This is a genomic window from Collinsella sp. TF06-26, assembly GCF_002232035.1.
Taxonomy (GTDB): Bacteria; Actinomycetota; Coriobacteriia; order Coriobacteriales; family Coriobacteriaceae; genus Collinsella.
On record NZ_NKXR01000012.1, the window covers coordinates 1 to 89122 of the forward strand.

Here is an 89122-nt window from a genome sequence, read left to right on the forward strand (position 1 = left end):
CGGCTGATCCGGTCCGACCGGGCCGCGCGGCAAGGAGATATATTGCCAGACCGCGAAGCCCTGTGGGTCGTCAATTCCACTCTTCACAAGTCCTACACAACATATCGCTTTCTATAGCTAATAGAAAGACTGGTGCGGATCTTCCGCACGTATCAGATGATGACCCTTTGGTTTAGAAATATATAGAGATCGGTCACCTGTAAGTGTCTATCTACCCGCGCTTTTAGCAATGTAAACCGCGCTTCAGATAAAAAGAGGGAGCGCCGCGCACAACGCGACACTCCCCTAGCGATTCAAGAGAATCTATTAGGCCTCGAGAGCCTTCTTGGCAATGGCAGCCAGCTCGTTGAAGGACTCGATGTCCTCGTAAGCCATCTGAGCCAGGACCTTGCGGTCGAGCTCGATGCCGGCAACCTTCAGGCCGTGCATGAACTGAGAGTAAGAGATGTCGTTCAGGCGAGCAGCAGCGTTGATACGGGTGATCCAGAGAGAACGGATCTCGCGCTTCTTGTTGCGGCGATCACGATACTGATACTGCAGGGAGTGCTGGACCTGCTCTTTAGCATGCTTGTAAGTACGCGAAGCGGCACCGTAGTAACCCTTCGCACGGTGCATAACGGTACGGCGCTTCTTCTTGGCGGCAACAGCGCGCTTAATACGTGCCATGTTCTATCAACTCCTAGACGGTAAAACGAAAAACGGGAACGCGAACTTAGGCGAGACGCGACTTGATGACCTTGCGGTCGGCAGCGGCGATCTCGGTCTCCTGACGGAAGCCACGCTTACGCTTGGTGGACTTCTTGCTCAGGATGTGGCTCTTGAAAGCCTTGGCGCGCATAAGCTTGCCGGTACCAGTCTTGCGGAAACGCTTCTTGGTGCCGCTGTGGGACTTCATCTTAGGCATGAAATACTCCTTAATCGGTTACAGAACACTAGTTACTTGCTATCGCTTGCCGCTTTATCCTCATCGAAGGCGCCCTTAATCGGGGCGAGCAGCATAAGCATGTTACGGCCTTCCATCTTAGGCTTGGACTCGACCGTAGCGTAAGGCTTGAGATCCTCGGCGAGACGCTCGAGAACGTTAAGGCCCTGCTCCGGGTGAGCCATCTCACGGCCGCGGAACATGATGGTGATCTTAACGCGTGCGCCCTTCTTGAGGAAACGCAGAACGTGGCCCTTCTTGGTCTCGTAGTCGCCAACGTCGATCTTGGGTCGGAACTTCATTTCCTTGACCTCGACCTTGGACTGGTTCTTACGAGCAGCCTTGGCCTTCATGGCCTGCTGGTACTTGAACTTACCGTAGTCCATGACCTTGCAGACCGGCGGCTCCGCGTTGGGAGCGATCTCGACCAGGTCGAGACCCTGATCGTCGGCGACGCGCTGGGCATCGCGGATGGCGAACAGGCCGAGCTGAGAGCCATCGACGCCAATCAAACGACACGAAGATGCAGTGATCTCGTCGTTGATGCGGGTGTCATCAGACTTAGCTATTTTCCCTACCTCCATTCATAAAAAAATAACCCGGCGCTTCTCAGCAACCAGGTCGTACACATAGACTTCCTCGATTTGAGGAAGGGAATCTAAGTTGTATGACCAGTCAGCTGCTCATTGGCGCCAAAAGGTGGGAACCCTCAGGTTCCTCTTTAGGGCATTGCGGGAACAACGCCTTGCGAATAATAACACGTACAGCGCGTTATCACATTACGTACACGAAAAAGGGACCTTGACCCCCTTGAACGCTCGCTTGCATGTATGGTGCTCGAGGCGAGACTCGAAGGGCCTTCGCTTCGCGAAGCCCCGGGCTTCGGGCGCGTGGCGCCCTCGCCACGCTCCGCTACAAACAGGCCACAGGCCTGTTTGCTTAACGCTTCGCGCGCTCACGCGAGTTCGGCACGAAAAAGGGGGCCGCAACCCCCTTGAACGCTCACTTGCATGTATGGTGCCCGAGGCGAGACTCGAACTCGCACGTTGTTGCCAACGGTGGATTTTGAGTCCACTGCGTCTGCCAATTCCGCCACTCGGGCACGCAATGCGTGAGTTAGTTTATCACAGCTTTCTACCGATTAGTCCGAAAATGGAACTTCGAGCATTTCGATGAGTTCGACCGTGCGGAGCATCTCGCGCCGACGGCATCCGCGACCGTCGACCGAAGCCTCACCCATCTGGTTATCGTAAGGGTCCTCGCGCATGCCGTCGAAAGAGGGCTCAAACTCTGCCTGGAATCGATTGTTGGCCACCATACGCCACGGGTCGAGATTGCCAAAGTAGTGACGGCGGCGCCACTCCTCCCCCATCCTGCGAGCAGAAGATCCAAATGACACGTCGGCGTTGAGCCATCCGGTCTGCGGCGTATAGAACTCTGCCCAGTCGTGCGACCCCACCGAATCGGGCGCAACATACAGGCCGCTCTGCCAACGGGCAGGCACGCCCGCGATACGGCACATGGTGATAAACGTGAGCGCCATAACGCCGCAATCGCCGCGGAGCGAATGCGCGCAGTCATCGGCAATAGATCCCAAAAGCAAGTACGGCGGCTGATAGCGATAGTCGATGTACTGCGTCAGGTAATCATAGATAGCACGGGCGCGATCGAGCGGATCCTCGAGCCCGTCAATGACACGGGCTGTCAGCTGCTGTAGATACGGCGTGAATGCAATGTGCGGACGGTCCTCGGAGGTGTCCACGGGCAGTGGCGTGTCCATGCAAGGATGCACCGGAAGCGCACCCCCATAGACATCACGATAAGCGGCATCAATTTGATAGCGATAGGTCACCGAGAATGAGCGCTCACTCGAAGAAGACCACGAGGCGGTACGCGCCGAAGCATTCGCGGGGGCAACAGCACCCTCCGGCGTCATATCGAGAACCTCGATATGAGACTGTTGACGACAGGCGGCGGCAACGGGTAGCCACGCGCGAACGGTCTCCCCTTCCAGAGCGCCGGGGACAGACACGGACGCTTTAAGCGTAATGACGCGAGCCAATCCGTTTTGTGACTCCATCTCCTTGAGCATCTCGTTGCGCAGTGCTATTCCGTCCGTAGAATCGGGCCGCATGCCGGGAACCTCTTTGGGATATACGCGAAGCGAATCGAGGAAGTTGTCGAGAACGAACAGTTCGCCATCGATAAAGCGCCAGTCAATACGCTTACGATTAATCAGGTCATCAAACTGCTCTTCGGTAAACTCTGGCCACTCCTCGCGAATCATCGCAATAGCCTGGTCGCGCGACACCGAAAAATGAAGCGGCGTCTCGAGCATGCGATACCGCTCGGCACGAACACAAGCAGCCAGCGAAGGCTCGGAGTTCTGCTCCAAAAGGCGATCGCAGGCAGCAACAGCCTGCGTCAAATACCCGGCATCCATAAGACGAAGAATCTCGGGCGGCAGTCCAACATCGAGATGACGAAAGTCATCACAGCAAACATCAGCAGAGCAACCAACTGGACCCTCGTCAATAACCTTCCCATCCGAAGGCAGCACATTAATAACAGCCATACCAAAACTCCAAGTCACTAGAACGCTTGAAGCCCATTGTAGCGAGATAAAAAGAAAGCCCCAACAAGGGAGCCATCAACACCGCTGAACGGTAACCATATAACTAAAATCAGACCAGTAACCCTGTAGCAAGTTAACAAAGGAGGCCCCGTTTCCCCGGAGCTGATTCCGTCGCGCGACTTCTGGCAAAGCCAGTAGCCATCTTAATTCAGACTCGTAACCCTGCGGCGTTAAACGAAGGAAGCCCCGTCCCCCGGAGCTGTTTTCTTGGCGCGACTTCTGGCAAAGCCAGGTGAGCGCAAAGGAAACAGTGTAGGGGGACGGGGCTTCCGGCGGGAAGTTTAGCGACGCTTACGCCTTGTTGACGGAGCCAAACTCCTCCATGAGCTCCTTGGTGCGGGCAACGATGTTGTCGCGACCAGGCTTGAGGAGCTTGCGGGGGTCAAAGCCCTTGCCCTGCTGATCCTTGCCAGCCTCGATGTACTCGCGGACGCCCTTGGCGAAGACGAGCTGCAGGTCGGTGTTGACGTTGATCTTGGAGATGCCCAGGGAGATGGCCTTCTTGATCTGATCCTCGGGGATGCCGGTGCCACCGTGCAGAACGAGGGGCAGGTCACCGGTCTGGGCCTTAATCTCGCCCAGACGCTCGAAGGAAAGACCAGCCCAGTCGGCGGGGTACACGCCGTGGATGTTGCCGATGCCGCAGGCGAGGAAGTCGACACCCAGGTCAGCGATCTGCTTGCACTCAGCAGGATCAGCGAGCTCGCCGCTGGAGGTCACGCCGTCCTCGGTGCCGCCGATGCCGCCGACCTCGGCCTCGATGGACATGCCCTTGGAGTGAGCAAGCTCAACGAGCTCCTTGGTGCGGTCGAGGTTAAGCTGGAAGGTCTCCTCGTGAGAGCCGTCATACATGATGGACGTGAAGCCGGCCTCGATGCACTTGAAGCAGTCCTCGTAAGAACCGTGATCGAGGTGAAGGGCGACGGGAACGGTAACGCCCGTGGCCTCGACGGCAGCCTTGACCATGTCGGCGCAGACCTTGAAACCGCCCATCCACTTAGCGGCACCAGCGGTGCACTGAAGGATCAGCGGAGACTTGGCCTCCTCGGCGGCCTGGAGAATAGCCAGGGTCCACTCGAGGTTGTTGGTGTTGAAGGCACCAAGACCGTACTTGCCGGCCTCGGCCTTCTTGAGCATGTCTGCTGCGTTGACGAGCATAAAAGAAACCTCCTGTAAGGTTGCTCCGATAACGCCTGAGATTTTACCACGGCGCACCCGAGCATAAACGTTCGTTTGTTCACGAATATCGTCCAAACAGACTTTTTTGACCGTTTGCCCTACGAAATCGACCCGTTGGGGAAAAATAGCTTGACGTTTGGACGCTTCTCGTGCTTCAAAAGCCGACTATTAAGCTAAATCTGCATGAAAGGGTTCTGCATGAGCTCGCGTGCCATGGTGGTCGAATCGCCATGACCGGTTAGGCAAACGGTATCGGGCGGGAGAAGCCGGGCGAGCTTGGAGAGCGAGCGCAGAATCGCCGCCTCGTCTCCTCCAGAAAGATCGGTGCGGCCGTGCCCACCCGGAAACAGGGTGTCGCCCACAAAGGCAATGTTCCCCTGCTCGGTGGCAGCAAACAAGACGATCCCGCCCGGCGTATGCCCTGGCGTCTCGATCACCTGCAGGTAGATATCGCCCACCTTGATAGCATCTCCCTCGGCGAGCAGGTGCGTCGGCTCCCCGGGGTCAGGCGTCTCAATGCCCCACATAGCTCGCTGTTCCTCGATGTTCGCATGCGGCACCGCCACATCCTTAGCACACAGCTCATACTGGCAGCCCTCGCCAACGGTGGTTCGCACGCCTGCAACACCACCAACATGATCGGCATGGCCATGAGTGCATACGGCGCCAAACACGCGTACGCCGGGATGCTCGGCTCGAATATGCTCCACCAGGCGTTCGCCTTCCCATGCGGGATCGATAATCACGCACTCATTGTCCGAAATAACAGCATAGCTATTGGTCTGAATGGGACCGTTTACGAGCGTCTCGATCTCGACCGATCCCTTGGGAGTTAAATCCAAGGACACAGCACTCATGTCCCTCTCCTCTCTATAGAACTCGAGGCATCAAACGATGCCTCGAGTGTAGCGAATATCGATAATGTGACACGTTCGTCGCGACTAAACGCGGCGCTTAAGCTGGGCTCCACCCTCACCGGGCATCAGGCGGCGCGCGTCGTAGACCGAGTCAACGCTGCTGATGGAGGCCAGCAGCGGATCCAGACCACTCGCGTCCGAGATCTCGACCATAAAGCGCAGGGTTGCAATACCCTCGCGGTTGGTCGACGTGGCGGCAGAAAGGATATTGCCGCCCGCATCGCCAATGGCAATGGTGACATCCTTGAGCAGGCCCATGCGGTCCAGGCACTCGACCACGATCTCGACCTGGAAGAGGGTGTCGGCAGCGCCGTCCCACTCCACTTCGATCATGCGCTCGGGATGCTCCATAAGACCCTTGACGTTGGGACAGTTGGCGCGATGCACCGAAACGCCACGACCGCGCGTGATGAAGCCGACGATGTCGTCGCCCGTCACGGGGTTGCAGCAATGAGCCAGACGGACCAGTAGGCCGCTGTTGCTCTCGCCCTTGACGATAATGCCGTTACTGGCGCTCTTGCCGCGCTTTTGCGGCTTGCGGTTGGAGCCGCGAGCAGGCTGCTTCACGACCTCGGCGATAGCCTCGGCCTTGGTGAGCTGTTCCTCGGGCTTGGGGTCCAAGATTTGCTCGACCTTATTGCCCACAGCGCGCGGGGCAACCTTGCCGGCGCCGACGGCGGCAAACAGGTCCTCGAGCTGCTTGAAGTTAAACTGCTCCGCCACGGCGTTGAGCGCACGCGTCGAACGCGGCGTAGAAATGCCATAGCCACGCTTACGCAGGTCCTTAGCCAGCATATCGCGACCAGCAGCAGCGTCGTCGTCCTTGGTCGCAGCGGCAAAATAGCGGCGGATCTTTGACTTGGCGGAAGGTGTCTTAACGATCTTGAGCCAATCACGCGACGGCTTGGAACTCTTGTTAGTCAGAATCTCGACACGGTCACCCGTCTTAATCTCGTGCGTGAGCGGAGCCACCGCACCGTTGATTTTGGCGCCGACGCAATGGTTTCCCACCTCGGTGTGAACGGCGTAGGCAAAGTCGAGCGGCGTGGAGCCGGCACGAAGCGCCATGACCTCGCCCTTGGGCGTAAAGACAAAGATCTCCTGATCGAAGAGGTCGACCTTCAGCGAATGCAGGTATTCCTTGGCATCGGTGATCTCGTCGGAAGCCGCCCAATCGAGCGAATGCTTGAGCCAGTTGATCTGGTCGTCCAAACGTTGAGCGTCATTGGTCTTGGAAGCAGACGATCCGCCCGACTTCTTATATAGCCAGTGGGCGGCAATGCCGTACTCGGCCTGCTCATGCATCTCATAGGTTCGAATCTGAATCTCGAGCGGGCGAGCCGTGGGGCCGATGACCGTCGTGTGGAGCGACTGGTAGTTATTGACCTTGGGCATGGCGATATAGTCTTTAAAGCGGCCGGGCATGGGGTGCCACAGCGTGTGCACCGCGCCGAGCGTGGAGTAGCAATCGCGCACCGAATGCGTGATGACGCGCAGTGCCACCAGGTCGTAGATCTCGGAGAATTCCTTGCCCTTGCGCTTCATCTTTTGGTAGATGGACCAATAGTGCTTGGAACGGCCGTTGATCTGGAAGTCTTCCAGGCCAATGCGGTTGAGCTCGTCGGTGAGCGTCTTGATGGTCTCGGCCAGATAGCGCTCACGGACCTCGCGCGACTCCGCCACCATGCGTGCGATGCGCTGGTAGGCATCGGGCTCCAGGTAGAAGAAGGACAGGTCCTCGAGCTCCCATTTAATGGAGCTCATGCCCAGACGGTCGGCCAGGGGCGCATACACGTCCATGGTCTCGCGAGCCTTAAACAGGCGACGGTCCTCACGCAGGGCTGCAAGGGTGCGCATGTTGTGCAGACGGTCGGCAAGCTTAACGATGATGACGCGGATGTCCTTGGACATGGCGAGGAACATCTTTCGCAGCGTGAGCGCCTGTTTCTCGTCCATACTGTCGACTTCGATGTTGGTGAGCTTGGTCACGCCATCGACGAGCTCGGCCACCGTATCGCCAAACAGGCCGGAAACATCGGCAAGCGAGGTCTCGGTATCCTCGACGGTATCGTGCAGCAGCGCGGCGCACACTACATCGCAGTCCATCTTGAGATCGGCCAAAATGATGGCCACCTCGACGGGATGGTTGATGTACATCTCACCCGAGCGGCGCTTTTGGTTGCAGTGCTTCTCGGCAGCAAAGCAATAGGCCTGCTCCACCTTAGAAAAGTCGTCCTCATTCATATATTTGAGGCACAGGCGCTCCAGTTTGTCGTAGCTGTCCGCCATAATCTCGGGCGGCAGCTCATCGGCATGCTTATAGTGCTCCATCTCCGAGAACGGCTGGAGGGTGGAATCATGGGCGGTACGGGCTGCGGCATCCATCGAGGTCCCCTTCCCCTAGGCCCGCGGTACGATCGGGCGGTTAACTTTGGCTAGCATATCAGAAGCGCACGAATCGAGCGCCCAACTCCGGAAAGCCGAGAACTCCATGCGCGAGCGCAAGCCCTCCAAATAGCGAATTGACCTGCTCAATTGCACACGGCCGGGGTTTTCGGCCATCGCGATGCGACGGGTGTCGTCAAACCCCGAAATGCGACAGAAACCAAGCTCTTCGAAGATTCCCAGGCCACTTTCCACCGAGCGCTCGTCGACCGGCGTGCGAGCATCGATGGCAAGGCACATCTGCGCGATGTCGATATCGCTTGCGCAGAATGAATCATCCCCGGTCTTACCGCGGTTGGAGCGCCACATGGTCTGCAACGCACGATAGAGTGTGACGAGTTCGTCGCGCTCGGGTGCGTAGCAGTCGAGCAGGCGCTCGTTGATGCGGGCGTCGCGCGACGAATAGAGCAGGTGGATCACGGCGGGCTGTCCGTCACGACCGGCACGCCCGCTCATCTGGTTGAACTCAATGGCGCCAAACGGCATGTGGTACAGCACGACATGGCGGATATCGGGCAGATTGACACCCTCGCCAAAGGCAGAGGTCGAGACGATGCAGCTGAGGCTTCCGTCTCGGAATGCTTCCTCCACGCGGCGGCGATCGGAGCGCGCAAGCCCCGCGTTATAGAACGCGATATGGGTTGCGCAATCGGGCACACGCTTGCGCAACGTCTTGGCGAGCGCCACGGACTGGTCGCGCGAATTGACGTAAATGACGGTCTTCTCCCCCGTCGCCACGATCGACACCAAACGGTTCTCGCGGCTCGCAAGGTCGCGGTCGTCCTCGAGCTGCAGGTTCTCGCGCACCGTCTCGTCGACCACCGTGCGAGTAATCGGCAGCATGCGGGCAAGCTCGGCCACGACCGGAGCCGTCGCGGTGGCCGTCGCAGCCATAACAACCGGGTCGCCCAGGGCTTTGAGGATATCGGGCATGTCGAGATAGGCGCTGCGGTCGCCGCCCTTGGCAAGGCCGGCGTGGTGCGCCTCATCGATAACGACAAAGCCGATGCGGCCCGAACGCGCGAAGCGGTCACGGTGGATAGATAGGAACTCGGGCGTCGTGAGCACGATACCGGTGCGGCCCGAAGCTAGGCCGGCGAACACATCATCGCGTGCGGCCTCCACGGTCTCGCCGGTCAGCACGCCAACGCCAATGCCAAGCGCTGCCATCGTCGACGAGAGGTGATAGGCCTGGTCGGCAACAAGCGCGCGCAGCGGATAGACAAAGATGCTCGCACGTCCGCGAAGGACAGCCTCGCGCGCAGCATGTACATGGAAGATGAGAGACTTGCCGCGGCCCGTTCCCATAACGGCCAAGACGCTCTGGTGGTCGGCCAAGGCATCGAGCGCCTCAACCTGCGCGCGGTGCGGCTGGTTCGATCCGATAAAGCTATGGATAAGCGAGCGCGTGAGCTCGGTATAGGAAAGCTGGGCGAGCGTCTCGCGCTTACGCGACTCCAGGCGCAGGCCGGAATCCGCCGGCTGCACGCCACGACGAAGCTCGCATGCCGGATCATCGACGCTGGGCAGCGTGGTATCGCGAACCAGAACATCCTTGATCATGAGCTTGGGCTTCACACGCCCCTGCCAATGCTCGGCAACGGCCTCGAACACCAAGTCGACAGCGCTATCGCAGTTGATGAGCTTATCGATTTGCGGCACGCGGAACATAATGGCCGGCACACTCGCGGCGCCATCGGTCGCCACAAAGCGCATGTGCTCGCCGGTTTTGCCCACCACGGCGCGGTCGCACATCGTCACGCCCTCGGCAGCCAGCAGCGGCACCTTGTTGCCCTGGCCAAACGGCTCAAGACGGGAGATCTGCTCGATGGTCTCGATATTCAGCTCGGAAAGGTCGACGGTGGCGGCGACCTCGTCGGTGTCTTCAAAGTCCTCGGCGGAAAGCTCCGATAGCACGGCGGAAAGGCGGCGGCGGAACTCATCGAGCTTGGATGCCTCGATGGTCACACCCACCGCACCGGCATGTCCGCCGCGACGAATCAGCAGGTCGGAACAACGCTCGACGGCGTCAAACAGGTTAACTTTGCCCACCGAGCGACCAGAGCCGCGCGCGATACCGTCCTCGATCGAGAACAGCAGCGCCGGCACGTGATAGCGATTGGTCAAGCGGCTCGCCACGATGCCTTTGACGCCCTCGTGCCAGCCCTCGCCGCCCACGACGATTGCGCGCCCGCCGTCATAAGTCTCCTCGACCTTCGCCATGGCATCGCGCGTGAGCTCCGCCTCGATCTCACGGCGTTGGCGATTGATTTCCTCGAGCTCGGCTGCCAGTGCACTTGCTTCGATAGGATCACGGGCAAGCAGCAGGTCGAGCGCCAGCTTGGGATCAGCCATGCGGCCGGCAGCATTCAGACGAGGGATGAGCGAAAACGACAGGCCGTCGGCCGTAATGGTAGAAAGGTCGGCCTTGGCAAGTGCGGCAAGCGCGATATAGCCGGGACGGGCCGTCACGCGCATCTGCTGGATGCCCTCGGCGACCAGTGCGCGATTCTCGGGCGTGAGCGGCATCATGTCGGACACGGTGCCCAGCGCCGCGACCTCGATCAGCGAACGCCAATACGACGGCTTGCCCAAACGCTCGCCCAGGACCTGCACCAGCTTGAGTGCCACGCCGGCACCGGCAAGCTCGCGCGAGGGGCCCTCGTCCTCGAGCTTGGGGTCGGTCAGGGGCACGCCCTGCGGCACCTGGTCGGAGGGCTCGTGATGGTCCGTGACCACCAAATCAATCCCCAGGCTCTCCAGATAGGAGACTTCTTCCTTGGCGGCAATACCGTTATCGACGGTCACGATCAGCTGAGGGCGAGCGAGCTCGTTAACGCGGTCGAGCGCCGCGCGCGAAAGACCGTAGCCCTCGTCAAAGCGATGCGGAATAAACGGCGTGACATCGGCGCCAAACGTGCGCAGTGCCTCGGTCAACAGGCAGGTCGACGTAATACCGTCAACGTCAAAATCGCCAAAGACCGCAATGTGCTCGTGGTTGCAAATAGCACGCTCGACGCGGTCGGCAACGACCGACATGCCCGGGATAATGAGTGGGTCGGCCCAGTCGCGATCGAGCGAAGGCGTCAAAAACAGCTGACCTTCTTCGATGGATGTAATGCCGTGCGCGACCATAATACGCGCCACCAGCCCGGGAATGCCCAGGCCAGCCGAAAGCTCCTTTTCGAGCTCGGGGTTTTGCTGAGCGACCGCCCAGCGATGCGTCGTCTTAAGCGATGACATAGGCGCCCACCCCCGATAGGGGCAGGTCGCCGCGATACCTCTCACGGTTCATAGCGATGAGTCCTCTGTGTATGCCCGCTTCGGCAGGCAGATCTGTTGAACGGATTTATTATACCGTGCAGAGCAGACGCAAATCGCCGCAGCACGCCGCGGTTTCGGTAAACGATGCCGGTAATAGCCTCGAAATATTCGAGCGTTTCTGACGCACGGACGCATGCGAGCGTCTAGCATATCCATTCAAAACGGGTTCACGGGCAAAGGGAGTCACAAGCGCATATGAAGCAATGGGTTGGACTGGGCAAGTTTCTCGCGGGGCACATGCAGGTCATCGTTCCGATTTGCGTGGCACTCGGCGTGCTCTTTCCCCAACAGATTGGCGTACTCAAGCCCATCGTTCCCACCTTGTTTGCCTTTATGACGTTTCAGGGTGCGCTCAGCAACACCTTTCACCAGGTAACCGAGGTGTTCCGCCGTCCGTTGCACCTAGTCTTGGCGCTGCTCGTCTCGGCGGTGCTTATTCCCATCGCGGCGTATGCCATGGGGTCACTCTTCTTTGGCTCCAACCCCAACCTTGTCTGCGGCATTGTGCTCGAATACAGCGTGCCCGTGGCCGTCACCGCTTTTATGTGGATCAGCATGTTCGGCGGCAACGGCCCGCTCGCGCTCACCATCATCCTGACGTCCTCGGTCATCTCACCTGTGACGATTCCGCTTACGCTCAAGCTCCTGCTGGGCGCCACCGTCTCGATCGACGTGCCGAGCATGATGCAGAACATGGCCTTTATGATCGCCATCCCCGCTGTGCTCGGTATTGCCATCAATGAACTCACGCGCGGCTGGGGCCACGAGAAACTCTCTCCCGTGCTCTCGCCCGCCTGCAAGTTCATGATGATGGGCGTCATCGCGTCCAACTCCACCGCTATGAGCGAGTACGTGCTGCACATAAACGCGGTGCGCCTGGAAGTCGCCCTCTTTATTTTGGTCTTCGCCATCAGCGGCTTTGTCGTCGGTTTTCTGGTCGCACGTGCGCTGCATCTGCCATATAGCGAGACGACTACCATGTGCTTTACCTGCGGCATGCGCAACATCTCTTCGGGTGCCGTCATCGCCACGCAGTACTTTCCGGGCGAGGTCGTGTTCCCCGTCATGTGCGGCACGCTGTTTCAGCAGGTGCTGGCCTCGATTATCGGGCATCTCTTTGAGTGCCTAACCTGCGAGGAGCGCACCAAACAGCGCAAGCGGGTCGAAGCCGGCCGCGACGCCATGGCGCGCTAGGCTGTCCGCATTACGCGGGTGTTAGTCTTGCTATACGAGCGTTTCCAGATGCGCACGCAGACGCTCAGCATCGATATCGAGCGTCGTCTCGGCATTGACTTGGGCCAAACGATAGCCGACAAAGTAGGGCGAAACCACCCAACGCGGCAGCGCCTTGGCAATGGTCCGACCGCCCAGGTGATAGAAGAACAAGTTGTACGACTCTGCGCGACCACCGTGGTGCTCGTTTAGGATATAGCGCAGAGCTACCTGGATCGCATCGGCAAAGAGATCCGCCTCGGCTTGGTCTCGTGCGTCATCGCTGGCGGCGATTCCCTGCGGGGCTGAAACGTTGATCTCAAAGAACCCCATGATCGGTTCGGTTGAGATATTGACCGAGATTCTCCCCTGTTGCCAGACATTGATGCCTTCGAAATTGGCGGAAGTCAGCGAAGTGTAGCCGTCTTCCTGCTCCAAACCCACAATCTGCATGTGCGGATGAACGAGACTACCGCCCGAGAGCGGACCCTTGTTCTTGTACATGAGAACGCTGCGATACTGCTGTGAATCGATCATCTGCTGCCAGCAACCCAGGGCAAACCGCATCACATGGTGGAGTTCATCCGGCTCATAGATCACCAGGTCGGCATCGTGATCGGCCGACTCGATCAGCACGGTTTGACGGGTGGCGCGCAGGGTCTTGAACTTATTCTCGAGCCAGATGCAGTCACCATCGCGCCGGATGATATCGGCAAGTTCCTCGGTATCGCAAAAGGGACACGCGGTGCCAGGGCGCCGGTTGTCGTCGGGCTTACCGTTCGCCTGCTGAACGTCAAATACCAGCGCCACGGGTTACGCCTCCAGCGGCACGATCTTGGTGCCATGGAGCTCGGAGACGCTCAATGCCGCCGCCACGGTATCGCGGTTGGCCGTAGAAATGCCGCCGCCGGGAAGGATGGTCAGGCGGTCGCCCGCATACTCGACAAGACGCGACAGGTGCTCCAGGTTGTCCTCGATCGGCGTTCCGGCAGCACCACCATGCGTCAGGATGCGCGTGATGCCGCAGTCGGCGAGTGTGTCAATGGCGTCCAGCTGAGCCTCGGGCGAGAGCTGGTCAAAGGCCATGTGGAAGGTGATATCGATGGCCCCGCGCTTGCACTCCTCGGTCGCGCAGCCCGTAGCCATCACGAGGGCGCCGAGGGTGAGCTCGTCGAGCGCCCAGCCGCCGGCACAGGGCTTGCAGCAGCCAAAGACCAGGCCGTCAACGCCGGCGCTCACGGCAAGACCCAAGTCCATCTCCATCATGCGCAGCTCGTCCTGGTTGTAGTGAAAGTCACCGCCACGCGGGCGAATCATGCACATCACTCGCGCGTCATGCTCGTGAGCATAGCTGACCGTAGTGCTGATAACGCCGGCCGAGGGCGTGGTACCACCGACGGCAAGGTTGTCGCACAACTCGATGCGCTTAGCACCGGCATCGATAGCCGCCGGCACACGCTCAAAGTTCTCGGCACAAAACTCGTACAGCATAGATAGCCCCCAGGAGACATTTCGATTTCCACACAGCATTGTCGCACGTTAAATAGCAACCCGCACGATGGAACAAAACCTTGACAAGGAGTGTCCCAAAGTGCCGGCACATAAGGAACGTCCCCAGGTGCCACCTTGAGCGATGGGTACTCATTTAAGTACGTCCCCAATGAGTACCCGCAGGGGACAGACAGACCGGACTCCCTATACGACAACTGTTGACATCATATACTATGTGTCATATAGTAGGTGTTACACAGTATACTACGAAAGGAGGTGTGCGGATGGAGGCACAGATGAAGCGCGGCTTCCTCGAGGCCTGCGTGCTCGCGGCCGTCTCGGGCGAGGAATCCTACGGCTATCAGATCGTGAAGGACGTGCCCGCGAGTATGGGGCTCACGGAATCCACGCTCTATCCGTTGCTCAAGCGCCTGGAGAAGGCGGGCTGCATCACCGCGCGCTCCGCCGAGCACAACGGGCGGCTGCGGAGGTACTACCGCATCACGGACGCCGGGCGCGAGCGTATCGCCGAGTTCCTCGCCGAATGGCCATCCGTGCAGGAGATCTACCGTTACGTGGAGGGGGCGCACCATGACGCGCGATGAGTTCTTGAACCGGCTGGGCGAGCTTCTGGCCTGCCTGCCGGCAGATCAGGTAAAGGAAACGCAGGAGTTCTACGCGGAGGCCATCGCCGACCGTATGGAGGACGGCATGACGGAGGCCGAGGCTGTGGCCGCCATGGGCACGCCCGGTGAGGTCGCCGAGGCAACGCTCGACGAACTGCCCGCCGTGCCGCGCGCGATCGCGAGGACCAAGCGCAAGAGCACGGCACTTCTATGGGCGCTCGCCATCGTGGGCTCTCCGGTATGGATTCCGCTGCTGCTCGCGTTCGTCGCCGTTGCCGCTGCAGTCTACATCTGTATTTGGGTTCTTGCGCTCTGCGTGTGGATCGTGGCCGCGGCATTCGGGGGCACGGGCCTGGTAGGGCTCCTGTTCGCCGTGGACGGCATCATTATCGGGCATGTTCCGTACGTTTTGGCCTCGATGGGAATGGGATTCGCTTCCATCGGTGTGGCGCTCCTCACGGGAGCCGGCGCCTGGACGGCGTCCAAGCAGATCGCGCGCCTCTCTGCCCTTTGGGCGAAGAAAGCCGTTTCGCCCTTCTGGAAAGATCGAGGCAATAAGAGCCGCATGGGCGCCGAAGCGGCGCCGCTCACGGCATAGGAAGGAGTGCAAACATGTCCAGCGTAAAAAGGATTTACCTTGCCGTAGCGGGTGGGCTTGTTGCCACGGGGCTCGTCCTGGCTGCTATCGGATTTGTGGCCTCCGGCTTTAACCTCGCTGTGCTCAACACGCAGATCGACCTGCGCGATGACACCATCATTCTGGGTGGTGTTGAAATAGACGACCCGACAGGGCTTCCACTCATCGAGCAGCTTGCCGAGGTCGGCGAGATCCATATTGGATCTGCAACGACTGGTTCGTCTTCTCCTCGCAAATGATCGAGCTCGTAGCAGCCGTCCCCCCCCTTCGGGCGCACCACGACGGGCATGAGCACGCCGCGCTCGGAGCCTTTTTGCGAGACCTTCCGTCACGCTCTTCCTGCGTGGTGAACCGGTCATCGACCGACGAGAGGCTGATGGGAATCTCTCGACTTCGGGCCAATCCCGCTCACCGATCTGGTCTTCCTTCGTGATGCGCACATAAGCGAGCAGACACCGCGCAGTGCTTCAGCGCGGCCGCACTTCCACGTCTATGACGGAGGTGCCCGGCGGCGTCTTGGCAATCCCCTTGTTTGCAGGCGTTAGCGCGTGGGGATCGCCCACTCGGGGGTCGAGGCCGCCGAGGACGGCGGCGAACCTCGCGGTGTCATTCGACATCGCGAGGTTCCCGGACCATGACCACCTGGCCTCGTACCGCGGCATAGCCCCAAGGGTGAGGAGCTTCGGCACGTCGATCAGGGCGCCCGCGCAGCGTCGGCCGGTCCGCCGTTCGGCAGAACGGCGGAAGTCCCTAGCCGCCCAGGTAAGCCTTGCGCACGTTGTCGTCGTGCAGGAGCTCTTGGCCGGTGCCGGTCATGGTGATCTTGCCGGTCTCGAGCACGTAGCCGCGCGTGGCGATTGAAAGCGCCATCTGGGCGTTCTGCTCGACCAGAAGCACCGTGGTGCCGGCCTTGTGCAGGTCCTCGACAATCTGGAAGATCTGCTCAATCAGAATCGGCGCCAGACCCATGGAAGGCTCATCGAGCATGAGCAGCTTGGGGTTGCTCATAAGGGCGCGCCCCATAACGAGCATCTGCTGCTCGCCGCCCGAAAGGGTGCCGGCAACCTGGCGACGGCGCTCCTTAAGGCGCGGGAACTGCTCGTAGACGCGCTCAAGGCCCGGAGCCACCGTGGACTTGGGCTGCGTGTAGGCGCCCATCTCCAGGTTCTCCTCGACCGTCATCTGCAAAAAGGCGCGACGGCCCTCGGGAACCTGAGCCAGGCCCTTGCCCACCAGCTTGTCGGCAGGCGTATGGGTAATGTCCTCGCCCATAAACTTGATGGAGCCGGTCTTGGAGCGCAGCAGGCCCGAGACGGTCTTAAGCGTCGTGGACTTGCCGGCGCCGTTCGCGCCGATCAGGGCCACGATCTCGCCCTCGTTGACGTTAAAGGAGATGTCCTTGATGGCGTGGATGGCGCCGTACCAGACGTTAATGTTGTAGACGGAAAGCATCGGCTCTGCCATTTAGTTCTCCCCCTTATCCTGCTTGCCCAGATACGCCTCGATAACGGCATCGTTATTCTGGATCTCCTCTGCCGTGCCCTTGGCGATGACCTTACCAAAGTTGAGCACGCAGATACCCTCGCAGATGTTCATGACGAGCGACATGTCGTGCTCGATAAGCATGATGGCGATGCCAAAGGTGTCGCGGATCTTGACGATGTTCTCCATGAGCTCCGCGGTCTCGGACGGGTTCATGCCGGCAGCAGGCTCGTCGAGCAGCAGCAGCTTGGGGTTGGTGGCAAGCGCGCGGACGATCTCCAGACGACGCTGGGCGCCGTAAGGCAGCGAGCCGGCCTGCTCGTTTGCCAGGTGCTCCATATCAAAGATGGACAGCAGCTCCATGGCGCGCTCGTGGGCGGCCTTCTCGTGCTTCCAGTACGTCGGCAGACGCAGCACGCCCTCAAAACCAGAGTAGCGCTCCTGGTTGTGCAGGCCGACCTTAACGTTGTCCTCCACCGTCATGGTGTTGAACAGGCGAATGTTCTGGAACGTACGGGCGATACCCATACGGTTGACCTGGTAGACGGACTTGCCCGAGGTGTCCTCGCCGTCGAGCAGGATAGTACCGTGCGTGGGCTGGTACACCTTGGTGAGCAGGTTGAAGACCGTGGTCTTACCGGCACCGTTGGGACCGATCAGACCGGCGATCTCGGTCTTACCGATGGTCAGGCTAAAGTCGTCGACTGCCTTAAGGCCGCCAAATTCAATGCCCAAGTGGATGCACTCGAGCGCCGGGCGCTGGCCCAGGTCGCGGTCGGGAACGATGGCGCCAGAAGGATACGGGACCATCTTGCCCTTGTTGAACTCAAACTTACTGGGCATCGGCTGCTACCTCCTTCTTGGAAGCAAAGCGGTCCTTAATGCGTGCGAAGAACGCCTTGAGCTGCGGGTTGTTGGTAAAGATCATGACCAGGATCAGCACGATGGCGTAGATGAGCATGCGGTAGTCCGAGAACTGACGGAGCAGCTCGGGAAGCACCGTGAGCAACGCCGCCGCGATGACGGAGCCGCGCATATTGCCCAGACCGCCCAGGACCACGAATACCAGGATGAGGATGGACGTGTTGAAGTCGAACTTGGTGGCGGAAAGCTGCGAGAAGTTACCGCCGAAGAGGGCTCCGGCAGCGCCGGCGAGAGCGGCGGAAACCACGAAGGCGATCATGCGGTACTCGGTGACGGAGATGCCCACGGACTCGGCAGCGATCTTGTTGTCGCGCACGGCCATAATGGCACGGCCGGTACGGCTGCGAACCAGGTTGAGCACGATCACGAGTGCGACCATGACCAGGACGGCACCGGCGAGGAAGGTCGAGTACGTCGACACGCCCGATGCGCCCTGGGCGCCCTTGATGATGGCGGTGCCGTCCTCGAGCAGGTGCAGGTCGTCGATCGTGGAGTTACCTGTAATGTTAAAGATCACATGCAGGCCGCGGGAGTCGACGCCCACGATAAGGCAGGTGACGATCTCTTTGATGATCTCGCCAAAGGCCAGCGTCACGATAGCCAGGTAATCGCCGCTCAGGCGAAGGACCGGGATGCCGATCAAGAAGCCCAGGATGGCGGCAGCGATGGCGCCGACCACGATGCTGATGATAAGGCGCACCGGATCGGAGGGAACGGCGCTCTCCAGCGCGACGGCGGTGACGATTCCCGTATAGGCACCGACACTCATAAAGCCCGCGTGGCCCAGCGACAAGTCGCCCGCGATGCCGACGACGAGGTTAAGGGAGATGGCCATGACGATATAGGCCGTAATGGGAACCAGCTGACCGGCGATCATGCGCGGAATCATGTGGTTGGACTGCATAAAGAACACGATGGCGAACGCCACAAGGCACATGGCGTACGTAACAAAGTCGTGACGCGTCTGCTTGTCTTTAAGAAACTTCATAACGCTCACCTACACCTTCTCGGGGACGTACTTGCCCAAGAGGCCGGCAGGCTTGACGAGCAGGACGATGATCAGAACACCAAAGACGATGGAGTTGGCAAGGCTCGTGGAAATGTAGGCCTGCGCCATCGCCTCGATGATGCCGATGAGAATGCCACCGACAAAGGCGCCGGGGATGGAGCCGATACCGCCAAAGACGGCGGCGTCGAAGGCCTTGATGCCAGGCATGGCACCCGTCGTGGGCTGCAGCACCGGCGAGTAGGAGCACAGGAGCACGCCGGCGATGGCGGCAAGGGCAGAGCCGATGGCAAACGTCATCGAGATGGTGCGGTTGACGTTGATGCCCATGAGCTGAGCGGCGGCCTTGTCCTCGGACACGGCGCGCATGGCTTTGCCCATCTTGGTCTTACCTGTAAAGAACATCAGGCCGGCCATGATAACCAGGCAGGCGACGATGGTGACGAGCGACACGGCGCTCACGTTGAACTTGGCCAAGAACTCCGGCACCGGGAAGGTGACGAGCGAAGTGAAGTTCTTGGGCGTGGCGCCCCACAGAAGCTGCGCGGCATTCTGCAGGAAGTAGGACACGCCGATGGCCGTGATCAAAACGGCCAGCGGGCCTGCTTGGCGCAGCGGCTTATAGGCCAGACCCTCAATGAGAACACCGAGAACCGTGCAGACCACGCAAGAGAGAATTACAGATGCCCAGCCCGGGAGGCCGAGATACGACGTGGCGCAGAACGAGACATAGGCACCGACCATGATGACGTCGCCGTGAGCGAAGTTCAGCATCTTGGCGATACCGTAGACCATGGTGTAGCCCAACGCGATGATGGCGTAGACGCTGCCCATGGACAGGCCGTTGACCAGGTATTGGATAAAGACCGTCATGTTCCACATCCCCCTTTCGAATAGGTTTCCAGTTGATGTATGAAACAGGGACGTTACACTGTCCCTAGATACCAAGCAAGCAGGGAAGGCCAAAACCTCCCCTGCTTGGGATCAAAACCGCTCTATGTAAGGCGGTCTATTAGGCCTGTACGTACTTGCCATCGGTGATAACGTACGCCGTGGGGTCCTTCTGGACCTGACCCTTATCGTTCCAGGTGAGCTTGCCGGTCAGACCGTCAACGGTAATCTTGAGCATAGCCTTGGGCAGCTTCTCGGCGACCTCGGTCGGATCGGCGTCGACACCAAGACCGGCCTCCTTGAGGGCCTCAGCCACCGCGTGCACGCCATCGTAGGCGTCGGCGGCAAACTGGTCGGGGGTATCGCCGTACTTATCCTTGTAAGCGTTGACGAAGTCGGCATTCTTCTCGTCGTCGGCGGAGAACGGGGTCATAAGCAGCAGGCCCTCGGCAAGAGAAGTGTCGAAGCCCTCAACGCCCAGGATGCCGTCCATGCCGTCGCAGCCCATCATCTTGACGTCGTAGCCCATGTCCTTGGCGTTCTTGAGCAGGACGGACGCCGGCGTGTAGTAGATCGGCGCGAAGATCATGGTGGCGCCGGCCTGCTTGGCCTTGGTCAGCTGGTTGGTAAAGCTCGTGGCAGAGTCGTCCTTAAAGGTCTCCTCGTCAACAATCTCGAGCTTAGACTCAGCGACCTGGGCCTTAAAGGAATCTGCGATACCCGAAGAATAGGCGTCGCCGGAGTTATAGAACAGTACGAACTTCTCGTCCGCATACTTCTGCGCCAGGAACTTGGCAGCGTTGACGCCCTGGTTGGGGTCGGTAAAGCAAACCTGGAAGACGCAATCCTTGCCGTCGGTGACGTCCTCGGAGGACGCGGACGGGGTGATCATGAACGTCTTGGGGTCGTTACCGCACTCTGCGGCAACGGCAACCGACGCACCCGTGGTGGTCGGGCCGACAAGGGCCTGCATGCCCCAGTCGAGCAGGGTATTAAAGGCGTTGACGGCCTTCTCGCCGTCGGCCTGGTCGTCCTCGGCCTTGCTGGCAAGCGGCAGCTCCTTGGTGGAGAAGTCCTTGCAGCCAAGCTCGACGCCCTGGGTAACGGACTTGCCGTAGGACGCGGCGGCACCGGTCAGCGGGCCGATGGTGCCGATCTTAAACGAAGCGTCGCCCGAAGCGGAACCGCTGTCGCCGCCGTTGGAGGAGCAGCCAGCTAGAATGGACATCGCCCCCAGACCTGCTGCGCTCGCGATAACGCTCCTGCGATTCATAACAGGGTTCAATGACTTACCGGTGAGGCTCGACATGCGGCTCTCCTCTCAAATCTCGTCGGGTTTCGGTTACCCAACAGGCCATCCTTCGCCGTGTTCGGCGTTCGCAAAATAGTAGACGCTTTAGTTGAGAAAAGTGGCGATTATTTCAACTATTCTTTTGTTTTGTCCGTTTATCCATAATTATGCGTATTTCTATTGGTTTATGCAGTTTAGCCACTTTATTGTGTGAAAGTAATGTTTCCATTCTGTTACAAGCTTCCCTGTCCTGATTAAAACGGCCTCACCGGTAGCGCTTTATACGCACTTAGGCGGCGATGTACTTGCCGTCCTGGATCACATAGGCTGTAGCGGGCTTCTCGACTTGGCCCTCGTCGTTCCACGTGAGCTCGCCCGTCAGGCCCTCGATCTTGATCTTGCGCATGGCCTTGGCAAGATCGCCGGCAATGTCGGCGCCGTCGGCCGTAATATCGATGTCTGCCTTATCGATAGCCTCGACAATCGCATGGACGCAGTCATAGGCATCGGCGGCAAACTGGTTGGGCGTCTCGTCGTAGGCGTCCTTATATGCCTTGACAAAGTCGGCGTTCTTCTCATCGTCGGCAGAGAACGGGGTCATGAGCAGCACGCCCTCGGCAAGGGAGGTGTCGAAGCCCTCAACGGAGAGCAGGCCGTCCATGCCGTCGGTACCCATGAGGGTCATGTCGTATCCCATGTCCTTGGCGTTCTTGAGCAAAACGGACGCCGGCGTGTAGTAGATCGGCGCAAAGATGAGCGTGGCGCCGGCCTCCTTGGCCTTGGTGAGCTGGTTGGTAAAGCTCGTGGAGGAGTCGTCCTTAAAGGTCTCGGTATCGACGATATCAAGTTTGGACTCCTTGGCCTGCTCGGCAAAGGCATCGGCAACACCCGAGCTGTACGTATCGCCGGAGTTGTAGAACAGGGCGATCTTGGCGTCTGCATACTTCTCGGCCAAAAACTTGGCAGCACTCGCGCCCATGGTGGGGTCGGTAAAGCAAACCTGGAAAACCGTGGTCTTGTCCTTGGTGACGTCGAGGGACGAAGCAGAGGGCGTGACCATGAGCATATCGTCGGCGATCTCGCCCGAGACAGCGACGGCGGCACCAGTCGTGACGGGGCCGACGAGCGCCTGCATGCCCCAGTCGCACAGGGTATTGAAAGCGTTGATAGCCTTCTCGCCGTCGGCGACGTCATCCTCGGACTTAAGCGAGAGTTTGAGGTCCTTGGTCGAGAAATCCTTGGCGGCAAGCTTGGCACCCTTCTCGGCCGAAACGCCATAGGTTGCCGCGGCGCCGGTCAGAGGGCCGATGACACCGATCTTGAAGGTCTTGCCGTCATCGGCGGTGCCGCCGTCCGAGCCACCCGACGAGCAACCAGCGAGTGCGGCGGTGCTGCCGAGCGCCGCAGCGCCGGCGAGAAAGTTCCTACGGCTGAGCGTGCTGTTGATGTTGAACATGGTGTCCCCCTTTTTCGCTGGCCGCGGTGCGGCCGTCTTGCGGTACAGGGCAAACCTTATGGCGCAAACGTTGACAGTTTGTTACAGAAGTCCGTTTGTAGCGAGCGTGTTTCCAATGTTTCCGCAGCGTTTCGGGGGTGCCGTTTTGTGCGGCTCCTGTTGCCTGGCGAGCACGCGCCCCCGGTTCACGCTAGAATGCACTCAACCTTTAAGCGGTTAATCCATCCATAAGATGCACGAAGGAGCTATCTATGAGCGAATCCCTGCGCACCGTGAACGTCGGTCTGATCGGTCTGGGAACCGTCGGCGGCGGCGTGGCCCGTCTGATCAAGAGCCACCACGATGAGTACCTGGCAGCCTACGGCATCGACCTTAAGCTGACCCGCGCCTGCGCGCTTGCCTGGGAGCAGGCCGAGGCAGCCGGTATTGAGCGCGAGGCCTTTACGAGTGACTGGCATGACGTCGTCACCGACCCAGCCGTCGATATCGTCGTCGAACTCATCGGCGGCGAGCACCCCGCGACCGAGATCTTCACCACCGCCTTTGAGCACGGCAAGCACGTCGTCTCTGCCAACAAGGCCCTGCTGGGCCGTCACGTCGAGACGCTTGCCGAGAAGGCGCGTGCGTGCGGCGTGCAGATTAAGTGCGAGGCCAGCTGCGGTGGCGGCATCCCCATTGTCAGCACACTCGAGCACGACCTGGTGGGTAACAAGATCCTGACCATCGCCGGCATCCTCAACGGCACCACCAACTACATCCTGTCGCGCATGGACGCCGAGGGCGCCGATTACGCTGACGTGCTCGCCGACGCACAGGCTAAGGGCTATGCCGAGGCCGACCCGTCCGCCGACGTCGACGGCTTCGATGCCGCCAGCAAGACGGCCATCCTCGCCTCCATCGGCTTTGGCACCCGCGTTACCACCGATGATGTGTACCAGCAGGGTATCCGCACCATCGGCGCCGAGGACATCGCCCAGGCCCGCGAGCTCGGCTACACCATCAAACTGCTCGGCATCGCCCGCAACACCGACGCTGGCGTCGACGTTCGCGTGCATCCCACGCTGATCCCCGCAGACCATATGCTCGCCAAGGTCAACGGCGCCATGAACGCCGTCTACGTGGTAGGCGACGCCGTGGGCGAGACCATGTTCTACGGCGCGGGCGCAGGCTCCTTCCCCACCGCGAGCGCCGTCGTGGGCGATATCCTGTCGCTCTCCGAGCAGATCAGCCGCGGCGTGGCTCCGCTGCCCGAGATTGAGCCCTATGGCCACAACCTCGCCTTTAAGCCCATGGACGAGCTCCAGACCAAGTACTATGTGCGCCTGAAGGTCGCCGACCGCGTGGGCGCCCTGTCCGAGACGGTCGACATCTTTGCCAAGCATAACATCTCGATCTCGCTCATCAACCAGGTCGAGGACGGCAAGTCGGGCGTCAGCGATGCCTGCTCGGTCATCTTCCTGACGCACCGCGCGCTCGAGAAGGACGTCCAGGCTGCCGCCGCCGAGCTTGCCAGCGTCGGCTGCGTGGCCGAGGTCGCCAACGTCCTGCGCATCGAGGACGTTGAGGCTTGGACCGAAGGCGTCATGGCGAACTAGCCCAACGCTCGCCTAGCAATACGCGCCTTGAGGGCTCCCGTCCGATGTGGGACGGGAGCCCTTTTGTCACCTGCCCTAAGCACAACGGCAAAGCACATTTGCGCGAGCCGCTCATCGGTAACGCGGGCTACCGTTCACCGATATGCAAACGCGGCCGATTCCGACTACCGCTACGCTGTGCTGCGAATGTCCGCCCGCGATGAGAGGAAGCACCATGTTGCTCGAGGGCAAGAAAGCAATCATCACCGGAGGCACACGCGGTATCGGCTATGCCATCGCCTGCCGTTTTATCGAGGAAGGCGCTGCCGTCACCGTCTTTGGCTCGCGCCAGGAGACTGCCGACACGGCCGTTGAGAAGCTGACAGCCGCCTATCCCGACGCCAAGGTCTGGGGTCGCTCCTGCGATCTCACCTCGCTCGAAGCCGTGACCGAGGCCTTTACCCAGGCTGCCGCTGACATGGGCGGCTTGGACACGGTCGTCAACAATGCCGGCATCTCCCAGCGCTCGCCGCTCCTTAACTATACGGCCGAGGAGTTCGCAAAGGTCATGGACCTTAACGTCGTCGCCGTCTTTAATGGCCACCAGGCTGCCGCCAAGATCATGACCGAGGCCGGCCACGGCGGCACCATCACTACCACAAGCTCGATGGTCGCCAAGTACGGCCAGCCCTCCGGCGTCGGTTACCCCACGTCCAAGTTTGCCGTCAACGGTATGGTCCAGTCGCTCTCGCGCGAGCTCGCTCCCATGGGCATCCGCGTCAACGCCGTCGCCCCCGGCGTGACTAAGACCGACATGGTCGCCAACCTGCCCGAAGAGGTCATCAAGCCCATCATCGCCACCATTCCGCTGGGTCGCATGGGCGAGCCCGAGGATGTCGCCAACGCCTTTGTTTTCCTGGCGAGCGACATGTCCTCCTATGTCACGGGCGCCGTGCTCCCCGTCGACGGAGCCGCCCGCTCCTAAGGAGCCACAAGCTTTGGCTTCAAGTTTCAACATAGCTCAACCAAAAAGGCGCGCCGTCTGAATCAACTACAGACAGCGCGCCTTCTCCTGTTATGAAAGGGAAACTATGTCCCAGTATTTCGGATCAGAACGGGGCACGGTTTCCCCCAGGACCTCCTTGCGGAAACCACATCCCGTTCCGAGCCTTCAAAGCGGGACGCGGCTTCCCCGAGAAAGTATCGACTACTTGCCGTCGTCGTCTTCGGCTTCTTCGCGCGCATAGAGCTCCAGCATGCGGCGGCGGTATTCGCGCACAGCGAGCTTGGCGCGCTCCAGGCGGCGGCGCTCACGCGGAGTCAGCTCGGACGGGTCGACCTCGTCTCCATAGGTCTTATCGGCAAGCAGGTGCGCCGCGTCCACGATGCGGGCATCGATGTGGCCGCTCGCTGCCTCGGCGGAAAGACGCTCGGCAATCGTATCGAGCGTAGGCAGGCCCTCGAATACGCGACCATGGCCATGCGAGGTCAGCAGCTCGTGCTCGCGCGCGAGCAAGCTCGCTAGGTCGTGGTGGGCGCGCAAGATGTCGAGCGCATCGGATGGATGCTCGGCAACCTCTGCCACGGCGGCGACCGGTGCGGCATCCACCACGCGGTAGAAGAGCTGCGCGAGCAATGGCATCAAGAACACCGTGATGGCACCGGCGGCAACCATGACCGACGCAATATCTTGCGACAGCGCGCCCGCGTTGACGGCAACGCTCGTAACGGCAACGATGATCGGCAGCGCCGTGGTGCAGTACAGGGCCACGGTAATGCGACCATACGCCGACACATCGCGCGTCGCAGGACAAATGCTCATGGAAATAAGAATAGGCACGGCACGAATAATCAACAACGCCACGATAAAGCCCACGAGCAGACCCGGGCGCGACGCCACGGCCGTCAGATCGATCTTTGCGCCCGATACGGTAAAGAACACCGGAATCAAAAAACCGTAGGCCAGACCGTCGAGCTTGGTCTCGAGCGTATGGTTGCCCTCGGGGATGATATAGCGCAGGACAAAGCCGGCGGCAAAAGAACCCAACACGATGTCGAGATCAAAGACGGCCGAGAACGCCACGAGCGTGACCAGGATGAGCACCGTCAGGCGCACGAAGGTCTGCGACGTGGTATCGGCGCGCTCCTCGACAAACGCAAAGAAGCGGCTGCCGACGCGCTTGGAGCGGCTTGGGACCACGGCCAGCAACACGCAAACCACCGCAAACAAGCCAAGGATTACGAGCGTTTGGATGCCAGTGCGGGCAGACAGCAGCACCGACATGGCGAGCACGGGACCGAGCTCGCCCCAAGTGCCATACGCGAGAATCGAGTCGCCCACGCGCGTGCCGGTGAGCGAGCGCTCGCGCATGATGGGCACAAGCGTACCGAGCGCCGTCGAAGTGAGGGCAAGCGTCACGGCGATACCGTCGAAATGACTGACTGAGAACCACGGGGTAAAGCGCACGGCAAGCCAGGCGATACCAAACGTGACGACCCACGTCGCCAAGCCGTAGCGCCCCTCGACGCCCGTGATGCTCTTGGGGTCGATCTCAAAGCCGGCAAGCAGGAACAAAAAGGCCAGGCCCAGCTCGGACACGAGCGAGACCTCAGCATCTACATGGATGACGCCGAGCATATGGGGTCCCAGTACCGCGCCGAGCACGAGCAAAAAGACCGTCTCGGGAACGGGTTTTCCGGGAATCGCCGAGGCGATAAAAGGACTCGCAAAGGCCACGAGTGCGATGATGGCGAGCGAAACGAATGCCATGTGATGCCTTTCTCTTGTTTGCGCTTCACTGTAGCGCCCTCGCCGTCCTCAACGCGCCGCGAGCTGTCGTATCATAGTGAGGTTTACAAACATGTGGCTCAAGGCGACCGCAGGGCAGACCCCGCAAACCGACCGCTGCCGCATACCGTACCGTACGCCCAACCGATCAGGAAGGCAGGAACCAATGGTCTCTCGTATCTACGTGGAGAAGAAACCCGGGTTCGACGTCGAGGCCCAGCAGCTCAAGGGCGAGCTGACCGAGATTCTCGGCATCAAGGGCATCGAGGCCCTGAGGATCATCAACCGCTACGACGTCGAGGGCATCGACGAGGAGCTTTTCCGCTCCTGCGTGCCGACCGTCTTTAGCGAGCCCCAGGTCGATGTGACCTACGACGAGCTCCCCGCAAGCGACGGCGCCGTCTTTGCCGTCGAATTCCTGCCTGGCCAGTTTGACCAGCGCGCCGACTCCGCCAGCGAGTGCGTGCAGCTCATCAGCCAGGGCGAGCGCCCCGCCGTGCGCTCCGCCAAGGTCTATATGATCTCGGGCGCTCTGGACGAAGCCGCCGTCGAGGCCATCAAGCACTACGTGGTGAACCCCGTCGAGGCGCGCATCGCCTCGCTCGACCTGCCCAAGACACTGTACATGGAGACCCCCGAGCCTGCGCCCGTCGAGGTGCTCGACGGCTTCCGCGAGCTCGACGAGGCCGGCCTTGCCGCCTTTATCTCCGAGCGCGGTCTTGCCATGGACGAGGCGGACATCGCCTTCTGCCAGCAGTACTTCCGCGATGAGGATCGCGACCCCACCATCACCGAGATCCGCGTGATCGACACCTACTGGTCCGATCACTGCCGCCACACCACCTTCGGCACCGTCCTGGACGACGTGACGATCGACGACGCCGTGGTGCAGCAGGCCTTCGACCGCTACATGGAAATGCGCCACGAGCTCGGTCGCGACGCCAAGCCCGTCTGCCTCATGGACATGGGCACCATCGGCGCCAAGTACCTTAAGAAGACCGGCGTCATGACCGATGTCGACGAGTCCGAGGAGATCAACGCCTGCACCGTCAAGGTGAAGGTCGATGTCGATGGCGAGGACCAGGACTGGCTGTTCCTCTTTAAGAACGAGACCCACAACCACCCGACCGAGATCGAGCCCTTCGGCGGTGCCGCCACCTGCGTGGGCGGCGCCATCCGCGACCCGCTCTCGGGCCGCAGCTACGTGTACCAGGCCATGCGTGTCACCGGCGCCGGCGACCCCACCGTCCCCGTGTCCGAGACGCTCGAGGGCAAGCTGCCGCAGCGCAAGCTCGTAACCACCGCTGCCGCCGGCTACTCCAGCTACGGCAACCAGATCGGCCTTGCCACCGGCCAGGTCAACGAGCTCTATCACCCCGGCTACGTGGCCAAGCGCATGGAGGTCGGTGCCGTCGTGGGCGCTACCCCGGCAAACCACGTACGCCGCGAGTGCCCCGCCCCCACCGACAAGATCATCCTTTTGGGTGGCCGCACCGGCCGTGACGGCATCGGCGGTGCCACCGGCTCATCCAAAACCCAGAACACCGAGTCCATCGAGACCTCGGGCGCCGAGGTCCAGAAGGGCAACGCCCCGGTCGAGCGCAAGCTGCAGCGTCTGTTCCGCCGCGGCGACGCCTGCCGCCTGATCAAGCGCTGCAACGACTTTGGCGCCGGCGGCGTCTCGGTCGCCGTGGGTGAGCTTGCCGACGGCCTGTATGTCGACCTGGACACCGTGACCAAGAAGTACGACGGCCTGGACGGCACCGAGCTCGCTATCTCCGAGTCCCAGGAGCGCATGGCCTGCGCCGTCGCCGACGGTGACGTCGAGGAGTTCATGGGCTACGCCGCCGAGGAGAACCTCGAGGCGACCGTTATCGCCGAGGTCACCGCCGAGCCGCGCATGCGCATGGCCTGGAACGGCGTCGCCATCGTCGACCTGTCCCGCGAGTTCCTCAACTCCAACGGCGCGCCCAAGCACCAGGTCGCCCACGTGTGCGCCCGTAGCGTGTGGCAGCCCAGCTGGGCCGGCACCACGCTCGCCGAGCGCATGACCTCGCTCGTCACCGATCTTAACGTCGCCTCTAACAAGGGCCTTTCCGAGCGCTTCGACTCCACCATCGGTGCCGCAACCGTGCTCATGCCCTTTGGCGGCAAGACGCAGCTCACCCCGAGCTCGGCCATGGTCGCCAAGTTCCCCGTGGACGGCGAGACCACCACGGCAAGCGCCATGGCATGGGGCTTCAACCCCTGCTTGATGGAAGCCGACCAGTTTGCCGGCGCCTACCTGTCCGTGGTCGAGTCCATCGCCAAGCTCGTTGCCGCCGGCTTTGAGCACAAGCGCGCCTACCTCTCCTTCCAGGAGTACTTCGAGCGTCTGCGCACCGAGGCCGAGCGCTGGGGCAAGCCCACGGCAGCCGTCCTGGGCGCCCTCATGGCTCAGGTCGACCTGGGTGCCGGCGCCATCGGCGGCAAGGACTCCATGAGTGGTTCGTTTGAGGACGAGGCCGGTGAGCTCAACGTTCCGCCGACCCTGATCAGCTTCGCTGTTGCCGTTGGTAAGGCCGCCCGTGCCGTCTCGCCCGAGTTCAAGGGTCTGACGCATCGCGTCGTGCGCATCGCCCCCGCCACCTATGGTGAGGACTACCGCCCCGACGCTCAGCAGCTGCTCTCCGCGTTTGACGCCGTCGAGGCGCTCACCGCCAACGGCAACGCTCTGGCCGTCTCCACGCCCGGCTACGGCTGTGGCGCCGAGAGCCTCTTTAAGATGTGCGTCGGCAACCAGATCGGCATCGAGCTAGCCGAGGACGTGGACGTGGAGAGCCTCTTCACCCCGCTCTACGGCAGCTTTATCGTCGAGCTCGCCGATGACGCCGAGCTGCCCGAGGTCGCCGACGGCGTTGTCGTCGAGCCCCTGGGTACCACCGTCGAGGGCTATGTCATCGACACCGGCTCCGAGGTCATCGAGCTCGCCGAGCTCCAGGAGGCCTGGGAGAGCGGCATCGAGGGCGTCTTCGCCTACCGCAGCGCCGGCGAGACCCCCGAGGTCGAGACCATCGACTTCCGCGCCAAGGACATCCACGTGTACGGCGGCGCCAAGATCGCCCGCCCGCGCGTGATCATCCCCGTGTTCCCCGGCAACAACTGCGAGTACGACAGCGCCCGCGCCTTCCGTGCCGCCGGTGCCGAAGCCGACACCTTCGTGATCAACAACCTCACGCCCGAGGCCGTCGCCGAGAGCACCCACGAGCTTGCCCGTCGCATCCGTGCAAGCCAGATTGTCATGATCCCCGGCGGCTTCTCGGGCGGCGACGAGCCCGACGGCTCCGCCAAGTTCATCACGGCGTTCTTCCGCGCTCCCGAGGTCACCGAAGCGGTCCGCGACCTGCTCAAGGCCCGCGACGGCCTGATGCTGGGCATCTGCAACGGCTTCCAGGCCCTGATCAAGCTCGGCCTGGTGCCCTACGGCGACATCGTCGACGCCACGCCCGATGCGCCCACGCTGACGTTCAACACCATCGGTCGCCATCAGAGCCGCCTGGTGCGCACCCGCATCTCGTCCAACCTGTCCCCGTGGCTGTCGCAGTGCAGCCTGGACGACCCCTACACCGTCGCCATCAGTCACGGCGAGGGCCGCTTTGTCGCCAATGACGAAGTGCTCGCCCAGCTGATCGCCAACGGCCAGGTCGCCACGCAGTACGTGGGCGAGGACGGCAAGCCCAGCATGGATCTTTCCGTCAACCCCAACGGCTCTGCACTCGCCATCGAGGGCATCACGAGCCCCGACGGCCGCGTCCTAGGCAAGATGGGCCACGCCGAGCGTCGCGGCGACAACCTGTACCGCAACGTGCCCGAGCATGTCCCCGGCGATAAGTTCATGCCGATCTTTGAAAGCGGCGTGGCCTACTTCGCTTAAAGCTATCCCATCGGGTACAATCCCCTCGGGTAACATCACCCGCCACCGGCACTCCCGGTGGCGGGTTCTTTTTTGCTTCGCGCACATAGGAAGGACATCATGGAAAGCCGCAAGCCGTATCTCGCCACCCTGCCCGGACTCATCCTGGGCTGCCTCGTTTGCTGCGCGCTCTGGGGATCGGCCTTTCCCTGCATCAAGATCGGCTACGGCCTCTTCGGCATCCCCGCGCACGATAGCGCCTCGCAGCTGCTCTTCGCGGGTCTACGCTTCACCCTTGCCGGCATGCTGGTCATTGTTGGCATGAGCGTGGCCCAGCGTCGTCCGCTCGTTCCGCAAGCGCGCGACATCAAGCCCATCCTCACGTTGTCGCTCTTCCAGACTATCGGCCAGTACTTCTTTTTCTACCTGGGACTCTCGCGCGCCAGCGCCATGTCGAGCTCCATCATCGAGGCCAGCGCCAACTTCCTCGCAATCCTCTTTGCCGCCCTGGCGTTTCGCACCGAAAAGCTCGATACGGCCAAGGTGCTCGGCTGCGTGCTGGGGTTTGCCGGCGTCGCACTCGTCAACCTTTCGGGCGCGGATGGCACCTTTGGCTTTACGCTCGACGGCGAGGGCTTTATCTTGGCTTCCACCGTCGCAGGCGCCCTTTCGACCTGCCTGATCGGCATCTTCTCGCGCGAGCACAACGGCGTTTTGCTTGCCGGGTGGCAGTTCTTGGTCGGCGGCCTGGTCCTCACCGTCATCGGCTTTTTGATGGGTGGCGTGCTCTCCCCCACGGCGATTACCCCCGCTATCGCGCTCATTATCTATATGGCACTCATCTCCGCGGTCGCCTACTCGCTGTGGTCGCGTCTGCTTGCCGTCAACCCCGTCAGCCGCGTGTCGGTCTTTGGCTTTATGAATCCCGTCTTTGGCGTGCTGCTGAGCGCGCTGCTGCTCGGCGAGGGCGCCGGCACGAGCCCCGTTACCGTCATCGTTGCCCTGCTGTTGGTCTGCGGCGGCATCATCATCGTCAACAAACCCAAAAAGGCCTAGCGAACTGCCCTGATTTAGCAGAGGGGATTCACATACTTTAATTTATGGAGTACATCGGTGAGTTGAGGGGCGCCACGAACCCCAGCGTTCGCCCCTATTTCTAGCGTATCTGGACGCCGGATTTCTTTTTCTCGGCCTTGACGCGGTATAGCTCCGCATCGGCGGCGCGAAGCAAGTCTTGCCAGGTATCGACGCCATCACCGACCCGTGCGTAGCCGATGGACATCTGCAACAGATACGGCACCTCGGCACGCGCGAGCTCGTCGTTGATTGCCGCGCACAGATCTATGATTTCCTGCTCCTCTGTCGCCTTTTGGAGCACTACGAACTCATCGCCGCCATAACGTGCGATAAAGCCACCAGACGCCGAGCAGACATCTTTGAGCACCGTGGAGATGACCTGAAGAGCATGATCGCCCTCAACATGTCCATGGCGATCGTTAATCTGCTTAAAGCCATCGGCGTCCATCATAAGCAGATACACATCTTTGGCCTGATCCATATTCGAGAAGAGCGACAGCATATAGGTCTCAAAGCGGTTGCGATTGTTGAGACCGGTCAACGGGTCGGTCGAGATCATCTGCTCCTGGCAAACAATGTAGAGCTGCAACATACTTAACATGATGCCGACACTAAGGCAAGGACCCGAATAAAAGACCTGAAAGACACCAGCTACCAGGGCCGGAATGGCGAAAAATGCCAAGGTTTGATAGATGGCCTTCTTTTGTAGGCTCTCGACCTTGCAAGATTGTATAAACGCATGCAGGGACGTATATATAACGTAGCAGTAGCTGACGATGGGCTGGATCATATAGACAAAACCACGACGATACGCGCCCTGCGCATCGATATAGAACAGAGCATGCGTCCAGTAGCTCGAAAACGCCAGTACGACTACCAGCGCCGCAGGCAGCGTTACAAGCGCCACTCTAGAGCGCGCGGTCAAAAGGCGAGAACCCTGCACCGTCTCGGAATAGATAAACCAAATAAGGCACGCGGCGGCAAAGAGCGAAAACGAAACCGCGTTGGAAATCCAGTTGGCAGCAATGCCCAGCGTGCCGCCCACACCGTCCGAAAGCGTCCAGATTATATCGAATAACATGTACGCGGCAGAGGTGTAGCCGAGCGTACTAAACAATAACTGCTGGGTACTCGAGAACAAGGAGTGGCGACTTCGCGCGGCAAGCCCGATAAGAACAATCATGCATAGCAGGAATATCTCGATCTTGAGTGCCTTAACCACTAGACGCCATCCCTTCAATATGCAAGTGGTCAGAATCGCCCGATTCGTGCCTGGGCAATAAACACCCCTACTCCGCAGGGGTATAGGGAATAATAGCAGAGCGCCCGAACGTCACTGCAAGACAGCTCTCGTTCGGGCGCCCATACGGCGCGAATTGCACACGCCGGCTTGATTGACTCGCGTCGACGATTACTCGCCGTCGATGTCGGTCGCGACGGCCTCCTCAATAGCCTCGACGCCTTCGACCGACAGATCCTCTTCGCCGTGGCAGAACTTCTTATCGACCCAGCCGGTCAGAATCGGGGCCATGATGGCCGTGATGATGACGGCGGTGGCGATCTGCGCATACGCGGTGGGCGCAAGCTCGGCATAGCGCGGCGCGACCTCAGCAAGAGCAACCGGCGTGGTCATAGCCGTGCCGGCGATGGTGGAGCAAGCAACGGCGGCCTTGCCGTTGCCGCCGCACAAGCGCTCGAAGGCAAAGGTGATGGGGCCAACGATAAAGAGGGTGATGAGGCCCAACAGAATGCCGGAAATACCGCCGGTGATAAAGCTCGACAGGCTCATGGACGCACCGAGCTGAAATCCGATGACGGCAATCGCGGGATTGGCACCGGGAACCAGCAGGTTCTTGATAAACGGGAACAGGTTGCCCAGAACCATGCCAATAACGAGTGGCAAGATGGAGCCGATAATGGTGCCAATTGGAATGTTGGCGAGGCCGGAAACACCGAGGATGATCATCGTGACGGCGGGGCCAGCCGTAAAGAACAGGATACCGACGGCGCCCTGCTCGGACTCATCGCCGAACTCGCCCATGATGCCCGTATAGAGCGCCATGTTGCAAAACGTGATGCCGCCGATGATAGACACGGAGCTCAGACCCAGGAAGTTGTCGTTAAAGAAATATGCCACGCCCAGGCCGAGAGCCGCTGCGACGACCAGCTTGGGGATCAGCACGACGATACCGGTCTTGATGGCACCCGGCGTGGACTTAAAGCTGATGCCGGCGCCCACAAACAGCAGGATCGCGGCGACGATGGTATTGGAGCCACCGCGGCAGGCAGCCGTAAAGAAGCCGCCGATCTCAAAAACCTGCGGGCAGAAGGTGTTGAGCAAAAGACCGACGATCATCGGATAGATCATGATGTCGCCCGGGATGCGCGGGACCTTGAATTTCTTTTGCTCGTTGGCGGTTGCTTCCTGTGCCATGAAACCCCCATTTCCGCTGACGGGGTACAAAAGCCCACGTCACGCTTTGCTACAGTAAAGTTTGACCATGGTACCAGAAGAAATAGACCAGCTCGGTGAAAAATCCGACGAGTTGGGATGGAACGAGATTCGGCGCCCGCGACGCCACCCCTATATAAGGCTCAAGACAATATAGAGTACGATGCCCGAGACGCAGCACCACAGCATCGATTTTGTCTTGACCGCCACGACCACGACGCCGGCGGCCGCAATCCAGGGAACCAAGGCAGGCCAGAGTCCCGCGTCGAACGCGCCGGGGCTCACCAAGTCGTTGGCGACCAGCGCGGCAAAGGCGGCGGGCGGGATATAGCCCAGGGCCTCGGTAATGCGGGGCGACAGGGTCCGCCCGCGCAAGGCGAACGCCGGCGCGATGCGAAAGAACGCGATAGCAGCCCACGACGACAGCCACAGAACCAAGAACTCGTTAACGGGCATCGCGGGCACCTCTTCCGTCAAATACAGCATCGCACGCCAACGCAATGGCCATGCCGGCCACGACGCTTGCCGGCACGGCAATATTCGTGAGGCCCAAGAACTTGCATACGGCGACGGACACCGCGCCCGAAACCGCCGCGACAACGTTGCCGCGCGACAGCCGCTGCGAAAAGAGCAGGCAGATAAAGAGCGAGGTGCAGACAAAGGCTGCAATGGCGGTGGGAACATCGACAACGGCGCCGACGATGGCGCCCATCGTACACGAAACGCCCCATGTTGCGATGAGAATCACGTTGAGCACAAAGGACTCGCGCGGGCCCCAATCCTCCCCTTCAACCAACTTGGCAAGCGAGATGCCATATGCCTCCTCGGTAAGTGTCGCGGCAACAGCCAGCGTCTGACGCTTCGAGGCACCCGTCAGATGCGGCGCGATCGATGCCGAGTAAAGCGCAAAGCGCGAGGAGATGGCAGCAACGCTCGCGACGATCGATGCTGCAGGCACGCCCGCCAGCCACAGGTTGCAGATCATAAACTGGCCGCTGCCCGTCACAAACGTGCTGCTCAGGGCAAAGACCATCCAGGGTTCCATTCCCGTCTGCCCCATGATCATTCCGCACGGCGCGCCTATTGCAACATAGGTAAGCATCACCGGCCAGACGGTTTTAAAGATCCTAAGGACCATGCCACTCCCATTCTGGTAAGTCGTCTGCAGCGCACCTCGCAACGCAGCAGAAATATCAACCGGTGGCAATAAAGTTCGCCTACAATTGCCACCGGATCGAAAGACACAACTTTTTAGGAAGTCATTATGACAGCTATCGATCGAGACCGGGCGCGCGCAGCCTTCAAAAGCTACACCGATGCCTACGACGCCACCAACCCACGCATCGCGCTCAAAATCGAGCATACGTACCACGTGGCCGAGGCATGCGATGCCGTAGCGCGCGAGCAGGGCTGGTCGTCAGATGATATTGACTTGGCATGGCTTTGCGGCCTGCTGCACGATATAGGCCGCTTTGAGCAGCTGCGACGCTGGGACACCTTTAAGGACGCCGAGAGCATGGGCCATGCAGCGCTGGGCATCGAGGTCCTCTTTGGCGAGAATCCCGCCGATGCACCCGCCGTGACGAGCGTCCGCGACTTTATCGATGACCCGGCAGAAGATGAGCTCATCCGAGCGAGCATTGCCTATCACAGCGATTTCCGTCTACCCGCGCAGCTCGACGAGCGCACGCGGCGCTTCTGCGATATCGTGCGCGATGGCGACAAGATCGACATTATGCGCACCATCGCCGACAGCACCGTCGACACCATCCTCAAGGTGGATGAGGACACGTTTCTCGCCAGCCACTTCTCGACACCGGCGCTTACCGCCTTTGACGAGCATCGCTGCGTCGCGCGTGACGAGCGCAACGAGCCGGCGGACTACCTGGTGGGGCTCATCTGCTTTATGTTTGAGCTCGTCCATCCGGCAAGCCGTGCACTGGCGCGCGAGCAAGGCGATATCTATCGCCTGCTCGACGCGCCCTTTGGCATTACGCGACCCTTTACCGACCCCGCCGCGCAGGCAACCTGGAGCCGCCTTAAGGACGAGCTGCGCCGCTGGCTGGCAAGCGCTTAGCACTCGAGCTGAGCCAGCAGTTCCTCAACGATCTCAACGGCATCGCCGACGACCTTGTACTGGGCGGCACCGAAGATGGGGGCATCCGGGTCCTCATTGATGGCGACAATGCACTCCGCCCCACCGATGCCGGCGAGATGCTGGATAGCGCCCGAGACACCGATGCTCACGAGGAGCTTGGGCGAGACCGATACACCCGTCTGGCCAATTTGGTGGCGATACTCCAGCCAGCCGGTCTCCACCACGGGGCGCGTGCAGCCAAGCTCGGCACCCAGAGCCTCGGCAAGCTTTCGCATCAGCGGTAGGTTTTTCTTGGAGCCGATGCCGCGGCCCACCACGACTAGACGCTCGGCATCGGCAATTGAGGCCTGCTGTCCCCACTCCTCGGCGGGAATCGAGATCTCGACACGGGCCTTAACGTCATCCGCTAGCACTACCTGGGCAATCGTGCCGGAGCGGCTATAGTCAAACTCGGGCGCCTTAAAGATGCCGGGGCGCACCGTTGCCATCTGAGGACGGTGGTTGGGGCAGATAATGGTGGCCATCAGGTTGCCGCCAAACGCCGGGCGCGTCTGCTGCAGCAGACCCGTCTCCGTATCCATCGAAAGCACCGTGCAATCGGCCGTAAGGCCCGTCTGCAAGCGCACGGCCACACTGGGCGCCAGCTCGCGACCAAAGGCGGTCGCGCCGTACAGAATGGCCTCGGGCTTGCGCTCGGCTACCAAATCGCAGATCAAGCGGGCGTAGACCTCCGCGTCGTTCTGACGCAGGCGCTCGTCACGACAGACCAGAACTTCGTCCGCACCGGCGCAAATCAGATGCTCCAGGTCCCCGAGTGAGCCCTCGGGGCTCATGCCGACCAGTGCCACCAGACGGCAGCCGCGGGCATCGGCAAGCTCGCGCCCCTTGCCCATGAGCTCGAAGGCCACGGATGCAACGGCATCGTGCTCGTCAGTCTGCACGAAGATCCAGATGTCTCGATATGCGTCAAGGTCTGCCGCGCCGGCGGCCTCGTCGCGCTCAATCGAGATGGCGTTGACGGGGCAGGCGTCGACGCACCCACCGCACAGGATACAGCCGTCGGTTACGCGGGCACAGCGATTGGGGCGCTCACCCTCCACCACAATGCCGCCCGAGGCGCAGGCGCGAACGCAGCGACCGCAGCCGATACAGGCTTCGCTATCGATAATCAGCCCGCTCATCTATGCCATCCCCTCGATAATCTTGGCAAGTTTTACCGCCTGCTCGGACGCCGTTCCCTCGACGGCCTCGCACGTTTGGTCACGGTCGGGCACAAACGAGCGCACGACCTGCGTCGGTGATCCGGCAAGGCCGCAACGCGAGGGGTCGGCGTTTACGTCGGCAGCGCTGGCCACGCGCACGTCTGCATCCTCGGCCGCGCGAATACCGGCAATACTCGGCATGCGCAGCTGGCCAATCTCCTTGGCAGTCGTCATCGCACACGGCATCTCCAGGTACACCGTCTCCTCGCCGGCATCGCAGCCGTGAACGAGCGCCAGCGAGCCACACGTCGTAAATCCCGCGCTCTGCACACAGCTCACGTCGGTCACGCAGGGGACCCCAAAGGCGCCGGCCAGCTCGGGGCCGATCTGGGCCGTATCGCCGTCCACCGCCATCTTGCCGCAGATGAGCAGGTCAAAGTCCTCATCGAGTGCCTCGATGCCGCATTTGAGGGCATAGGTGGTGGCTAGGGTATCGGCGCCCGCAAAGGCGCGATCGGTCAGCAGCAGCGCGTCGTCGGCACCGCGGGCGATGCAGTCGCGCAGCAGCGATTCGGTCGCGGGGATGCCCATCGACACCACCGTCACACGCACGTCCATGCCAAAGCCGATAAAGTCGTCCTTCAGCGCTAGCGCACATTCGAGGGCACTTGCATCGAAGGGATTAATGACCGCCTGCTTGCCATCACGCACGATAGTATTGGTCTTGGGGTCCATCTTGACCTCGGTGCTTCCGGGCACCGCCTTGACGCACACCACCATATGGAAATCACTCATCTTCACGCGCCCCCTTTCTGGACGAGTTCATCCAAGAGCTTCTCCGTAAACAGGTTGCCGCGACCCAACTGGCCGGCAGGATCGAGCTGGAGTTTGAGGCGCGCCGACTCGACCATGGCCTCGTGGCCGTACATCGTCTCCAAGAAGCCCGCCTTGATCTTGCCGACGCCGTGTTCGGCAGAAACGGCACCGCCCATGGCCGTGACCTCGGAAGCCCACTGGGCAAAGAGCTCTCCACCACGACGGTAGTCTTGCGCATCGCGCGGCAGGATGTTCACATGCAGATGGTTGTTCCCGATGTGTCCCCAGGCAGCAGACTCAAGCCCGCTTTCGGCCAGCGTGCGGCGATAGAGGGCCATGACATCGGCAAGGCGTGCATTGGGCACCGACATATCCGATCCCAGCTTGGTAATGGTGGGGTCGGTGCGGCGACGCTCGTCAATGAGCATGTTGACGCTCTCGGGCACCGCGTGGCGGAAGAACCGCTGGCACTCGCGATCGACTTCGGTGCGGGCGACCCATGTCGCATCGTCGCGGCCGCCCGCAAACTCCAGCACCCATCCAAGGTGGTACAGCTCCTCGGTCGCCTGCGCCTCGTCATCGCAGTCGAGCTCCACGTAGACACAGACCTTTGCCTCGTCGTCGAGCGCCGGCAGCGAGGCAAACGCTGTCGACTGCTCGCGCTGGCGACGCAGGATATCCAGGGCGCCAGCATCGAAATACTCAATAGCGGCGGCATGGGACAGCACGGGACGCACGGAATCGGTAAAGGACACGGCCTTGTCTTCGCTATCGAAAAAGCAACTCACACCCCATACGACCGAAGGTGCCGCCTGCAGGGCGATCTCGAGCTCGGTGATAACGCCGAGCGTGCCGCACGCACCGATAAAAAGATCGATGGCGTCCATATCGTCCGCAACGAAATAGCCTGAGGCATTTTTTGTCTCGGGCATGGTATAGCTGGGAAGATCGAGCTCGAGCGTACGGCCCTCTGCCGTCACGAGCGACAGGTGGCGGCCCTGGGCAAAAGCCTCGCCGCGCTGAAGCTCAAGCAAATCGCCATCAGCCAGCGCGACGTGGAGTCCCGTGATATGCGGGCGCATGGGGCCGTAAGCGTAGCTGCGGGCGCCGGAGGCGTTGCATGCCGCCATGCCGCCCAGACAGGCAGATGCCTCGGTGGGATCGGTGGGAAAGAACTGCTCGGGAGCCTCTTGGAACTCCTCGTAGGCCTCAAGCGATGCCTGGTCCCAACCAGCGGTCGGCAGTACCTTCTTGCTCAGCTGCTTACGCAGCTCCGAGAGCACAACGCCCGGCTCCACGCGCAGCAGAAATTGGCTTTGTTCATCGCGGCGAAGGCCCAAGTAGCGATTCATACGGGAAGTATTGAGGATATGCCCGCCGTGGGGCACGGCACCGGCGGCAAGGCCGGTTCGGGCGCCCTGAACCGTTACCGGGACACGCTCGGCATGGAGCGTTTCCAAAATGGCACGGACCTCGTCTTCCGTTGTCGGAAACGAGATGCTCGATGCTTCGCCCGATGCGCGAGATTCATCGCGGCCATACTCTTCGAACTCGTCGGTGAAGGGTTTGATGGTTGCAGACACGCGAACTCCCCCTTTAGCTAACTACAGTGTTTGCAGGGAGATGTTACCGCATCGTTTCGTCGACGTGTTCGAGACCGTCTCCATAATTGGCGATTTTTACGTTCGTGCAATTCGGCGAGCGGCAAGGCTTCCTCGGCAGACGATGCTTTTGACACATATCGCCCCGCCGTCGCCGGCCGCTCGATTGTCGCTCGAAAAAAGTTGAAGTAATTTTTTTCACCTTTTACCTGCGGAGATGTCAATCCGTCAAGCATTTGGTCAGAAATTGGTCAAGTAGCGGCTGATACGGTCGGCGTCGACAGCCAAAACCGATAGAAGTTTTGGCCCCAGAAGCAGGGAGGTTCCCATGGCATATTACTGGCCCCAGTACGGCGTCGCCATCGAGGTCGACGACGATCCCTATCTCCTGCCTTTCGACGAAGAGGCGTTCCCCGATACGGCGGTCTACCACGTCACCACCGATGTTATCTGCGACCCCGAGTCGTTCTCGGCGCTCGCCCACCACATCGCGCGTATCCACGACATCGAGCTCCCTCACGACTTTGACGAGCTCATCTACTCGCGCCGCCTGATGCTTCACATGCTCTTTGGAGCGGACCCGTCCACGTTCGCACGTGTCTACACCACCAAGGACGCCGCATGAGTGCAAAGAAGCCGCCCCGCCTCGCAGGACTGGGGCATCGCAAGAAACTCGTCGTTGTCTGTCTGGCTATCGTCTGCGCCCTCATCGCCGTAGGGCTATACGCCTGGCAGTCGCAGCCCGTGCCCGAAGCGGGCGCCTCAGTCACGACGGCAGAGGGTAAATCGCGACAAGAAATCCAAGATGAGCTCGATGCCATCGTCCGCGACAACATGATGACGATTTCGGTCGCGCCGGTCGCTCAGCTACAGGAGGACGGCAAGCTGCGCGTCAACGTGCAAAACGTCCAAGACAATAAATTTCCCCAGCGATTCCGCGTCATCCAAAACGACGAGACCATGTACGAATCCGGTGTGGTCGAGACCGGCAAGACAATCGAGACGTGCCCCGCCGGCGACATCAAAGAAGGCGAGGCATACATCGAGATCCAGGCACTCGATGCCAAGACCCTCGACAGCCACGGCAATCCGACACGTGTCAAGGTACGGGTTGAGCAAGCCGAGAACTAGCTTTTTCGGCCGACGCGGCACCGCACGCAATTCACCAGCATTCGTCCAATCATCGCGGGGACGGCCCGCGGCGAATAGAAAGGAACGACCATGGACATCACCAGGAACATGAACGGAGCCAGAGCGCTCGTCGTGGGCGCAGGGCTCGCGCTCGCGCTCGCAATGGGCGCCGCCCCGACGCCAGCTCTGGCAGCCGGGCGCGTTGGAACCACGAAAGTAATGGTCAGGACCGAGATCGACAACGTAGAGTTCAAAGTTCCGACGGTTATTCCCTTCGTCGCCAAGGCCGACGGCACGCTTCAGGGCCCCTCAGAAGACGCGACCACCATCGACAATCATTCGGCCTACGGCATCCATGTCACCAACATGAAGATCGACGCCATGAACACCTGGACCATTGCCGCCGACGCCAAGGCCGGAACCGCGCAGAATTCCATCGACTTTAAGGTCGGCCCCGACGGCGCACTCCAGAACGCCAGCGCCGCAATGCAGGAGACGGGCCTCGATCTTTCCAAGAATGCAGCCTTCGACATGGGCTACCAGGGCATTGCCGGCGGCACGGACAAAATTAAGCTCAAGACAAGCGGAAACGTCGCCCGCGTCACGCGCGACATCTTCCGCGTAACCGGCGAAGGCGATCAGGTTGCAACGATCACCTGGACGGTCGAGCCCGGTGCGCACACGGCATAAGGCTATCGCCCTGGCCGCCACCGTCAGCATCCTAGCGTTTGGGCCAGCCATGGCCTTTGCCCAGCAAGAACAGGCACAGGCCGCCACGCAAGTGACGGTCGATCTCTCGGAACTCGACCGCGGCGACCGCGAGGAACCGTTGGCGCAGACAGGCGACAGACGATGGCTCTTGGCAGTAGGTGCCACAGCAGCAGGCGCGGGGACCGCCGGCCTCGGTCTGCACATCAAACACAGCCAGAAACAAAACACGGATAGGCCGCACTAAATTAGCTAAGGAGACCCCATGGCATCGAAGAACCTTTTGCCCGTCGTCGCACTCTGCGGCGCGCTCGCAACCGGAACGCCTGTCGCCGCTTGGGCGACTCCCGTCATGGCAGACTCCTTACCAGCAGCCCTAAGCTCCGCACCAAATCCGTCGAGCGCCATTGCGTGTAAGCGTTTTTCGATTGCACAGGCCGCAATCTCAACCTCGGGATGCCTTCGTCGTAATACGGACGGCTCGATAGTCGTGGATATCAATCGTTCGAACAAGGTAAACGGCTCCCAGGCGGGGTGCGCCGTCTGCACGTGGCGCTCGGTTGTGCTCGATGCAGATGGCGATCCATGCAATTTAGAGCTGCGCATCGACATCGCTTCGGTCGATGACTCGGCGAACGGAGCGAAGGTCGCCTTTGACGGTGCGTTTTTCGAGAAAGGAGGCGGTATATGTCTGGGCTGCGCCGCCGCGAATGCAGACGACACGCAGCCCACCCTCTCATTCACGGCATCGTTGCGGCTGGCCAAAGCCGGCACCGATGCCATCGCGGCGGGAGAAACGTCCCTGCTGCTCTACGCCGCCAGCACCAAAGATACAGACGCTCATTTCGAGAAGCCAGCCGGATCACTCAGCCTTACACGAGGGATAGAGGCAGGCCCTATTGAAATCGATGCCCACGCGCAAAGCAGGCAACGCATTCTTGCCGACCCGGCGCTTCTCGAAATGGAGTGGAACGGATCCGGAGCCATCGGAATTCTCCCCTCCGCGCTTGACGCCAAGACGCTCCCCTCAAACGACGAACCCATCAACGCAACCATACAAGAAGAGAGCGCGGACAAGGAAGCGGGTGCGGGCGACACGTCATCGCCGACAAACAGCGTCCCAGCTTCTTTCGAAGCACCGAATGAGCCCGCTACCGATCAAAACGATCCCGAGCTCGCGGACAGTCTGGGGCTTGCTGATCCTCAAGAAATCGATGAAGGTAACTGCTGCGTGTTTGCCGCGCTCGACCACACGGAGGTCATCGACGCTGCAAGCATCGAAGTTGCCGCCGCCAATCAGCCCGTCCGCAAGTCGGCCATCATCGCATTTCCTGAATCCATCGAAGTCGTCTTTTTGCCATCGGGCGAGGTCGTGGCCCCAACACTGCTCACCTTGTTGGGCGCCAAGAATACTCGAAACGAAATAAAAAAGGTCACGGTTGTCGACCCTGCAACCACCGCTAAATTGCGCCTATACGCCGTTGCCCCAGACGGAGGCAAGACCTTGGAATTCGATGGCGACACACTCCTAGCCTGGCGACGTCTGGACATTATGCAAGACGTCTCGTATCAGATCGAACTCGAAGGGTTTGATCGTACCCGCGATGCCAATATCATCGCCGCGGCTATTGAATCCCCACAGCGGCTTATGACACTGCGCTTTGACTACTATCCCTATGTCCCGACAACCACCTGAGGCTTAAATACTGCGCGTCGTTGCTAATACCACTTATATAACGTATTAGATGAGTCGCGATGTGTCTCGCATTCCATTCTGCTACGATTGCCACGTTGGCATCAATACAGGAGGGCTCATGCCGGGCTTGGGAACAATCATCAACGTTGTCCTTTTAGTTGCGGGCGGTCTTTTGGGATTAGCGGGCGGTCGCTTTATCACACCGCGTATCCAAGACACGCTCATGAAAGCGTCGGGGCTGTGCGTCCTGTTTATCGGCCTTGGCGGCACCATGCAAAAGATGCTCCTTATCGATGGAAAGGCGCTGTCGACCACCGGTACCACCATGCTCATCGTCTCATTTGCGCTCGGTTCGCTCATCGGCGAGGCCGTCGACTTGGAAGCCGCCATTGAGAACCTTGGCGAATGGCTCAAGCGCAAAACCGGCAGCGAGGGCGATAACGAGTTCACCAACGCTTTTGTCTCGACTTCGCTCACCGTGTGTATCGGCGCCATGGCCATTGTGGGATCGATTCAGGACGGCCTGCTCGGCGACCGGTCAACGCTTGCCCTCAAGGGCGCACTGGACTGCATCATCGTCTGCACCATGACGGCCTCACTTGGCCGCGGCTGCATCTTTTCCGCCCTGCCCGTCGCCGTGTTCCAGGGGACGATCACGCTGTTTGCCGGTGCACTCTCCCCCATCATGACCACGGCAGCCCTCGACAGCCTTTCGCTCGTAGGCTCCATGCTCATCTTCTGCGTCGGCGTCAACCTTATCCGTCCTCAGACCTTCCGCACTGCCAATATGCTTCCCTCCGTCATCATCGCCGTCATCTACGCCCTCCTGTTCTAAATCTATCTACGTAGCGGTATCTCGAACATCTGTTTGATGCTGTGCTATGATATGAGGTCACCGTAGCTGCGTTCGAGAGGAGGAGCGGTGGCCGACCAGGACATCAAGATGCTCATCGAGCGCATTATGGCCGAGGCTCGGACCCATCAGTCCGCCCGCTTCTCAAACGAAATCTACGCAGACGAGCCGATTCTCAAGACCGGCCGACAGATGCAGAACTTCCTCCCCGACCAATACCGCAAGATGCGTGAGATATCGCGTTGGCAAGAAGACCCAAAGGGCGGCGCGGGCCGTTGGCTTTCGGAAGCCGAACTTTTCTACCGCCAAGGCCTGCTGATGGCTGACTTTGAGGACGACTGTCCCTACAACGGCACCTTTAAGTCGTACTTTCCCACCTACAACGCCATGAGCGACCGGCAGTTGCGCGGCTACTTTACCTGGCGTGCCCAAGTGCGCCGCGGAACCGTCGAGGAAACGTCTACGTCCTTTGCCTTTCTGTATCTCTATGAGCTGATCTGCGGCATTGGCGTAGATAATCCACTCGATGGTTTTAACAAGATCAAGGCTTTTTGGGATGTCTATCGCGCCTTCGAGCCCGGCATCGACCGGTTTGCGCGCGTGTGGCTGCAAGATTACGCCGTGTTCCACGGGCTCGACCCCAAGCTGCTTCGCGACTCTAAAACCGTCATGTTCGATAACGCCCTTATCGAACTGCGGCGCGCGGCACGAGACCTTGTACCGGCACCGGCACCGTCCGGCCAGACCCCTAAGCGTCGCAAAACCTCCGAGCCCACGCTCCCCCTTCCGCCCGATGAGGTGCGCGAGGAGCGACTCATGGCCGCCATCAACGCCCTCTCCACGTACAACCTAAGTAGCTCGCGGCTCGACCGCAGCCACCACCGCGATCTGCGCCACGTGGCGTGCGCCGTGTATGTCCGCATGACGCGCTACTATGACACGCACCGAAAGACCGGCATCGTGGCAAGTTTATTTGGGGAGGAGACGGCAATGCCCTACACCATGTTTGCCTCGGCCGTATTCTTTGCGCCCGAGCGCCACGAGGACTGCGAATACCGTCTGGACCCCATCCATATCTACCGTTGCCAAAACGGTTTTTGGGAATGCATGCGGATTCACGGCAGCAGACAAAAGAGCAGCAAACTTGGCGAGATGATGCGCGCCTGCGACCAACGCCTGCGCCTGGCCCTGGACCCTGCCCATCCCCTGAAGGAAGAAAAGGTCCCCAAATATCTGGCCAAGATTATCGATGACGAGATTGTGGCATGGCTTTCGTGGGACGCCGCACACCAGCCCGTCAAGATCGATATCGATTTGAGCCAGCTGGGGCACATTCGGAGCGCTGCCGCACAAACGCGCGAAGCGCTTTTGATCGACGAGGAACGCGAGGACGGCGCGTCCGCAGAAGCCGAGGCAGCGGACTCAGGGCAACCGGAAGCCGAGCCCGTAGCCGACGCGATGGTCGAGGCGGTCGCGGCGGCTGCAGGGCGGGACGAGTCCGACGGGCCGACCATATCCACCGAACAGTTTGGTGTCGTGGCACCGCTTCTCGCGCCGACGCCCGCGTTCGCAGCTGCTACGCCCGCTGACGCCACAAACGAACTCGCGCCCGCCGCAGACGCCTATCTCCGCGCTCTGCTCGAGCACAACACAGTACAGGCGGAATCGGCGGTAGTGCAATCGGAGCAGAGCGAGGACATGCTCGTCGATACCATCAACGAGGCGCTCTTTGACCTGGTGGGCGACACCGTAATTGAATTTAGCGCGGCAGGGCCGCAGATTATCGAGGACTATGAAGCAGACGTGAGAGGATACCTAGACCATGAGTGATACCGCATCCGCAGCACCTCGCGTGCCCAAGCGCGTCGCTGCCGTCATTCTCAACTCGCTCAAGGGCGGCGTGGTCCCGCGCATCGGCCTTCCTTACATCACCGTAGGGCGCGAGGTCGAGATCCGCGCCCTGCTCACCGATCTGAGTCTCATCGCCGACGGTGGCGCGAGCTTCCGCTTTCTGGTCGGTCGTTACGGCGCCGGCAAGAGCTTTTTGCTCCAGACTGTCCGCACGCACGCCATGGGCGAGGGGTTCGTCGTCGCTGATGCCGACCTGTCGCCCGAGCGCCGCCTGCAGGGCGGTCAGGGACAGGGCCTTGCCACCTACCGCGAGCTCATCCGCAATATATCGACCAAGACGCGCCCCGAGGGCGGTGCGCTCAACCTTATTCTGGATCGCTGGGTCGCCTCGTGTGCCGACGTCGACGAGTCGGTCGTCAATGCCCAACTGGCCCCGCTCGAGGAGATGGTCCACGGCTTCGACTTCACCCGCATGCTCCGCCGCTATCGCATGGCCGCATCCGGGGGCGACGAAGAGACCATGAGCCGCGTGACCAAATGGATTCGCGGCGAATACCGCACCAAGAGCGAGGCACGCGCCGAGCTGGGCTCCTCGACCATCATCAGCGATGACGACTGGTACGACTACGTTAAGCTCATTGCGCGCTTTTTGGTTTGCAGTGGCTACAAGGGCATGCTGGTGCTCATCGACGAGCTCGTGAATCTGTATAAGATTCCCAACGCCATCACGCGCCAATACAACTACGAGAAGATCCTGACTATGTACAACGACACGCTCCAGGGCAAGGCGCAGTACCTGGGCATGATCATGGGCGGCACGCCAACCTCCATCGAAGACCGCCGCCGCGGCGTGTTCTCCTACGAGGCCCTGCGCAGCCGACTCGCTCAGGGCCGCTTTGCGCGCGAAGACCTTAAGGACATGCTCGCGCCCATCATCCGCCTGCAGCCACTCACCTACGAGGAGCTACTGGTGCTCATCGAAAAACTCATGCAGATCCATGCCGGCTACTTTGGCTGGACGCCCACGCTTGCCGAAAACGACTTGGTGGACTTCCTCAAGATCGAGTTCGGTCGCGTGGGAGCCGACACGCATCTGACGCCGCGTGAAGTCATTCGTGACTTTATCGAGCTGCTCGATATCCTGTGTCAGAACCCCGATGCAAATGTGGCCGAGCTGCTGCAAAGCGTCGGCGGCGACGCGCTGGCGCCGGCAGCCGCAACAGGCGACACCGGCACCGCAGGCGGCGACCGCAACTTCGCCGAGTTCACCATCTAACCTACCAAAAAGGGACAGGTTTATTTTGGCAGGTTTTATCTGGGCAAACGTTGAAGCAGTAATGCAGCAAGCCGTTGCCAGCCGCGTTGAGAGATTCGTTGTTGAAAGGAGGCCCCGTGAACGCCTTTGACCGCTACGCCCCGTTTATCCAAGACTTCATCTACTCCCACGATTGGGAGAGTCTGCGCTCCATTCAGGTTGCGGCGGCAGATGCCATCTTTAGCACACAAGACAATGTGCTCCTAACGGCATCCACGGCATCCGGCAAAACCGAGGCAGCCTTCTTTCCCATCCTGACCGAGTTTTGGGAGAACCCGCCCGCGAGCGTGGGCGCCCTCTACATTGGCCCCCTCAAAGCGCTCATCAATGATCAGTTCGTCCGCCTCAACGACCTCTGCGAAGAGGCCGACATCCCTGTCTGGCACTGGCATGGCGACGTTTCGCAGTCGCACAAGGCAAAGCTCATCAAAAAGCCGAGCGGCATTTTGCAGATTACACCCGAGTCGCTCGAGGCGCTCCTGATCCATAAGCACATGGCGATCCCGCGCATGTTTTGCGACCTGCGCTACGTCGTCATCGACGAGGTCCACTCGCTCATGCGCGGCGATCGAGGCGGGCAGACGCTCTGCCTTATCGAGCGACTCTCGCACATGGCCGGCGTGCAGCCTCGCCGCATTGGCCTTTCGGCTACCATCGGCGACCCCGAGCGCACGGGTGCTTTTCTCTCACAGGGAACGGGACGCGACTGCGTTATCCCCCGCTTTGAAGAACCGCGCCGCGTGTGGCGCATCTCCATGGAGCACTTCTACAACTCGGGTCCCCAGGCGCAGCAGCGAGGATTTGAGAGTACAGGTCCTCAAGAGGCCGAAGTGCTTGCGTGCGAGCGCATTGAGGCGGCACCCGCGGCACTGCCCGCCGGCGCCCAAGACATGCGTCACAGCGGACAGCCCACACAAGAGGAGTACCGCCAACGTCGTGAGCGGGCACGGGACAAGGCTACCTCCAGGGATCACCGCACTTCGTCGGCCCCCGAGGGCGAAGTCGACATCCCACAGGCACCCGAACAGGCATTACTCAACCCCACCGACACAGCGCCAGACAACGCCGACCCCGGCATGGGCTATATCTTTGAGCACACGCGCGGCCGCAAATGCCTGGTCTTTGCCAACTCGCGCGAGGAGGCAGAGGCCGTATGCTCCATGCTGCGCAGCTACTGCGAGAGCCGGCACGAGCCCGACCGCTTTCTCATCCACCACGGCAACCTTTCGGCATCGTTACGCGAGACCGCCGAGGAGCTCATGCGCGACGAGGAACAGGCACAGACGACCGTCACCACCTCTACGCTGGAACTCGGTATTGATATCGGCCGTCTGGAGCGTGCCTTCCAGATCGACGCACCATTTACCGTCAGCTCCTTTTTGCAGCGAATGGGCCGCACGGGACGCCGCGATCTTCCGCCCGAGATGTGGTTCGTTATGCGCGAGGAAGAGCCCGAGCCGCGCACGATGATGCCCGAGACCATTCCCTGGAAGCTCCTCCAGGGCATCGCGCTCGTACAACTCTATCGCGAGGAAAAGTGGGTCGAGCCGCCCGAGCTCGATCGACTCCCCTACAGTCTGCTCTATCACCAGACCATGTCGACCCTCGCCAGCACCGGAGAGCTCACGCCGGCCGAACTTGCCCAGCGCGTGCTCACGCTCAGCTATTTCCATCGCATCTCGGCCGATGACTATCGCGTGCTGCTGCGTCACCTCATTACAATCGACCATATCCAGGTCACCGAGGGCGGCGGGCTCATCGTGGGTCTCGCGGGCGAGCGTATCATTAACAACTTTAAGTTTTACGCCGTGTTCCAGGAAAACGAGGAGTTCACCGTTCGCAGCGAGTCGGCCGAGTTGGGCACGATTGTCAATCCGCCACCGCCCGGTGAGCGCATCGCCATCGCCGGACACTGCTGGATTGTCGAGGAAGTGGACTGGAAGCGTCATACCGTCTTTGCCACGCAGGTCAAGGGCCGGGTGCCGGCCTACTTTGGCGACTGCCCCGGTGACATCAACACACATGTACTCGAGCGTATGCGCAAGGCGCTTAACGAGCACGCGTCGTATCCGTACCTCATGGGTAATGCACGGGCCCGTCTGGCGCAGGCTCGCCATACGGCCGAGATTTCGGGCGCGGGGACCAAGCCGCTCATTAACCTGGGCGGCGACACCTGGGTGCTCTTCCCCTGGCTGGGAAGCTACGCCTTTTTGGCGCTCGAACGTATGCTCAAGATTAAATGCGCCGCGGAGCTGGGCCTTCGCGGACTCGACCCGTCACGCCCGTACTTTATGCAGTTTAAGATGAAGGCCGACGAGGAGACGTTCTTTGAGGTGCTCGCCGCCGAGGCCGAAAAGGACTTCGACCCCATCGAGCTCGTCTATCCCGGCGAGGTGCCTTACTTTGATCGCTACGACGAGTACGTTCCCGAGGAGCTCGTGCGCAAGGGCTTTGCCGAAGGCGTGCTCGACATAGAGGGCATGAAGCAGCGCGTTCACGGCTGGCGCGACCACGCCTAAGACCAGTCTTTTTTGGGACGGGGAGACTTACTTGTCGTGAAGGACGGTGCCGAGGAAGTCGGTGTCGAAGGGCACGGCTTCGGCAAAGGCGTAGTCGCCGTCGCTGGCGATGAGCAGGTAGTTTTCCTCGCCGCTGAACTTCGCATCGCCACATGGGACCACCCAGGCGTGGACGAATACCTCGAGCGCCGTGGCAGCGCAGTCGCGAAGGAACGTCACATCGCTCCCCTCGTTTGCGCTCACGATATTGGCCACGTAGATACCCCCGGGGTTCAGGCTGCCCCGCACCAGGCGCAGCGCCTCAACGGTCGCCAGCTCGCGCACGGGCTCGGCACCGCCAAAGCAATCGCTCACGACCACGTCGTAGCGACGATGGCCCACGCTCGTCACACCCAGATACGAGCGAGCCTCAGCGGTAATCACCCGCAGGCGATCGCCCACCGCGTGCTCCAGTTCATCCAGATAGAACCAACGGCGCGCCAAGCGCGTTATCTCTCCGTCATACTCGATGACGTCCATGCGCAGGACCTTGTGCGACATCAGCGCAAACTTGGGATAGGCAAACCCGCCGCCACCTAGCATAAGCATACGGTTGATACCGTGACCATAAGCGTCGCGCATCACATCCTCGGCCTCAAACACGTCGTCAAACGCGCGATAGTACGCAAAGACGGGCTCCGCCCAGCGCTCGCCAACGTAACTCGCGCTTTGGTAGACGCCGCCTTGCACCAATACGCGAACTTCGTCGCCGCCCTCATCGTGCACGCGCTTCACACGTGCCAGCCCATTGCGGGTCCTCGCGACCTGCAGACAGGCAGCACGAACAGCGACAGCGGCCGCACCAAGCGCCGCGGCTCCCAGAGCAACGCCGGCAACGACGCCGGCAGAAACACTCGGCTTGTTCATCTAGAGCTCCTTTTGCAGATAAAGGCCATGGTCATAAAATCCAAGATGGCGATAGTACTCGCGCGTACCGATCGCGCTGATCACGTTGATGTACGTATAGCCAGCGTCCCGAGCTATCTGGCACGCACGCTCCACGAGCAAACGTCCCAATCCATGGTGCTGCGCTGCCTGGCCCTGATCGCCCACGCGCGCCGCCATGCCATACACGTGCACCTCACGAATCATCGCCTCGTCCGGCATCGTCGGCAGCTCGTCCGCATGTGCGGCAACAAAAGCGCGATCGGGCAGCGACAGCCGCAAAAAGCCGGCGATCTTGCCTTCGGGCGTCACCCACTGCAAAAAGCGTTCACGCGTCACCGGCGTCTCGTACGTCACTTCTTCGTCAAGGGTCAACTCGCCCAGGTCGGCACCCGCCGTGCTGATCTCGCGATAGCGAATCTCACGCACCGTCGCACCGTCACCCCGAGCAGCCAGGCGGTTCTCGACGAGCTGACGCAGGTTGGGCTTCTTGTTGCCCACCATGATGTCATCGGAACTAAAGTCGCGAATCATGCGGCTGATGCGGCAGAATGCCGGCGTCACCACGATGTCATCGGCCAGTACGTCGAGCAGCTCTTCCTCGGTATAGGGGCGCCACTCGCCACGCTCGTAACAGCCCACCAGGCGCGAACCCTCGATGAGCGCACACGGGTAGACCTTGACCTCGTCGGGCATAAAGGCCCCCTCGGTCATAAAGCGCTCGTAGTCGCGCTTGTCCCCCTCGGGTGTGGCGCCCAGCAAGTTGAGCATAAAATGCGCATGGATCTTAAAGCCAAACAGGCGCGCAAGCGAAAACGCCCGCTCGATCTGCGCCACCGAAATGCGACGCTCGTTGATATCGAGTAGATGCTGGTCAAGGCTTTGGATGCCCATCTGTATCTTGGTGCAGCCCAGGCGGCGGATGAGCGTAAGCGCCTGCGGCGTTACGGTATCGGGGCGCGTCTCGATAACGAGTCCCACCACGCGATGCTTCGCCGTCTCGTTGATGCGCTGCTGACGCTCGAGCTCCTCCATCGTTGCCGTCTGCCACTCGGTGACCTCGCCCCACGGCGTACCGGGGCCGTACAGACGACGCACCGCGCGGTTATAGCCGCCCACGGCAGCATCCACACGCTCCTGCTCGTCGGCAACGCCGGCAGCGAGCTTGGCCTCGTCTGTCGCAATGCCGGCAGCCCGATAGCGCTCGCGGCGCTCTGTTACCACCGGCGGCAGGGCATCGGCGGGAGCGTCATCGAGCAGGCGCCCCGCCTCGGCACGGCTGATGCCCGGACGCGCCAACATGGGGTTTGCCGCCACGCCGGCGACGGCATCGTCATTGAGCGCACGGAAAAGCTCGGACATAAACCACGTCTGATACCCTTGCGGATAGTCGCTCCAGGTCCCACCGAGCACGATGAGCTCTATCTTGTCGGTCGCATGCCCCATCTGCGAAAGCGCGGTCAGACGAGCGCTCACCTGCAGATACGGATCGAAGCAGTTTTGCTCCGCACGGGCACACGCCGGCTCAGCGTGCAGATAGCTCTTGGGCATGCGCAGATCGTTGGGACAAAATAGGCAATCGCCCGAGCATGGCCAGGGCTTGGTGATAACGGTAATGGTCGCCACGCCCGAAGCCGTGCGGCGCGGCTTCATGCGCAGCACCTGCAGCAGTTGGCGTTCCAGATCGGAATCGACATTCCACGCAGCCCACCGAGCCGGCTCCTCGCGCTTCACCCGCTGATAGAACGGCAGCAGACGGCGCTTGGCCAAATCGCGTTTGTCGGCACCCTCACGGCGCGCCTCGGCATGTATCAGTTTGACGAGCGCCTTGTCGTCCACGGTCTCGCCGCGACGCAGGGCCTCAAGTATGTTCAAGATAATCTGTTCCATGTCCCCATTGTAAAGGCAAAGGTGCCGAAGCCAATCTCGGCTTCGGCGCCTTCATCAAACAGCGCGGCTACGTTTGCGGGTCTCCGAAAACCGCATGTCACTCCGAATCAAACGACATGTCGCCCGAACCGACCTTAAAACGATACGTGGCAGATTTATCACCGTTGTCGAATTCAAGATTCAAAATGGTCTCGCCGTCGTAGCCAAGCGGAAGGAAATCGCTCTCGAAGTCGCCGCTGCCCACGGTGAGGCTCGCCTTAAAGCCCGTAGAGTTCGGAACCGATATCTCCACATCGCCCGAGTCCACGCTTACGTCCATCGACTTCGCGGGGGCCTGGTAGAGCTCGAACGTCACATCGCCCGAACCGACCTCAGCACTGAGCGCATCAGTCACGCTGCCCGTAAACTCTACATCTCCCGCACCCAGGAAAAGGTCAAAACCATCACAGATGACACCGGCAATCTGCAGATCACCCGAGCCCACGTGCGCGTTGATCCCCTTCAGATGTTCGGCAACACGGCGCGGCAGCTCGACCGTAACTGAGCGATCGATTGCCTTACCGTCATCACTTCCAAACTGGGAAACCTTGAGCGTCGAGTCCTCGACGGATGCGATGTTTTGCGTCGCGGCCTTGGAGGCATCCATACCCTTGGCAACGCGTCCCCGCTCGATAACGCGAGCCTTGTTGCCATCAACAACCTTGACGTCCACCGAAGCCGCATTGATATCGAAATCGAGGTAGCGGAACTCATCGGCATCAAAAGTCGTGCTCGAAAGCTGCTGAGGCCGAGCGGAATAGTTACCGCTATTCAAGGAATCGTCCTCGTCAAACATATCGTCAAAATCAGACAAATGGCCAGATAGAATACCGGTCGTACGCACAATATCGGAATGAGCCAATAGCCGCGAAGTGCCAAAGATAAGCCCGATGATGAGCACGAACGCTCCGATACCAACACCCAGGCGCACCTTCGATTCATGCGAGAGCTTCATCATTCATCACCTTCTTTGGCACTCGGCTCAGCGGCGGTCGTAGCGGCCGCATCAGTATCATCCGCAGCGGAAGCATCCTGAGCCCTGGCTGCCACCGGCGCCGGACCAACCTGAATATCCCCGCGTGCCCAGTCGCCATCGAGCGCACGCGCCACCCAGTGATAGATGGGGATCGTAAAGAAAATCAGTGCAGCAAAGGGGCCGCCACCAAACAGGAACATCAGCAAAAAGAACAACAGCCAGCACACGGCCCAATACGGAAACGACTGGAACGGACCTTTCACCGGAGTCGGATTGACCGCACCGGTGCCCGTCACCTGCGCCGTCGCGGCGTTAGCCGCCTGCGCGCTCCAGCTTGCAGCTTGCGCCGCCTTGGCAGCCGCATCACTTGCCTGCGTTGCCGCCTCGGTTGCGCGTGCCGCCGCCTCGTGGGTACGGGCGCGTTCCGCCGCCTCGGCCTCGCGCTGGCGGGCGCGGTCCTCGTTCTCAAATTCGATATCGTCCTCGATCTCGTCGCTCGGATTGAGCAGCTCGTCCAGACTCACGCCATAGAGCTTGGCAAGCGAGATCAGGTTCTCGGTATCGGGCGAGCTCTCCGCGCGCTCCCATTTACTGACCGCCTGGCGCGACAGCCCCAGCTTTCGCGCCAACCCTTCTTGGCTAAAGCCCTTGCTGCGGCGAAGGTCGGCGAGCCGCTGCGCAGTTTCTACATTCATGGTTCCTCCTATGCTTTTGCCAGCCGTGCCGCCGGACCGTTGCTGTTCTTAAGGCGCCTTGCACAGTTAAAAATCTATCCGCCACCGCCAAAATCATGCCACCTATTCTAGTGAGATTTTTGACAACCAGCGGTTGCGGGCACATATGAGCTGCGGAAATGTGTCCAAACAAAGCAATGACCCACAGCTCGGTTGTCCCCGTTGCGGCGTTAACGGTAGTATGGTCGTACTGTTTATTCCGCACCGCCATCGGAGGGAGTTCCGCGCCGTGAACCGCGATTTCGCATCATCGCTCATCCAGCTCAACAATACGTTCTATCGCGAGCACTCCGCTTCCTTTTCCGATACGCGCCAAGCCCCGTGGCCCGGCTGGGTGCGCACCATGGACATCGCGCTTGAGCAGCTCGATGTGGCCACGATCGAGCATCCCGTCCGCGTCTTCGACCTTGCCTGCGGCAATATGCGATTCGAGAACTTTGCCGCCGGCGGGGCACTTGCCGCCAAGGGCGTCGACGGCGCAAACCCCTCGGCAGATGCCAGCTGCCCCTTCGAGTTCTATGGCGTCGACTCGTGCCAAGACCTGGCCATCGATGCACATGGCCACGCCCTGCGCATTCCCAACCTGCACTTCCAGGAACTCGACGTGCTCGACGCCCTCATGAAGCTCAATCCCGCCGAGACGCCCGACGTGCTTTTCGACGCCCCGCTCGCCGATATCTCGGTCTGCTTTGGCTTTATGCACCACGTGCCGTCGTGCGAGTACCGCGTACGCGTGCTCGACGCCCTGGTGCGCCAGACGCGCCCGGGCGGCATCATCGCCATCAGCTTTTGGGAGTTTATGAACGACGAGCGTATGGCGCGCAAGGCCGTTCGCGCCGAGGCCCGCGCCGAGCTCGCCCCGCCGTTTGAGGGTTACGATTCTGCACAGTTCGAAGCCGGCGACCATCTTATTGGCTGGCAAAACGACCGCCACGCCTACCGCTATTGCCATCACTTTGACGATCAGCAGATCACCGACCTGGTGCGCGGCGTCCGTACGTTCTACAAGAGCGGCGAGGTTCCCGTACGCGAGCTCGAACGTTTCCATGCCGACGGTCGCAGCGGCGAGCTCAACCGCTATGTGATCCTCAAGCGCCTGTAGGCATTGGCAACTCGCCGCCGAGCCGCACCGCAGCGTCTGGGCAGACTATGCCCACCCTTTTCCAACCCATTGATGGAACGCGCGGCCATGCGTTCCATACGTATGACCAAGGAGCCTCATGGGAGCCGTCCACGTTCGCACCCCTAAGAACTTTGTGCTCGAGGAGCGCCTGGAGCGCTATGCCGATGCGATTGAGACGAACCCCGAGGCCTATGCCGGAGATTGGCGCGAGGCCTGTGCGCCCGCAGGCAGCAAGCCTTTCGAACACCTTCATCTGGATCTTGGTTGTGGCAAGGGAACGTACCTTGTAGAGCGCGCGGCCCGCGAGCCAAACACGTTCTTTATCGGCATGGACCAGGAGCCCATCTGCATCGCCTATGCCGCACAGAAAATCTGCGAGCAGGAGCTGTCCAACGCACTTGTCCTGCCCCGAGGCGCCGCATCGCTGCCGCAGCTATTTGCCGCAGGCGAGCTCGACGCCATCACCATCAACTTTCCCACGCCGCAGCCCAAGGCCAAGTACGCCAAAAAAAGACTCGTCCATGTCGACCATCTGATGCTCTACCGCCCGCTCTTTGCAGCCGGTGCTACCGTCACGCTGCGCACCGACAGCAAGCCATTGCGCGACTACGCCCTGGGGCAGTTTGCCGCGGCCGGCTACGACACACTTTGGGTAAGTGACGACGTCCGCCGCGACCATCCCGAGCATCCCGAGACCGAATACGAATGCCGCACGCGCGAGATGGGTGCCGTCGTCTATGGCATTTGCGCCACGCCCGGTGCGCAGCCCAGCGACGAACAGCTCGCGGCGGGCCGCGTGCAGGAACAAAGTCTTGCCTGCTACCTACCCAATAACCTCGATGAGCTCACCTATGTACCTCTGGGCATGGAAGAAGCCGTCGAGAACTTTAGAAACCGCGCCCGTAAAGGCAAGAAGCGCCTGCCGCAAGAGTCCTAGGGGCTTCTGATGGTCGCGGCGTCGGCAAACAAGCGCAAATTGGCGCCAGCGAACGGCCCTCAAACCTAAATGAGTAGACTTTTTTGCAATAGCCAGGCACAGCCCGCATAGCGAAACATAAAACCGCAGGTAGAACCCTTGCGCAAAAGCCATGTGCTGGCGAAATCGCAAAAAGTCTACTCACTTAGCTCGCGGCCGCACCAAACGGCTGAGCAGAACGCCCATTTCCTGCATTTTCTTTCGCGCTGGCACCCCGCGCCGCCGCTACGCCATAATAGTTGGCGGACAATCGCGAGAGAAAGCAAACACATGGCACAGACCACGACAGATATCGCCGCCAGCACCGTCTCCGGCGCCGGAGCCGCCAGCTCATTCTCGGGCGGCACGGGAACCGAAGCCGAATTCGGCTCACTCGGTGCGCTCTCCCCCACCTGGTGGGAGCCCGAGGACGGCAGCGAGCCCGAACCATGGCTCACGCCTGATCAGGCCTTCGAACGCTTCTTTGAATGGACGAGCGATCGCGGCATTGAGCTGTGGGACCACCAAGAAGAGGCCCTCATGGACCTGGCTGCCGGCGATCACGTCATTTTGGGCACACCGACCGGATCAGGTAAATCGCTCGTCGCGCTGGGCATGCTCTTTATGGGCATGGCACAGGGCAAACGTTGCTATTACACAGCCCCTATCAAAGCCTTGGTCAGCGAAAAGTTCTTCGATCTGGTACAGGTGCTCGGCCGCGATAACGTAGGTATGATCACCGGCGACACGCATATCAACACCAAGGCGCCCGTCATCTGCTGCACGGCAGAGATCCTTGCCAACGACGCGCTGCGCGAGGGCGAAGATGCCGATGTTGGCTGCGTCGCCATGGACGAGTTCCACTACTTTGCCGACCCCGATCGCGGCTGGGCCTGGCAGGTACCGCTGCTCACCCTGCCTCACACGCAATTCATGCTCATGAGCGCCACGCTCGGCGATGTCACTGCCATCGCCGCCTCACTCGAGGAACACACCGGCGCTACCTGCGACTTGGTCGTCGATGCCCCGCGCCCCGTGCCGCTGAGCTACGACTATGTGACGACCTCCCTCGAGGGCACCGTCGAGCTCGCCATGCGCCGTGGCGAGGCCCCGCTCTACATCGTGCACTTTAGCCAGGATGCCGCACTTGCGACGGCGCAATCCCTCGCCAACTTTGGCATTGCCAGCAAGGAGCAGCGCGAGGCCATCAAGGAGGCGGCCAAGGGCACGAGCTTCTCGACGGCCTTCGGCAAGATTCTCAAACGCCTTCTTGGATGCGGCGTCGGCGTGCACCATGCTGGCATGTTGCCGCGCTATCGCCTGCTGGTCGAGCGCTTGGCGCAGCAGGGCCTGCTGCCCGTCATCTGCGGCACCGATACGCTCGGCGTCGGCATCAACGTACCCATCCATACCGTGGTGCTCACCGCGCTCACCAAGTTCGACGGCTACAAGATGCGTCGCCTGCGCGCACGCGAGTTCCATCAGATTGCCGGTCGCGCCGGCCGTTCGGGCTTCGATACCGAGGGCATGGTCATCGCCGAGGCCCCGGAGCACGAGATCGAGAACGCCAAACTCATGGCCAAGGCGGGCGACGACCCCAAGAAGCTCCGCAAGATTAAAAAGAAGAAGGCCCCCGAGGGCTTTGTCACCTGGAACAAGCAGACCTTTGAGCGCCTGATCGAGACGCAGCCCGAAACGCTCAAGCCGCGCCTTCGCATCACACACTCCATGGTGATTAGCGTGGTCGAGCAGGGCGGCGATGCCCGAGCCCGCGTACACGACCTCATCGAGACGAGCCTGCAGACTCCCGAGGAAAAGGCAAAGCTCGAGGTTCGTGCCGACGAGATCTTCGCCACGCTCATCGACTCCGGCGTCGTCGTGCGCACTGAGGTGCCGCCCGCACCCGACGCTCCGGCTGATGCCGCGCCGGACATCGACTACGCGCTGACGGTCGACCTGCCCGAGGACTTTGCGCTCGACCAGCCGCTCTCGCCGTTTTTGCTTGCCGCGCTGGAGCTGCTCGACCCCGAGAGTGAGACCTATACCATGGACCTCATCTCGATGGTCGAGGCTACGCTCGAGGACCCTAAGCAGGTATTGCGCGCACAGGAGCGCGCCGCGCGCGACCGCGCGATGGCCGAAATGAAGGCTGACGGCGTCGAATATGAGGAACGCCTGGAGCGCATCCAGGATGTCACCTACGAAAAACCGCTCGAGGACTTGCTCGATGCCGCCTTCGACAAGTACTGCCAGGAAGTGCCCTGGGCAAACGACTACCAGCTCTCTCCCAAAAGCGTCCTGCGCGATATGCTGGAAAGCGCGAGCGATTTTAAGGGTTACATTCAAAAGCTCGGCATCGCCCGCTCCGAGGGCATTTTGCTGCGTTACCTGGCAGAGGCCTACCGTTCGCTCGACCGCACCGTGCCCATCGAGAAGCGCGACGAGCGTCTGCGCGACATTATCTCGTGGCTCGGCTTTGTGGTGCGCTCGGTGGACTCGAGCCTGGTGGACGAGTGGGAGAACGCCGGCAACCCGGCAGCCCTCGATGCTGCGCCGCCGCAGGGCATCGACGAGGTCGTGGCGGACCGCCGCGGCTGCACGCTGTTGGTGCGCAACGCGCTCTTCCGCCGCGTGACCCTTGCCGCCCGCGAGCACGTTCGCGACCTGGGCGAGCTCGACGACGACTGGGGCATGAGCGAGATCCGCTGGCAAAAAGCACTCGACGCTTACCACGAGCAGCACGAGGAAATCCTCACCGACGGAGATGCCCGCAGCGCCGCGATGTTCTCCATCGACGAGTCCGACGAGAAGACCGCGCACGTATGGCACGTGCACCAGATCTTTGCCGACGAGGATGGCGACCACGATTTTGGCATCATGGGCGATGTCGATCTGGACGCCACGCAAGACGGCGGCGAGGTAATCTTCAAGAACTACCGTGTCGGCTTTATCGAGGACCTGCTCGAGGACTAGCCGGGCGCAATGGGACGAAACAAAGCGGGGTCGCTGGCAACATCGCCAGCGGCCCCGCTTTTTGCGCGATACGCTATCCCCTACTCGGCATCCTCGACCTCATACGAATCCGCCTCGGCTGGCTCATCGTTCGTCTCTGTCGCGGCCCCGCGCGCCTCGTCAAACGCTGCTTTCATGGTCTTGTTGCCCCACGTGAGCTTGCGAATGGTAAGATCGTCGGCTTTCTTGTTGGCAAGGCGCAGATTGTTCTCGGAGGACAGCAACGCCTCCTTGGTTTTCTGCAGATGGCTAATCGTCTTGTCGATCTCATCGATTGCCGTTTGAAACTTGCGGCTCGCGATCTCGTAGTTGCGGCCGAAATCGTTCTTGAACTTCTCCATCTTGGCTTCGAAGTTCGTGACATCGATATTCTGCTGCTTGTACTCCGCCAGCTCCTGCTTATAGCGAAGCGAACCCATGGCGGCATTGCGCAGCAGCGTAATGATGGGAATGAAGAACTGCGGGCGGATCACATACATCTTCTCGTAGCGATAGCTCACGTCCACGATTCCCGCGTTGTAAAGCTCGCTCTCGGGCTCGAGCAGCGTGCAGAGCACCGCGTACTCACAGCCTTTCTGGCGACGATCGTGATCGAGTTTCTTAAAGAAGTCCTCGTTTTTATGCTTGGTCGCGGTCTCGTCGTTCTCGTTTTTCATCTCGAACATAATCGAAATGACCTCGTTGCCGCTCGCGTCGCACTCACGGAAAATGAAGTCTCCCTTGGTGCCCTCGGATGCATCGTTATCTTTCTCGAAGTACGCATTGGGAAACGCCGTCATGCGCAGACGGTTAAACTCGGTCTCGCAGTGCTGCTCGAGCGACTCGCCCACCATCTTGGTGGACAGGCGAACCTTCATGTCCTTAAGGCGCTCAATCTCTTCATCCTTGTAGCGGATCAACTCGTCGCTCACGCGCTTGGCCTGCGCAAGCTCAAGCTCGTGGGCTGCCTTGGCCTGTTCCTCGCGAGAATCGCGCACCGCCAGCTCGCTCGTCAGTTTGGCACGTGCCTCATCGCGCTCTCGCTCCGCCGCGGCGACCGCCTCTGACAGGTTCATTTTTGCCATCAGTTCCTGCTCGCGCAGCTGGGCACGCAGGCCCTCGGCCTCTTGCTCGGACTGAGCCTTTGCGGCGGAAAACTTCTCTTGCACCTTCGCGCGATAGTCAGTAAGCGCGCGCTCGGCCTCGCTGCGAGCGGCATCGAGCTCACGCTGCGACTCTGCCGCGGCGGCGGCAAGCGCCATCTCCTGGGCCTTGTCCGCCGCGGCGATCCTGGCCTGCAGCTCGGCAATCTGAGCGTCGCGCGCGGACAGGTCGTTTTGAGCAGCATTGCGTGCCGCCGCTTCGGCAAGCCTGGCTTCATCATCTTTGCGCTCCAACTGCGCACGTAAATTGTCGATCTCGCGCTGAAGCTCGGCATTCTCCTTTTGAGCATCGGAACGGGCCTCAACCGCCGCGCGCTGACTTGCACTCTCGCGCTCTGCGGCAGCGCTTTCGAGCTTGGCGCGCAGCTCGGCAAGCTCAGCGTCGCGCTTGGCAACCTCTTGTGCCAGCTGCTGAGCTGCAGCGTTCTTCTGCTCGACAAGCTGAGCGTCGCGCTGAGACTCTGCCTTTTGCAAAGCAGCCGTCGAGCGCGAGCGCTCAAGCTCCAGTGCCTGCTCGCCCTCGCGCTGGACCGCCTTCACGCGCTCATCCAGGTCGCGCGAAAACTCGGCATTGCGCACCTGCTTGACGATATCCGCATAACCGGACGCATCGACCTTAAAAACTTCGCCGCAATGCGGGCACTTGATCTCGTTCATGGCAGCTCCTCGATGGACGCAAATTTCAACCGCCTACACTCTACCGCGCCGCACGGACAAAAAAGGCGCCGCTGCCATAATGGCAACGGCGCCAGAACCACCACGAAGGTGGCTGCCCCCTTTGCGGTAGCTTGGATCCTTACAGGTCGCGGTAGTCGATCAGGCGAAGATTGGGTTGAGACTCAAGCCAAGCGCAAAGCTCGGGGTCGATGAGTGCATCAACTTCCTTGGCACGATCGGTCGTAAGCGAGCTGCTCTCGAGGATAAAACGATCGAGATAGCCCGGATGGCACACAAAGACGACCGTCTCGCCGTCCTCCATCTCTCGAACCGCCTGCATAATCGAGTCCTTGGGTTCGTAGCCCGGCTCCATCGAGTGCATCACCATCCGCAGGTCGGTATCTCCGCAATGCACCACCGCCGTGGGGTCGAAGCTCGCCTTTTGCTCCTTAAGGCCCAGCTCTTGGGCAACCGTCGAGATCGCGCGGTTAAGGTTTTTGCTCATGACGGCATGGGCCTCAAAATAATCGGGTTCGCGGCCCACGATCTCGACAAAGCGGTCATGCTGCGCGCGAATCTCGATGCAGGCCTCGTCGAAGTCTATCAACTCCTCGCCGCGCTTAAAGTGCTCGCGGAAGGTACGGCTGCTATGGAACTCACCGTTCTCGTTGAGCATGCTCGGAATGAGCGCCGGGTCGGCACACGGCTTGCCCAGGCATACGTTGGTATGCTGGCCCACCGCAATGCCGGCATCCGCCACGAGCGACCAGCCGCGCTCAGCTTCGGGCATATTGGGCATCAGGCCCGCCGAGCGCACCAGGCCCTCATTGATACTGCGGGCAATCCCCAAGTCAACGGCATACGAATAACCAATATCATCGGCACGAATGAGCAATTGCTTCATATTGACCCCCATCTATGGAAAGGGGCACTTGAAGTGCAACCAAGTGCCCCAGGCAATTATCTTACCGAACAGACGCTTTAGGCCTTGGCGGCGGCAGCGTCCTCATCGAGCTGCTCTTTGGTGAAACCAAAGAGATAAGCGATGGCGGCGGCGGAAACAAACGCGGCACCCGATGCAATGCACCCCCATACGAGATTGGCAGTTCCGCCGGCAACATATCCGGTGATACCCAGAATATTCGTCGCGCCCAAAACATACGTCGTCACATTGGTAAGAGCCGCGATCAGGCCGCCGATAGCGCCGCCGGCAACCATGGCACCCAAGCAGCGGGTGTACTTAAAGCCGCAGCCATACAGCGCGGGCTCCGTCACGCCGCCGACAATGCCGGAGAGCGAGAAACCAAGCATGGCACCCTTTTCGTCAGTCTCCTTAAGGCGCAGGAAGGCGCCGAAGGCCATGCCCCACGTAGCGAACTGAGCGATAGCGCCCGCGACCATGACGCAGGAGTCAGAGCCCATGGTGAGCAGCTGCACAATGCCAAGGGTAAGCAGGACCTGGTGCATACCGGTCATAACCAGGAACTCCCAAAGCGCGGCAATGGCAACGAGGGAGATGACCGTGACGATACCGCCGGTGTTGCCGAGGCCGAACATAAAGTTACCAACCGCGTTGCCCAAGATAGAGCCAATCGGAGCCAGCGCGCACAGCGAAACGGGAATCATGACGGCCAGAGTACACACGGGCACAAACACCGTAGAGAGCATGTCGGGAATGATCTTCTTCATGAACTTCTCAACGACCATGAGTACCGGCATGGACAGAACCATGGGGAGAACGGTGCAGGAATAGTTGTTCAGCTGAGCCGGGAGCACGCCGTAAACCATCGTGGTCGTAGCACCAGAATCCGCAGCGGCGTTGACCAACGTCATGAACTCGGGGGCAATGAGCACGCCGCCGAGCATCATGCCGAGCGGCTGGCTGCAGCCGAGCTGCTTTGCGGCAGCCCAACCCAGATAGACAGGGAGGAAATAATAGCCGGCGTTGTAAATCCAGTTGTAGAAGAAGTTGTAGATGTCAGAATCTGCAGACCAGATACCGAGCATGCCGTCGCCGCAAAGTACGGCAAGTGTGCGGAACATGGCGGCGCCCATGATAATGGGGATCGTCATGCACATTGTCTTGGACAGGTAGTTAAGGGCCTTCTTGCCCGCAGTCTTGACCGTCAGTGGCTCCTTGGTGCCGTCATCGAGGTTCTCGTCAATGGAGCCTTCGCCCTTGACGCCCAGCGCAATGGCGGCGTCATAGACCTTCGGCACGTTCTGGCCAATGATGACCTGATACTGGCCGCCAGACCACTGTGCGCCCAACACACCCTTGATCTTCTTAACTTCATTATCATTGGGAATGGACTGATCTTTGAGGTTCAGACGCAAGCGGGTCATGCAGTGCGTCGCGTTCGTCACATTGGAGGCGCCGCCGACGGCAGCGAGCACGTCCTCGGCAATCTTCTTGTTATCGACAGTCATGTCGAATCCCTTCTCTTCCAACTAAAGGCCGTGGGACTTCACGGCACCAAGACGCACGATTCCGCTCGCGCCTGCGCAGCGCGCGATACCAGTTGGCAAGAGATTGATTTGCATGTGATTCCCGGGTGGATCGACATGAAAAAAGCCCCGCGCACAACCGACAGAGACCCAATTATGGTCTCGGCAGAATCGGTAGTGCCTCTCGGAGCTGCGCCGTGAGTAACACCCAACACACGGCGAGTATATGCGGCAGATGCGTTCGTTGCGGCTCAGATTACCGACGAACGGTAGCAAACGACCCGCGAACGGTCGCCATGACGGAAAGGAAATACCAGAGAGCCTATTTATCCGAGTGGACAGAAGCCACGCGATTCACATGCATGATCAGATAGACGAGCTCCTCTTGGGCCAATGGCTCGCCAAAGGTCTCTTGAATCAGATCGTCGACACGGTGAGCGCAACGCGATGCCGCCGGATACTGCTCCACGAGCACGTCGTAAAGACCGGAGTTCTCGGTATCGATCGGCTCTTTCTTTGCCACGCGGTCGAGCAGATAGCGCACATGAGTGGCAAAGCGGGCAAAGGCGAACGACGAGCGATCGACCGTCACACCCAACTCTTCTTGAATAATCGCGACCGTCATATCGAGCAGTCGCTCCTCGTGCTGCTCGGCAAGCACGCGCCGCTCGCTCGGCTTAACCGATGCGTTGACAATCGACATGGCAATGCCCGCGGCCTCGCTTCGGGGCATGCGCACATGAAAGCTCTTCTGGATGCCGCGAACAGCCAGCTCGCCCAAGCGGTATTCGATGGGATGCAGCTGCTCCAGATCGCGCTCAAGCGGCAACGACACCACCATGTGTTCGCGGGCGCGCTTAATGGCAAACTGAATATGGTCTGCCAATGTAATGGGAAGGTTAGGACTCAATTCGTACGAAAGCTGTCCGGTCGCGATATCGGCCAGCTGAGCAGAAAACTCCAGCACCTCGGGGTCGACCTCATCGATAAACGCCAGGTACTTTGAATCGATGCCGTAAAAGGTACGCGTGATGACATCCAGGTCGACCTCATGCGGCATATCGCCAAAGCCGATACCGCGGCCCAGCGCGATAAGCTGACGCCCCGCGCCATCTTCGCAGATGGCAGCGTTGTGGTTAATGCGCTGGATAGCCCTCATGGAATCATCGCTCCTACTAAAACGCGCCGTGCAGACCATCCGCGCGGCGCGTTCATTCTACCTGCACTTACAGCTAGAGTCCAAAGAAGCCCAGGATCTGGTCGCGGCTAACGGGCTTGTAGTTGTTGGCATCGAGGCCAACGTCGTAGCGAAGGACTGGGCGCTCGCGATCGCGATTGCGCGCGTTGGTGCGGTCTCCCCTGCTGTGAATGTGCCCGTGCAGCATGATGGCGCCGCGCGCCTTGCCATTCCAGCTGAGCATGGGGTAATGGCTCATTACCAGGCGATGGCCCTTAGCGTAACCGGGGGCGACCTCCAGATAATCGCGCACCTCATCCCAAATGTGCGGCGCGTCTGGATCTTCCCAGTCGTCGTCATGGTTACCGCGGATGAGCGTTACGTTCTGACATTCGATGCGCTCGCGCAGGCGCACCGCCTCCACCAGGGGCAAACGATAGGTAAAGTCTCCCAAGATATAGAGGCGGTCGTCCACAGCCACGCACTCATTGATGGCATCGATGACCTTGCGGTTCATCTCCTCGACCGAATCAAACGGTCGATCCATGTCGTGCAAGATATTCGTATCGCCCAGGTGCAGGTCGGCGGTAAACCACATCATCGTCTCTGTCCTCATTTCGCAACGCGTATAAGACCTGTTTAGTATACAGACGCGGCGATGAGACAGTCACCCAAAGAGCCCGCCGAACAGACCTCGGCGACGCTTGTCCTTTTTATTCGAACCTTTACCCCGAGCGTTCTTATCCTTTTGCTTCTTACGGTCCTGCTCCAACTCATCGTCATCGAGTAGCATATCCCACTCAAACGGATCGTCTGTCAGATCGAACAGGTCATCGTCATCAAACACGTGCGCCTCCATTACCGATTAGCGAGCATCCACAACGTAGTTGAGAAGTCTACGGGCCCGTGCGGACACAAATTCATCCTGTCTGCGTCTTTCAATCGTTTGCCGCAACGCTTGCGCAACGGAACGCTTGCAGATAAGATAGGAACACGGATGGCACCCGTGGCAGCGGGTCTTGCCAACTCCGATACACGTTTTCATCGTGAGAAGTGGCCGTCTTCGCTTACGCGGGGGCGGCCACTTTGTTTATCCCTATGTCATCTGATTCTAATGCACAAACATGCGCACGAACTTGTGCTTCCAGCTTGCGTAAGGGGCATAGCGGAACGGCACGTCCAGCCACGTTGCCTTGTTCACGATGCTCTTCTTGTGGCTAAACGTATCGAAGCTCTCGCGTCCATGGTACTGTCCCATACCGCTCGCCCCCATGCCGCCAAAGCCCATATGGCTCGTGGCCAAATGCATAATGGTGTCATTAACACAGCCACCACCAAAGGGCACGTAACGCACAAAGCGCTGCTGAACCTCACGGTCCTGGCTAAAGATATACAGGGCCAGCGGCGTCGGACGATCCGTAATAAACGTCTCGGCCTCGTCTAGGCTCTCAAACGTCAGCACCGGCAAGATGGGGCCGAAAATCTCCTCCTGCATCACGGCGTCATCGGGGGACACGCCGTCCAAAATCGTCGGCTCGATCTTGAGCGAAGCCTCGCGCGCGGCGCCTCCAAGCACGACCTTATCGGGATCGATCAGTCCGCGCACGCGCGCAAAGTGCTTGGCGTTGACGATATGCCCGTAATCCTCGTTGTCAAGCGGATGCTCGCCAAACATACGATGGACTTCCTCCTTGATGAGGCCCAGCAGCTCGTCGTGCACGCGCGCATCGACCAGCAGATAGTCGGGCGCCACGCAGGTCTGCCCCACGTTGAGCCATTTGCCAAAGGCGATGCGCCGTGCCGCGACCTTCAAGTTTGCCGTCGCGTCCACGATGCAGGGGCTCTTTCCGCCCAGCTCAAGCGTCACGGGCGTAAGGTTTTTACTTGCGCGCTCCATGACGAGCTTGCCGACCGGAACGCTGCCGGTAAAGAAGATCTTGTCCCAGCACTCATCGAGCAGCGCTTCGTTCTCGGCGCGCCCGCCCTCGACAACCGTCACCAGGCGCGGATCAAATGCCTCTTCGCAGATTTGCTTGAGCACCGCGCTCGATGCCGGAGCATAGGCGCTCGGTTTGATGACCACGGTATTGCCCGCGGCAAGGGCGCCAGCGAGCGGCTCGAGCGTTAGCAAAAACGGATAGTTCCATGGAGCCATGATGAGCGTGACTCCGTAGGGCACGGCTTGCGTCTTGCACACGCTTACGGCGTTGGCGAGGTCACACGGGCGCAGGAGCGGGCGGCTCCATCGAGCCACATGCGCAATCTGATGACGAATCTCGGAAAGCGATGTGCCGATCTCGCACATATAGGCCTCGTCGTGCGACTTGCCCAAATCGGTCTTGAGCGCATGGGCGATATCGGCCTCGTGCGCCCGTACTGCATTGCGCAAACTCACGAGCGCGCGACGGCGAGCGTCGACATCAAACGTGGCGTGCGTCTTAAAGTAGGCGCGCTGATCGCCGACGATGCGCGCAATTTCCTCGGTGTTCATGAGCCCTCCTAGTTCTCGTCCTCAAACATACCACCCGCAACGACCTCGTACATATGCTCGAGCTCCAAACGGTCCATTAAAAGCGGAACGGGGTACAGGGGATTGGCCTCGGCATCGGCATGCGTCGCCATCTCAGGAATGTCGGAGCGGCGAATGCCTGAAACATATCTGGGGATTCCCAGGGTCTCGTTCATGCGGTCGACCCAATCGATAAAGGCCTCGGCCGCCAGGCTGTCCTGCGCGTTAGCCGGCGCGATACCGGCCATGCGGGCGAGATCGGCAAGCTTGGGAGCGGCAGCGTCACCATAAGCGCGAAGCATGTGCGGCAGGATGATCGCGTTGGCCAACCCGTGTGGAATTCCGTATCGGCCGCCCAGACTGTGCGCGATGGCATGCACATATCCAACATAGGAGCGCGTAAAGGCAACACCCGCCTTATACGCCGCCGAAAGCATATTGCGGCGCGCACGCATGTTACCGCCATGCTCATAGGCCTCCAGCAAATTGTCGTGGATGAGCTGAACCGCCTGACGCGCCATCTTGCGCGTGTAGGACGTGGTGCTACGGCCGATAAAGGCCTCGACAGCATGCGTCAGGGCATCCATACCCGTCTGCCCCGTAATGGACGCCGGCAACCCACGCGTAAACTCGGGGTCGTGCACCGCAAAACGTGGGATGAGTACAAAGTCGTTAATGGGGTACTTGTAATGCGTCTCGTCATCGGTAATTACCGCCGCAAGCGTGACCTCGCTTCCCGTGCCTGCCGTGGTGGGAACGGCGATGAGCAGCGGCAGACGACGATGAATGCGCAACAGGCCGCGCATCTTGTTGATGGGCTTGTTTGGCTGCGCGATGCGTGCCCCCACGCCCTTGGCGCAGTCCATGGCCGAACCGCCGCCAAAACCAATAATGGCCTGGCAGGCGCTCGCGCGATACAGGGACGCCGCTTCCTCCACGTTTGAGACCGTGGGGTTCGCACGTGTTTCGGCATAGACCGCAACGCCAATTCCCTTGGACGCGAGCGCGCACTCGAGCGGTGCCGTGAGCCCCAGACGGGCAATGCCGGGATCCGTCACGATAAGGACCTTCTGGATCGAGCGCTTTTGAAGCACCGCGGGCACATCCTCGGCATGCTCTAAAATGCGCGGCTCGGTATAGGGCAGGATTGGCAATGCAATGCGAAAAACCGTCTGATATGTTCGACACCAGGCACGACGGGCTAGATGCATAAAGGAAACTCCTTCATTTGTTGATAGGTCAACATTTGCTCGACCGATTGTACTCATCGGAGGTCGCACGAGGTCTAGCAATCGTTAATCAATCAACATCTTCACATGCCCAAAATTGTTTTATTAAAAATCATTCCTAATAGGCTTCACATTCGGTCGCATTTATGGATAATAGAACTCGTCAAGACGCACGTCCGGAGAGGGCCCTTACGGGACCGGACGAGCGCGCCATCGCCATCGATCGAAAGGATCGAATTATGAAGTTTGTTTGCCCCGTTTGCGGTTATGTGGAAGAGTTCGACGGCGACCAGCTGCCCGAGGATTTCAAGTGCCCCCAGTGCGGCGTTCCCGGCTCTCGCTTCCTGAAGCAGGAGGAGGGTCAGCTCGAGTGGGCTGCCGAGCACGTCGTGGGCGTCGCCAAGATGGAGGGCGTCTCCGAGGACATCGTTGCCGATCTGCGCGCCAACTTTGAGGGCGAGTGCTCCGAGGTCGGTATGTACCTGGCCATGGCTCGCGTTGCTCATCGCGAGGGTTATCCCGAGATCGGCCTGTACTGGGAGAAGGCTGCCCACGAGGAGGCCGAGCATGCCGCCAAGTTCGCCGAGCTCCTGGGCGAGGTCGTGACCGATTCCACCAAGAAGAACCTCGAGATGCGCGTTGAGGCCGAGAATGGCGCCACCGCCGGCAAGACCGATCTTGCCAAGCGCGCCAAGGCCGCTGGCCTCGATGCCATCCACGACACCGTGCACGAGATGGCTCGCGACGAGGCCCGCCACGGCAAGGCTTTCGCTGGCCTGCTCAAGCGCTACTTTGGCTAAGCCAACTGCCTGAGACATAACCTCTAGCTCGAAGAAGGCCCGGACCGTATTGGTTCGGGCCTTTTTGTGTCTCGAGGACTCGTTAACGCCCTGAAATAGAGCTATCTTCGGCATCGGTCTCTCGTCAAAAACTAAGTGAGTAGACTTTTCGAAACTTGCCGAGCAGACCATCCGTATTGCTTTATAAAGTCGCAGGTAAATGACTTGTTTCAAAACGGCCTGGTCGCCAAAGTGCCAAAAGCCTACTCACTTAGAACCGCAGCCGTCCACGATCGAGCTGTTTTGCGTCTAACGGGCATCTTTCCGTCGATTACTCCCAATTTTGTCCAGTCAACGAATAGTTCAGACCGGAGTAATGTCTCAGCCCTTTGCTCATCTGAGCTTTTATCACGATATTCAGCATCGAGCATCCTGCATATGGCCTTAACGATCGCGCGGAATCTATCCTCATCGGATATCTGTCTGTGTGTCAGGAGAAGTACATCGTAGCCCATGGCCTGAAGGGCCGTCATGCGGTCAGCGTCACGCAAGCCATCCCCTGCGCGTCCGTGCGAGGCCTTTCCCTGACATTCAATGGCCACCTGTCGCCTGCCGTCCGGCGAAGAAAGAAGTAGGTCGATATATACACGGGACTTTCCCACAATCGCTCGAGCACTTGTGCTTAGCATCACTTCAACATTAAGCTCTATGCCGCAAAAACCTTCGCCTCCCAGGGATCGCGGCAGTGCAAGTAGCAAATACGCCTCGACCTCAAAAGGCGACGCGGCGCCCAATGGAACGAGTTGCGATACCGCTATAAATCTATTGCCGTAACGCATCCCGCAAACATCTGAACAAAAACGGTCAAGGTCTCCGCCCAAAACCAAAGCGTCTCGACGCCATAAATTTGAGGCGGTGCCGTCCTCGGACGGGCAGCGCACCCAACCGAACGTTGTCGAAATCGCGCCCGAATCAATTGCACGCGAAAGCTCCGCCTCAAGTGCCGCCGGCAGGGCACACACCGCAAACAAGCCACACATCTCCGCCAATACCAAAAGAAGCTGAAGATCCGTCAGATGCCGCAACATGATGAATGCCGTCAGTAGAGGAGACGTAATCAAAACCCCATGCTCCGTTCCCAGCACGGATTCCCTGGGAAGCTCACCAAGAAACAGCCGCTGCCTAATGCTGGCAGGACAAGTCCGTTTGTTTCTCGACCGAACCAATGTATACAACGGGAAACCGAGCGCGACCGCAGCCGTCGGGTTGCGGGCGAGATCATATCGCTGCCGGTCTTCTTCCGGTCGTGGAAGCGGCGGACACAAAGCGCGGACTTGAGGAGGCAAACGCCAGTACCTAAAAGCTGATATGTCACAAAGTAGATCCTTCATAGGCACAGGAAAACACGAATTTCAACCCAGTCAGTCACGCATTGGCGCGAACGCACCAAAATGGCGCCGAACGGACTGCCAAGTTTTCAACAGCCCTCCCCAACTGGCCAAAAGCTTGCCGAGAGCTGGACGAAGCCCTGTTGAAAACCCCATTTTTTCTCATGCAGGAGCTTTGCGCGGCAAGTGAGTAGACTTTTTTGAACATCCCGAGCAGGCCGGTCATCCTGCTTTTCAAAACCGCAGGTAGATAGCTTGTTACAAAACTGCCTGGTCGCCAAAGTGCTAAAAGTCTACTCACTTAGGTTGCAGAGTGCCCCCCCATTAGCTGCAATTCCAAGGTAGTTAGTACTTTTGGACTCAGATCGTCATACTGAACAAGAATTTGAGTTGAGTTTTCAGGGACAGATGCGCCATCGGCACACCAAAAACAGTCACCGATATCGATAAAAGGGATGCTCGAGCGCGTGAGGGCCCGTGCAAAAGAGCTTCCGCCCGCGTCACACTCCACGGCCACGACGCAGTAAAGGCCGGCGTCCGCGTACTCGATCGAGACTTCCCCTGCCGGAAACGTTTTCCGTACAAGCGCCGCCAGGCCATCACGCGCCCCACGAGCACGAACGCGCACGCGGTTCACATGTCGCTCGTAATCACCCGATTCCAGCAAACGCGCCAAGGCAACCTGATCAACAGAACTTACCGACGAGGCGTAGAAACCAAGGTTGCGTTTAAACCTCTCCATTAGTTCATCGGGCAGCACCATGTACGCCAAACGTAACGCCGATGAAAGGCTCTTCGAAAACGTGTTGGTGTAGATAACCGACTGGGCGGCATCGATCGACGCGAGCGCGGGAATCGGCTTGCCGGCAAGGCGAAACTCACAATCAAAGTCGTCTTCGATGAGATACCGACCTGGCCGCTCGGCGGCCCAGCTCAGCAACGCATAGCGACGTGCAATGCTCGTCACAAGACCGGTCGGATACTGATGAGACGGCATCAGGTGAAGGACATCGGTCCCGGTTTTCTGCAGCGCGCTCAAGTCCACGCCCTCAGCATCCAACGGGACATGCCGCACTTCGCAACCCATGGCCTGATAGATGCGCGTCAAGCGCAAATAGCCTGGATCCTCGACGGCATACACCTTGTCCGCGCCAAGCAACTGAACCAACATGGTATCGAGCAGCTGGGCGCCCGCACCGATAACGATATTGTCGGGATTGACATTCATGCCCCTTGTCCCGCGCAGATGGCGCGCAATCGCACGTCGCAGTCGAGCGGTGCCCTGCGCCGGTGCGGGCGAAAAGATTTCACGTTCGTCTTCGGACGTCAGCGTCGCCCGTAGCGCACTTTGCCAAAGCCGCGCCGCCTCCAAAGCGGAAGGAGAAAGTGCGTCGAATCGCTCTGCCTGCCCCATGGCATCATGCGCGCTGGGACCAACAGGGACAGCATCTCGGTCGATATCCCCCGCAGCCAAAGCCAAAACCGGCGCATCCGGGAGCTCGCACGCGTAGTAGCCACGACGCGGCATTGAGCAAATATAGCCCTCGGCAAGCAACTGGCTATATGCATTCTCGATGGTAATGACACTGATACCCAGATGACTCGCAAAGGCGCGCTTAGACGGCAGATGCTCCCCCGCCGCAATACGGCCAGCAACAATATCATCGCGAATTTGCTGGTAAACATACTCATAAAGCGATGCTTCGCCGCGATTTTCCAAATTGTAGTCAAGCATGGGTCTATCACCTGACCTTATTGAATCATTCAATCTGGCATTAGTCTGACCTTGTTATTATCTCGAAAACTGAGTATTTCGCCATGCCCAGCTCCCCGATAGGATATTCCGTCAAGCAATGCACATGCCAACCAAGGGAGCAACCATGGCAGAACAGACCAGCAAGGCCGATCGCGTCAAACTCAACCGCGAGCTCGCGCAGATGCTCAAGGGCGGCGTCATCATGGACGTCACCACGCCCGAGCAGGCACGCATCGCCGAAGAGGCGGGCGCCTGTGCCGTCATGGCACTCGAGCGCATCCCGGCCGACATCCGCGCCGCCGGCGGCGTGTCGCGCATGAGTGACCCCAAGATGATCAAGGGCATTCAAGAGGCCGTCTCGATCCCCGTCATGGCAAAGTGCCGCATCGGTCACATCGTCGAGGCGCAGGTCCTTCAGGCCATCGAGATCGACTACATCGACGAATCCGAGGTCCTCTCCCCCGCCGACGATGTCTACCACATCGACAAGACCCAGTTTGACGTGCCGTTTGTCTGTGGCGCCCGCGATCTGGGCGAGGCGCTGCGCCGTGTTGCCGAGGGCGCCACGATGATCCGCACCAAAGGCGAGCCGGGCACGGGCGACGTCGTTCAGGCCGTGCGTCACATGCGCAAGATCCAAAAGCAGATCCGCGACGTTGTCGCCCTGCGCGATGATGAGTTGTTCGAGGCGGCCAAGCAGTTGCAGGTTCCGATCGAGCTGGTGCGCGAGGTCCATACTACGGGCAAGCTTCCCGTCGTAAACTTTGCCGCCGGCGGCATAGCGACCCCCGCCGACGCCGCATTGATGATGCAACTGGGCGCCGAGGGCGTCTTTGTCGGCTCGGGCATCTTTAAGAGCGGCGACCCTGCCAAGCGCGCCGCCGCCATCGTCAAGGCCGTGGCAAACTTCACCGACGCCAAACTCATCGCCGAGCTTTCGGAGGACCTGGGCGAGGCCATGGTCGGCATCAACGCCGACGAAATCGAAATCATCATGGAGGAGCGCGGGCGCTAGTCCAGCAGAAAGGATCGCACATGAGCGATTACGCAGACCAGACGGTCGCCGTGCTGGCGGTCCAAGGTGCTTTTGCCGAGCACGAGGCGAGACTGTCCGAGCTGGGCGCACGTTGTATTGAGCTGAGGCAGGCGGCTGATTTGAAGCAGGACTTTGACCGTCTAGTACTTCCCGGCGGCGAGTCTACCGTTCAAGGGAAGCTGCTTGACGAGTTGGGCATGCTCGAGGAGCTTCGTGCCCGTATCGCTGAAGGCATGCCCGTCCTGGGCACCTGCGCCGGCCTGATTCTGCTGGCGCGCGACCTTGCCGCCCATGACGATAAGGGCACGCCGCGTTTGGCAACCATGGATGTACTTGTCGAGCGCAATGCCTACGGCAGGCAGCTCGGCAGCTTTCGAACCAAAGGGCAAGTAGCCGGCATCGACGGTGAAGCGCCGCTGACGTTTATCCGCGCACCCCGCATCGTCGAGGTCCACGGCGACGCCAAGGCCCTGGCCGAAGTCGATGGCTGCATCGTCGCTGCCCGCCAGGGCAACCAGCTCGGCGTAACCTTCCACCCCGAACTCGATGAAGACACCCGCCTCCACGAATTGTTCCTACAAATGTAGACAGAGTAGAAACGAGCGTGGATTTTCGGACACATAACAAATGAGAGTGGATAATCTCCCACTTTGAGCTTGAATGCAGGCTCAAACCGGGAGATTATCCACTCTCATGCTATGTAGTCGTTTAAGAACGTCCCCAATGACTACCTTGGATCATGGCAACGCCGATGTTTTGGCAACGCCAGCGAGCGCCGCCCAGGGCGAACAAGTTGGCATGAAAAAGGCAAGGCATAGACCTTCTGGTCATGCCTTGCCTTTTGAATGACAAATTGTCGCCCTGGGTGGCGCGCAGCGTCAACTAGTTACGCGGTTCGTAGAACCGCGTAACCCCTAAAAGCGGTTGCCGCGGAAGCCGCCACCGTTGCGGCCGCCACGGTCGCCACCGCGACCGCCGCGGTCGTTACCACGGTTGCCGCCGAAGCCACCACGGTTGCCACCACGGTTGCCACCAAAGCCGCCGCGACCGCCACGGTCGCCGCCACGGTCGCCAAAGCCGCCACGGCCACCGCGATCGCCACCGCGGCCGCCGCGGTCACCGCCACGGCCACCGCGATCGCCAAAGCCGCCGCGACCGCCACGGTCGCCGCCACGGCCACCGCGCTCGTCACGGCCGCCGCGAGGACCGCGGTCCTCGTCCAGGCCCATGGCGACGAGCGGAGCGATAACCTTATCGAGAGCGGCCATCAGCTCGGTGGCCTCCTCGTAAGAAAGCTCGGGCAGGAGCTTCTCCTTCTTGTTGGCAAGCTCGGTCAGGCCCTCAGCGGCATCCTCGGCAGCGAAGACAACGATCTTGCGCATATCGCCCTCGGCGTCGTCGATGCGGCCGACCAGATCGGCAGCCTCGGCCTCGGCCATCAGGCCATCGAGCTCACGAAGGCGCATGCCCAGCAGGTCGGACATTTCCTTCTGCTCCATCTTGGGCTTGAGGTCAAGAAGCTTGATGGCGCGCTCGATGTTCGCCATGCGCTCGGCCTTGGCCTCCTCCTCCTTGGAAATAGCAAAGCGACGGCTGCGCAGCAGGCGGGCGGCCTTCTGCATCTTGTCCATCAGCTCTTCGTCATCGTAATCAGCGGCGGCCTCGACAACCTCGGCCTCCTCGGCGGAAACCTCGTCAGCAGCCTCAACCTCGGCAGCTTCGGTCTCCACGGTCTCGACTGCCTCGACCTCGGCAGCCATGGTCTCGTTCTCGGTCTCGTTCATGATCTCTTCGTTCTCAGACATGAGACTCCTTCTTGGCCCTCTCGGGCATCATCGCCCCATTCGCGGGGCCCGTCGCGCACTCTTTGCGCTTTAAACATTCATGCCTCTCGGCAAAACGTCCATTAGTTTATGGTGTCGCCATCCAATCTAGCTGCAGAATCTATGTGCACACATTAATGCGACATGTGCGACTCGCGGCGGGCGTACACCAGCGACACCGCGAACCCGGCCACGGCAATCACGGCCGCTACGCGCACGGCAGCCGCAAATCCTATCGCCTGGGCAACGTCCGCCGCAACGCCAGCGGCGCCGGCAACCGCCGCAGAACTCGAGAGCAGGCCGATAAACAGGGACGGGCCAAACGACGCGGCAATCATGTTCCACGTGTTGAGCAATGCCGTTCCGTGAGGATGCTCGGCGGCGGGCAACGTCTCCAGGCCGGCCGTCTGCGAGGGGCTCAGCACCAAACCGACACCGGCATACACCACAACAGTCAGCGCCACGACAATACCAATGTTCATGCTTGCCGCGGTCATCGAAATTGCAGCCTGTCCCACAGCAATCAGGGCAAAGCCGACCGGCAGCAGCGGCCACGCGCCACGGGCATCCATCACGCGTCCGCCCACAATCGAGGTCACAGCGTTGCAGGCAATCGCCGGCAAAATGAGCAAGCCAGCAACAAGAGCCGTCATGCCGTATGCGCCCTCAAAATAGAGCGGCAGCAAAACGCTCATCGAGAACGTCGTCATCATCGACACCACCACAAGCAGGCACGCAGGCCAAAAACGAACGCTCGCCATGGGACGCACGTTAAGCACCGGATGCTCGAGCTTGAGCTGACGAACCGCAAACAGGCCGAGCACCACAACAGCGGCGAAAAGCGCCACGATACCGGCCATCACATTGGTCGAGAACTCGCCTACGGAATACACGAACGCCGTAATGCCGGCAGCAAGCAAAACAACCGACAGAATATCAAGCGTGGTGTTCGAGCGCTCTCCGACATTCCGAACGAGCTTTGCTGCCGCCGCGGCGACCACGACACCGCCCACCAGCGGGACCACGGACACCGCCCTCCAGCCAAACAACGTGCACATAAGACCACTAATCACGGGCCCAAACGCCGGCCCTAGCGTAATGCAGGCACCGCCCAGGCTCAGATACAGACCGAGCTTCTCGCGCGGAGCACAAGATAGCACCACATTCATCATGAGCGGAAACAAGATGCCCGATCCCGCAGCCTGCAAAAAACGACTTGGCAGCAAAACGGTAAACGACGGGGCGACCAGGCACAGAACTTCTCCGGCGACCATGCATCCGCATGCGAAAAACAGCAGCTTGCGCGTCGAGAAACGACCGGACAGAAAGGCCATGATAGCCGTAAAGATCGACGTCACGATCATGTATCCCGAAACTAGCCACTGCGCCGTGGTGGCACTCACCGAAAAGGCCGCCATGATATCGTGCAGTGCCACGTTAATGATGTTCTCGTTAAACGCGGCGACAAAGGCTGCAATATACATTACGACGAGAAACGCCGAAGTGGCCGATGGCGTTGCTTGAACTTGTTGCTGAGATTTGCTCCCCATGCATTTCCTTCCTCTTGGAACGACAGTCGCATCGCCCCAGAGGAACAGTCCAGGGCGAAAAATGAGCCCTAGACTTACGCCAGACGCCGTACACGACGAATCTGGCAACATGGTCCAACGTCGAAAGATTGTAACGCGGACGCACAGCTTTCCTTCCGCGCTATTATTAAAAGTCCACGAAAGCATAAGACATGAGGAGCCCGCCATGATTAAGCCCATCATGAAATCCGAGTTCTTTTTGCGCCTGCCTTCCGAAGACGCGGGACCCGACGATGCCGCGACCGGGCAGGACCTCCTGGATACGCTCCATGAGCATGAGCACGAGTGCGTGGGGCTCGCCGCCAATATGATTGGCGTGCGCAAACGCATCATCTGCGTAAAGGACGGCAACAGGGCGCTCCTGATGTACAACCCTCAAATTCTTGAGCAGGTCAATGCCTATCAGACGAGCGAAGGCTGCCTCTCGCTGATCGGCGAGCGTCCCTGCACCCGCTATCGCCGCATTAAGGTGAAGTATTTGGACGAAAACTTCGTCCACCGCATCAAAAACTTCTCGGGCTACACCGCCGAGATCATCCAACACGAAATCGATCATTGCAACGGCGTCGTTATATAGTTCCGCCGATTCAAGAAAGCTCCCTGCAGAAAAATAACTGCAGGGAGCTTCTCATAGTGCGGAACTTCTATCCCACTAGCTCTGGCGGTAATGATCGAAGAAGTCGGCGAGATCTTCGAGGGACTCTTTGAGCACTTCCATGCGCGGCAGGTACACGATACGGAAGTGGTCGGGCTCAGCCCAGTTGAAGCCGCCGCCGCGCGTGATCAGAATCTTCTTCTCGTGCAGCAGGTCAAGGGCGAACTGCTCGTCATCGGTAATGTTGAACTTCTTCACATCCATCTTGGGGAAGATGTAGAACGCCGCACGCGGCTTAACCACCGAGATGCCGTCAATCTTGTTGAGCGCCTCATACACAAAGTTGCGCTGCTCGTAGACACGGCCGCCGGGGCGGATGTAGTCGTTGACGGACTGATGGCCACCGAGCGCCGTCTGAACGATCGACTGAGCCGGCACGTTGGAGCACAGGCGCATGTTCGAGAGCATGTTGATGCCCATAATAAAGTCGCTCATGCAGCGCTGGTTACCCGAAAGCACCATCCAGCCAATACGATAGCCCGCGATCATGTGCGACTTGGAAAGGCCGCTAAAGGTGACGCAGGGCAGGTCGGGAGCGAGCGAGGCAATCGAGACGTGCTCGTAGCCGTCCATGCACAGGCGGTCGTAGATCTCATCGGCAAAAATCATGAGCTGGTGCCTGCGCGCGATCTCAACGATGCCCTCGAGTACCTCGCGCAGATAGACCGAACCCGTGGGGTTGTTGGGGTTGATGATGACGAGGGCCTTGGTCGCGCTCGTGATCTTGGACTCCATATCCTCCAGGTCGGGATACCAATCCGCCTGCTCATCACACAGATAGTGAACGGGATGACCGCCGGCAAGGGTTGCGCACGCCGTCCAGAGCGGATAGTCGGGACTGGGGATCAGAATCTCGTCGCCATTGTCGAGCAGCGCGTTCATCGAAAGCTGAATGAGTTCGGACACGCCGTTGCCCGTGTAGATGTGCTCCATCTGAACATTGGGCAGGCCCTTGATCTGCGAGTACTGCATGATTGCCTTGCGCGCAGAGAACAGGCCGCGCGAGTTGGAATAGCCTTCGCAGTCGGGCAGCTGCTGGCGCATGTCCTTAATGACCTCATCGGGCGTGCGGAAGCCAAAGGGCGCCGGATTACCGATGTTGAGCTTGAGAATACGCTCGCCCTCGTCCTCCATACGGGCGGCCTCGTCGACGACGGGGCCGCGCACGTCATACAGGACGTTATCGAGCTTGGTGGATTTTGAAAAAGTACGCATGGTGGTGCTCCTTGGAATTTGAGCTGAGGGATGGGGTTCGGGCTTGGGTACGTTGCGAGGCGATGATTCCTCGCCTTGATCGGCGTCACCGGCGAGCAGCCAGGAAACATCGACCTCCAAAATACGAGCGAGCAGCTCTGCCACATCGCGCCGCGGGATCGTCTTGCCGCTCACATATTGGCTCATCTGACTCTTGCCGAGTTTTTTTCCGAGCATCTCCGATGCGCGGATTACGTCCGACTGGCGAACGTCGCGATCGGACATGGTCTGTCGCAGGCGATCGCTAAACGTCTCTTGGGCCATTAGAACCTCCTTGCTGGCAAAGTTCAATTTATAGAACACGAATTGAACCTAAGTTCAATTTAGGAAGCAGTATAGCGCCGTACCTTATTCGGAAGTTCAATTTCACAAGAAAACGTACCGAACTCCGAGATTTGCCCAAGGCGGACAATGACGCGCACGCGTTTAGAGATATTCAAGGAATCGAGCGGCGGCAAGCGAAACGTCAGCCGTGCGATATATCGCGTTGATCTGCCGATGGGGATGTCCCTCGAGCGGACGCACGGCGACATCGAACTGACAGCGGCGCAAGATGAGCGCCGGAAGAATACTCACGCCCAGACCGTCCTCGACCATGGCCATAATCGCATAATCATCCCAGGTCGATAGCTTAGAACGCACCGCCAGACCCGCGCGGCGAAACAGCGGCGTAATCTCGTCGTCGCTACCGCGTTCCAGAAGAATAAACTGCTCGTTGGCCAAATCGGCAAGGGAAACGACCTCCGCGGTGGCAAGCGAGGAGTCCGCTGGCACCACGGCCATCAGCTCGTCTTGCACCAACGGCCGCGACGCCATGCCGGCGCCGCGTGGCTCGCGCGGAATAAAGCCCAGGTCGCAGCGGCCTTCCGCCACCCATTGCTCAATCTCGGAGTAATCACCCATCAGCAGCTCGTAATCGACATCCGGGTGATCAGCGCGAAACCGCGCGATCACCGGCGGCAGTACATGGGTCGCCACACTCGAGAATGTACCGATACAGATCTTGCCACGCATGAGCCCCCGCATCTCGTCCACGCGTCGCTGCAGGCGGCCAAACTCTTCGCATAACGCCTCGACTGCCGGCATGACCTGCCGCCCGTCGGCAGAAAGCACCACGCCCTCGCGGCTGCGATCAAGCACCTTAAAACCCCAGTCTGCCTCAAGGTCGCCCACCATGCGGCTCACGCCCGACTGCGAATAGCTCAGCCGCTCTGCAGCATGCGTAAAGCTGCCGGCACGCACCGTCTCGAGCAGCACTTGCATCTTTTGAATATTCGTTTCCACGGCATCCCTCCACCTTTACATGAGTTTTTGTCATGTTATCCATGCATTATATTCGCTTTTCTTCTAAAGCCACCTCACCCATAGTGAACATGCTCGGATATAGAGGGGATGTCAGCACATGAACAACGGACTGTTTACGTACTTAGCAGCATTGCTATTGTTTGGCTCCAACGGCATCATCGCCGCTGCCATCGCGCTGCCGAGCTCCGATATCGTACTGTTGCGCACGTTTTTGGGCGCTCTCACCCTTGCCGCCATCCTCTTCATAACCAAGCGCCATAACCTGCAGGCTCCGTCTCGCCCCCGCGAGGCCGCAGCGCTCATCGTCTCGGGCGCCGCGCTGGGCGCCAGCTGGATTTTCCTGTTCCGCGCCTATCAGACGATCGGCGTTGGCATCTCCTCGCTGTTGTATTACTGCGGCCCCATCATCGTTATGGCCCTCTCCCCGCTCATTTTTGGCGAAAAGCTGACCGGCGGCAAAATCGCCGGGTTTATCGCCGTTGCCTGTGGCGCCTTTCTCATTGCGGCGCAAGGTCTAGGCGGCAATATGCCCATTGCGGGTATCGCTTGCGGCATCGCCTCGGCCTTCTGCTACGCCTTGATGGTCATCGCTAGCAAGGGTGCGCCACACATCGAAGGCCTCGAGAACTCCACGCTCCAGGTGAACGCCGCCTTTGTAACCGCGTTGATCCTTACGCTCTTCACGCAAGATGCCCCCTCGTTCCTCTCCCCCAGCATTGCCGCCGGCATCGATTGGGGCGCCGTCGCCATGCTCGGCGTCGTCAACACCGGCATCGGTTGCCTGCTCTACTTTAGTGCCGTCGCCAAGCTGCCCGTCCAGACCGTCGCGGTCGTCGGCTACCTCGAGCCGCTTTCGGCCGTCGTGTTCTCCGTTGCCCTTTTGGGAGAGACCATGACGCCCATCCGCCTCATGGGCGCCGCGTTGATCATCGGCGGCGCGATCTTTTGCGAAGTCGCCGGCAAACGCGCAGACACCAAAGCAAGCATCGCCCAAGTAGCACGCGCCTAAAAGCCCCTCTTCAGTTTCAAAGCAGAGGCGCGTCCGTGGTTATCACATTGCAGCAAGACCATACAGCCGGTGCGCCCCTGTTTTGAAATGCTACCTGCGTACATGAATAATCCCCAGATGGGGATTATTGTCTAAAACACCCCGATGTGCCAAACTGCTCTTATATGTATAAAGATGGCATAAAGGTTATCTGCCCTAGACAGATAACCGGATGTCTAAGGGAGTCCACGTGGCACACAACAAACTGGAGGCAAACCTCCAAGACCAGCACGGACAGAGCGGGCATGGAGCCATTCCCCTTTCTGCTGGTATGTTGCTCGTAACGCTCGGCGTCGTCTATGGCGACATCGGCACGAGCCCTATGTACACCATGAAATCAATCGTCGCCAACAACGGCGGCGTCGGTACCGTCAGCGAGGACATGATCCTGGGCGCGCTTTCGCTCGTCATCTGGACCATGACGCTCGTAACCACGGTCAAGTACGTGCTAATCGCCATGAGGGCCGACAACCACAACGAGGGCGGTATCTTCGCCCTGTTCAGTCTCGTGCGCAAAGTGGCGCCGTGGCTGATCCTTCCCGCCATGATCGGCGGTGCGGCGCTGCTTGCCGACGGCATCCTCACCCCCGCCGTCACGGTCACCACAGCCATCGAGGGTCTGCGCACCATCGAGTGGGGCCACGCGCTATTGGGCGACGGCCAGACCAACGTCATCATTATTACCATCATCATTATCTGCGGCCTATTTGCCATGCAGCGCGCCGGCACCTCGTCAATCGGCAAGCTCTTCGGCCCGCTCATGACGCTATGGTTCCTGTTCCTGGCGGGCGCCGGCCTGTTCAACATGCTCGGCAACCTGTCCATCTTGCGCGCACTCAACCCCATCCGCGGCATCATGTTCCTGTTCTCGCCCATCAACCACTCGGGCATCATGGTGCTCGGTTTCGTCTTCCTGTCGACGACCGGCGCCGAGGCGCTCTATTCGGACATGGGTCACGTGGGCAAGGCTAACATTTACGCATCCTGGCCGTTCGTAAAGGCGGCCCTCATCCTTAACTATCTGGGTCAGGGCGCTTGGCTGCTCGCCAACAACTCCAATCCCCAGATGCTCGCGATGGACATCGTCAACCCGTTCTACATGATGCTTCCCGAGCCCCTGCGCCCCTTTGCCATCGTGCTATCGGCCGTAGCGGCCATCATCGCCTCGCAGGCGCTTATCACCGGCTCGTTCTCGCTGGTATCCGAGGCCACGCGTCTCAACCTTATGCCGCATCTGCGCATCCACTACCCCAGCGACACCAAGGGTCAACTCTATATTCCGCTCGTCAACAACATCATGTGGGTCGGCTGTATCTTCATCGTGCTGCTGTTCCAAAACTCCGAGCGCATGGAGAGCGCCTACGGCCTCGCCATCACCGTGACTATGCTCATGACCACGACGCTTTTGACGAGCTATATCGCCGGCATCCTCAAGCACAAGTTGGGCGCCTGCGTCTTTGCCCTGCTTTTTGGCGCCATCGAGCTCTGCTTCTTTGCCTCGTGCCTCACCATGTTCTTTAACGGCGGCTATGTGATGATCTTCCTGGCCTCGCTGCTGTTTGGCCTTATGTACGTGTGGCGCCGCGGCACCGCCATCGAGCGCACGCAGACGATCCTGCTGCCCGTCTCCAAGTACATCGATCAGCTCAACCGCCTGCGCAACGACGAGACCTACCCCGTGCTCGCCGACAATCTGGTGTTCCTCACCAACAGCCCCGACCCGCTCACGCTCGACCGCGACGTGCTCTATTCCATCCTGGACAAGCACCCCAAGCGCGCCAAGGCATATTGGTTCATCAACGTGCACGTTACCGACGAGCCCTATACGCACGAGTATTCCGTCGAGACCTTTGGCACGGACTTTTTGTTCCGCGTGCGCCTGGACCTGGGCTTTAAGGTCAACCAGCGCATCAACGCCTATCTGCGTCAGATCGTTGGCGACTTGATGACATCGGGTGAGCTGCCACCGCAGCATCACACCTACTCCATCTACGAGACGCGCGGCAACGTGGGCGACTTCCGTTTTTGCATGCTGCGCAAGATGCTTGCCCCCGAAACGGACATCAACCGCAACGACCACCGCGTGATGGCCATCAAGTACGCCGTCCGCCGCGCCTGCGGAAGCCCGGCACGCTGGTACGGTCTTGAGAACTCGGCGATCATCATCGAGTACGTGCCTCTCTTTGCCCGCATGCGTCCGGCGGTCAAACTCGTACGCACCCATGTGCCGCTCGAGGTCCAGATCGAGGAAGCCGAGGAAATGGAAGTCGATATCTTCTCGGACGACCTGGTCAACGGCAACGAGGCCGGTAGGGACATGAACGTCGATCCCACCGAATTGCTCGAGAGCGTCGCCGATACGCCCGAACAGCAACTGCTCGACGGCCTCGAGAGCGCCCAGCTCAACGACGCCAACTTCTAGCGACGTCGCGCATCAACGACAGCGCCCCTGCACCTCACAGGAGATGCAGGGGCGCTTTGCATTTCAGTAAAGCCCTCGGCTACGAACGGCGCGGCTCGGGAACCACGAGCCTATCGGGGCTCGCGCCCTCGGCATCCATCAGGCTCACGTAGCGAATCGACGGATCCCCATACATCGCGTAGTAATAATTGCCCGTGCGCGCGCTAAAGCATCCGGTGTAGATAGTCTTCTCGAACTTGCCATCGCCCATCCTGGACGCTCCCTCGATCATCACCACGCCCTCGAGCGAGCGGAACATGCGAACGACGTTTTCGGTCTCGCTCTCCTTTTGCGGGTAATTGGCATTGAGGTACGCCGCCTTTACAAAACGGCTCGGCGAATAGCAATCGCCCGGAATGCCGCGCATGCCGGCACCGGCTCCATAGGGCTTAAGCTCGGCGCCACGCCATGTCGCCGTCTGCGGAAAATCGCTTGTGGCGGTGATATAGGTGCGCAGGTTTTCCATGTGCCACGGGAAGGTCGGCTGGTTGGCAAGGGTGTCGACCGGATCGTCGTATACATGCAGGCCGTCAGCCATCATCTCGACCACGATGCTACGCTGGCTGTCGCCGATAATCCAATGGAGCAGCGACACGCCCAGCCCCTCTCCTGCAGATTTGGCGACAATCACCGTATCGCGCAGCGCAGCCTCGACCTCGTCGACCGTCGAGAACGTCGCTGCCACCCACAGGGGAAACTCATAGGCCGCGATATTGGTCTTTCCATCAACCGGGCCCTCGGCATACTCGGCATAGCCGGGAAAGTTGAGCCCCGCCACAGCCAGACCCGCATCGTTACCACAGTCGAAAAACATGGGATAGTTCTTGTAATCGATGCACATGCCGATTACCGCGTGTGCCGCCGACGCATCGTCGATAAACGAATACGGAATATGGAACCCGCGCGGCATCACGCGAACCTGTTGGCCGTAGTCAAAGCTCCAGTCGAGGTTGCGGCCCAGATACATGTGGCCAGAATTATCGGTAAATCGAATGCTCGTGCACATAGCGCCTCCTAGCTTTACGTTCCTGCTAAGGTTATTGTCACCAAACAAAAAGGCGCTAAACACAAAAGCCCGGACATGACAACAATGTCACGCCCGGACCAAAAACGACGAAGTGCGGTGCTGTGGTCGCCCTAGACAAGCTTGCCAAGACAGTGATCGATCATATGCTGAATCATCTGCGCCTCGAAGCCGACAAAGTCCTGCTTGCGCTCGCGCATCTTGCCATCGACGATCTGGTCAAAGGCAACCTTGCACTTGATATAGCGCGTGGACTTGGTGACCTCCTCGTGCGTCAGGCAGCTCTCCTCCATCTTGCTGGCGCCCAGGTCAAACACCAGACGGGGGTTGTAGAGCACGTGGGGCTCGCCGGCGTCGTCCAGGTAGACGCAGACCTTCTTGGTAACGCCAATCTGGTTAGCGGCAAGGCAGCCGGCATCGTCGAGCGACTTGATGGTATCGATCAGGTCCTGAGCAACCGACTCGTCCTCGACGGTCGCAACCTCGCAACGCTGGGACAGGATAGCCTCGTCGTGGCAAAGCTCTTTAATCATACGTTCCTCCATAGGGGTCGTTGTAACCGCTTAAGTATACGGTACCTACACAATTTCATGCGAAAGATACCGCCCGTCCGTTACAAACCGCCGAACATCAACATGTGAGGAACACCAACTTCACAAAGGCGATATAGTGGGTGAGTTCGTGTCAATCGGCCTAAACTCGGGGCCGAACAAGGAAAGGGTATGCATGGACGAACTTTTTCACGTCAGTGAGCGCAAGTCCACAATCGGGACCGAACTTCGCGCTGGACTGACAACATTCCTGGCGATGGCCTACATCATCGCCGTCAACCCCGCAGTGCTCTCGGGCGCTGGCATCGATGCGGGAGCGCTCGCCTGCGCCACCTGCCTGGGCGCCGGCATCATGACCATCTGCATGGGCATCTTCGCCAACCGCCCGCTCGCCTGTGCGTCGGGTCTGGGCATCAACGCCATGATTGCGGGCATCGCCACCACCATGTGCGGCGGCGACTGGCACGTGGCCATGAGCGTTATCTTCCTCGAGGGCGTCGTCATCTTGCTGCTCGTCCTGTGCGGCCTGCGCGAGGCCATCATGGACGCCATCCCCGTGGTCCTGCGCCACGCCATCTCGGTGGGTCTGGGCCTGTTTATCGCCATGATCGGCCTGTGCGACGCCGGCATCATCACCGCTGGCGCCGGTACGCTCGTCGGCCTGGGCGACATCGCCTCCCCCACCTTTATCGTCGGCATCATCTCCATCGTCGTGACGGTTGCCCTAGCTTCCCGCAACGTGCCGGGCTCGCTGCTCATCGGCATCATCGTCGCCGTTATCGCCGGAATCCCGCTGGGCGTCACCCATGCGCCCGAGGGCCTCATCGCACCGCTCGACTTCTCGACCTTCGGCGCCCCGTTTGCCAGCACTGCCGACGGCAACCTTGCCATCGTGAAGGTCCTGACCGACCCGATGCTGCTCGTCGTTGCCTTCTCGCTGCTCATGAGCGACTTCTTCGACACCATGGGCACCGCGATGGCCGTCGCCAAGCAGGGCGAGTTCTTGACCGAGGACGGCAATGTCGAGGACATCCGTCCCATCCTGGTCGTCGACTCCGTGGCCGCTGCTGCCGGTGGCTTTATGGGCGTCTCCTCCATCACCACCTTCGTCGAGTCCACCTCTGGCGCTGCCGACGGTGGCCGCACGGGCCTCACCTCCGTCACCACCGGCGTGCTGTTCATTCTCGCCGCGTTCTTCTCCCCCATCGTCACCATCGTTTCCAGTGCCGCCACCTGCGGTGCTCTGGTCTACGTCGGCTACCTCATGATGAGCGAGGCCTCCGAGATCGACTGGTCCGACGTGTCGCAGGGTTTCCCGGCGTTCATGATTGTCGCCGGCGTGCCCTTCACCTACTCCATCTCTGCCGGCATTGGCCTGGGCTTTATCGCCTACGTGATCGTCGCGCTCTTTAAGGGCGAGGCCTCCAAGATCAAGCCGCTCATGTGGATCGCAGCCCTTGCCTTCCTCGTCTACTTCTTTGTAGCGTAACGGCAAAGCTGCCAAAGCAGAACACCAAAGCGCGGAGTCGCATCGAGCGGCTCCGCGCTTTTCTTTTAAAGCCAGGCACCGCACGGACGCGCGATGTATTGCCTCCCAAGTTTTGGACATTTTGCCCTCCAAACGGCACTACCGCCGGCTACATCCTGCAGATATGCTGGGCGTAATCGCATAGGCCCTATGAGGATGGGAGTAACCATGGCCACCTTGTTCACGACCCCCAAGCGCAATGATAAAACCTCAGGAGCCCATTTTGTCGAGCCCGACGTGCACCGTCGCACGCTGCTCGCGCACGGCAGCTGGCGCCGCGTGACGCGCCGCATCGTCTGCGGCCTGGCCTGCGCGCTCACGGTAAGTTCGCTGCTCATGCCGAGCGTCTCGCTCGCGGCGGAGTGGGTGGACGTTGGCGGCGTCCGCCACGAAGCGGCCGCGGGGCCCACGGGAGACGCCGCCGGCACCTGGAGCTGGGACGGCGCCGACGACATGAAGCTCATCAACTATAACGGCGGTGAGATCAAGGCTGCAGGCAAGCTCAACATTGTCTATGAGGGCAAGAACACCGTGAAAACCGAGCCTGATTACACCGGAGCCGCCATCAAGGCGCAGGACGGCACTAGCCAGAAAGCAGAGTTGAACATAACGAGCTCGAATAGCACGGATGAGCTCAATGTGACAGCCGAGGCCGATGCAATTAAATCAACAGGCGACCTCTCCATTTCTGGCCCAGGCACTGTGAACACCACAAGCACTGCTTCCGACGGAATTGAGGCAAAGGGCGATCTCTCTATCACGGGCTCGGGCACCGTGAATGCAACGGGCGGTACCGAAGGCATCCAATCCAAGGGCAAGACCACCATCGATTCCTCTGGCACAGTGATCGCTAAAGGAGGCGAAGGTTACGGCGTCGCCGCGGGCAGTGACCTGATCATCAAAGGCGGTGGCAAGGTAGAAGCAAGTTCGATAGAAGAAGCGGCGATTTGGGCTGACGGCAACATCGACATCTCGGGCGGCAGCCAGGTCAAGGCAAGCTCCCAGGGAGATCTTGCCGTCGACGCTGAGGGTAGTCTCGCGGTCACGAACGCCTCCCTTGACGCAAGCGGTGTTGAATATGGTGTCTATGCCTACAAGGGCGTTACGCTCGATCATGCGACCGTGACGGTCCGCACAAGCGCGAGCGGCGGCCAGGCCATCGCCCTCATCACTGATGGGGACGACATCGTCATCAAGAATGGTTCCATCGTGGACGCGTTCGCAGAAGGCAAATTCTCGGTTGCAATCTCTACCAGAAACCACCAGCCAAACGTCGCTGGCGGCCACATCTACATCAGCGACTCCGTTGTTAAGGCTATAGCCCGCTATGTCGAGACCGGTGGCGATGGCCCCGATCACTACAGCAACGACCAAAGCGGCGAGGTCATCCCTGAGCCTAGGGGTCTGAACATCGGTATCTTCGCCCAGACCTACGAGGGCATCACGCCCGCGAGTATCTCGATCGTCCGCAGCAAGCTCACGGCCGAGGGAGACACGGCGGCAATCTTCGCTCTTGCCATAAGCGAGGATGGCAAGGCGATCGGCACCATCGAGATCGAAGGCGCTCCCATCCAGGCGCCCGCAGGCGGCAAGATCATTAACTATCGCAACAAGGAAGAACTCAGCGGCGGCATCCTCTGCGAGGCGGGTCAAACCATCGGCACGGGCGACGACGTGATCGACTCTCCCTATGACGCCGCTGTCGCCAAGAGCACGCTCACCGTACCTCCCGAGAAGATCAAACCCGAGGAAAAGTCCGGCGAGACCAAGCCCGAGGGTTCCAAGCCCGAGGGCGCAAAGACGACCAAGACCGTTGCAGTTGCAGCCACGGGAGCCAAGATCGCCGGCAAACTCGCAGCAACCGGCGACGCCTCGAGCGCAGCCATCGTGGCAGCTGCCCTTGCGGGAACAGCCACCATCGTCACAGGCGCCGTGGTGAGCTGCAAGCGCTCGTAAACACTTTTTCGCACGGGACGGGTGGATCGCGGCCCTTGCCTTCCTCGTCTACTTCTTCGTAGCGCAAGGGCAAGGCTGCAAAAGCTGAACAATCAAAACCACCCCTAAAAGGGGTGGTTTGCTCTTAGGGTATAACCCTTGGA

General features: G+C 60.2%; 74 protein-coding genes and 1 tRNA gene. 30 read left to right on the plus strand and 45 right to left on the minus strand.

Annotated features, from left to right (window positions below; all coding sequences use genetic code 11):
* Positions 1 to 306: 306 nt before the first annotated feature.
* The 9 genes from rplT to recJ form a co-directional block, all read right to left on the minus strand.
* Positions 307 to 666: a 50S ribosomal protein L20 gene (gene rplT / locus CHY22_RS07350; protein ID WP_022094123.1), complete on the minus strand. Its 360-nt coding sequence runs from the start codon at positions 664 to 666 to the stop codon at positions 307 to 309.
* A 46-nt stretch (positions 667 to 712) separates the two neighbouring features.
* Entirely contained in the window at positions 713 to 904 is a 192-nt protein-coding gene (rpmI, locus tag CHY22_RS07355) for a 50S ribosomal protein L35 (RefSeq protein ID WP_006234422.1), read from the minus strand.
* Positions 905 to 936: 32 nt separating this feature from the next.
* Positions 937 to 1506 carry a translation initiation factor IF-3 gene (gene infC, locus CHY22_RS07360; RefSeq protein ID WP_089573296.1) on the minus strand — a complete coding sequence of 190 codons (570 nt, stop codon included), beginning with the start codon at positions 1504 to 1506 and terminating at the stop codon, positions 937 to 939.
* Positions 1507 to 1937: 431 nt separating this feature from the next.
* A tRNA-Leu gene (locus CHY22_RS07365) sits at positions 1938 to 2024 on the minus strand.
* A 39-nt stretch (positions 2025 to 2063) separates the two neighbouring features.
* A complete protein-coding gene (locus tag CHY22_RS07370; RefSeq protein ID WP_089573297.1) occupies positions 2064 to 3497 on the minus strand; it encodes a transglutaminase-like domain-containing protein in 1434 nt (477 codons plus the stop codon).
* Positions 3498 to 3848: 351 nt separating this feature from the next.
* The gene (gene fba, locus CHY22_RS07375) at positions 3849 to 4715 is read right to left on the minus strand and encodes a class II fructose-1,6-bisphosphate aldolase (protein ID WP_035137086.1); all 867 of its coding nucleotides are present in this window, start codon (positions 4713 to 4715) and stop codon (positions 3849 to 3851) included.
* A gap of 194 nt (positions 4716 to 4909) precedes the next feature.
* Positions 4910 to 5593, minus strand: a complete 684-nt coding sequence (locus CHY22_RS07380) for an MBL fold metallo-hydrolase (protein ID WP_089573298.1) — start codon at positions 5591 to 5593, stop codon at positions 4910 to 4912.
* Between the two features lie 84 nt (positions 5594 to 5677).
* A complete protein-coding gene (locus CHY22_RS07385; RefSeq protein ID WP_089573299.1) occupies positions 5678 to 8038 on the minus strand; it encodes a bifunctional (p)ppGpp synthetase/guanosine-3',5'-bis(diphosphate) 3'-pyrophosphohydrolase in 2361 nt (786 codons plus the stop codon).
* Between the two features lie 15 nt (positions 8039 to 8053).
* On the minus strand, positions 8054 to 11341 hold the full coding sequence (recJ, locus tag CHY22_RS07390) for a single-stranded-DNA-specific exonuclease RecJ (protein ID WP_089573300.1): 3288 nt from the start codon (positions 11339 to 11341) through the stop codon (positions 8054 to 8056).
* 276 nt (positions 11342 to 11617) lie between these two features.
* Between recJ and CHY22_RS07395 the strand changes: the two genes are divergently transcribed.
* On the plus strand, positions 11618 to 12616 hold the full coding sequence (locus tag CHY22_RS07395; RefSeq protein WP_089573301.1) for a bile acid:sodium symporter family protein: 999 nt from the start codon (positions 11618 to 11620) through the stop codon (positions 12614 to 12616).
* Between the two features lie 30 nt (positions 12617 to 12646).
* Here CHY22_RS07395 and CHY22_RS07400 read toward each other — a convergent pair whose 3' ends face one another.
* A complete protein-coding gene (locus CHY22_RS07400; RefSeq protein ID WP_089573302.1) occupies positions 12647 to 13444 on the minus strand; it encodes a DUF4931 domain-containing protein in 798 nt (265 codons plus the stop codon).
* Positions 13445 to 13447: 3 nt separating this feature from the next.
* The gene (locus tag CHY22_RS07405) at positions 13448 to 14125 is read right to left on the minus strand and encodes a copper homeostasis protein CutC (protein ID WP_089573303.1); all 678 of its coding nucleotides are present in this window, start codon (positions 14123 to 14125) and stop codon (positions 13448 to 13450) included.
* Positions 14126 to 14409: 284 nt separating this feature from the next.
* On the opposite strand from CHY22_RS07405, the gene CHY22_RS07410 reads away from it, so the two are divergent.
* The 4 genes from CHY22_RS07410 (at position 14410) to CHY22_RS09980 (ending at position 16249) form a co-directional block, all read left to right on the plus strand.
* Positions 14410 to 14730, plus strand: a complete 321-nt coding sequence (locus tag CHY22_RS07410) for a PadR family transcriptional regulator (RefSeq protein ID WP_187362357.1) — start codon at positions 14410 to 14412, stop codon at positions 14728 to 14730.
* A complete protein-coding gene (locus CHY22_RS07415; protein ID WP_089573304.1) occupies positions 14717 to 15349 on the plus strand; it encodes a DUF1700 domain-containing protein in 633 nt (210 codons plus the stop codon). Before CHY22_RS07410 ends, CHY22_RS07415 begins: the two co-directional genes overlap by 14 nt.
* A 14-nt stretch (positions 15350 to 15363) precedes the next feature.
* Positions 15364 to 15627 (plus strand): hypothetical protein, encoded by a 264-nt coding sequence (locus CHY22_RS07420; RefSeq protein ID WP_089573305.1) that lies wholly within the window; start codon positions 15364 to 15366, stop codon positions 15625 to 15627.
* A 253-nt stretch (positions 15628 to 15880) separates the two neighbouring features.
* A complete protein-coding gene (locus tag CHY22_RS09980; RefSeq protein ID WP_143759222.1) occupies positions 15881 to 16249 on the plus strand; it encodes a transposase in 369 nt (122 codons plus the stop codon).
* Here CHY22_RS09980 and CHY22_RS07430 read toward each other — a convergent pair.
* From CHY22_RS07430 to CHY22_RS07455, 6 genes are all read right to left on the minus strand, one after another.
* Entirely contained in the window at positions 16139 to 16840 is a 702-nt protein-coding gene (locus tag CHY22_RS07430; RefSeq protein ID WP_035137222.1) for an ABC transporter ATP-binding protein, read from the minus strand. The genes CHY22_RS09980 and CHY22_RS07430 overlap by 111 nt on opposite strands.
* A 12-nt stretch (positions 16841 to 16852) precedes the next feature.
* The gene (locus tag CHY22_RS07435) at positions 16853 to 17713 is read right to left on the minus strand and encodes an ABC transporter ATP-binding protein (RefSeq protein WP_089573307.1); all 861 of its coding nucleotides are present in this window, start codon (positions 17711 to 17713) and stop codon (positions 16853 to 16855) included.
* Positions 17703 to 18782 (minus strand): branched-chain amino acid ABC transporter permease, encoded by a 1080-nt coding sequence (locus CHY22_RS07440; protein WP_089573308.1) that lies wholly within the window; start codon positions 18780 to 18782, stop codon positions 17703 to 17705. The genes CHY22_RS07435 and CHY22_RS07440 overlap by 11 nt, the downstream gene beginning before the upstream one ends.
* A gap of 9 nt (positions 18783 to 18791) precedes the next feature.
* The gene (locus tag CHY22_RS07445; protein ID WP_089573309.1) at positions 18792 to 19673 is read right to left on the minus strand and encodes a branched-chain amino acid ABC transporter permease; all 882 of its coding nucleotides are present in this window, start codon (positions 19671 to 19673) and stop codon (positions 18792 to 18794) included.
* A 139-nt stretch (positions 19674 to 19812) separates the two neighbouring features.
* Positions 19813 to 21000, minus strand: coding sequence for an ABC transporter substrate-binding protein (locus tag CHY22_RS07450; protein ID WP_089573310.1), 1188 nt, complete (start codon positions 20998 to 21000; stop codon positions 19813 to 19815).
* Positions 21001 to 21271: 271 nt separating this feature from the next.
* On the minus strand, positions 21272 to 22438 hold the full coding sequence (locus tag CHY22_RS07455; protein WP_089573311.1) for an ABC transporter substrate-binding protein: 1167 nt from the start codon (positions 22436 to 22438) through the stop codon (positions 21272 to 21274).
* Between the two features lie 251 nt (positions 22439 to 22689).
* Between CHY22_RS07455 and CHY22_RS07460 the strand changes: the two genes are divergently transcribed.
* Together CHY22_RS07460 and CHY22_RS07465 are read left to right on the plus strand one after the other, a co-directional pair.
* Positions 22690 to 24033, plus strand: coding sequence for a homoserine dehydrogenase (locus CHY22_RS07460; RefSeq protein ID WP_089573312.1), 1344 nt, complete (start codon positions 22690 to 22692; stop codon positions 24031 to 24033).
* Between the two features lie 214 nt (positions 24034 to 24247).
* Positions 24248 to 24997, plus strand: coding sequence for a glucose 1-dehydrogenase (locus CHY22_RS07465; protein WP_089573313.1), 750 nt, complete (start codon positions 24248 to 24250; stop codon positions 24995 to 24997).
* A gap of 222 nt (positions 24998 to 25219) precedes the next feature.
* Here the strand turns inward: CHY22_RS07465 and CHY22_RS07470 are convergent, their stop codons facing one another.
* On the minus strand, positions 25220 to 26782 hold the full coding sequence (locus CHY22_RS07470; RefSeq protein ID WP_006234446.1) for a cation:proton antiporter: 1563 nt from the start codon (positions 26780 to 26782) through the stop codon (positions 25220 to 25222).
* Between the two features lie 184 nt (positions 26783 to 26966).
* Here CHY22_RS07470 and CHY22_RS07475 point away from each other — a divergent pair, with 184 nt between their 5' ends.
* Both CHY22_RS07475 and CHY22_RS07480 read left to right on the plus strand, forming a co-directional pair.
* Positions 26967 to 30713 carry a phosphoribosylformylglycinamidine synthase gene (locus CHY22_RS07475; protein WP_089573314.1) on the plus strand — a complete coding sequence of 1249 codons (3747 nt, stop codon included), beginning with the start codon at positions 26967 to 26969 and terminating at the stop codon, positions 30711 to 30713.
* A 99-nt stretch (positions 30714 to 30812) separates the two neighbouring features.
* The gene (locus tag CHY22_RS07480) at positions 30813 to 31748 is read left to right on the plus strand and encodes a DMT family transporter (protein ID WP_089573315.1); all 936 of its coding nucleotides are present in this window, start codon (positions 30813 to 30815) and stop codon (positions 31746 to 31748) included.
* A 100-nt stretch (positions 31749 to 31848) separates the two neighbouring features.
* Here CHY22_RS07480 and CHY22_RS07485 read toward each other — a convergent pair whose 3' ends face one another.
* The 4 genes from CHY22_RS07485 to CHY22_RS07500 form a co-directional block, all read right to left on the minus strand.
* The gene (locus CHY22_RS07485) at positions 31849 to 32991 is read right to left on the minus strand and encodes a GGDEF domain-containing protein (protein ID WP_089573316.1); all 1143 of its coding nucleotides are present in this window, start codon (positions 32989 to 32991) and stop codon (positions 31849 to 31851) included.
* 189 nt (positions 32992 to 33180) lie between these two features.
* Positions 33181 to 34203, minus strand: a complete 1023-nt coding sequence (locus CHY22_RS07490; protein WP_089573317.1) for a 2-keto-3-deoxygluconate permease — start codon at positions 34201 to 34203, stop codon at positions 33181 to 33183.
* A gap of 150 nt (positions 34204 to 34353) precedes the next feature.
* Complete coding sequence (locus CHY22_RS07495; RefSeq protein WP_035137063.1) at positions 34354 to 34677, minus strand: AzlD domain-containing protein; 324 nt, start codon at positions 34675 to 34677, stop codon at positions 34354 to 34356.
* The gene (locus CHY22_RS07500; protein ID WP_158551185.1) at positions 34667 to 35359 is read right to left on the minus strand and encodes an AzlC family ABC transporter permease; all 693 of its coding nucleotides are present in this window, start codon (positions 35357 to 35359) and stop codon (positions 34667 to 34669) included. Before CHY22_RS07500 ends, CHY22_RS07495 begins: the two co-directional genes overlap by 11 nt.
* A gap of 126 nt (positions 35360 to 35485) precedes the next feature.
* On the opposite strand from CHY22_RS07500, the gene CHY22_RS07505 reads away from it, so the two are divergent.
* Positions 35486 to 36298, plus strand: coding sequence for an HD domain-containing protein (locus CHY22_RS07505; protein WP_089573318.1), 813 nt, complete (start codon positions 35486 to 35488; stop codon positions 36296 to 36298).
* On the opposite strand, the gene CHY22_RS07510 is transcribed toward CHY22_RS07505, so the two are convergent.
* From CHY22_RS07510 to CHY22_RS07520, 3 genes are read right to left on the minus strand one after another with little or no spacing between them, the layout of a single operon-like run.
* Positions 36295 to 37500 (minus strand): electron transfer flavoprotein subunit alpha, encoded by a 1206-nt coding sequence (locus tag CHY22_RS07510; protein ID WP_089573319.1) that lies wholly within the window; start codon positions 37498 to 37500, stop codon positions 36295 to 36297. The two genes, CHY22_RS07505 and CHY22_RS07510, sit on opposite strands and share 4 nt — an antisense overlap.
* Complete coding sequence (locus tag CHY22_RS07515) at positions 37501 to 38316, minus strand: electron transfer flavoprotein subunit beta/FixA family protein (protein ID WP_089573320.1); 816 nt, start codon at positions 38314 to 38316, stop codon at positions 37501 to 37503.
* 2 nt (positions 38317 to 38318) lie between these two features.
* Complete coding sequence (locus CHY22_RS07520; protein ID WP_089573321.1) at positions 38319 to 39920, minus strand: FAD-binding oxidoreductase; 1602 nt, start codon at positions 39918 to 39920, stop codon at positions 38319 to 38321.
* Between the two features lie 346 nt (positions 39921 to 40266).
* Between CHY22_RS07520 and CHY22_RS07525 the strand changes: the two genes are divergently transcribed.
* The 9 genes from CHY22_RS07525 (at position 40267) to CHY22_RS07565 (ending at position 50011) form a co-directional block, all read left to right on the plus strand.
* Positions 40267 to 40563, plus strand: a complete 297-nt coding sequence (locus CHY22_RS07525; RefSeq protein ID WP_089573322.1) for a hypothetical protein — start codon at positions 40267 to 40269, stop codon at positions 40561 to 40563.
* Positions 40560 to 41069, plus strand: a complete 510-nt coding sequence (locus CHY22_RS07530; protein ID WP_089573323.1) for a hypothetical protein — start codon at positions 40560 to 40562, stop codon at positions 41067 to 41069. Before CHY22_RS07525 ends, CHY22_RS07530 begins: the two co-directional genes overlap by 4 nt.
* Before the next feature lie 90 nt (positions 41070 to 41159).
* On the plus strand, positions 41160 to 41759 hold the full coding sequence (locus CHY22_RS07535; RefSeq protein WP_089573324.1) for a hypothetical protein: 600 nt from the start codon (positions 41160 to 41162) through the stop codon (positions 41757 to 41759).
* A 49-nt stretch (positions 41760 to 41808) separates the two neighbouring features.
* The gene (locus CHY22_RS07540; RefSeq protein ID WP_143759223.1) at positions 41809 to 42024 is read left to right on the plus strand and encodes a hypothetical protein; all 216 of its coding nucleotides are present in this window, start codon (positions 41809 to 41811) and stop codon (positions 42022 to 42024) included.
* Positions 42025 to 42042: 18 nt separating this feature from the next.
* On the plus strand, positions 42043 to 43473 hold the full coding sequence (locus CHY22_RS07545) for a hypothetical protein (RefSeq protein ID WP_089573326.1): 1431 nt from the start codon (positions 42043 to 42045) through the stop codon (positions 43471 to 43473).
* A gap of 118 nt (positions 43474 to 43591) precedes the next feature.
* Complete coding sequence (locus tag CHY22_RS07550; protein WP_168170437.1) at positions 43592 to 44308, plus strand: DUF554 domain-containing protein; 717 nt, start codon at positions 43592 to 43594, stop codon at positions 44306 to 44308.
* 87 nt (positions 44309 to 44395) lie between these two features.
* On the plus strand, positions 44396 to 46156 hold the full coding sequence (locus CHY22_RS07555; RefSeq protein ID WP_233502841.1) for a TerB N-terminal domain-containing protein: 1761 nt from the start codon (positions 44396 to 44398) through the stop codon (positions 46154 to 46156).
* Complete coding sequence (locus CHY22_RS07560) at positions 46149 to 47453, plus strand: ATP-binding protein (protein ID WP_089573327.1); 1305 nt, start codon at positions 46149 to 46151, stop codon at positions 47451 to 47453. The genes CHY22_RS07555 and CHY22_RS07560 overlap by 8 nt, the downstream gene beginning before the upstream one ends.
* Before the next feature lie 116 nt (positions 47454 to 47569).
* A complete protein-coding gene (locus CHY22_RS07565; protein WP_089573328.1) occupies positions 47570 to 50011 on the plus strand; it encodes a DEAD/DEAH box helicase in 2442 nt (813 codons plus the stop codon).
* 27 nt (positions 50012 to 50038) lie between these two features.
* Here CHY22_RS07565 and CHY22_RS07570 read toward each other — a convergent pair whose 3' ends face one another.
* The 4 genes from CHY22_RS07570 to CHY22_RS07585 form a co-directional block, all read right to left on the minus strand.
* Positions 50039 to 50917: a fused MFS/spermidine synthase gene (locus tag CHY22_RS07570; RefSeq protein WP_089573329.1), complete on the minus strand. Its 879-nt coding sequence runs from the start codon at positions 50915 to 50917 to the stop codon at positions 50039 to 50041.
* Positions 50918 to 52825, minus strand: coding sequence for a tRNA uridine(34) 5-carboxymethylaminomethyl modification radical SAM/GNAT enzyme Elp3 (locus CHY22_RS07575; RefSeq protein WP_089573330.1), 1908 nt, complete (start codon positions 52823 to 52825; stop codon positions 50918 to 50920).
* Positions 52826 to 52922: 97 nt separating this feature from the next.
* Positions 52923 to 53819 carry a DUF4097 family beta strand repeat-containing protein gene (locus CHY22_RS07580; protein WP_158551186.1) on the minus strand — a complete coding sequence of 299 codons (897 nt, stop codon included), beginning with the start codon at positions 53817 to 53819 and terminating at the stop codon, positions 52923 to 52925.
* Positions 53819 to 54535 (minus strand): helix-turn-helix transcriptional regulator, encoded by a 717-nt coding sequence (locus CHY22_RS07585; RefSeq protein ID WP_089573332.1) that lies wholly within the window; start codon positions 54533 to 54535, stop codon positions 53819 to 53821. Before CHY22_RS07585 ends, CHY22_RS07580 begins: the two co-directional genes overlap by 1 nt.
* Before the next feature lie 268 nt (positions 54536 to 54803).
* On the opposite strand from CHY22_RS07585, the gene CHY22_RS07590 reads away from it, so the two are divergent.
* The 3 genes from CHY22_RS07590 (at position 54804) to CHY22_RS07600 (ending at position 59625) form a co-directional block, all read left to right on the plus strand.
* Positions 54804 to 55676, plus strand: a complete 873-nt coding sequence (locus tag CHY22_RS07590) for a hypothetical protein (RefSeq protein WP_089573333.1) — start codon at positions 54804 to 54806, stop codon at positions 55674 to 55676.
* A 118-nt stretch (positions 55677 to 55794) separates the two neighbouring features.
* Entirely contained in the window at positions 55795 to 56634 is an 840-nt protein-coding gene (locus CHY22_RS07595) for a methyltransferase domain-containing protein (RefSeq protein WP_089573334.1), read from the plus strand.
* A 309-nt stretch (positions 56635 to 56943) separates the two neighbouring features.
* On the plus strand, positions 56944 to 59625 hold the full coding sequence (locus CHY22_RS07600) for a DEAD/DEAH box helicase (protein WP_089573335.1): 2682 nt from the start codon (positions 56944 to 56946) through the stop codon (positions 59623 to 59625).
* 80 nt (positions 59626 to 59705) lie between these two features.
* On the opposite strand, the gene CHY22_RS07605 is transcribed toward CHY22_RS07600, so the two are convergent.
* The 8 genes from CHY22_RS07605 to CHY22_RS07640 form a co-directional block, all read right to left on the minus strand.
* On the minus strand, positions 59706 to 61463 hold the full coding sequence (locus CHY22_RS07605; RefSeq protein WP_089573336.1) for a DUF2130 domain-containing protein: 1758 nt from the start codon (positions 61461 to 61463) through the stop codon (positions 59706 to 59708).
* 139 nt (positions 61464 to 61602) lie between these two features.
* On the minus strand, positions 61603 to 62367 hold the full coding sequence (locus CHY22_RS07610) for a ChbG/HpnK family deacetylase (protein WP_089573337.1): 765 nt from the start codon (positions 62365 to 62367) through the stop codon (positions 61603 to 61605).
* Between the two features lie 77 nt (positions 62368 to 62444).
* Positions 62445 to 63893, minus strand: coding sequence for a PTS transporter subunit EIIC (locus CHY22_RS07615; RefSeq protein ID WP_089573338.1), 1449 nt, complete (start codon positions 63891 to 63893; stop codon positions 62445 to 62447).
* A gap of 340 nt (positions 63894 to 64233) precedes the next feature.
* On the minus strand, positions 64234 to 65070 hold the full coding sequence (locus CHY22_RS07620) for a PRD domain-containing protein (protein WP_158551187.1): 837 nt from the start codon (positions 65068 to 65070) through the stop codon (positions 64234 to 64236).
* 73 nt (positions 65071 to 65143) lie between these two features.
* Entirely contained in the window at positions 65144 to 65689 is a 546-nt protein-coding gene (locus tag CHY22_RS07625; protein WP_233502842.1) for a metallophosphoesterase, read from the minus strand.
* Between the two features lie 66 nt (positions 65690 to 65755).
* Positions 65756 to 65935, minus strand: coding sequence for a hypothetical protein (locus CHY22_RS07630; protein WP_089573341.1), 180 nt, complete (start codon positions 65933 to 65935; stop codon positions 65756 to 65758).
* Between the two features lie 264 nt (positions 65936 to 66199).
* Positions 66200 to 67579: an aldehyde dehydrogenase gene (locus CHY22_RS07635; RefSeq protein ID WP_089573342.1), complete on the minus strand. Its 1380-nt coding sequence runs from the start codon at positions 67577 to 67579 to the stop codon at positions 66200 to 66202.
* Between the two features lie 8 nt (positions 67580 to 67587).
* Positions 67588 to 68808 carry an iron-containing alcohol dehydrogenase gene (locus CHY22_RS07640; RefSeq protein WP_089573343.1) on the minus strand — a complete coding sequence of 407 codons (1221 nt, stop codon included), beginning with the start codon at positions 68806 to 68808 and terminating at the stop codon, positions 67588 to 67590.
* Positions 68809 to 69062: 254 nt separating this feature from the next.
* On the opposite strand from CHY22_RS07640, the gene CHY22_RS07645 reads away from it, so the two are divergent.
* The gene (locus CHY22_RS07645; RefSeq protein WP_070097113.1) at positions 69063 to 69626 is read left to right on the plus strand and encodes a ferritin family protein; all 564 of its coding nucleotides are present in this window, start codon (positions 69063 to 69065) and stop codon (positions 69624 to 69626) included.
* A 242-nt stretch (positions 69627 to 69868) separates the two neighbouring features.
* Here the strand turns inward: CHY22_RS07645 and CHY22_RS07650 are convergent, their stop codons facing one another.
* Positions 69869 to 70750: a hypothetical protein gene (locus CHY22_RS07650; RefSeq protein WP_089573344.1), complete on the minus strand. Its 882-nt coding sequence runs from the start codon at positions 70748 to 70750 to the stop codon at positions 69869 to 69871.
* Positions 70751 to 71294: 544 nt separating this feature from the next.
* Positions 71295 to 72728, minus strand: coding sequence for a PLP-dependent aminotransferase family protein (locus tag CHY22_RS07655; protein ID WP_089573345.1), 1434 nt, complete (start codon positions 72726 to 72728; stop codon positions 71295 to 71297).
* 145 nt (positions 72729 to 72873) lie between these two features.
* Between CHY22_RS07655 and pdxS the strand changes: the two genes are divergently transcribed.
* Positions 72874 to 73764, plus strand: a complete 891-nt coding sequence (pdxS, locus tag CHY22_RS07660) for a pyridoxal 5'-phosphate synthase lyase subunit PdxS (protein ID WP_089573346.1) — start codon at positions 72874 to 72876, stop codon at positions 73762 to 73764.
* A gap of 20 nt (positions 73765 to 73784) precedes the next feature.
* Positions 73785 to 74372 (plus strand): pyridoxal 5'-phosphate synthase glutaminase subunit PdxT, encoded by a 588-nt coding sequence (gene pdxT, locus CHY22_RS07665; RefSeq protein WP_089573347.1) that lies wholly within the window; start codon positions 73785 to 73787, stop codon positions 74370 to 74372.
* Between the two features lie 327 nt (positions 74373 to 74699).
* Here the strand turns inward: pdxT and CHY22_RS07670 are convergent, their stop codons facing one another.
* Together CHY22_RS07670 and CHY22_RS07675 are read right to left on the minus strand one after the other, a co-directional pair.
* A complete protein-coding gene (locus tag CHY22_RS07670) occupies positions 74700 to 75590 on the minus strand; it encodes a hypothetical protein (RefSeq protein WP_089573348.1) in 891 nt (296 codons plus the stop codon).
* Positions 75591 to 75742: 152 nt separating this feature from the next.
* Entirely contained in the window at positions 75743 to 77092 is a 1350-nt protein-coding gene (locus CHY22_RS07675) for an MFS transporter (RefSeq protein WP_233502843.1), read from the minus strand.
* A gap of 271 nt (positions 77093 to 77363) precedes the next feature.
* On the opposite strand from CHY22_RS07675, the gene CHY22_RS07680 reads away from it, so the two are divergent.
* The gene (locus tag CHY22_RS07680) at positions 77364 to 77774 is read left to right on the plus strand and encodes a peptide deformylase (protein WP_089573350.1); all 411 of its coding nucleotides are present in this window, start codon (positions 77364 to 77366) and stop codon (positions 77772 to 77774) included.
* Between the two features lie 75 nt (positions 77775 to 77849).
* Here CHY22_RS07680 and CHY22_RS07685 read toward each other — a convergent pair whose 3' ends face one another.
* Positions 77850 to 79370, minus strand: a complete 1521-nt coding sequence (locus tag CHY22_RS07685; RefSeq protein ID WP_089573351.1) for an aminotransferase class I/II-fold pyridoxal phosphate-dependent enzyme — start codon at positions 79368 to 79370, stop codon at positions 77850 to 77852.
* Positions 79371 to 79532: 162 nt separating this feature from the next.
* Entirely contained in the window at positions 79533 to 80390 is an 858-nt protein-coding gene (locus CHY22_RS07690; protein WP_089573352.1) for a LysR family transcriptional regulator, read from the minus strand.
* A 118-nt stretch (positions 80391 to 80508) separates the two neighbouring features.
* Here CHY22_RS07690 and CHY22_RS07695 point away from each other — a divergent pair, with 118 nt between their 5' ends.
* Positions 80509 to 81420 carry an EamA family transporter gene (locus CHY22_RS07695; protein WP_089573353.1) on the plus strand — a complete coding sequence of 304 codons (912 nt, stop codon included), beginning with the start codon at positions 80509 to 80511 and terminating at the stop codon, positions 81418 to 81420.
* Positions 81421 to 81631: 211 nt separating this feature from the next.
* Positions 81632 to 83881 carry a KUP/HAK/KT family potassium transporter gene (locus tag CHY22_RS07700; protein WP_089573354.1) on the plus strand — a complete coding sequence of 750 codons (2250 nt, stop codon included), beginning with the start codon at positions 81632 to 81634 and terminating at the stop codon, positions 83879 to 83881.
* A gap of 79 nt (positions 83882 to 83960) precedes the next feature.
* Here CHY22_RS07700 and bsh read toward each other — a convergent pair whose 3' ends face one another.
* Positions 83961 to 84926 (minus strand): choloylglycine hydrolase, encoded by a 966-nt coding sequence (gene bsh / locus CHY22_RS07705; protein ID WP_089573355.1) that lies wholly within the window; start codon positions 84924 to 84926, stop codon positions 83961 to 83963.
* A gap of 131 nt (positions 84927 to 85057) precedes the next feature.
* Positions 85058 to 85477 (minus strand): peptide deformylase, encoded by a 420-nt coding sequence (locus CHY22_RS07710; RefSeq protein ID WP_089573356.1) that lies wholly within the window; start codon positions 85475 to 85477, stop codon positions 85058 to 85060.
* Positions 85478 to 85670: 193 nt separating this feature from the next.
* Here CHY22_RS07710 and CHY22_RS07715 point away from each other — a divergent pair, with 193 nt between their 5' ends.
* Positions 85671 to 86984 (plus strand): NCS2 family permease, encoded by a 1314-nt coding sequence (locus CHY22_RS07715; RefSeq protein ID WP_089573357.1) that lies wholly within the window; start codon positions 85671 to 85673, stop codon positions 86982 to 86984.
* A gap of 207 nt (positions 86985 to 87191) precedes the next feature.
* Positions 87192 to 88979, plus strand: a complete 1788-nt coding sequence (locus tag CHY22_RS07720; RefSeq protein ID WP_089573358.1) for a carbohydrate-binding domain-containing protein — start codon at positions 87192 to 87194, stop codon at positions 88977 to 88979.
* Positions 88980 to 89122 lie beyond the last annotated feature (143 nt).

What these genes read in the sequence shown, in the direction of transcription:
- fba (WP_035137086.1), bottom strand. Translation starts at nt 4,715, where the DNA reads ATGCTCGTCAACGCAGCAGACATGCTCAAGAAGGCCGAGGCCGGCAAG.
- CHY22_RS07620 (WP_158551187.1), bottom strand. Translation starts at nt 65,070, where the DNA reads ATGAGGGCTATCCAGCGCATTAACCACAACGCTGCCATCTGCGAAGAT.
- CHY22_RS07475 (WP_089573314.1), top strand. Translation starts at nt 26,967, where the DNA reads ATGGTCTCTCGTATCTACGTGGAGAAGAAACCCGGGTTCGACGTCGAG.
- CHY22_RS07610 (WP_089573337.1), bottom strand. Translation starts at nt 62,367, where the DNA reads ATGAAGCAATTGCTCATTCGTGCCGATGATATTGGTTATTCGTATGCC.
- CHY22_RS07625 (WP_233502842.1), bottom strand. Translation starts at nt 65,689, where the DNA reads ATGATGTGGTTTACCGCCGACCTGCACCTGGGCGATACGAATATCTTG.
- CHY22_RS07420 (WP_089573305.1), top strand. Translation starts at nt 15,364, where the DNA reads ATGTCCAGCGTAAAAAGGATTTACCTTGCCGTAGCGGGTGGGCTTGTT.
- CHY22_RS07580 (WP_158551186.1), bottom strand. Translation starts at nt 53,819, where the DNA reads ATGAAGCTCTCGCATGAATCGAAGGTGCGCCTGGGTGTTGGTATCGGA.
- CHY22_RS07710 (WP_089573356.1), bottom strand. Translation starts at nt 85,477, where the DNA reads ATGATTAAAGAGCTTTGCCACGACGAGGCTATCCTGTCCCAGCGTTGC.
- CHY22_RS07470 (WP_006234446.1), bottom strand. Translation starts at nt 26,782, where the DNA reads ATGGCATTCGTTTCGCTCGCCATCATCGCACTCGTGGCCTTTGCGAGT.
- CHY22_RS07540 (WP_143759223.1), top strand. Translation starts at nt 41,809, where the DNA reads ATGGCCTTTGCCCAGCAAGAACAGGCACAGGCCGCCACGCAAGTGACG.
- CHY22_RS07480 (WP_089573315.1), top strand. Translation starts at nt 30,813, where the DNA reads ATGGAAAGCCGCAAGCCGTATCTCGCCACCCTGCCCGGACTCATCCTG.
- CHY22_RS07395 (WP_089573301.1), top strand. Translation starts at nt 11,618, where the DNA reads ATGAAGCAATGGGTTGGACTGGGCAAGTTTCTCGCGGGGCACATGCAG.
- CHY22_RS07435 (WP_089573307.1), bottom strand. Translation starts at nt 17,713, where the DNA reads ATGCCCAGTAAGTTTGAGTTCAACAAGGGCAAGATGGTCCCGTATCCT.
- CHY22_RS07595 (WP_089573334.1), top strand. Translation starts at nt 55,795, where the DNA reads ATGGGAGCCGTCCACGTTCGCACCCCTAAGAACTTTGTGCTCGAGGAG.
- CHY22_RS07450 (WP_089573310.1), bottom strand. Translation starts at nt 21,000, where the DNA reads ATGTCGAGCCTCACCGGTAAGTCATTGAACCCTGTTATGAATCGCAGG.
- pdxT (WP_089573347.1), top strand. Translation starts at nt 73,785, where the DNA reads ATGAGCGATTACGCAGACCAGACGGTCGCCGTGCTGGCGGTCCAAGGT.
- CHY22_RS07495 (WP_035137063.1), bottom strand. Translation starts at nt 34,677, where the DNA reads ATGCCCGTTAACGAGTTCTTGGTTCTGTGGCTGTCGTCGTGGGCTGCT.
- CHY22_RS07515 (WP_089573320.1), bottom strand. Translation starts at nt 38,316, where the DNA reads ATGAGTGATTTCCATATGGTGGTGTGCGTCAAGGCGGTGCCCGGAAGC.
- CHY22_RS07575 (WP_089573330.1), bottom strand. Translation starts at nt 52,825, where the DNA reads ATGGAACAGATTATCTTGAACATACTTGAGGCCCTGCGTCGCGGCGAG.
- CHY22_RS07695 (WP_089573353.1), top strand. Translation starts at nt 80,509, where the DNA reads ATGAACAACGGACTGTTTACGTACTTAGCAGCATTGCTATTGTTTGGC.
- rpmI (WP_006234422.1), bottom strand. Translation starts at nt 904, where the DNA reads ATGCCTAAGATGAAGTCCCACAGCGGCACCAAGAAGCGTTTCCGCAAG.
- CHY22_RS07490 (WP_089573317.1), bottom strand. Translation starts at nt 34,203, where the DNA reads ATGGCACAGGAAGCAACCGCCAACGAGCAAAAGAAATTCAAGGTCCCG.
- CHY22_RS07405 (WP_089573303.1), bottom strand. Translation starts at nt 14,125, where the DNA reads ATGCTGTACGAGTTTTGTGCCGAGAACTTTGAGCGTGTGCCGGCGGCT.
- pdxS (WP_089573346.1), top strand. Translation starts at nt 72,874, where the DNA reads ATGGCAGAACAGACCAGCAAGGCCGATCGCGTCAAACTCAACCGCGAG.
- CHY22_RS07550 (WP_168170437.1), top strand. Translation starts at nt 43,592, where the DNA reads ATGCCGGGCTTGGGAACAATCATCAACGTTGTCCTTTTAGTTGCGGGC.
- infC (WP_089573296.1), bottom strand. Translation starts at nt 1,506, where the DNA reads ATGGAGGTAGGGAAAATAGCTAAGTCTGATGACACCCGCATCAACGAC.
- CHY22_RS07560 (WP_089573327.1), top strand. Translation starts at nt 46,149, where the DNA reads ATGAGTGATACCGCATCCGCAGCACCTCGCGTGCCCAAGCGCGTCGCT.
- bsh (WP_089573355.1), bottom strand. Translation starts at nt 84,926, where the DNA reads ATGTGCACGAGCATTCGATTTACCGATAATTCTGGCCACATGTATCTG.
- CHY22_RS07380 (WP_089573298.1), bottom strand. Translation starts at nt 5,593, where the DNA reads ATGAGTGCTGTGTCCTTGGATTTAACTCCCAAGGGATCGGTCGAGATC.
- CHY22_RS07530 (WP_089573323.1), top strand. Translation starts at nt 40,560, where the DNA reads ATGAGTGCAAAGAAGCCGCCCCGCCTCGCAGGACTGGGGCATCGCAAG.
- CHY22_RS07570 (WP_089573329.1), bottom strand. Translation starts at nt 50,917, where the DNA reads ATGAACAAGCCGAGTGTTTCTGCCGGCGTCGTTGCCGGCGTTGCTCTG.
- CHY22_RS07505 (WP_089573318.1), top strand. Translation starts at nt 35,486, where the DNA reads ATGACAGCTATCGATCGAGACCGGGCGCGCGCAGCCTTCAAAAGCTAC.
- CHY22_RS07655 (WP_089573345.1), bottom strand. Translation starts at nt 72,728, where the DNA reads ATGCTTGACTACAATTTGGAAAATCGCGGCGAAGCATCGCTTTATGAG.
- CHY22_RS07535 (WP_089573324.1), top strand. Translation starts at nt 41,160, where the DNA reads ATGGACATCACCAGGAACATGAACGGAGCCAGAGCGCTCGTCGTGGGC.
- CHY22_RS07370 (WP_089573297.1), bottom strand. Translation starts at nt 3,497, where the DNA reads ATGGCTGTTATTAATGTGCTGCCTTCGGATGGGAAGGTTATTGACGAG.
- CHY22_RS07700 (WP_089573354.1), top strand. Translation starts at nt 81,632, where the DNA reads ATGTCTAAGGGAGTCCACGTGGCACACAACAAACTGGAGGCAAACCTC.
- CHY22_RS07460 (WP_089573312.1), top strand. Translation starts at nt 22,690, where the DNA reads ATGAGCGAATCCCTGCGCACCGTGAACGTCGGTCTGATCGGTCTGGGA.
- CHY22_RS07500 (WP_158551185.1), bottom strand. Translation starts at nt 35,359, where the DNA reads ATGGTCCTTAGGATCTTTAAAACCGTCTGGCCGGTGATGCTTACCTAT.
- CHY22_RS07680 (WP_089573350.1), top strand. Translation starts at nt 77,364, where the DNA reads ATGATTAAGCCCATCATGAAATCCGAGTTCTTTTTGCGCCTGCCTTCC.
- CHY22_RS07670 (WP_089573348.1), bottom strand. Translation starts at nt 75,590, where the DNA reads ATGTCTGAGAACGAAGAGATCATGAACGAGACCGAGAACGAGACCATG.
- CHY22_RS07635 (WP_089573342.1), bottom strand. Translation starts at nt 67,579, where the DNA reads ATGAACACCGAGGAAATTGCGCGCATCGTCGGCGATCAGCGCGCCTAC.
- CHY22_RS07605 (WP_089573336.1), bottom strand. Translation starts at nt 61,463, where the DNA reads ATGAACGAGATCAAGTGCCCGCATTGCGGCGAAGTTTTTAAGGTCGAT.
- CHY22_RS07715 (WP_089573357.1), top strand. Translation starts at nt 85,671, where the DNA reads ATGGACGAACTTTTTCACGTCAGTGAGCGCAAGTCCACAATCGGGACC.
- rplT (WP_022094123.1), bottom strand. Translation starts at nt 666, where the DNA reads ATGGCACGTATTAAGCGCGCTGTTGCCGCCAAGAAGAAGCGCCGTACC.
- CHY22_RS07525 (WP_089573322.1), top strand. Translation starts at nt 40,267, where the DNA reads ATGGCATATTACTGGCCCCAGTACGGCGTCGCCATCGAGGTCGACGAC.
- CHY22_RS07640 (WP_089573343.1), bottom strand. Translation starts at nt 68,808, where the DNA reads ATGCATCTAGCCCGTCGTGCCTGGTGTCGAACATATCAGACGGTTTTT.
- CHY22_RS07545 (WP_089573326.1), top strand. Translation starts at nt 42,043, where the DNA reads ATGGCATCGAAGAACCTTTTGCCCGTCGTCGCACTCTGCGGCGCGCTC.
- CHY22_RS07415 (WP_089573304.1), top strand. Translation starts at nt 14,717, where the DNA reads ATGACGCGCGATGAGTTCTTGAACCGGCTGGGCGAGCTTCTGGCCTGC.
- CHY22_RS07440 (WP_089573308.1), bottom strand. Translation starts at nt 18,782, where the DNA reads ATGAAGTTTCTTAAAGACAAGCAGACGCGTCACGACTTTGTTACGTAC.
- CHY22_RS07510 (WP_089573319.1), bottom strand. Translation starts at nt 37,500, where the DNA reads ATGAGCGGGCTGATTATCGATAGCGAAGCCTGTATCGGCTGCGGTCGC.
- CHY22_RS07585 (WP_089573332.1), bottom strand. Translation starts at nt 54,535, where the DNA reads ATGAATGTAGAAACTGCGCAGCGGCTCGCCGACCTTCGCCGCAGCAAG.
- CHY22_RS07615 (WP_089573338.1), bottom strand. Translation starts at nt 63,893, where the DNA reads ATGACTGTCGATAACAAGAAGATTGCCGAGGACGTGCTCGCTGCCGTC.
- CHY22_RS07455 (WP_089573311.1), bottom strand. Translation starts at nt 22,438, where the DNA reads ATGTTCAACATCAACAGCACGCTCAGCCGTAGGAACTTTCTCGCCGGC.
- CHY22_RS07465 (WP_089573313.1), top strand. Translation starts at nt 24,248, where the DNA reads ATGTTGCTCGAGGGCAAGAAAGCAATCATCACCGGAGGCACACGCGGT.
- CHY22_RS07385 (WP_089573299.1), bottom strand. Translation starts at nt 8,038, where the DNA reads ATGGATGCCGCAGCCCGTACCGCCCATGATTCCACCCTCCAGCCGTTC.
- CHY22_RS07600 (WP_089573335.1), top strand. Translation starts at nt 56,944, where the DNA reads ATGGCACAGACCACGACAGATATCGCCGCCAGCACCGTCTCCGGCGCC.
- CHY22_RS09980 (WP_143759222.1), top strand. Translation starts at nt 15,881, where the DNA reads ATGACGGAGGTGCCCGGCGGCGTCTTGGCAATCCCCTTGTTTGCAGGC.
- recJ (WP_089573300.1), bottom strand. Translation starts at nt 11,341, where the DNA reads ATGTCATCGCTTAAGACGACGCATCGCTGGGCGGTCGCTCAGCAAAAC.
- CHY22_RS07685 (WP_089573351.1), bottom strand. Translation starts at nt 79,370, where the DNA reads ATGGCCCAAGAGACGTTTAGCGATCGCCTGCGACAGACCATGTCCGAT.
- CHY22_RS07445 (WP_089573309.1), bottom strand. Translation starts at nt 19,673, where the DNA reads ATGACGGTCTTTATCCAATACCTGGTCAACGGCCTGTCCATGGGCAGC.
- CHY22_RS07675 (WP_233502843.1), bottom strand. Translation starts at nt 77,092, where the DNA reads ATGTATATTGCAGCCTTTGTCGCCGCGTTTAACGAGAACATCATTAAC.
- CHY22_RS07430 (WP_035137222.1), bottom strand. Translation starts at nt 16,840, where the DNA reads ATGCTTTCCGTCTACAACATTAACGTCTGGTACGGCGCCATCCACGCC.
- CHY22_RS07720 (WP_089573358.1), top strand. Translation starts at nt 87,192, where the DNA reads ATGGCCACCTTGTTCACGACCCCCAAGCGCAATGATAAAACCTCAGGA.
- CHY22_RS07410 (WP_187362357.1), top strand. Translation starts at nt 14,410, where the DNA reads ATGGAGGCACAGATGAAGCGCGGCTTCCTCGAGGCCTGCGTGCTCGCG.